The sequence below is a fragment of the Aeromicrobium jepli genome, assembly GCF_047246605.1.
Classification (GTDB): Bacteria; Actinomycetota; Actinomycetes; order Propionibacteriales; family Nocardioidaceae; genus Aeromicrobium.
The window spans coordinates 55,754-167,200 of record NZ_JBFOKO010000007.1; the positions used below are offsets into that span (position 1 = coordinate 55,754).

Annotated in this window: 112 protein-coding genes and 2 tRNA genes (2 of these 114 only partly in view); 38 read left to right on the forward strand and 76 right to left on the reverse strand. The window is 72.6% G+C overall.

Translation table 11 applies throughout. The features are described from left to right. The 5 genes from AB3M81_RS13760 to AB3M81_RS13780 all read left to right on the forward strand — a co-directional run. Window positions 1–93 carry the 3' end of an LLM class flavin-dependent oxidoreductase gene (locus AB3M81_RS13760; protein ID WP_412904482.1) on the forward strand. 1,044 nt of this gene lie to the left of the window's left edge, so the window shows 93 of its 1,137 coding nt (coding positions 1,045–1,137); the start codon falls outside the window, past its left edge; the stop codon is at window positions 91–93. Then, window positions 90–902 carry an ABC transporter permease gene (locus AB3M81_RS13765; protein ID WP_412904483.1) on the forward strand — a complete coding sequence of 271 codons (813 nt, stop codon included), beginning with the start codon at window positions 90–92 and terminating at the stop codon, window positions 900–902. The genes AB3M81_RS13760 and AB3M81_RS13765 overlap by 4 nt, the downstream gene beginning before the upstream one ends. 3 nt (window positions 903–905) lie before the next feature. Continuing rightward, window positions 906–1,964 carry a taurine ABC transporter substrate-binding protein gene (locus AB3M81_RS13770; RefSeq protein ID WP_412904484.1) on the forward strand — a complete coding sequence of 353 codons (1,059 nt, stop codon included), beginning with the start codon at window positions 906–908 and terminating at the stop codon, window positions 1,962–1,964. Further along, window positions 1,961–2,737: an ABC transporter ATP-binding protein gene (locus AB3M81_RS13775; RefSeq protein ID WP_412904485.1), complete on the forward strand. Its 777-nt coding sequence runs from the start codon at window positions 1,961–1,963 to the stop codon at window positions 2,735–2,737. The genes AB3M81_RS13770 and AB3M81_RS13775 overlap by 4 nt, the downstream gene beginning before the upstream one ends. A gap of 127 nt (window positions 2,738–2,864) precedes the next feature. Continuing rightward, a complete protein-coding gene (locus AB3M81_RS13780; protein ID WP_412904486.1) occupies window positions 2,865–3,563 on the forward strand; it encodes an HNH endonuclease family protein in 699 nt (232 codons plus the stop codon). Here AB3M81_RS13780 and AB3M81_RS13785 read toward each other — a convergent pair. The 6 genes from AB3M81_RS13785 to AB3M81_RS13810 all read right to left on the reverse strand — a co-directional run bounded on the left by AB3M81_RS13785 (window position 3,560) and on the right by AB3M81_RS13810 (window position 7,921). Next, window positions 3,560–4,438: an ABC transporter substrate-binding protein gene (locus tag AB3M81_RS13785; protein WP_412904487.1), complete on the reverse strand. Its 879-nt coding sequence runs from the start codon at window positions 4,436–4,438 to the stop codon at window positions 3,560–3,562. The two genes, AB3M81_RS13780 and AB3M81_RS13785, sit on opposite strands and share 4 nt — an antisense overlap. 78 nt (window positions 4,439–4,516) lie before the next feature. Beyond that, window positions 4,517–4,592, reverse strand: a tRNA-Glu gene (locus tag AB3M81_RS13790). A 41-nt stretch (window positions 4,593–4,633) separates the two neighbouring features. Next, a tRNA-Gln gene (locus AB3M81_RS13795) sits at window positions 4,634–4,705 on the reverse strand. Window positions 4,706–4,796: 91 nt separating this feature from the next. Then, window positions 4,797–6,272 (reverse strand): glutamate--tRNA ligase, encoded by a 1,476-nt coding sequence (gltX, locus tag AB3M81_RS13800; RefSeq protein ID WP_412904488.1) that lies wholly within the window; start codon window positions 6,270–6,272, stop codon window positions 4,797–4,799. Then, entirely contained in the window at window positions 6,265–7,044 is a 780-nt protein-coding gene (locus AB3M81_RS13805; RefSeq protein WP_412904489.1) for a fumarylacetoacetate hydrolase family protein, read from the reverse strand. Before AB3M81_RS13805 ends, gltX begins: the two co-directional genes overlap by 8 nt. A 10-nt stretch (window positions 7,045–7,054) precedes the next feature. Continuing rightward, window positions 7,055–7,921 (reverse strand): NAD(P)/FAD-dependent oxidoreductase, encoded by an 867-nt coding sequence (locus AB3M81_RS13810; protein WP_412904490.1) that lies wholly within the window; start codon window positions 7,919–7,921, stop codon window positions 7,055–7,057. Window positions 7,922–7,975: 54 nt separating this feature from the next. On the opposite strand from AB3M81_RS13810, the gene AB3M81_RS13815 reads away from it, so the two are divergent. Continuing rightward, the gene (locus AB3M81_RS13815; RefSeq protein WP_412904491.1) at window positions 7,976–8,410 is read left to right on the forward strand and encodes a MerR family transcriptional regulator; all 435 of its coding nucleotides are present in this window, start codon (window positions 7,976–7,978) and stop codon (window positions 8,408–8,410) included. On the opposite strand, the gene AB3M81_RS13820 is transcribed toward AB3M81_RS13815, so the two are convergent. The 5 genes from AB3M81_RS13820 to AB3M81_RS13840 all read right to left on the reverse strand — a co-directional run bounded on the left by AB3M81_RS13820 (window position 8,400) and on the right by AB3M81_RS13840 (window position 13,476). After that, window positions 8,400–9,266, reverse strand: coding sequence for an NAD(P)/FAD-dependent oxidoreductase (locus AB3M81_RS13820; RefSeq protein ID WP_412904492.1), 867 nt, complete (start codon window positions 9,264–9,266; stop codon window positions 8,400–8,402). The genes AB3M81_RS13815 and AB3M81_RS13820 overlap by 11 nt on opposite strands. 92 nt (window positions 9,267–9,358) lie before the next feature. Then, window positions 9,359–10,114, reverse strand: coding sequence for an isoprenyl transferase (locus tag AB3M81_RS13825; protein WP_412904493.1), 756 nt, complete (start codon window positions 10,112–10,114; stop codon window positions 9,359–9,361). Next, window positions 10,114–10,842 carry a DNA repair protein RecO gene (recO, locus tag AB3M81_RS13830; RefSeq protein WP_412904494.1) on the reverse strand — a complete coding sequence of 243 codons (729 nt, stop codon included), beginning with the start codon at window positions 10,840–10,842 and terminating at the stop codon, window positions 10,114–10,116. The genes AB3M81_RS13825 and recO overlap by 1 nt, the downstream gene beginning before the upstream one ends. A 52-nt stretch (window positions 10,843–10,894) precedes the next feature. After that, a complete protein-coding gene (amaB, locus tag AB3M81_RS13835; RefSeq protein ID WP_412904495.1) occupies window positions 10,895–12,397 on the reverse strand; it encodes an L-piperidine-6-carboxylate dehydrogenase in 1,503 nt (500 codons plus the stop codon). Further along, window positions 12,394–13,476, reverse strand: a complete 1,083-nt coding sequence (locus tag AB3M81_RS13840) for a saccharopine dehydrogenase C-terminal domain-containing protein (protein ID WP_412904496.1) — start codon at window positions 13,474–13,476, stop codon at window positions 12,394–12,396. The genes amaB and AB3M81_RS13840 overlap by 4 nt, the downstream gene beginning before the upstream one ends. Before the next feature lie 69 nt (window positions 13,477–13,545). Here AB3M81_RS13840 and AB3M81_RS13845 point away from each other — a divergent pair, with 69 nt between their 5' ends. Together AB3M81_RS13845 and AB3M81_RS13850 are read left to right on the forward strand one after the other, a co-directional pair. Next, on the forward strand, window positions 13,546–14,433 hold the full coding sequence (locus AB3M81_RS13845; protein ID WP_412904497.1) for a LysR family transcriptional regulator: 888 nt from the start codon (window positions 13,546–13,548) through the stop codon (window positions 14,431–14,433). 104 nt (window positions 14,434–14,537) lie between these two features. Beyond that, window positions 14,538–15,245: a hypothetical protein gene (locus AB3M81_RS13850; protein ID WP_412904498.1), complete on the forward strand. Its 708-nt coding sequence runs from the start codon at window positions 14,538–14,540 to the stop codon at window positions 15,243–15,245. On the opposite strand, the gene AB3M81_RS13855 is transcribed toward AB3M81_RS13850, so the two are convergent. From AB3M81_RS13855 to leuA, 3 genes are read right to left on the reverse strand one after another with little or no spacing between them, the layout of a single operon-like run. Further along, entirely contained in the window at window positions 15,238–16,539 is a 1,302-nt protein-coding gene (locus AB3M81_RS13855; protein WP_412904499.1) for an ankyrin repeat domain-containing protein, read from the reverse strand. The genes AB3M81_RS13850 and AB3M81_RS13855 overlap by 8 nt on opposite strands. Then, a complete protein-coding gene (locus AB3M81_RS13860; RefSeq protein WP_412904500.1) occupies window positions 16,536–17,186 on the reverse strand; it encodes a GntR family transcriptional regulator in 651 nt (216 codons plus the stop codon). Before AB3M81_RS13860 ends, AB3M81_RS13855 begins: the two co-directional genes overlap by 4 nt. Before the next feature lie 42 nt (window positions 17,187–17,228). Beyond that, window positions 17,229–18,962: a 2-isopropylmalate synthase gene (leuA, locus tag AB3M81_RS13865; RefSeq protein ID WP_412904501.1), complete on the reverse strand. Its 1,734-nt coding sequence runs from the start codon at window positions 18,960–18,962 to the stop codon at window positions 17,229–17,231. Window positions 18,963–19,149: 187 nt separating this feature from the next. On the opposite strand from leuA, the gene AB3M81_RS13870 reads away from it, so the two are divergent. Beyond that, a complete protein-coding gene (locus AB3M81_RS13870; RefSeq protein ID WP_412904502.1) occupies window positions 19,150–20,130 on the forward strand; it encodes a glutathione S-transferase C-terminal domain-containing protein in 981 nt (326 codons plus the stop codon). Here the strand turns inward: AB3M81_RS13870 and AB3M81_RS13875 are convergent, their stop codons facing one another. Genes AB3M81_RS13875 through AB3M81_RS13885 form a run of 3 tightly spaced genes read right to left on the reverse strand, consistent with a single transcriptional unit; the run spans window position 20,131 to window position 24,307 of the window. Continuing rightward, entirely contained in the window at window positions 20,131–22,254 is a 2,124-nt protein-coding gene (locus AB3M81_RS13875; protein WP_412904503.1) for a transglutaminase TgpA family protein, read from the reverse strand. Next, window positions 22,251–23,390, reverse strand: coding sequence for a DUF58 domain-containing protein (locus AB3M81_RS13880; RefSeq protein ID WP_412904504.1), 1,140 nt, complete (start codon window positions 23,388–23,390; stop codon window positions 22,251–22,253). The genes AB3M81_RS13875 and AB3M81_RS13880 overlap by 4 nt, the downstream gene beginning before the upstream one ends. A gap of 2 nt (window positions 23,391–23,392) precedes the next feature. Beyond that, window positions 23,393–24,307, reverse strand: a complete 915-nt coding sequence (locus AB3M81_RS13885; protein WP_412904505.1) for an AAA family ATPase — start codon at window positions 24,305–24,307, stop codon at window positions 23,393–23,395. 70 nt (window positions 24,308–24,377) lie between these two features. Between AB3M81_RS13885 and AB3M81_RS13890 the strand changes: the two genes are divergently transcribed. Next, window positions 24,378–24,827: a flavodoxin family protein gene (locus tag AB3M81_RS13890; protein ID WP_412904506.1), complete on the forward strand. Its 450-nt coding sequence runs from the start codon at window positions 24,378–24,380 to the stop codon at window positions 24,825–24,827. Window positions 24,828–24,890: 63 nt separating this feature from the next. Here AB3M81_RS13890 and AB3M81_RS13895 read toward each other — a convergent pair whose 3' ends face one another. Together AB3M81_RS13895 and AB3M81_RS13900 are read right to left on the reverse strand one after the other, a co-directional pair. Then, the gene (locus AB3M81_RS13895) at window positions 24,891–25,904 is read right to left on the reverse strand and encodes a PHP domain-containing protein (RefSeq protein WP_412904507.1); all 1,014 of its coding nucleotides are present in this window, start codon (window positions 25,902–25,904) and stop codon (window positions 24,891–24,893) included. A 29-nt stretch (window positions 25,905–25,933) separates the two neighbouring features. Then, window positions 25,934–26,533 carry a LysE/ArgO family amino acid transporter gene (locus AB3M81_RS13900; RefSeq protein WP_412904508.1) on the reverse strand — a complete coding sequence of 200 codons (600 nt, stop codon included), beginning with the start codon at window positions 26,531–26,533 and terminating at the stop codon, window positions 25,934–25,936. Between the two features lie 78 nt (window positions 26,534–26,611). Here AB3M81_RS13900 and AB3M81_RS13905 point away from each other — a divergent pair, with 78 nt between their 5' ends. Continuing rightward, entirely contained in the window at window positions 26,612–27,451 is an 840-nt protein-coding gene (locus AB3M81_RS13905; protein ID WP_412904509.1) for a LysR family transcriptional regulator ArgP, read from the forward strand. Window positions 27,452–27,454: 3 nt separating this feature from the next. Here the strand turns inward: AB3M81_RS13905 and era are convergent, their stop codons facing one another. The 8 genes from era to hrcA are packed head-to-tail and all read right to left on the reverse strand — an operon-like array spanning window position 27,455 to window position 34,085. After that, entirely contained in the window at window positions 27,455–28,378 is a 924-nt protein-coding gene (gene era, locus AB3M81_RS13910; protein ID WP_412904510.1) for a GTPase Era, read from the reverse strand. Then, on the reverse strand, window positions 28,375–28,707 hold the full coding sequence (locus tag AB3M81_RS13915; protein WP_412904511.1) for a cytidine deaminase: 333 nt from the start codon (window positions 28,705–28,707) through the stop codon (window positions 28,375–28,377). The genes era and AB3M81_RS13915 overlap by 4 nt, the downstream gene beginning before the upstream one ends. 24 nt (window positions 28,708–28,731) lie before the next feature. Continuing rightward, the gene (locus AB3M81_RS13920) at window positions 28,732–30,012 is read right to left on the reverse strand and encodes a hemolysin family protein (RefSeq protein ID WP_412904512.1); all 1,281 of its coding nucleotides are present in this window, start codon (window positions 30,010–30,012) and stop codon (window positions 28,732–28,734) included. Continuing rightward, complete coding sequence (ybeY, locus tag AB3M81_RS13925; protein WP_412904513.1) at window positions 30,012–30,476, reverse strand: rRNA maturation RNase YbeY; 465 nt, start codon at window positions 30,474–30,476, stop codon at window positions 30,012–30,014. Before ybeY ends, AB3M81_RS13920 begins: the two co-directional genes overlap by 1 nt. Beyond that, entirely contained in the window at window positions 30,454–31,476 is a 1,023-nt protein-coding gene (locus AB3M81_RS13930) for a PhoH family protein (RefSeq protein WP_412904514.1), read from the reverse strand. Before AB3M81_RS13930 ends, ybeY begins: the two co-directional genes overlap by 23 nt. Window positions 31,477–31,526: 50 nt before the next feature. Next, complete coding sequence (locus tag AB3M81_RS13935; protein ID WP_412904515.1) at window positions 31,527–31,871, reverse strand: histidine triad nucleotide-binding protein; 345 nt, start codon at window positions 31,869–31,871, stop codon at window positions 31,527–31,529. Between the two features lie 20 nt (window positions 31,872–31,891). Further along, window positions 31,892–33,037 (reverse strand): molecular chaperone DnaJ, encoded by a 1,146-nt coding sequence (dnaJ, locus tag AB3M81_RS13940; protein WP_412904516.1) that lies wholly within the window; start codon window positions 33,035–33,037, stop codon window positions 31,892–31,894. A 31-nt stretch (window positions 33,038–33,068) separates the two neighbouring features. Continuing rightward, window positions 33,069–34,085, reverse strand: coding sequence for a heat-inducible transcriptional repressor HrcA (gene hrcA / locus AB3M81_RS13945; protein ID WP_412904517.1), 1,017 nt, complete (start codon window positions 34,083–34,085; stop codon window positions 33,069–33,071). Window positions 34,086–34,195: 110 nt separating this feature from the next. Here hrcA and AB3M81_RS13950 point away from each other — a divergent pair, with 110 nt between their 5' ends. Both AB3M81_RS13950 and AB3M81_RS13955 read left to right on the forward strand, forming a co-directional pair. Continuing rightward, complete coding sequence (locus AB3M81_RS13950; protein WP_412904518.1) at window positions 34,196–34,624, forward strand: hypothetical protein; 429 nt, start codon at window positions 34,196–34,198, stop codon at window positions 34,622–34,624. Continuing rightward, the gene (locus AB3M81_RS13955) at window positions 34,617–35,453 is read left to right on the forward strand and encodes a DUF3097 domain-containing protein (RefSeq protein ID WP_412904519.1); all 837 of its coding nucleotides are present in this window, start codon (window positions 34,617–34,619) and stop codon (window positions 35,451–35,453) included. Before AB3M81_RS13950 ends, AB3M81_RS13955 begins: the two co-directional genes overlap by 8 nt. Here AB3M81_RS13955 and AB3M81_RS13960 read toward each other — a convergent pair. The 8 genes from AB3M81_RS13960 to AB3M81_RS13995 form a co-directional block, all read right to left on the reverse strand. Next, on the reverse strand, window positions 35,437–36,453 hold the full coding sequence (locus tag AB3M81_RS13960) for a lysylphosphatidylglycerol synthase domain-containing protein (protein WP_412904520.1): 1,017 nt from the start codon (window positions 36,451–36,453) through the stop codon (window positions 35,437–35,439). The genes AB3M81_RS13955 and AB3M81_RS13960 overlap by 17 nt on opposite strands. Window positions 36,454–36,463: 10 nt before the next feature. Beyond that, a complete protein-coding gene (locus AB3M81_RS13965) occupies window positions 36,464–37,714 on the reverse strand; it encodes an arginine deiminase (protein ID WP_412904521.1) in 1,251 nt (416 codons plus the stop codon). 22 nt (window positions 37,715–37,736) lie between these two features. Then, window positions 37,737–39,182, reverse strand: coding sequence for a basic amino acid/polyamine antiporter (locus AB3M81_RS13970; protein ID WP_412904522.1), 1,446 nt, complete (start codon window positions 39,180–39,182; stop codon window positions 37,737–37,739). Window positions 39,183–39,210: 28 nt separating this feature from the next. Continuing rightward, a complete protein-coding gene (gene hemW, locus AB3M81_RS13975; protein ID WP_412904523.1) occupies window positions 39,211–40,329 on the reverse strand; it encodes a radical SAM family heme chaperone HemW in 1,119 nt (372 codons plus the stop codon). Window positions 40,330–40,438: 109 nt separating this feature from the next. Beyond that, on the reverse strand, window positions 40,439–42,133 hold the full coding sequence (locus AB3M81_RS13980) for an AMP-dependent synthetase/ligase (RefSeq protein ID WP_412904611.1): 1,695 nt from the start codon (window positions 42,131–42,133) through the stop codon (window positions 40,439–40,441). A gap of 6 nt (window positions 42,134–42,139) precedes the next feature. Continuing rightward, the gene (locus tag AB3M81_RS13985; RefSeq protein ID WP_412904524.1) at window positions 42,140–42,274 is read right to left on the reverse strand and encodes a hypothetical protein; all 135 of its coding nucleotides are present in this window, start codon (window positions 42,272–42,274) and stop codon (window positions 42,140–42,142) included. A 99-nt stretch (window positions 42,275–42,373) separates the two neighbouring features. Continuing rightward, window positions 42,374–44,230, reverse strand: a complete 1,857-nt coding sequence (gene lepA, locus AB3M81_RS13990; protein WP_412904525.1) for a translation elongation factor 4 — start codon at window positions 44,228–44,230, stop codon at window positions 42,374–42,376. Between the two features lie 46 nt (window positions 44,231–44,276). Then, window positions 44,277–44,618: a hypothetical protein gene (locus AB3M81_RS13995; protein ID WP_412904526.1), complete on the reverse strand. Its 342-nt coding sequence runs from the start codon at window positions 44,616–44,618 to the stop codon at window positions 44,277–44,279. 146 nt (window positions 44,619–44,764) lie between these two features. On the opposite strand from AB3M81_RS13995, the gene rpsT reads away from it, so the two are divergent. Then, window positions 44,765–45,025, forward strand: a complete 261-nt coding sequence (rpsT, locus tag AB3M81_RS14000; RefSeq protein WP_412904527.1) for a 30S ribosomal protein S20 — start codon at window positions 44,765–44,767, stop codon at window positions 45,023–45,025. Window positions 45,026–45,081: 56 nt separating this feature from the next. Here rpsT and holA read toward each other — a convergent pair whose 3' ends face one another. The 9 genes from holA to nirB all read right to left on the reverse strand — a co-directional run bounded on the left by holA (window position 45,082) and on the right by nirB (window position 58,584). After that, window positions 45,082–46,059, reverse strand: coding sequence for a DNA polymerase III subunit delta (gene holA / locus AB3M81_RS14005; RefSeq protein WP_412904528.1), 978 nt, complete (start codon window positions 46,057–46,059; stop codon window positions 45,082–45,084). A gap of 14 nt (window positions 46,060–46,073) precedes the next feature. Next, window positions 46,074–48,287, reverse strand: a complete 2,214-nt coding sequence (locus tag AB3M81_RS14010; RefSeq protein WP_412904529.1) for a ComEC/Rec2 family competence protein — start codon at window positions 48,285–48,287, stop codon at window positions 46,074–46,076. Beyond that, window positions 48,268–49,002: a ComEA family DNA-binding protein gene (locus AB3M81_RS14015; RefSeq protein WP_412904530.1), complete on the reverse strand. Its 735-nt coding sequence runs from the start codon at window positions 49,000–49,002 to the stop codon at window positions 48,268–48,270. The genes AB3M81_RS14010 and AB3M81_RS14015 overlap by 20 nt, the downstream gene beginning before the upstream one ends. 105 nt (window positions 49,003–49,107) lie before the next feature. Beyond that, entirely contained in the window at window positions 49,108–49,950 is an 843-nt protein-coding gene (locus AB3M81_RS14020) for a DegV family protein (RefSeq protein ID WP_412904531.1), read from the reverse strand. A 36-nt stretch (window positions 49,951–49,986) separates the two neighbouring features. Continuing rightward, window positions 49,987–53,835: a bifunctional nitrate reductase/sulfite reductase flavoprotein subunit alpha gene (locus AB3M81_RS14025; protein ID WP_412904532.1), complete on the reverse strand. Its 3,849-nt coding sequence runs from the start codon at window positions 53,833–53,835 to the stop codon at window positions 49,987–49,989. Window positions 53,836–53,838: 3 nt separating this feature from the next. Next, window positions 53,839–54,552 (reverse strand): sirohydrochlorin chelatase, encoded by a 714-nt coding sequence (locus AB3M81_RS14030; protein ID WP_412904533.1) that lies wholly within the window; start codon window positions 54,550–54,552, stop codon window positions 53,839–53,841. After that, window positions 54,549–55,676 (reverse strand): uroporphyrinogen-III synthase, encoded by a 1,128-nt coding sequence (locus AB3M81_RS14035; protein WP_412904534.1) that lies wholly within the window; start codon window positions 55,674–55,676, stop codon window positions 54,549–54,551. Before AB3M81_RS14035 ends, AB3M81_RS14030 begins: the two co-directional genes overlap by 4 nt. Beyond that, the gene (gene nirD / locus AB3M81_RS14040; protein WP_412904535.1) at window positions 55,673–56,026 is read right to left on the reverse strand and encodes a nitrite reductase small subunit NirD; all 354 of its coding nucleotides are present in this window, start codon (window positions 56,024–56,026) and stop codon (window positions 55,673–55,675) included. Before nirD ends, AB3M81_RS14035 begins: the two co-directional genes overlap by 4 nt. After that, the gene (gene nirB / locus AB3M81_RS14045; RefSeq protein WP_412904536.1) at window positions 56,023–58,584 is read right to left on the reverse strand and encodes a nitrite reductase large subunit NirB; all 2,562 of its coding nucleotides are present in this window, start codon (window positions 58,582–58,584) and stop codon (window positions 56,023–56,025) included. Before nirB ends, nirD begins: the two co-directional genes overlap by 4 nt. Before the next feature lie 189 nt (window positions 58,585–58,773). Here nirB and AB3M81_RS14050 point away from each other — a divergent pair, with 189 nt between their 5' ends. After that, window positions 58,774–60,099, forward strand: coding sequence for an MFS transporter (locus AB3M81_RS14050; RefSeq protein WP_412904537.1), 1,326 nt, complete (start codon window positions 58,774–58,776; stop codon window positions 60,097–60,099). A 110-nt stretch (window positions 60,100–60,209) separates the two neighbouring features. Here the strand turns inward: AB3M81_RS14050 and AB3M81_RS14055 are convergent, their stop codons facing one another. From AB3M81_RS14055 to AB3M81_RS14070, 4 genes are all read right to left on the reverse strand, one after another. Next, the gene (locus AB3M81_RS14055; protein WP_412904538.1) at window positions 60,210–61,340 is read right to left on the reverse strand and encodes an HNH endonuclease signature motif containing protein; all 1,131 of its coding nucleotides are present in this window, start codon (window positions 61,338–61,340) and stop codon (window positions 60,210–60,212) included. Between the two features lie 151 nt (window positions 61,341–61,491). Beyond that, the gene (gene leuS / locus AB3M81_RS14060) at window positions 61,492–64,299 is read right to left on the reverse strand and encodes a leucine--tRNA ligase (protein WP_412904539.1); all 2,808 of its coding nucleotides are present in this window, start codon (window positions 64,297–64,299) and stop codon (window positions 61,492–61,494) included. A 43-nt stretch (window positions 64,300–64,342) separates the two neighbouring features. Further along, complete coding sequence (locus AB3M81_RS14065; RefSeq protein WP_412904540.1) at window positions 64,343–65,017, reverse strand: potassium channel family protein; 675 nt, start codon at window positions 65,015–65,017, stop codon at window positions 64,343–64,345. Continuing rightward, complete coding sequence (locus AB3M81_RS14070) at window positions 65,010–66,365, reverse strand: TrkH family potassium uptake protein (RefSeq protein WP_412904541.1); 1,356 nt, start codon at window positions 66,363–66,365, stop codon at window positions 65,010–65,012. Before AB3M81_RS14070 ends, AB3M81_RS14065 begins: the two co-directional genes overlap by 8 nt. A gap of 50 nt (window positions 66,366–66,415) precedes the next feature. Between AB3M81_RS14070 and AB3M81_RS14075 the strand changes: the two genes are divergently transcribed. Continuing rightward, the gene (locus AB3M81_RS14075; protein ID WP_412904542.1) at window positions 66,416–68,182 is read left to right on the forward strand and encodes a CDP-glycerol glycerophosphotransferase family protein; all 1,767 of its coding nucleotides are present in this window, start codon (window positions 66,416–66,418) and stop codon (window positions 68,180–68,182) included. Here AB3M81_RS14075 and AB3M81_RS14080 read toward each other — a convergent pair. Next, window positions 68,133–69,545, reverse strand: coding sequence for a collagen-binding domain-containing protein (locus tag AB3M81_RS14080; protein ID WP_489671979.1), 1,413 nt, complete (start codon window positions 69,543–69,545; stop codon window positions 68,133–68,135). The genes AB3M81_RS14075 and AB3M81_RS14080 overlap by 50 nt on opposite strands. 57 nt (window positions 69,546–69,602) lie before the next feature. Here AB3M81_RS14080 and AB3M81_RS14085 point away from each other — a divergent pair, with 57 nt between their 5' ends. Genes AB3M81_RS14085 through AB3M81_RS14095 form a run of 3 tightly spaced genes read left to right on the forward strand, consistent with a single transcriptional unit; the run spans window position 69,603 to window position 72,925 of the window. Continuing rightward, on the forward strand, window positions 69,603–70,568 hold the full coding sequence (locus AB3M81_RS14085; protein WP_412904543.1) for a glycosyltransferase: 966 nt from the start codon (window positions 69,603–69,605) through the stop codon (window positions 70,566–70,568). After that, entirely contained in the window at window positions 70,561–71,730 is a 1,170-nt protein-coding gene (glf, locus tag AB3M81_RS14090; protein ID WP_412904544.1) for a UDP-galactopyranose mutase, read from the forward strand. The genes AB3M81_RS14085 and glf overlap by 8 nt, the downstream gene beginning before the upstream one ends. Next, window positions 71,723–72,925, forward strand: a complete 1,203-nt coding sequence (locus AB3M81_RS14095; RefSeq protein WP_412904545.1) for a CDP-glycerol glycerophosphotransferase family protein — start codon at window positions 71,723–71,725, stop codon at window positions 72,923–72,925. The genes glf and AB3M81_RS14095 overlap by 8 nt, the downstream gene beginning before the upstream one ends. A gap of 19 nt (window positions 72,926–72,944) precedes the next feature. Here AB3M81_RS14095 and AB3M81_RS14100 read toward each other — a convergent pair whose 3' ends face one another. Continuing rightward, window positions 72,945–74,363, reverse strand: a complete 1,419-nt coding sequence (locus tag AB3M81_RS14100; protein WP_412904546.1) for an MFS transporter — start codon at window positions 74,361–74,363, stop codon at window positions 72,945–72,947. A gap of 96 nt (window positions 74,364–74,459) precedes the next feature. Between AB3M81_RS14100 and AB3M81_RS14105 the strand changes: the two genes are divergently transcribed. After that, on the forward strand, window positions 74,460–74,915 hold the full coding sequence (locus AB3M81_RS14105; protein ID WP_412904547.1) for a MarR family transcriptional regulator: 456 nt from the start codon (window positions 74,460–74,462) through the stop codon (window positions 74,913–74,915). Between the two features lie 20 nt (window positions 74,916–74,935). Then, window positions 74,936–75,277 carry a DUF2200 domain-containing protein gene (locus tag AB3M81_RS14110; protein WP_412904548.1) on the forward strand — a complete coding sequence of 114 codons (342 nt, stop codon included), beginning with the start codon at window positions 74,936–74,938 and terminating at the stop codon, window positions 75,275–75,277. Window positions 75,278–75,279: 2 nt separating this feature from the next. Here AB3M81_RS14110 and AB3M81_RS14115 read toward each other — a convergent pair whose 3' ends face one another. Then, window positions 75,280–75,861, reverse strand: a complete 582-nt coding sequence (locus tag AB3M81_RS14115) for a TIGR03086 family metal-binding protein (RefSeq protein WP_412904549.1) — start codon at window positions 75,859–75,861, stop codon at window positions 75,280–75,282. A 95-nt stretch (window positions 75,862–75,956) separates the two neighbouring features. Between AB3M81_RS14115 and AB3M81_RS14120 the strand changes: the two genes are divergently transcribed. Next, window positions 75,957–76,304, forward strand: coding sequence for a TraR/DksA family transcriptional regulator (locus AB3M81_RS14120; protein ID WP_412904550.1), 348 nt, complete (start codon window positions 75,957–75,959; stop codon window positions 76,302–76,304). A 16-nt stretch (window positions 76,305–76,320) separates the two neighbouring features. After that, on the forward strand, window positions 76,321–76,710 hold the full coding sequence (locus AB3M81_RS14125; RefSeq protein ID WP_412904612.1) for an ASCH domain-containing protein: 390 nt from the start codon (window positions 76,321–76,323) through the stop codon (window positions 76,708–76,710). Between the two features lies 1 nt (window position 76,711). Here AB3M81_RS14125 and AB3M81_RS14130 read toward each other — a convergent pair whose 3' ends face one another. The 4 genes from AB3M81_RS14130 to AB3M81_RS14145 form a co-directional block, all read right to left on the reverse strand. Then, window positions 76,712–76,978, reverse strand: coding sequence for a hypothetical protein (locus AB3M81_RS14130; RefSeq protein WP_412904551.1), 267 nt, complete (start codon window positions 76,976–76,978; stop codon window positions 76,712–76,714). Beyond that, on the reverse strand, window positions 76,975–77,787 hold the full coding sequence (locus AB3M81_RS14135) for a nuclease-related domain-containing protein (RefSeq protein ID WP_412904552.1): 813 nt from the start codon (window positions 77,785–77,787) through the stop codon (window positions 76,975–76,977). The genes AB3M81_RS14130 and AB3M81_RS14135 overlap by 4 nt, the downstream gene beginning before the upstream one ends. Before the next feature lie 66 nt (window positions 77,788–77,853). Continuing rightward, window positions 77,854–78,222, reverse strand: a complete 369-nt coding sequence (locus tag AB3M81_RS14140) for a VOC family protein (protein WP_412904553.1) — start codon at window positions 78,220–78,222, stop codon at window positions 77,854–77,856. A gap of 86 nt (window positions 78,223–78,308) precedes the next feature. Then, on the reverse strand, window positions 78,309–79,001 hold the full coding sequence (locus tag AB3M81_RS14145; RefSeq protein ID WP_412904554.1) for a hypothetical protein: 693 nt from the start codon (window positions 78,999–79,001) through the stop codon (window positions 78,309–78,311). A gap of 148 nt (window positions 79,002–79,149) precedes the next feature. Here AB3M81_RS14145 and AB3M81_RS14150 point away from each other — a divergent pair, with 148 nt between their 5' ends. Next, the gene (locus tag AB3M81_RS14150) at window positions 79,150–81,123 is read left to right on the forward strand and encodes a sensor histidine kinase (protein ID WP_412904555.1); all 1,974 of its coding nucleotides are present in this window, start codon (window positions 79,150–79,152) and stop codon (window positions 81,121–81,123) included. Continuing rightward, complete coding sequence (locus AB3M81_RS14155) at window positions 81,120–81,779, forward strand: response regulator transcription factor (protein WP_412904556.1); 660 nt, start codon at window positions 81,120–81,122, stop codon at window positions 81,777–81,779. The genes AB3M81_RS14150 and AB3M81_RS14155 overlap by 4 nt, the downstream gene beginning before the upstream one ends. Here the strand turns inward: AB3M81_RS14155 and AB3M81_RS14160 are convergent. Further along, entirely contained in the window at window positions 81,776–83,347 is a 1,572-nt protein-coding gene (locus tag AB3M81_RS14160; protein ID WP_412904557.1) for a glutamate synthase-related protein, read from the reverse strand. The two genes, AB3M81_RS14155 and AB3M81_RS14160, sit on opposite strands and share 4 nt — an antisense overlap. A 9-nt stretch (window positions 83,348–83,356) precedes the next feature. Then, on the reverse strand, window positions 83,357–83,857 hold the full coding sequence (locus AB3M81_RS14165) for a winged helix-turn-helix transcriptional regulator (protein WP_412904558.1): 501 nt from the start codon (window positions 83,855–83,857) through the stop codon (window positions 83,357–83,359). A 54-nt stretch (window positions 83,858–83,911) separates the two neighbouring features. On the opposite strand from AB3M81_RS14165, the gene AB3M81_RS14170 reads away from it, so the two are divergent. The 4 genes from AB3M81_RS14170 to AB3M81_RS14185 are packed head-to-tail and all read left to right on the forward strand — an operon-like array spanning window position 83,912 to window position 87,489. Further along, a complete protein-coding gene (locus tag AB3M81_RS14170; RefSeq protein WP_412904559.1) occupies window positions 83,912–85,273 on the forward strand; it encodes an MFS transporter in 1,362 nt (453 codons plus the stop codon). Next, window positions 85,270–86,037, forward strand: a complete 768-nt coding sequence (locus AB3M81_RS14175) for an acyl-CoA thioesterase (RefSeq protein WP_412904560.1) — start codon at window positions 85,270–85,272, stop codon at window positions 86,035–86,037. The genes AB3M81_RS14170 and AB3M81_RS14175 overlap by 4 nt, the downstream gene beginning before the upstream one ends. Before the next feature lie 27 nt (window positions 86,038–86,064). After that, entirely contained in the window at window positions 86,065–87,315 is a 1,251-nt protein-coding gene (locus AB3M81_RS14180; RefSeq protein WP_412904561.1) for a hypothetical protein, read from the forward strand. 42 nt (window positions 87,316–87,357) lie between these two features. Beyond that, window positions 87,358–87,489, forward strand: a complete 132-nt coding sequence (locus tag AB3M81_RS14185) for a hypothetical protein (RefSeq protein ID WP_412904562.1) — start codon at window positions 87,358–87,360, stop codon at window positions 87,487–87,489. Here the strand turns inward: AB3M81_RS14185 and AB3M81_RS14190 are convergent, their stop codons facing one another. The 6 genes from AB3M81_RS14190 to AB3M81_RS14215 form a co-directional block, all read right to left on the reverse strand. Next, window positions 87,490–88,023, reverse strand: coding sequence for a nucleotidyltransferase family protein (locus AB3M81_RS14190; protein ID WP_412904563.1), 534 nt, complete (start codon window positions 88,021–88,023; stop codon window positions 87,490–87,492). Continuing rightward, window positions 88,016–88,840: an ABC transporter permease gene (locus tag AB3M81_RS14195; RefSeq protein ID WP_412904564.1), complete on the reverse strand. Its 825-nt coding sequence runs from the start codon at window positions 88,838–88,840 to the stop codon at window positions 88,016–88,018. The genes AB3M81_RS14190 and AB3M81_RS14195 overlap by 8 nt, the downstream gene beginning before the upstream one ends. Beyond that, the gene (locus AB3M81_RS14200; RefSeq protein WP_412904565.1) at window positions 88,837–89,622 is read right to left on the reverse strand and encodes an ABC transporter permease; all 786 of its coding nucleotides are present in this window, start codon (window positions 89,620–89,622) and stop codon (window positions 88,837–88,839) included. Before AB3M81_RS14200 ends, AB3M81_RS14195 begins: the two co-directional genes overlap by 4 nt. Further along, entirely contained in the window at window positions 89,615–90,448 is an 834-nt protein-coding gene (locus AB3M81_RS14205) for an ABC transporter ATP-binding protein (RefSeq protein ID WP_412904566.1), read from the reverse strand. The genes AB3M81_RS14200 and AB3M81_RS14205 overlap by 8 nt, the downstream gene beginning before the upstream one ends. Window positions 90,449–90,455: 7 nt before the next feature. Next, window positions 90,456–91,511, reverse strand: coding sequence for an ABC transporter substrate-binding protein (locus AB3M81_RS14210; protein ID WP_412904567.1), 1,056 nt, complete (start codon window positions 91,509–91,511; stop codon window positions 90,456–90,458). A gap of 126 nt (window positions 91,512–91,637) precedes the next feature. Next, window positions 91,638–92,114, reverse strand: coding sequence for a nucleoside deaminase (locus AB3M81_RS14215; protein WP_412904568.1), 477 nt, complete (start codon window positions 92,112–92,114; stop codon window positions 91,638–91,640). Window positions 92,115–92,219: 105 nt separating this feature from the next. On the opposite strand from AB3M81_RS14215, the gene AB3M81_RS14220 reads away from it, so the two are divergent. After that, complete coding sequence (locus tag AB3M81_RS14220) at window positions 92,220–93,152, forward strand: XdhC family protein (RefSeq protein WP_412904569.1); 933 nt, start codon at window positions 92,220–92,222, stop codon at window positions 93,150–93,152. Here AB3M81_RS14220 and AB3M81_RS14225 read toward each other — a convergent pair. The 11 genes from AB3M81_RS14225 to AB3M81_RS14275 are packed head-to-tail and all read right to left on the reverse strand — an operon-like array spanning window position 93,121 to window position 105,571. Beyond that, window positions 93,121–95,847, reverse strand: a complete 2,727-nt coding sequence (locus AB3M81_RS14225; protein ID WP_412904570.1) for a molybdopterin-dependent oxidoreductase — start codon at window positions 95,845–95,847, stop codon at window positions 93,121–93,123. The two genes, AB3M81_RS14220 and AB3M81_RS14225, sit on opposite strands and share 32 nt — an antisense overlap. Beyond that, window positions 95,844–96,629, reverse strand: coding sequence for an FAD binding domain-containing protein (locus AB3M81_RS14230; RefSeq protein WP_412904571.1), 786 nt, complete (start codon window positions 96,627–96,629; stop codon window positions 95,844–95,846). Before AB3M81_RS14230 ends, AB3M81_RS14225 begins: the two co-directional genes overlap by 4 nt. A 1-nt stretch (window position 96,630) precedes the next feature. Further along, window positions 96,631–97,470 (reverse strand): MurR/RpiR family transcriptional regulator, encoded by an 840-nt coding sequence (locus tag AB3M81_RS14235; RefSeq protein ID WP_412904572.1) that lies wholly within the window; start codon window positions 97,468–97,470, stop codon window positions 96,631–96,633. Next, the gene (locus tag AB3M81_RS14240; protein ID WP_412904573.1) at window positions 97,467–98,702 is read right to left on the reverse strand and encodes an allantoate amidohydrolase; all 1,236 of its coding nucleotides are present in this window, start codon (window positions 98,700–98,702) and stop codon (window positions 97,467–97,469) included. The genes AB3M81_RS14235 and AB3M81_RS14240 overlap by 4 nt, the downstream gene beginning before the upstream one ends. Continuing rightward, entirely contained in the window at window positions 98,699–99,913 is a 1,215-nt protein-coding gene (locus AB3M81_RS14245) for a pyridoxal-phosphate-dependent aminotransferase family protein (RefSeq protein WP_412904574.1), read from the reverse strand. Before AB3M81_RS14245 ends, AB3M81_RS14240 begins: the two co-directional genes overlap by 4 nt. Continuing rightward, the gene (gene allB, locus AB3M81_RS14250) at window positions 99,910–101,256 is read right to left on the reverse strand and encodes an allantoinase AllB (RefSeq protein WP_412904575.1); all 1,347 of its coding nucleotides are present in this window, start codon (window positions 101,254–101,256) and stop codon (window positions 99,910–99,912) included. Before allB ends, AB3M81_RS14245 begins: the two co-directional genes overlap by 4 nt. Window positions 101,257–101,258: 2 nt before the next feature. After that, entirely contained in the window at window positions 101,259–102,164 is a 906-nt protein-coding gene (pucL, locus tag AB3M81_RS14255; RefSeq protein ID WP_412904576.1) for a factor-independent urate hydroxylase, read from the reverse strand. 1 nt (window position 102,165) lies between these two features. Beyond that, complete coding sequence (locus AB3M81_RS14260) at window positions 102,166–102,471, reverse strand: hydroxyisourate hydrolase (RefSeq protein WP_412904577.1); 306 nt, start codon at window positions 102,469–102,471, stop codon at window positions 102,166–102,168. Continuing rightward, window positions 102,468–102,959, reverse strand: a complete 492-nt coding sequence (gene uraD, locus AB3M81_RS14265) for a 2-oxo-4-hydroxy-4-carboxy-5-ureidoimidazoline decarboxylase (RefSeq protein ID WP_412904578.1) — start codon at window positions 102,957–102,959, stop codon at window positions 102,468–102,470. Before uraD ends, AB3M81_RS14260 begins: the two co-directional genes overlap by 4 nt. 48 nt (window positions 102,960–103,007) lie before the next feature. Beyond that, the gene (locus tag AB3M81_RS14270; RefSeq protein WP_412904579.1) at window positions 103,008–104,522 is read right to left on the reverse strand and encodes an AtzH-like domain-containing protein; all 1,515 of its coding nucleotides are present in this window, start codon (window positions 104,520–104,522) and stop codon (window positions 103,008–103,010) included. Continuing rightward, complete coding sequence (locus AB3M81_RS14275; protein ID WP_412904580.1) at window positions 104,519–105,571, reverse strand: acetamidase/formamidase family protein; 1,053 nt, start codon at window positions 105,569–105,571, stop codon at window positions 104,519–104,521. Before AB3M81_RS14275 ends, AB3M81_RS14270 begins: the two co-directional genes overlap by 4 nt. Before the next feature lie 82 nt (window positions 105,572–105,653). Between AB3M81_RS14275 and AB3M81_RS14280 the strand changes: the two genes are divergently transcribed. Then, window positions 105,654–106,334: a DUF1275 family protein gene (locus tag AB3M81_RS14280; RefSeq protein ID WP_412904581.1), complete on the forward strand. Its 681-nt coding sequence runs from the start codon at window positions 105,654–105,656 to the stop codon at window positions 106,332–106,334. A gap of 3 nt (window positions 106,335–106,337) precedes the next feature. Here AB3M81_RS14280 and AB3M81_RS14285 read toward each other — a convergent pair whose 3' ends face one another. Continuing rightward, entirely contained in the window at window positions 106,338–107,489 is a 1,152-nt protein-coding gene (locus tag AB3M81_RS14285; protein WP_412904582.1) for a DUF6544 family protein, read from the reverse strand. 101 nt (window positions 107,490–107,590) lie between these two features. On the opposite strand from AB3M81_RS14285, the gene AB3M81_RS14290 reads away from it, so the two are divergent. Genes AB3M81_RS14290 through AB3M81_RS14300 form a run of 3 tightly spaced genes read left to right on the forward strand, consistent with a single transcriptional unit; the run spans window position 107,591 to window position 109,146 of the window. Beyond that, window positions 107,591–108,457: a sigma-70 family RNA polymerase sigma factor gene (locus AB3M81_RS14290; RefSeq protein WP_412904583.1), complete on the forward strand. Its 867-nt coding sequence runs from the start codon at window positions 107,591–107,593 to the stop codon at window positions 108,455–108,457. 59 nt (window positions 108,458–108,516) lie between these two features. After that, window positions 108,517–108,753 carry a DUF1059 domain-containing protein gene (locus AB3M81_RS14295; protein WP_412904584.1) on the forward strand — a complete coding sequence of 79 codons (237 nt, stop codon included), beginning with the start codon at window positions 108,517–108,519 and terminating at the stop codon, window positions 108,751–108,753. A gap of 48 nt (window positions 108,754–108,801) precedes the next feature. After that, window positions 108,802–109,146, forward strand: a complete 345-nt coding sequence (locus tag AB3M81_RS14300) for a YciI family protein (RefSeq protein WP_412904585.1) — start codon at window positions 108,802–108,804, stop codon at window positions 109,144–109,146. Here the strand turns inward: AB3M81_RS14300 and AB3M81_RS14305 are convergent, their stop codons facing one another. Then, window positions 109,147–109,755 carry a MerR family transcriptional regulator gene (locus AB3M81_RS14305; protein ID WP_412904586.1) on the reverse strand — a complete coding sequence of 203 codons (609 nt, stop codon included), beginning with the start codon at window positions 109,753–109,755 and terminating at the stop codon, window positions 109,147–109,149. Window positions 109,756–109,827: 72 nt separating this feature from the next. Between AB3M81_RS14305 and AB3M81_RS14310 the strand changes: the two genes are divergently transcribed. From AB3M81_RS14310 to AB3M81_RS14325, 4 genes are all read left to right on the forward strand, one after another. Continuing rightward, the gene (locus AB3M81_RS14310) at window positions 109,828–110,238 is read left to right on the forward strand and encodes a hypothetical protein (protein WP_412904587.1); all 411 of its coding nucleotides are present in this window, start codon (window positions 109,828–109,830) and stop codon (window positions 110,236–110,238) included. Next, the gene (locus AB3M81_RS14315; RefSeq protein WP_412904613.1) at window positions 110,235–110,603 is read left to right on the forward strand and encodes a putative manganese transporter; all 369 of its coding nucleotides are present in this window, start codon (window positions 110,235–110,237) and stop codon (window positions 110,601–110,603) included. Before AB3M81_RS14310 ends, AB3M81_RS14315 begins: the two co-directional genes overlap by 4 nt. Window positions 110,604–110,688: 85 nt before the next feature. Next, window positions 110,689–110,928, forward strand: coding sequence for a hypothetical protein (locus tag AB3M81_RS14320; RefSeq protein ID WP_412904588.1), 240 nt, complete (start codon window positions 110,689–110,691; stop codon window positions 110,926–110,928). Then, window positions 110,928–111,447 carry the 5' portion of a maleylpyruvate isomerase family mycothiol-dependent enzyme gene (locus AB3M81_RS14325; protein ID WP_412904589.1) on the forward strand. 107 nt of this gene lie beyond the right edge of the window, so only the first 520 of its 627 coding nucleotides appear in the window; its start codon is at window positions 110,928–110,930; the stop codon falls past the right edge of the window. The genes AB3M81_RS14320 and AB3M81_RS14325 overlap by 1 nt, the downstream gene beginning before the upstream one ends.

The window sequence follows — 111,447 nt, forward strand, 5'->3', positions numbered from 1 at the left end:
TTCGTCATGTCGGGCTACCCGCACGTCGAGGAGGCCTACTGGTTCGCCGAGGGCGTGCTCCCGATCCTGCGCCGCCGCGGACTCGTGCGGTGAGCCGTGCCGTCGCCCGGTGGCTGCCGCACGTCGCGACCCTCGCGCTGCTGCTCGCGGTCTGGACGGCCGTCGCCGTGTCCGACCTCGTCGAGCCGCACTACCTGACGCCGAGCCCGCTGGAGGTGTGGGACGCGTTCGTCCGCGCCAACACCGACCACCCGATCGGCGGCGGCGTCGACCGGGTCGTGCGCGGCGAGGAGGGCTACTACCTGTGGGAGCACCTGCTGGTGAGCCTGCAGCGCATCGGCGCCGGCCTGCTGGCGGCCACCCTCGTCGGCATCCCCCTCGGACTGCTCATGGGCACGGTGCGCTGGTTCGGCACGCTCGTCGGCCCGTACGTCGACTTCCTGCGGTCGATCCCGCCGCTGGCGTACATCGGCTTCCTCGTCGCGTGGTTCGGGATCTACGACGCCTCCAAGGTCTGGCTGCTGTTCCTCGCCGCCTTCCCGCCGATCGCCCTGGCGACGCTCAACGGCGTGCGCGGAGTGCGCGAGGACCAGCTGCACGCGATCCGCACGCTCGGCGCGACGCGGCGCCAGACCGTCACCACGGTGCTGCTGCCGGCCACCGCGCCCGACATCCTCGCCGGCCTGCGGGTCGCGGTCGGCTTCGCGTGGACCACGGTCGTGGCCGCCGAGCTGGTGAACGGACTGCCGGGCATCGGCGGCCTGGCCTATCTCTCGGGAACGCAGAACAAGATCGCCCTGTCGGTCGCCTGCATCGTCGTCATCGGCCTCACCGCGATCGCCCTTGACGCACTCATCCGCTCCATCGAGAAAGCACTCGTCCCATGGCGAGGGAAGGACTGACCCATGCACGTCCCCCTGAAGCTCCTGGCGGCCTCGGCCGCGTCCGCACTGGCCCTCGCCCTGTCCGCGTGTGGCGTCGGCGGCGATGACGCGAAGGCGTCCTCGAGCGACTGCCCGTTCCCGGCGAACGAGGAGTTCACCGGCACCCTGCGGCTGGGCTACCAGAAGATCCCGAACGGCGACGTCGTCGTCAAGGACCAGCGGATCCTGGAGAGCTGCCTGCCCAACGCGACCGTGAAGTGGAGCAACTTCGCCTCCGGCGGCGATGTCATCCAGGCGTTCGGCGGCGGCAGCCTCGACATCGGGCTGGCCGGCTCCTCCCCCAGCACGAAGGCGCTGTCCGCGCCGTTGAACCTGCCCGTCTCGGTCGTGTGGATCCACGACGTCATCGGCACCGCCGAGTCGCTCGTCGTGCGCGACGGTGTCGGTGCGACCGACATCAAGGGACTGAAGGGCAGGACGATCGCGACCCCGTTCGGCTCGACCGCCCACTTCTCGCTGCTCCAGGCGATCGCCGACGCGGGCGAGGACGTGAAGGACTACAAGCTCGTGAACTCCGAGCCCGAGCAGATCGCCCCCGCGTGGGGCCGCGGCGACGTCGACGCCGCGTGGATCTGGGACCCGACGCTGTCCGAGCTCGTGAAGCAGGGCGGCGAGGTGATCCTGTCGAGCGAGGACACCGCGAAGGCCGGCAAGCCGACGTTCGACCTGGCGATCGCCGACAACGCGTTCGCCGAGAAGAACCCCGAGGTGCTCGAGGTCTGGGCGAAGGCGCAGGACTACGCCGTCGAGCAGATCAAGCAGGATCCGGCGAAGGCCGCCGAGAGCGTCGCCGTCGAGGTGGGCGTGTCCACCGAGGAGGCCGAGAAGCTGTTCTCCGGCTTCGTCTTCCTGAACGCGTCCGAGCAGGCCGGCGAGGACTACCTGGGCGGCAAGCTCGGCCGGGACCTGTTCAGCACGGCGAAGTTCCTGCTCACGCAGGACGGCATCGCCGCGGTCGCCGACGAGTCGGTCTACGCCGACGGTGTCGACGCGGCGCCCGCGCAGGCTGCCGCCTCGTGACCCGTCACGACCTCGACGTCGTCGTCGCGGGCCTGGACCATCGGTTCCGGGCCCGCGACGGCGAGGTGCACGCGCTCGCCGGGATCGACCTCGCGATCGAGCCCGGGGAGCTCGTCACCCTGGCCGGCCCGTCGGGGTGCGGCAAGACGACGCTGCTGCGGCTCGTGGCCGGCTTCGAGACGCCCACGAGCGGCACGATCCGCGTCGGCGACACGCCCGTCACCGGCCCCGGCGCCGAGCGCGGCGTCGTGTTCCAGCGGCCCACGCTGTACCCGTGGCTCGACGTGCGCGCGAACGTGGCGCTCGGTCCGAAGCTGCGCGGCGCCTCGAAGAAGGAGCGGCACGAGATCGCCGACCGCTACCTCGACCTCGTCGGGCTGGGCGACGCCGCGAAGCTGCGGCCGTACGAGCTCTCCGGGGGCATGCAGCAGCGCGCGCAGATCGCCCGCGTCCTGGCGAACGACCCGGACATCGTGCTGATGGACGAGCCGTTCGGCGCGCTCGACGCGCTGACGCGCGAGCGCCTGCAGGCCGAGCTCCTCACGATCTGGCGCGAGACCGGCAAGACGATCCTGTTCATCACGCACGACGTCGACGAGGCCGTCTTCCTCGGCACGCGCGTCCTCGTGATGAGCCCGCGCCCCGGCCGCATCGTCCTCGACGAGCCGGCCCGCTTCTCCACGGACGCCCGCCAGGTCGCCCCCGAGGACCTGCGCACCCTGCCCGAGTTCGTCGCCCTCACCGGCCGCGTCCGCGAGGCCATCAGCCACTGACCCACCCGGCGGGACCGATCTTGTACCGGATCGGCCCATATCTGGGCCTGACCGGCACAAGAACAGCGACGCGGCGCGCGCGATGACCCACCGCCGGACTGTCGGACCCGGCTGGCACAGTGACGCCGTGCGTCTTCGTTCGCTGCTCCTCGCCCTGGCGCTCGTGCCCGTGGCCGGGTGCGACCTGCTCGAGCTCGTGGAGGAGCCCGGCAGCGCCGCCGTGGCGCCGGCGCCGACGATCTCACCGGCGGACGCTCGCGAGCAGCTGGTCCGGCTGCGCGTCGTCGACCGGCGCGCGACCGGCGTCCCGGCGTACCAGCGCGACGCGTTCGGCACGGCGTGGAAGGACGTGGACGGCAACGGTTGCAACCAGCGCGACGACGTGCTGCTGCGTGACGCGGTCCCCGGCACCGCCCGGGTGCAGGTCCAGCGCTCGTGCCCGCACGACGTCCTCGCCGGCACGTGGGTCGACCCGTACACCGGCGCCAGCCTGACGTTCGACGACCTCAAGGACCCGCGGCAGGCGCAGGCGATCCAGATCGACCACGTCGTCCCGCTCGCGGAGGCCTGGGTCTCGGGCGCGCACGCCTGGCCGGCCGAGCGGCGCGAGCGGTTCGCCAACGACCTCACGGTCCTCGTGGCGTCCGACGGGCCGACCAACGCCTCCAAGGGCGCCTACGACCCCGCCGCATGGCGTCCCCGCGAGCCCTTCCAGTGCGCCTACGCCACGCACTGGATCGACGTGAAGCACCGCTGGCGGCTGGCGGTCGACGCCAGCGAGTCGCGCGCGCTGAGCGAGATGCTGCGGACCTGCGACGACGCCTAGAGCCGTCGCGCGGACCCTTCACGCGCCGCGGGCACCGCGTCCGGGTGCAGGATCGCGGCGAGCGACTCGATCCCGTCGACCAGGCGCGGCCCCGGCCGGGCGAACGAGGCGTTCGCGTCGACCGCCCACACGGGCACGTCCGCGAAGCGCTCGGCCACGGGCCGGGCGAGCTCGACGGCGTCGTCCAGTGCGAAGCCGCACGGCGCGCACACGACCACGTCGGGCTCGGTCGCGAGAGCGTCCTCCCACGTCACCCGGAACGACTTCTCCCCCGCGACGCCCATGACGGGCTCGCCGCCCGCGCGCTCGACCATCTCGGGGATCCAGTGCCCGGGTGCGAACGGCGGGTCGGTCCACTCCAGCACCAGCACGCGCGGACGCCCTCGGTCGGCGACGGCCTTCTCGACTGCCTCGATGCGCGTGCGCAGTTCGGTGACCTGGGCCTGCGCGGCGTCCTCGTGGCCCGTCCGCCGGCCGAGCACCAGCACCGACTCCAGCACCTCGTCCAGCGTGTGCGGGTCGATCGTCAGCACGTCCGCGCGGCAGCCGAGGTGTGCCAGCGCGTCGTCGACCACGGAGACGTCGACCGCGCACACGGCGCACAGGTCCTGCGTGACGACGAGGTCGGCGTCGAGGTCCGCCAGCGCGTCCGCCTCGAGCCGGTACAGGTCCTCACCGCGCCGCAGCGCCGCCGCGACGAAGTCGTCGATCTGCCTCGGCGAGAGTCCCTCCGGCATCGCCGAGGTCGACACGATGCGCCGCGACCGTGCCTCCTGCGGGTGGTCGCACTCGAACGTCACGCCGACGACGTCGTCACCGGCCCCGATGCCGAACAGGATCTCCGTCGTGGACGGCAGGAGCGAGACGATGCGCATGCGCCCACGCTATCGGGCGGCACGCCTCGCCCGGAAAAGACGAAGGCCCCCGATCCGTAGATCGGGGGCCTTCTCCACTGGTAGCCCCGACGGGATTCGAACCCGCGCTACCGCCTTGAGAGGGCGGCGTGCTAGGCCGCTACACAACGGGGCCAGCGGTGAAAACGCTATCAGATGCCTCTTCGAGCGCTTTCGCTGGGGTACTAGGACTCGAACCTAGAACAACTGAACCAGAATCAGCCGTGTTGCCAATTACACCATACCCCATGGGCGTATCGGTCCCCCGCCTTGCGGCGGCGTCCCGAACCAAGGGAAGACTTTACCGGACGTCTCCCCGGTCCCCCAAACCGGGCCCGCCCTACCCCGCGATCGCGGCGTCGAGGCGGGCCAGGGAGACCTCGCGTCCCAGCAGCTCCATGGACTCGAACAGCGGCGGCGAGACGCGCCTGCCGGTCACGGCGACGCGCACCGGGCCGAAGGCCAGGCGCGGCTTGAGGCCACGCTCCTCGACGAGCGCCTGGCGCAGCGAGCCCTCGATCGCCTCGGTGCTCCACTCCCCCAGGTCCGCCAGCGCGGCACGAGCCGCCTTGGCGACCTCGAGGCCGTCCTCGTTCAGCTGCTTGGCGGCGTCGTCGGGATCGACCGTGAAGTCGTCGCCGGCGAACAGGAAGCGCAGCATGTCCGCGGCCTCGGTCATGAGGTTGCTGCGCTCCTGCACGAGCGGCGCGGCCTTCGTCACGAGCGCGTGGTCGACGCCCGCGGGCAGGTACGGCAGGAGTCGTGTGACGAACTCCTCAGGCGTGAGCATGCGCACATGGTCGCCGTTGATGGCCTCGCACTTCTTCAGGTCGAAGCGCGCGGGGTTCGGGTTGACCCGCTCGATCTCGAACGCCTCGACCATCTCGTCGAGGCCGAAGATGTCGCGGTCCTCGGCGATCGACCAGCCGAGCAGCGCGAGGTAGTTCAGCAGGCCCTCGGGCAGGAAGCCCTGGTCGCGGTAGCCGAGCAGGTTCGACTCGGGGTCGCGCTTCGAGAGCTTCTTGTTGCCGCCGCCCATGACGTACGGCAGGTGACCGAACCGCGGCGTGAAGCCCGAGCCCACGCCGATCTGCGCGAACGCCTCGTACAGCGCCATCTGGCGCGGGGTGGACGACAGGATGTCCTCGCCGCGCAGCACGTGCGTGATGCCCATGAGCGCGTCGTCGACCGGGTTGGTCAGCGTGTACAGCGGCTGGCCGTTGGCCCGGACGATGACGAAGTCCTGCACGTTCTCGGCGCCGAACGTGATCTCGCCGCGGACGAGGTCGTCGAACGTCCAGTCGCGTTGCGGCATCTTGAAGCGGATGACGGGCTGGCGGCCCTCGGCCTCGTACGCCGCCTGCTGCTCGGGCGTCAGGTCGCGGTGCAGGCCGTCGTAGCCGCTCGGGCGGCCCTCGGCGCGCGCCTTCTCGCGACGCTCCTCGAGCTCCTCGGCGGTGTCGTACGCCTTGTACGCGAACCCGGCGTCCAGCAGGCGCTGCGCCACGTCGGCATAGATGTCCATGCGCTGGCTCTGGCGGTACGGCCCGTTCGGGCCGCCCACCTCGACGCCCTCGTCCCAGTCCAGACCGAGCCATCGCATGACGTCGATCAGCAGGTCGTACGACTCCTGCGAGTCACGGCTGGCGTCGGTGTCCTCGATGCGGAACACGAACCGGCCGCCGTGGTGCCGCGCGAACGCCCAGCTGAACAGCGCCGTGCGGGCCATGCCCACGTGCGGGTTGCCGGTCGGCGACGGGCAGAACCGTGCGACGACGTCGCTCCCGGTCGCAGTCGTCCAACGGGTCTCACTCATCGTCCACCACCGGGTTCGTCAGGGTGCCCAGGCCGTCGATCGTCACGGCCACGTGGTCGCCGGCCTCCATGGGGCCGACGCCGTCGGGCGTGCCGGTCAGCACGATGTCACCGGGCAGGAGGGTCATGAAGCTGGTCACGTACTCGAGGATCGCCGGCACGTCGAAGACCATGTCCGCCGTGCGTCCGTCCTGCTTGACCTCGCCGTTCAGGGTGGTGCGCACGCGCACGTCCGACGGGTCGAAGTCGGTCTCGATCCACGGACCGATCGGGCAGAACGTGTCGAAGCCCTTCGCGCGGGCCCACTGGCCGTCCTTGGCCTGCAGGTCGCGCGCCGTGACGTCGTTCGCGACCGTGTAGCCGTAGATGACCTTGGGCGCGTCCTCGCGCGACAGGTTGCGGCAGATGCGGCCGATGACGATCGCCAGCTCGCCCTCGAAGTGCACGTTCTGGGACTGCTTCGGGTAGAAGATCGGCTCGCCGGGCCCGATCACCGACGTGTTCGGCTTGAGGAAGATGAGCGGCTCCTGCGGCACCTCCCCGCCCATCTCGGCGGCGTGCGCGACGTAGTTCTTGCCGACGCACACCACTTTGCTGCGCGGGATGACCGGCGCGAGCAGCCGCACGTCCTCGAGCGGCAGCTTCTCGCCGGTCAGCTCCAGCGGTGCGTAGAGGGGATCCCCCTTGAGAGGGGCGATGATCGGGGTGTCGCCATCGGTCCCGACGACCCCGAAGCGGGGGTCGTCGTCGCCGGCGAATCGGGCCACGCGCATGGGCTCCAGACTACCGAGGCCCGACCGGCCCGCCGGACGCGACCGCCTCGCCCGCCAGGAAGCGCACGAGGCTCGCGGCGGCGGCCTGACCGGCCGCGGCGGCCAGCAGCAGCGAGGCCATCGGCATGGGCAGCTGCTCCACGTGCGCGAGGTCGCCACCGGCGAACACGCGCGGGTGGCTCGTCTGGCCGAGGGCGTCGATGCGCACGCACCCCGACGGCAGCATCGCCAGTCCCAGCTGCTCCGGGAACGGCGCCGCCTGCCGGAACGCCGGGTGCGTGAAGACGCCCGCCGCCGCGACGGGCTCGCCGTCCGCGCGGTGCAGCAGCACGCCGTCCTCGGTCCGCTCGACCTTCGTCACCTCGTCGAGGCCGAGGTGCACGATCTCGGAGCCGATCGGCGCGAGCATCGCGGTCTGCATCGGCACGTGCGGACCGTCGCCGAGCAGCGCGATCGTGCGCCCCGCCAGCTCGTGCCCGTGGCAGAACGGGCACGCGGCGACCTCGCGCCCCCACGCCTCCGCCAGCCCCGGCACGTCCGGCAGGTCGTCGACGAGCCCCGTCGCGAGGACGAGCGTCTTGGCCCGGATCGGACCCGCGTCGGTCTCGGCGACGAAGCCCTCGCCCTCCTCGCGGACCTCGGCGACGGTCGCCTCGCGCAGCTCGACCGTGTCGTAGGCGGCGATGTCCTCACGGGCGAGCCGGCGGATCTCCTCGGGGGCGCGGCCGTCGTGCGTGAGGAAGTTGTGGGCGTGCTCGACCGTGCTGTTGCGGTAGCGGCCCGAGTCGACCAGGACCGCCGTGCGGTGCATGCGGCCCAGGGTCAGCGCGGCCTGCAGGCCGGCCGGTCCGCCGCCGATGATGAGTGCGTCGTGCATGGGATGTCCCCTCTCGTGTGGAATAACGACACGAGCGTGCGACTTCAGGTCGACATGAAGTCAAGCGATCAGGCGATCGGGGACGTCGCGGCCCGATTCGGCATCGAGACGCACGTCCTGCGGCACTGGGAGGACGTCGGCCTGCTGCGGCCGGCGCGCGACGCCGGCGGGCGCCGCCGCTACACCGACGACGACCTCGTGCGGGTCGCGGTGATCCTGCGCAGCAAGGCCGCCGGCATGTCGCTCGAGCAGATCGGCGTCCTGCTCGACGAGGAGGCGCCGTCGCGCCACGAGGTCCTCGAGGCCCACCTCGCCGACCTCGCCCGCCGCATGGCCGAGATGGAGCGCTCGCGCGAGATGACCGAGCACGCGCTGCGGTGCCGGGCGCACGACATCACGCAGTGCCCGCGCTTCCGCGGCTTCCTCACCGACGTGCTGGCCGGCGAGACGGCGTGGTCGACCAGCTCGTGGGAGAGCCTCAGTCGGTGAGCGGGTTCCCCTCGTGCTCGGCCTCGGGGTTCGCGAGCCAGCGGACCGCGCTCGCGCCCGCGGCCTGGCCCGCCGCGGCCGCCGCGAGGATCGACGGCATCGGGACCGGCAGCTCCTCGACGTGCGCCAGGTCGCCCGCCGCGAAGATCCGCGGGTGACTGGTGCGGTTGAGCGCGTCGACGCGGACGCAGCCGGACGGCAGGATGTCCAGGCCCAGCTGCTCGGCGAACGGAGCCGCCTGCGCGGTGCTCGGGTGCAGGAACAGCCCGGCCAGCTCGACCGGCTCACCCTCGGTCCGGTGGGCCAGCAGGCCGCGCTCGGTGCGCTCGACCTTCGACAGGTCGTCCTTGGCGAACGTCAGCACCTCGGACCCGATCGGCGCGAGCATCGCCTCGAGCTCACCGATGCTCGGGCCGTCACCCAGCAGCCCGATCGGCCGGTCCGCGAACTCGTGCCCGTGACAGAACGGGCAGTTCGCCACCTCGGCGCCCCACGCGTCGGCGAGGCCGGGGATGTCGGGCAGCTCGTCGGTCATGCCGGTGGCGAGCACGAGCGTCCGCGACCGGACGGTCTCACCGCCGAGGTCGGCCTCGAAGCCGTCGTCGATCTCGCTGACGCCCTCGACGGTGCCCTCGCGCAGCTCGACCGAGGGGTAGTGGCTGAGGTCCTCGCGCGCGAGGCGCCGCAGCTCGTCCGGGGAGCGGCCGTCGTGCGTCACGAAGTTGTGCGAGTGCGCCACGGACCCGTTGCGGTACTGGCCCGAGTCGACGAGCAGCACCGTGCGGTGCATCCGTCCCAGGGTCAGCGCCGCCTGCAGGCCCGCGGGGCCGCCGCCGATCACCAGCGCGTCGTACATGGGGCTCCTTCCGGGGTGGGGCCCTGGACGTACCCCCGTCTGCCCATCCGACACGTCGCTGCGCGACGCCAGATGCGGGCCGGAGGCCCGAGTCAGGCCGAGCCGTAGCGGCGCTGGCGCGTCGCGTACTCCTCGATCGCGGCCCACAGCGCCCGCCGGTCCACGTCGGGCCAGGCGATGTCGCTGAACACGAGCTCGGCGTAGGCCGCCTGCCACGGCAGGAAGTTGCTGGTGCGCTGCTCGCCCGAGGTGCGCCAGAACAGGTCGACGTCGGGCATCCAGGGCTCGTCGAGGTAGCGGGCGAACGTGGCCTCGGTGACCTTGTCGGGGTTGACCCGGCCGGCCTTGACGTCGCGCGCCAGCGCGGCGGCGGCATCGGCGATCTCGGCCCGGCCGCCGTAGTTGACGCACATCGTCAGCGTGCAGACGGTGTTGTCCTTCGTCAGCTCCTCGGCGATCTCGAGCTCGCGGATCACGCTGCGCCACAGGCGCGGCCGGCGGCCGGCCCACCGGACACGGACGCCGAGCTCGTGCATCTCGTCGCGGCGCCGGCGGATGACGTCGCGGTTGAAGCCCATGAGGAACGTGACCTCCTCGGGCGACCGCTTCCAGTTCTCGGTGCTGAAGGCGTACGCGCTGACGGCCTTCACGCCGACCTCGATGGCGCCCTCGACGACGTCGAACAGCGCGGCCTCGCCGGCCTCGTGCCCCTTCGTGCGGGGCAGCCCGCGCTGCTGGGCCCAGCGGCCGTTGCCGTCCATGACGATGGCGACGTGCTGCGGCACCTGGTCGGGCGCGAGTCGGGGCGGGCGCGCACCGGACGGGTGCGGCGTGGGGGGTCGGGTCATCAGCGATCCACGTGAGCCAGGGAGCGCAGGGCGCGCTCGAGGTGCCAGGACAGGTAGTTGGCCACCATGCCGCCGGCCTCGCGGCGGGCACGGTCGTCGGCCAGGGCGACGGAGTCCCAGTCCCCCACCAGCAGCGCCGCGAGCAGCGCGACCGTGGTGGGTGCCGGGACGGAGGAGCCGGGGACACGGCAGCCGTCGCACAGCATGCCGCCGGAGCCCGCGTGGAAGTGCCGGTGGGGTCCCTCCAGGCCGCACCGGGCGCACGCGTCGAACGAGGGGGCGTAGCCCGCGATCGCGAGCGACCGCAGCTGGAACGAGTCCAGCAGGACGCCCGGCGGCTGCCGGTGCTGGGTCAGGGCGCGCAGCGCGCCGACCAGCAGGTGGTACTGCGGGACGGACGGCTCGGCGGTGTCCGCGACGAGCCGCTCGGCGGTCTCGAGCATCGCGGTGCCGGCCGTGTACGCGGCGTAGTCGGCGCCCAGGTGCGAGGCGAACGGGTCGATCGTGACGACCTGCGTCACGACGTCCAGCGACCGGCCCTCCGCGAACATCACGTCGACGTGCATGAACGGCTCGAGGCGGCCGCCGAAGCGGCTGGAGGTCTTGCGCACCCCGCGGGCGACCGCGCGGACGACGCCGCGCCCTCGCGTGAGCATCGTGACGATGCGGTCGGCCTCGCCCAGCTTCTGGGTGCGCAGGACGACACCGGTGTCGCGATAGGTGCCCACCTGCCCATTCTGCCCCAGCGCGCCGACCGGTTCCGGGCGGCGCTCGGGGGCGTCAGCCGAAGTCGACGCCCTGCGCGAGCGGCAGCTCGGTCGAGTAGTTGATCGTGTTCGTCGTGCGGCGCATGTAGTTGCGCCACGCGTCCGAGCCCGACTCGCGGCCGCCTCCGGTGTCCTTCTCGCCGCCGAACGCGCCGCCGATCTCGGCGCCCGAGGTGCCGATGTTGACGTTGGCGATGCCGCAGTCCGAGCCGGTGGCCGACACGAAGCGCTCGGCCTCGCGCACGTCCATCGTGAAGATCGCGCTGGACAGGCCCTGGTCGACCGCGTTGTGCAGCGCGATGGCCTCGTCGAGGTCGCGGTACGTCAGGACGTAGAGCACGGGGGCGAACGTCTCGGCGCGCACGATGGCGGTCTGCTCGGGCATGTCGACGATCGCCGGGTGGACGTAGTGACCGCCCTGGACGCCCTCGGCGCGACCGCCACCGGTGAGCACCGTGCCGCCGTCCGAGCGGGCCTGGTCGAGCGCCTTGTCGAACGCCGCCGCGGCGGACTCGTCGATGAGCGGGCCGACGAGGGTGCCCTCGTCCAGCGGCGAGCCGATCGGCAGCGTCTCGTACGCGGCCGCGAGGCGCTCGACGAGCTCGTCCTTGACCGACTCGTGCACGATGACGCGGCGCAGCGTCGTGCAGCGCTGGCCGGCCGTGCCGACGGCCGAGAACACGATGCCGCGCACCGTGAGGTCGAGGTCGGCCGTGGGCGCCACGATCGCGGCGTTGTTGCCACCCAGCTCGAGCAGGCTCCGGCCGAGGCGGGCGGCCACGCGCGGCGCGACCTGCTTGCCCATGCGGGTGGAGCCGGTGGCCGAGACCAGCGGCACGCGCGAGTCGTCCACGAGCGCCTCGCCGACCTCGCGAGCGCCGATGACCACCTGCAGCAGGTCCTCGGGCGCTCCCGAGCGGCGGGCGGCCTCCTGCGCCAGCGCGCGGCACGCCAGCGCCGTCAGGACGGTCTTCTCGGACGGCTTCCACACGACCGAGTCGCCGCACACGAACGCCAGCGCGGAGTTCCACGACCACACCGCGACCGGGAAGTTGAAGGCGCTGATGACGCCCACGACGCCCAGCGGGTGCCACTGCTCCATCATGCGGTGGCCCGGCCGCTCGCTGGCGATCGTCAGGCCGTGCAGCTGGCGCGACAGCCCGACCGCGAGGTCGCAGATGTCGATCATCTCCTGGACCTCGCCGAGGCCCTCCGACACGATCTTGCCCGCCTCGATCGTCACGAGGGCGCCGAGATCCTCCTTGTGCTCGCGCAGCAGGTTGCCCAGCTCGCGGACGAAGCCGCCGCGCACGGGCGCGGGAACGGTGCGCCACTGCTCGAAGGCGGCGTGGGCCCGGCCGACCGCCTCGCCGACCTCGGTGGCCGAGTGCGCGCTCACACGGCCCAGCTCGGAGCCGTCGATCGGCGTGCGGCAGACGATCTGGCCGTCGGCACTGAACGGGTCGGGCGCGCCGATCCGCTCGAAGACCTCCGCGACGTTGGCTGCGATGCTCATGCGTCCACCTTCCCGTGCGTCTCGAACAGTCGTCCCGACCGGGTGGCCAGCAGGTCGGCCAGGCGGACGTCCTCCTGGCGGACGAAGCCCGTTCCCGGCAGCGTGCCGTTGGCGACGAGCTCGACGACCGCGACGGCCGAGGCGGCCGTCGTCCAGCTGATGGCGCGCCACACGCGGCCGTCGATCTCGATCGGCAGGTAGGCGCGGACGTGGTTGCGGCGGAACGGCTGGCCGTCGCTCACGCCCTCGACGGCGGCGTGCAGGTAGACGACGTCGTCGTTCACCGGCGGCTTCGCGTCGACGAGGATGCGGCCCACCAGCTCGCGCTCGTCGCGCAGGTTGAGCTCGTCGAACAGGAAGTGCATCTGGCGGAAGTGGCCCGGGTACCGCAGCGTCTTGTAGTCGAGGCGCTGCACGCGCCCCGCGTACGTCTCGCACATCGTGCCGAGGCCGCCCGACGTGAGCGCCGCCTCCAGCTCGATGCCGCCGATGAACACGCGCTCCTTCTCGGTCATCGCGGGCACGCTGCGGCGCTCGCCGGAGCGCAGGACGTCGCAGTCGTTGAGGTACTCGTTCACGACGCCCTCGGCCGACCAGTTGAAGGCGTAGCCGAGCAGGCCCGTCGGGTTCTGCGGCAGGGCGCCGACCTTGAGCTCGATGCTGCGGATCGAGGTGAAGCTCTCGGCGAGGCTCGCGCCGACGATGCCGATCAGGCCGGGCGCGAGGCCGCACTGGGGCACGAACACGTTGTCCGGGCGGTCCTTGGCCAGCTCGATGACGCGGTTCGTCGTGGGGACGTCCTCGGTGAGGTCGAAGTAGTGCACGCCGGTGTCGTACGCGGCCTCGGCCACCGCGATGTTGAGGTGGTACGGCAGGCAGGACACGACCGCGTCGGCGCCCTTGAGCGCGTCGCGCAGCTCGGCGCCGTCGGCGACGTCCAGCGTCCGGGTCTCAAAGCCCAGGTCGGGACGCTCGCGCGAGTCGAACCCGGTCACGGAGAAACCAGCGCGGACGAGCAGGTGGGCGACCAGCTCGCCGACCTTGCCCAGGCCGAAGACGGCGACACTCTCGATGTTCACGAGCCCATCGTCTGCCTGATGTTGCAGACTGTCCACCATAAGTTGCACTTACGTCCCGGAGGTGATCCCGTGAAGGACCTGCCCGACCCGACCCGGCTGAGGCTGCTCGTCGACGTCGCCCACCACGGCTCGATCGCCGGCGCCGCCCGCGCCAACGCCATCACCGCCTCGGCCGTGTCCCAGCAGCTCACCACGCTCGAGCGCGAGTGCGGCGTGCCCCTGCTCGAGCGGCTGCCGCGCGGCGTCGCACTGACGGCCGCCGGCGAGGTCCTGGCCGAGCGCGGGCGCAGCCTCGTGCGCCTGCTCGAGGCCGCGCGCGGCGACATCGACGGCTTCGACGACCACCTCGTCGGCCGGGTGCGCATCGGCTCGATCGCGTCGGCCGCGCAGGCCCTCGTGCTGCCGGCCCTCACCTCCCTGTCGCAGCAGCACCCCGGCCTCGACGCGACGATCACCGTCGCGGAGCCGCACGCGAGCCTCACGGCCCTGCAGGAGGGCCGCCTGAACCTCGCCCTCGTCGACGTCTACGAGCACGCCCCCATGGCCTTCCCCGCACGCGTCAACGCCACGTCCGTCCACCGCGAGTCCCTCGTGCTGATCGGCCGCGAGCCGTTCGCCCGCGGGACCACGCTGGCCGACCTCGCCGAGTCCCCGTGGGTCATGCCGCCGGCCGAGGCGGCGTGCGGCCAGGCCGTCAGGTACGCGTGCCGGCAGGCCGGGTTCGAGCCCCAGGTGCGCTGGGAGACCGACGACCTGCAGCTGCTGTCGGTGGCCGTCGCCGCCGGCCAGGGCGTGGCGCTGCTGCCGCGCCTGGCGATCGAGGTGGCGCGCCCCGGCCTGCACACCGCCGAGCCGGCGGGCGCGAGCCTGAGCCGCGAGATCCGCGCCGTGGTCCGCGCGGGCGAGCGCGACCGGCCGCTGCTGCGCGCCGTCACGGACGCGCTGCCGCGCGGCTGACCCACCCCGGTTCCGGGGGGTCACACGCGGCGCGCGCCGTGACACGGTGGACGGTGGGCCACTCGGCCCACGCTGCGTACGTCACCACCACAGGGGGAACCACCTTGCGCACTGCCCGACCCGTCCGGACCGCGCTCGTCGCCGTCGCCACCACCTCGCTGCTCGCGCTCGGCGCGTGCGGGTCCGACGACCCCGAGACGAAGGACGACTCCGCCGCGACGCGGACCGAGGCCACCGAGACACCGTCGGAGGAGCCCTCCGAGGCCGCCTCGACGGCCGGCGACCAGCCCGCGTGGGGCCACCCCGCGGACCCGAAGGGCGACAAGATCTCGACGTTCGAGGTCGGCGACATCAAGGTCGACGTCTACCAGGTCGGCACCGCGAAGGCGCCCAAGCAGGGCAGCTGGGTCGACCCCGAGACGAACAAGCCGATCATCGCCAAGGGCGACGACATCGTGTTCGTGAACTACGTCATCACCAACGAGGGCGACGCCGTCGACCTCGGCTCCTCGCTCGTCAGCGTCAAGCCGCGCTACGACGACTGGAAGTACATGCAGGGCATGGGCGGCATCACCGACTCCGCCCTCTACGAGCAGATGGGCGTCGCGAGCGCCGGCATCGCCCCCGGCGGATACCAGGAGTCGGGCGTGTACACGTTCGGCGCCGGGCAGCAGTACGCCTACGGCGAGAACTTCCACCACCAGGCGAACTCGCCCATCACGTTCGAGGCGACGGTCGTCCCGGTCGACGCCGAGGGCGAGCTGCTGCACGACCAGCGCATGGAGGGCAAGGGCACCGGCACGATCAAGTGACGGCGCGCTCGAGCACGCGCACGATGCGGTCGTACCCGGCCGCACGCGCGTGCTCGAGCGCCGTCACGCCGTTCTTGTCGACGATGCCCGTGTCCACGCCCGCCTCGACGAGCAGCGTCACGATCTGCTCGTAGCGCCGCGAGCCGTCGCCGAGGATCACGGCCTCGAGCAGCGCGGTCCAGCCGAGGTCGTTCACGTGGTCGAGGTCGACGCCGGTGCGGATCACGCGGCGGATGTAGTCGACGTGGCCGCGCTCCCCCGCCGGGATCGGCGAGAGGCCGCCGTACCGGTTCTCGATCGTGAGGTCGGGTCCCGCGGGCAGCAGCGCCTCGAGCATCGCGACGCTGCCCGTCACGCCGGTCACGAGCCACGGGGTGTCGTGCTGGTGGTCGAGCGCGTCCGGGTCGGCACCCATCGCGACCAGCAGGCGGGCGACGGCGACGCTGTCGTGCGTCGAGGCCAGCAGCAGCGGCGTCTGTCGCAGCTCGTTGCGGACCTCGAGGTCGGCCCCGGCGCGCAGAGCGAGGGCCGCGGCGTCCGCGTCGCCGTCGCGGGCCGCCGCGAGCAACCGGCGACCGGCGACCTCGGCGCTCACCTTCTCGGCGCGCTGGGCGCGTCGCAGCAGGCGGGCCTGGGGCTCCAGCCGGTGCCGCTCGGCCAGCTGCACCGGCGTGAGACCGTCTCGACGCGAGGCGATCCGCACGTCGGCACCCCCGGCGACGAGCACCCGCACGGTGTCGACGTACTGGCGCCGGCGCTCCGGCCTGGCGAAGACGAGGGCCTCGTGCAGGCCCACCCAGCCGAGCCGGTTCACGTGGTCGGGGTCGGCACCGGCCCGGAGCAGGCGGCCGACGATCCACGCGTGTCCGCGCTCGGCCGCCCGGATCACGCCGGTGCCGTCGAAGCGGTCGTGGACGCCGAGGTCCGCGCCGTGGCGCAGGGTCAGGTCCAGCAGCGCCCGCCGCCCCTCGCTCGCCGCGATGAGGTGCGCGCTCTGGACGGTGTCGTCCGTGGCGTTCACGTCGGCGCCCGCGGCGATCAGGCGGCGCGCCGCCTTCACGTCGTTCTCCCACGCCGCCGCGATCAGCCGGGTGTCGAGCTGGTCCTGGTCGAGGTCCATCAGCGGGTCCTTCTGCGAGGGGGACGGGGAGGCGGTGGTCGGCGGCGTCGTGGGCGTGGCCGAGGTGGTCGCCGCGGGGCGCTCCGCGCGGTCGTCCCCGGACGACTGACAGGCGGCCAGCAGAAGCCCGGCCGACGCCACGACCGCCGCGACGTTCGCGGTGCGCCGGCTCATGGCCGCGTCCCCCTGGTGCGCAGGGCGTTCTCGACGGTGGTCCGCGCGTGGTCCTCGGTGAGCCGGCGGGCGCGGTCCGCGTCGCCGCTCGCGATCGCGTCGAACAGCGCGACGTGCTCGGCGTGGATCGGCGCCGGGTCGGTGTGCTGCGTGAGCAGCCAGCGGCGCCGCTGCGACACCGTGCCGAGCACCTCGTGCGCCATCGTGCCCTCGGCGAGCGCGGCGAGCTCGTCGTGGAACCGGCCGTTGGCCGCCACGGCCGCGTCGACGTCGCCCCGGTCGATGGCGTCCCGCGCCTCGTCGAGCACGGCGCGCAGTGGAGCGAGAGTCTCGCCCGTGGCGGTCGCCGCGACCCGGCCGACCAGCACCCGCTCGAGGGCGGCGCCGACCTCGGCCAGCTCGGCGATCTGCTCGGGCTCGTAGGCCCGGACCGCGATGCCGCGGGTGTCCCGGTCGACCGCGAAGCCCTCCAGCACGAGCGCTTGGAGTGCCTCGCGGACCGGGATCCGCGAGACCCCGAGGTCGGCCGCGATCGTCCGCTCCACCAGGCGGCTGCCCGGCGCGTGCGTCCCGGCGATGATCCGCTCGCGGATCAGGTCGCGGACGTCATCGCGGAGGGGACGGAACGAGGTCGGGGCCGTTGGCATACCAAAACGGTATACCAACGGCCCCGAGGTCGGTCTGAGTCGTCAGCCCACCGGGATGGTGGTGGCCTCCGCACGGTTGGCGGCGCAGACCACGGCGCGCAGCGACGCGGTGACGATGTTCTCGTGGATGCCCACGCCCCACACGACCTCGCCGGCGATCTCGCACTCGACGTAGGCGGCCGCCTTCGCGTCGCCGCCGGAGCTGAGCGCGTGCTCGCTGTAGTCGAGGACGCGGATGTCGGCCCCGGCCTGGCGCATGCCGTCGACGAACGCCGCGACGGGACCGTTGCCCTCGCCCTTGAACGAGCGCTCCTGGCCGCGGACGACGAGGTCGACGACCTGCTCGTCCCGGCCGTCCTCGGTCGTCACCGACGTGAACCGCGTCAGCGAGTAGGGCTCCTCGCGCTCGAGGTACTCGCGGGTGAACGCGCCCCAGATCTCCTCGGGCTGGATCTCGCCGGCCTCGCCCTCGCTCATCGACTGGATGGCGCGGCTGAACTCGATCTGCAGGCGGCGCGGCAGGTCCAGCTGGTGCTCGGTCTTCATGATGTACGCGACGCCGCCCTTGCCGGACTGGCTGTTGACGCGGATGACGGCCTCGTACGTGCGGCCCACGTCGTGCGGGTCGATCGGCAGGTAGGGCGCCTCCCACGGCAGCTCGGCGACGGGAACGCCCTGCTCCCTGGCCTGGCGCTCCAGGTCCTCCAGGCCCTTCTTGATCGCGTCCTGGTGCGAGCCGCTGAACGCCGTGTAGACCAGGTCCCCCGCGTACGGGTGGCGCGGGTGGACCGGCAGGTTCGTGCAGTACTCGACCGTGCGACGGACCTCGTCGATGTCGGAGAAGTCGATCTGCGGGTCGATGCCCTGGCTGAACAGGTTCATGCCCAGCGTGACCAGGTCGACGTTGCCGGTGCGCTCGCCGTGGCCGAACAGGCAGCCCTCGACGCGGTCGGCGCCGGCCATCATCGCCAGCTCGGTCGCGGCGACGGCCGTGCCGCGGTCGTTGTGCGGGTGCAGCGAGATCGCCACGACGTCGCGACGGCTGATGTTCCGGCTGAACCACTCGATCTGGTCGGCGTACGTGTTGGGCGTGGCCATCTCGACCGTGGCGGGCAGGTTGAGGATGATCTCGCGGCCGGCCTCGGGCTGCCACACGTCCATGACGGCCTCGGAGACCTCCAGGCTGAACTCCAGCTCGGCGCCCGTGAAGATCTCGGGGCTGTACTGGTAGCCGAAGGCGGTGTCGCCCAGGTTCTGCTCGGCGTACTTCATCACCAGCTCGGTGCCGCGGGTGGCGATCGCGCGGCACTCGTGGCGGTCGACGTTGAACACGACGCGGCGGAACAGGGGCGCGACGGCGTTGTACAGGTGGATGTTGGCGCGGTGGGCGCCGACGAGCGACTCGGTGGTGCGCTCGATCAGGTCCTCGCGGGCCTGCGTCAGCACCGAGATCGTGACGTCGTCGGGGATCGCGTCGCCCTCGATCAGCGAGCGGACGAAGTCGAAGTCGGTCTGGCTGGCCGACGGGAAGCCGACCTCGATCTCCTTGTAGCCCATGCGCACCAGGAGGTCGAACATGCGGCGCTTGCGGGCGGGCGTCATCGGGTCGATGAGCGCCTGGTTGCCGTCGCGCAGGTCGGTGGACAGCCAGCGCGGGGCCTGGGTGATCTGGTTCGACGGCCACGTGCGGTCGGGCAGGTCGATGGGGGTGAAGGCGCGGTAGCGGCCGAACGGCATGGGCGACGACTGCTGGGGCGAGACAGGGTTGTTCTTCATGGGAGGTCTTCCTCGGGGCTCGACGAGCGTTTCAGCGGTCGGTCATGACGAACACCGCGCCGAGGGGTCCGACCTTCAGAGGACCTCGACGCGGCAGCGAAGGAGGAGGTTCGCGATCCGCATGATGGCCTCATCGTACACCGGCGACCGGGCGCGATCCTCGCCGCCGGTGGCTAGGGTCGGAAGCATGGCCACCGACGAGCACGCGACCACCGGCTCCTACGTCAAGGCGGGCGCCGCCTTCGACCGGGACATGAACTACATCCCCGACCGCATCACGAAGGGCGGCGGGGCGCCCGTGGACGACCGGGCGGGCACCGGCAAGCCGGCCGTCGCCGATGCCCCGACCTGGCCCGTGGAGCCCGGCCGCTACCGCCTCGTCGCGGCGAAGGCGTGCCCGTGGGCGACCCGTGCGCTCATCGTGCGCGACCTGCTCGGGCTGCAGGACGTCATCAGCGCCGGCCTGCCCGGGCCCACGCACGACGCGCGCAGCTGGACGTTCGACCTCGACCCCGGCGGCGTGGACCCGGTGCTCGGCATCGAGCGCCTGCAGCAGGCCTACTTCGCCCGCTACCCCGACTACCCGCGCGGCATCACGGTGCCCGCCATCGTCGAGGTCGCCAGCGGCCAGGTCGTCACGAACGACTTCCCGTGGATCACCCACGACCTGTTCTTCGAATGGCGCGAGCACCACGGCCCCGACGCTCCCGACCTGTGGCCCGCCGAGGTCCGCGACGAGATGGAGCAGGTCATGGAGCGGATCTTCACCGAGGTCAACAACGGCGTGTACCGCTGCGGCTTCGCCGGCTCGCAGGAGGCGTACGACGCCGCCTACGACCGCCTGTGGGAGGCGATGGACTGGCTCGAGGCGCGGCTGGCCGACCGCCGCTACCTGATGGGCGATCAGGTCACCGAGGCCGACGTCCGGCTGTACACGACGCTCGCGCGCTTCGACGCGGTCTACTACTCGCACTTCAAGTGCAACCGGAACCGGCTCGTCGAGATGCCGAACCTGTGGCGCTACGCCCGCGACCTGTACCGCCAGCCCGCGTTCGGCGACAACACGGACTTCGAGCAGATCAAACAGCACTACTACGTCGTGCAGACCGACATCAACCCGACGCAGATCGTGCCGAAGGGCCCCGACCTGTCCGTCTGGGACGACTGATCACCGCAGCAGCGAGCGCGGCATGACGCGCGCGAGCCAGCGCACGCGCGGGCGCTGGGCCGCCTGCAGCGAGTCCACCACCTTGCGGGCCTCGTCGAGGCGCGGCGCGGTGGCGCCGCCGGCGTAGCGGTCGCGCTCCACCTCGGTCACGAGCAGGCGCAGGGCGTCCGCGTCCACCCCGTGGTCCTCGAGTCGGCGGGCGAACCCGCGGGGGGTCTCGGAGCGGTCGGGCTCGATGCCGAGGTCGCGCGCCGTGTCGGACACCTCGCTCCACAGCGGCTCGGTGGACCCGGACCCCGCGCTCCAGCGGCGGCGACGACGCACCTGCCGCACGATCCCGGGCACGGCGCCGAGCACCGCCACGGCCATGAGCGCGACCAGCGCGGGTCGCCACGAGCGGCCCGTCTCCTGCTCCGCGTCCGTCGACGAGCCGCCGTCGCGGGCGTCGCGCGGGCTGCCGGACTCGTTCTCCGCCGCCTCGGGGACCTCGGAATCGTCGGCGCCCACGCCGCCGCCCTCGGCGGTCTCGGGGAACGAGGTCTCCTCCCCCACGCCCGGGGTCGCGTCGAACGGGACCCAGCCGAGGTCCGGGAAGTAGGCCTCGGTCCAGGCGTGCAGGTCGTCGGAGTTCAGGGCGTACGTCGTGGACTTGGTCGTGCGGCTCAGCACGTTGTCGCCCGGCGCGTAGCCGACGGCCACGCGGGTGGGCACGTCGAGCAGCCGTCCCATGACCGCCAGCGTCGAGGCGAAGTGGACGCAGTAGCCCGTGCGCTCGACCAGGAACTCGGCCATGGCCTCGAGCCCGTTGCCGTCGAAGCCCTGCTCGACGGGCGCCTGGATCGAGTACGTGAAGGCGCCGCGGAGCCAGTCCTGCAGCGCGACCATCCGGTCGTAGTCGTTGGTCGCCCGGCCCGCCTCGGCCCGCGCGAGCCGCTCGATGATGGGCGGCACCCGGCGCGGCAGCGCGCGGTACGCGTCGAGGTCGTCCCCGGGCTTGTCGAGCGCGCGGACCTGGTCCGCGGTGGGCTCGCGCTCGAGGCTGACGACCGTGTACGTCTGGTCCTCGGTCGTGGTGGGCTCGATCGCCCGGACCGTGGAGCCGTCGCGCAGCCACTCCCACTGGCCCTCGAGCCCGCGGATCTCCAGCGCCGGGTCCGGCACGGGCAGGTACGTCGCACGCAGGCTCTCGATGCGGACGTTCGTGGTGGCTTCACGCGTCGCGATGCCGTCCGCCACGACCGTGCCGTCGGTCGCCTCGTCCGTGATCACGGGGCTCGGACTCCACGTCTCGCCGTCGAAGTTCCGCAGCACCGCGGCCTTGAGGTAGACGCCGTCCTCGGAGGTCGTCGTGTACGTCAGCACCCGGCGGCCGTCGGACTGCCGCAGGTTGCGGCCGAGCTCGATCATCGGGTTGATGCCGCGGGTGAACATGCGGGTGCTCGAGACGCCCAGGTCGCTGGAGGTCGGCTCGATCGCCGGCGTCAGCATGGGCACGACGAGCGCGAAGACCAGCGCGCCGAGGGCGGTGATGACCGCTCCCCCGCGCGGCACGAGCCCCACGTGCGCTGTCTCGGACCACCACAGCCACAGCCAGGCGAGCGCCGTCCCGGCGAACACCCACCACGGTGGCGTCTCCATCGAGATGACGCTCGGCACGACGAGCATCGTGGTCCACAGTGCGCCCAGCAGCGGGACGCGCCACGTCTGCCGGGCGACGGCGTCGGCGAGGACGAACGTCACCGCGAAGGCGAAGGCCACGAGCAGCACGACCGACTCGGGCGGGTCGATCGGCGCGGCCTGCTCGACGATGACGACGCGTGCCCGGTCGACGAGCCGGCCGAGCGCGTCGAGCGTGGCCGGCGTGGGCAGGCCGAACGCCGTGCTGCCGGGGACGAAGACCCACACGATCATCAGGGCCGAGGTGACGACGCCCGCGGCGGTCGCCAGCGCCGGGGCGACGAGGCGCACCAGCACGATCGCCACGGCCGCCGGCACCAGGACGGCGAGCACGAGGACCACCCACCCCGCGCCGCGGAACAGCGAGTCGAAGCCGCCGAGCAGCGTGATCGCGGCCAGCAGGACCACGAGCGTGTCGAGCGCCTCGGCGCGGCGGTCGCGGGTCATGGCACCGGCACCCCCACGGGCCGGGACCACAGGTCCGCGAGGTCGTCCGACGTGTCGCGCACGACGACGTGCCAGCCGGCGCGCGCCAGGGCCGCGGTGGCCTCGTCGCTCGTGCCGCGGGCCACGAACGCGACGGTGTCGCGTGAGCCGACGGACTGCAGGAGCCGCTCGGCGCCGGAGGAGTCGAGCCGGCCGGTCAGGACGAGGGTCGTGCGGTCACGCGCCGGCAGCGGCACGGACTCCGTGCCGGGCTCGACCAGCGCCAGGACGACGAGCGCCTCCCGCAGGCCGTGACCGGCGTCCAGCGAGACGGCGGCGCTCCCGGCGGCGAGGTCCACGTCGTACCGGCGGTCGGCGTAGTGGCTGACGATCGAGGCGGCGGCCGAGACGCTCCACTCGAAGCCCGCCTGGTCGTGGACGCGCGGCTCGGTGTCGAGGACGACGAGGAGGGTGGGACGCAGCTCGGACTCCTCCTGGCGCACCATCGGCTCGCCGTGGTGGGCCGTCGCCTTCCAGTGCCAGCGCTTGAGCGCGTCGCCGGGCAGGTAGGGCCGCGCGATGACGTCGTCCTGGCCGAGTCCCGAGGTGGGGTGCATCCGGCTGGTGCCGTCCGTCCCGCCGCCGGGTCCGTCGCGCGAGTCGAGCGGGCGACGCCGGGGCAGGACGACGAAGCGGTCGTGGCCCGTGGCGCTCAGGGTGCGCTCGGCGAGGCCGAACGCGTCGCCGACGACCACCGTGAGCGGCCCGACCTCGTGGCTCCCGCGCCGGCGGCCCTGGACCTCGTACCGCAGCCGCGCGCCCGTGCGGGACGTCGGCGGCACCGTGCCCTCGGCCGTGCCGCGCAGCGTCGTCGGCAGGCGGTCGCGCCAGCGCGTCGCCACGACCGGCAGGGCCGTGCGCAGGGCGACGTCCAGCGTGACCTCGACGGGCTCCTCGGGCTCGACGATCGAGGGGTGGACCGAGCGGCGCGCCTCGAGCCGGGCGCCGGCGAGCAGCACGATGAGCAGCGCCGCGATGACCAGCCCCGCGCACAGGCAGGCGACCGGGAGCAGCGCCGGGATGCCACCGAGCACGGCCAGCGCCAGGCTCGCGGCGGAGACCGCGATGAGGGCGACCGAGCGTCGGGTGAGCCGCATGGTCAGACCGGGACCTGGCGCAGCAGATCGGTGACGATCTCGTCGGCGGTGCCCCCGCCGCGCAGCGGCACGAGGCGGTGGCCGAACACGGGGACGGCCAGCTCGGCGACGTCGTCGGGCAGCACGAACTCGCGGTCGCGGATCGCGGCGAGCGCCTTGGCGGCGCGGACCAGCTGCAGCGTGGCGCGCGGGCTGGCGCCCAGGCGCAGGTCGCCGGACTCGCGTGTGGCCCGGGCCAGCGCGACGACGTACCGCTCGACCGACTCCGCGACGTGGATCGCGCGAGCGTGGGCGATCATCTTCTCCAGGTCCTCGGCCACGATGACGGGCTCGAGCAGGTCGGAGGGGTCGCGGTCGTCGCGGTCGCGCAGCATCGCCAGCTCGGCCTCCGCGTCCGGGTAGCCCAGCGAGATCCGGGCCATGAAGCGGTCGCGCTGCGCCTCGGGCAGGACGTACGTGCCCTCCATCTCGAACGGGTTCTGCGTCGCCACGACCATGAACGGCACGGGCAGCGCGTAGGTCGTGCCGTCGACCGACACCTGGCGCTCCTCCATCGCCTCGAGCAGCGCGGACTGCGTCTTGGGCGAGGCGCGATTGATCTCGTCGCCGATCACGAGGTTCGCGAACACCGCGCCGGGCTTGAACTCGAACTCCGAGACGGCCTGGTTGAACACCGAGACGCCCGTGACGTCCGACGGCAGCAGGTCCGGCGTGAACTGGATGCGTCGGACCGAGCAGTCGACCGAGCGGGCCAGGGCCCGGGCGAGGGCCGTCTTGCCCACGCCGGGCACGTCCTCGATGAGCAGGTGACCCTCGGCGAGGGCCACCACGAGCGTCATCTCGATGGCGGACTGCTTGCCGTCGATGACGGTCGCGACGTTGTCGAGGACCGACTGTGCTGCCGCCGCGAAGTCCATGGAGAGATCCTAGGCACACCCCTCAATCCTCGGCACGGCTTCGGCCGGACCCCGGCGATACCGTGGCGCCATGGCCCGCCTCCTCGTCGTGCAGCACTGTCCGACCCCACGCCTGGTCACGCTGGCCGACGCCGTGCTGGCCGGGAGCCGCGACCCCGCGATCGAGGGGGTCGAGGTCGTCGTGCGGCCGGCGCTGGAGGCCACCGTCGACGACGTCCTGGCGGCCGACGCCTACCTGCTCGGCACGAGCGCGAACCTCGGGTACGTGTCGGGCGCGCTCAAGCACTTCTTCGACTCCGTGTACGACGACGTCCGCGAGCCGACGGCCAAGCGGCCGTTCTCGTACTGGATTCGCGGCGGCTACGACACCACCGGTGCTGAGCGCGCGATGGAGTCGATCACGACCGGCCTGCAGTGGTCGCTCGCGGCGCCGCCGCTCGTCTTCACCGGCGACGTCGAGCCGCACCTGGCGGCCGCCACCGAGCTCGGCGCCACGATGGCCGCCCTGCTCATGGACTGACTCCCCCGCTGAGTTGCACGTTGCGCCCGCGACACGCCGTGTGACCGGGGCCGAACGTGCAGCTCAGCGGGTGAGCCACTCGCGCAGGCGGTCCAGCGGCCACGTCGTGACGATGCGGTCGGGGTCGATCCCGCGCTCGGCGGCGCGTGCGGCCCCGTGGTCGAGGAAGTCCAGCTGGCCGGGCGCGTGCGCATCGGTGTCGATCGCGAACAGGCAGCCCAGGCCGTACGCGAGGTCCATGAGCTCGTCGGGCGGGTCCTGGCGCTCCGGACGGGAGTTGATCTCGACGGCCACGCCGTGGTCCGCGCACGCGCGGAAGACCTGCTCGGCGTCGAACTGCGACTGCCGGCGCTGGCCGCGCGACCCCTCGACGAGCCGGCCCGTGCAGTGCCCCAGGACGTCCGTGTGCGGGTTCGAGACGGCGGCGACCATGCGCCGGGTCATCTCGCGCGCGTCCATCGCGAGCTTGGAGTGCACGCTGGCGACGACGACGTCGAGCCGGCCGAGCAGGTCGTCGTCCTGGTCGAGCGTCCCGTCCAGGTGGATGTCGACCTCGATGCCGGTGAGCAGCGTGACGCCGTCGAGCTGCTCGTCGAGGTCGGCGATGACCTCCAGCTGCACCTCAAGGCGCTCACGACTGAGCCCGTTCGCGATCGTCAGCCGCGGCGAGTGGTCGGTGATCGCCTGGTACTCGCGACCGCGCCACGCCGCTGCCTGCGCCATCTCCTCGATGGGGCTGCCGCCGTCGGACCAGTTCGTGTGGCTGTGCAGGTCGCCGCGCAGCAGGGCGCGCAGCTCCCGCCCGCCCGCCGCGAGCGGCTCGGTGTTGCGCTCGCGCAGGTCCGCCAGGTACTCGGGAACGTCCCCCGCGAGCGCCTGCTCGACGAGGGTCGTCGTGCGCGGGCCGAGGCCCTTCATGCGGCCGAGCTCGCCGGTGCGGGCGCGCTCGGCGACCTCGTCGGCCGAGAGGTCGGCCAGGGCGGCGGCCGCCTTGCGGAACGCCTCGACACGGTAGGTGGTGGCACGCTCGCGCTCGAGCCAGAACGCGGTCTCGCGCAGCGCCTCGACGGGATCCATCCGTCCATCCTGCGCGACGCGCCGCGCCGTCACCAGACGAGCGAGGCCGCGATCACGAACATCACGATGCCGATCAGCAGGTCCAGCACCTGCCACGCGCGCGGCCGGGCCAGCAGCGGGGCCAGCCGGGTGGCACCGAAGCCGAGCGCCGAGAACCACGCGATGCTGCCCAGCGACGCCCCGGCGCCGAACCACCAGCGGCCGACGGGACCGTGCGACTGGGCGATCGAGCCGAGCAGCACGACGGTGTCGAGGTAGACGTGCGGGTTCAGCCACGTGAGCGCCAGCACCTGCAGCACGACGGTGCGGAGCCGCTCGTCCGCGGCGCCCTGCGACCTGAGCACCTCGGGGCGCATCGACCGACGGATCGACAGCACGCCGTACCAGACGAGGAACGCCACGCCGAGCCACGTCACGACGTCGATCAGCCACGCGGCACGGTCGACGATCGCGCCGATCCCGGCGACCCCGGCGAGGATCAGCGCGAGGTCCGACACGGCGCAGATCGCCACGACGGCGCCCACGTGGGAGCGGCGGATGCCCTGGCGCAGGACGTAGGCGTTCTGGGCGCCGATCACGACGATGAGGGACAGGCCGGTCAGGGCGCCGGCGAGGAGGGCGGGGAGCACGCCTCGACGCTAGGCGGCCCACAGCGTGAAGTCCAACGAAGGTTTTGTACGATCGTGAAGCGATGCTTAACTGGCGCCATGGACCTGCCTCCCGCGCAGCTCGCGGCCCTCGTGGCGATCGCCGACCACGGGTCCTTCGAGGCCGCCGCCCGCGCCCTGCACGTCACTCCCAGCGCCGTCAGCCAGCGCATCCGCGCGCTCGAGAGCGCCGTCGGCCGCGTGCTGGTCTCGCGGACGTCGCCCGCCGCGCCGACCGAGGCGGGAGCGGGACTCGTCCGGCTCGGCCGCCAGCTGGACCTCGCCTTCACCGAGGCGCTCGACGACCATCCGGCCGATCTCGCCGTCGCGATCAACGCCGACTCGCTCGCCACGTGGTTCCGCCCCGTCCTGGCCGACGTGGCGGGCTGGCGCGACGTCGCGCTGCGGCTGCGGGTCGAGGACGAGGGCCACAGCCACGACCTGCTGCGCCGCGGCGACGTGGTCGGCGCGGTCACGAGCGACCCGAGTCCCGTGCAGGGCTGCTCGGTCACTCCCCTCGGCTCCCTGCGCTACCTGCCCGTCGCGGCCCCCGGGCTGCTCGAGCGGTTCGGCGGACGGCCCGACTGGGCGGCGATGCCGATGGTCGTGTTCAACGCCAAGGACCGGCTGCAGCACGCCGAGCTGGCGCGCCACACCGACGCCGCCCCCACCGTGGTCCACGAGGTGCCGGCGTCGGACGACTTCCGGGCCGCGATCGAGGCGGGGCTGGGCTGGGGATTGCTCCCGCAGGAGCAGGCCACCGAGGGACTCGACGCCGGACGCCTCGTGCGACTGGGCCGCTCGGCCAGCCGCGTGGACCTGTACTGGCAGCGCTGGCGGCTGGACTCGCCGCTGCTGGACCGGCTCAGCGAGAGCCTGCTGGCCCACGCGCCGCGCTGAGCCTCAGAAGCCCAGGCGGCGCAGCTGCTTGGGATCGCGCTGCCACTCCTTGGCGACCTTGACGTGCAGGTCGAGGTGGACGGGCGTTCCGAGCAGCCGCTCGATCTGGCCGCGCGAGTCCATGCCGATCTTCTTGAGGCGGGCGCCCTTCTTGCCGATGACGATGCCCTTCTGGCTGTCGCGCTCGACGAACACGTTGGCGCGCACGTCCAGCAGCGGCTTGTCCTCGGGGCGGTCCTCGCGCGGGACGATCTCCTCCACGACCACGGCGAGCGAGTGCGGCAGCTCGTCGCGGACGTCCTCGAGGGCGGCCTCGCGGATGATCTCGGCGATCAGGGTCTCCTCGGGCTCGTCCGTCAGCTGGCCCTCGGGGTACAGCGGCGGGCCCTCGGGGAGCGTGTCGATCAGCAGGGACGCCAGCAGGTCGACCTGGTCGTTGGCGACGGCCGAGACGGGCACGACCTCACGCCACTCGAGCCCGGCCTCGGCCCCCGCCGCCGCGATGTCGACGAGGTGCTCGGCCAGCCGCGCCGGCGAGACGAGGTCGGTCTTGGTGGCGATCGCGATGACGGGCTTGCGGCGCAGCGCCGCGAGCTCCTTGATGAGGAACCGGTCGCCCGGCCCGATGCGCTGGTCGGCGGGCAGGCACATCCCGACGGTGTCGACCTCGGCCCACGTGGTGCGCACGAGGTCGTTGAGCCGCTGGCCCAGCAGGGTCCGGGGCTTGTGCAGGCCCGGCGTGTCGACGAGGACCAGCTGCGCGTCCTCGCGGTGCACGAGGCCCCGGATGACGTGGCGCGTGGTCTGGGGCCGCGACGACGTGATCGCGACCTTCTCGCCCACGAGCGCGTTGGTCAGCGTGGACTTGCCGGCGTTCGGCCGGCCCACGAAGCACGCGAAGCCGGAGCGGAACTCGGGGGTGCTCATGTGGACAGCACCGTGTCGACCGCGCCGGCCGGGTCGGCGACCACGACCGTGACGCCCGCGCCGCCGAACTCGATGACGGAGTCCAGGCCCACGGGGACGTCGCCCTCGGTCACGAGCGCGGCCGCCTCGAGGCCCTTGGCCCCCGACGACACGGCCATCGCGACGGCGAGGTCGAGCGCCGAGACGCGCAGCGTGTCCAGGTGCACGGTGGCCGCGGTGTACGTGCGGCCGTCGAGGTCACGGACGGCTGCCCCTTGGGCGACCTGGAGTCGGGCCCGCGACGAGCGGGCGAGGGTCACGAGCTTGGCGTCCTCGGCGGGCAGGTCCATGCGACGAATGTACCGGCCGGCGACTCAGGCCTCGGACGTCGCGTCGACCGCCTCGACGCGCGACACGACGACGCGCCCGATGCGGTTGCGGCGACCCTGGGGCGCCTGCGCCTCGAAGCGCAACCCGCCGACCTCGACGACCGAGCCGGGGATCGGCACGGTGCCCAGGTACTTGGCCATGAGGCCGCCCACCGAGTCGACGTCCTCGTCGTCGAAGGCGATGCCGAACAGCTCCTCGAGGTCGTCCACGTCGTAGCGCGCGCTGACCCGCCACGCACCGTCGGACAGCTCCTCGCGCTCGTCGGGCTCGTCGTCGTACTCGTCGGTGATCTCTCCGACGATCTCCTCGAGGATGTCCTCGATCGTGACCAGGCCGGCCGTGCCGCCGAACTCGTCGATGACGATCGCGACGTGCGTGCGCCGGGCCTGCATCTCGCGCAGCAGCGCGTCCGCGTGCTTGGTGTCGGGCACGAACATGACGTCGCGGGCGAGCGACTCGACCTTCTCGGTGGTCTCGGCCGCGTGGTTGTCGAAGACGCGCTTCGTGACGTCCTTGAGGTACGCCATGCCGATGACGTCGTCGAGGTTCTCGCCGATCACCGGGATGCGCGAGTAGCCGCTGCGCAGGCCGAGCGACATCGCCTGGCGCAGCGTCTTGTGCCGCTCGATGTAGACCAGGTCGGGTCGCGGCACCATGACCTCGCGGACGATCGTGTCGCCCAGCTCGAAGACCGACTGGATCATCTTCGACTCGTCGGACTCGATGACCGAGCTGGCGGCGGCCAGGTCGACGAGCTCGCGGACCTCGACCTCGGACGCGAACGGGCCCTCGGCGAAGCCGCGGCCGGGCGTGAGCGCGTTGCCCATGAGGATCAGCAGCCGCGGCAGCGGCCCGAGCAGCCGCGTGGTGGCGATGACGGGACCGGCCGAGGCGACGGCGATGGCCTCGGAGTGCTGGCGGCCCAGCGTGCGCGGGCCGACGCCGATCGCGACGAACGAGACGACCGACATGATGCCCGCGGCGATCAGCACGTTGTGCCAGTAGCCGTCCACCATGTCGGCCACGATCGCGGCGACGAGCACGACGCCGGCGGTCTCGGCGACGATGCGCAGCAGCAGGACGGAGTTCAGGTACGGCGCCGGGTCCTCGAGGATGCGGGCCAGCCGCTTCGCTCCCCCGACGCCCTCGTCGGTGAGCTCGTCGGCGCGCGCCTTGGAGAACGTGGAGATGGCGGCCTCGACGGCCACGAGCAGGCCCGCCAGGACGACGAGCACCACGGCCAGGGCGATGGCCGGACCGGTCATCACTGCTCCCGCAGAGCCGGGTCGGCCCACTCCAGCAGCAGGCGGCCCTGGATCCCGAACATCTCGGCGTGCTCCTCGGGCTCGGCGTGGTCGTAGCCCAGCAGGTGCAGGATGCCGTGGACCGTCAGCAGCGCCATCTCGTCGTCGCGCTCGTGGCCCGCGGCGGGCGCCTGCTGCTCGGCGACCTGCGGGCACAGGGCGATGTCGCCCAGGTAGCCGGCGTCGGTGTCGCGGTCGTCGTCACCGGGGGTGAGCTCGTCCATCGGGAACGAGAGCACGTCGGTGGGACCCTGCTTGCCCATCCACTGCTCGTTGAGCGTGGCGATCGTCTCGGTGTCGACCAGGCGCAGCGTCATCTCGGTCTGCGGGTGCAGCCGCATGCGGCGCATGACGAAGCGGCACAGGGAGGTCAGCGCGGCGACGTCGACGTCGACGCCGGACTCATTGAGGACGTCGACGGTCATGCGCGCCTCCCGCGGCCTCGGTCCGGGCGCGCCCGTCCGCCTCGAAGTCGTCGTAGGCGGCCACGATGCGGCCGACGAGCTTGTGCCGGACGACGTCGTGGCTGGTGAGCCGGGAGAAGTGGATGTCGCGCACGTCGCCGAGGATCTGCTGCACGACGCGCAGGCCGCTGGTGGCGCCGCCGGGCAGGTCGACCTGGGTGACGTCGCCCGTGACGACCATCTTGGAGCCGAAGCCCAGGCGGGTCAGGAACATCTTCATCTGCTCGGCGGTGGTGTTCTGCGCCTCGTCGAGGATGATGAACGCGTCGTTGAGCGTGCGGCCGCGCATGTACGCCAGCGGAGCGACCTCGATGACACCGGACGTCAGCAGCTTGGGGATCGTCTCGGGGTCGAGCATGTCGTGCAGCGCGTCGTACAGCGGGCGCAGGTACGGGTCGATCTTCTCCGAGAGCGTGCCGGGCAGGTAGCCCAGCCGCTCCCCCGCCTCGACGGCCGGCCGGGTCAGGATGATGCGGGTGATCTCCTTGGCCTGCAGCGCCTGGACGGCCTTGGCCATCGCGAGGTAGGTCTTGCCGGTGCCGGCGGGGCCGATGCCGAAGACGATCGTGTGCTCGTCGATCGCGTCGACGTACTTCTTCTGGTTGAGCGTCTTGGGGCGGATCGTGCGGCCACGGTTCGACAGGATGTTGAGGCTCAGCACGTCGGCCGGCCGTTCCTGCGTCTCGGTGCGCAGCATCGAGATGCTGCGCTCGACCGTCTCGGCCGTGAGGGCCTGGCCGGTGCGCAGGATCGTGACCAGCTCGTCGAGCAGTCGCTCGACCAGGGCCACCTCGGCGGACTCGCCGGTGATGGTGACCTCGTTGCCGCGGGCATGGATCCCCGCCTCGAAGGCGGCCTCCATCAGGCGCAGGAACTCGTCGGCGGGTCCGAACAGGGAAACGAGCGGGATCGAGGCCGGGATGGTGACCGTGTGTCGCGCCGCGGGAGTGTCGTCAGTCATACAGGTCCGAGTCTACTCACCGAGCACTGACATGGCCCGGTCCCGAGCGCTCAGGCCAGGAAGAGCTTCGAGACGTCCACGCCGGCGAGCAGGTGGACGTGGGCGTGGAACACCGTCTGGCCCGCGCCGGCGCCCGTGTTGAAGACCAGGTTGTAGTCCTCGTACCCCTCCTGCGTGGCGATGGCACGGGTTTGCGCGAGCAGCTCCGCCGCGACTTGCGGCTCGGCCTGCGCCAGCGAGGCGGCGTCGGGCTGGTGGACCTTGGGCACCACCAGCACGTGCACGGGCGCCTTCGGGTTGATGTCGCGGAACGCGAGCGTGTGCTCGCTCTCGGCGACGACCTCCGCGGGGATCTCGCGCGCGACGATCTTGCAGAAGATGCAGTCCTCAGCCATGGCCCGACTCTAGCCAGCCGTCACTTGAACGCGTCGCGGATGCGCCCGAAGACCGTCCGCGACGAGTGGTCCAGTGCCGGCTCGGGGTGGCGCTCGTCGCGCGCGGCGGCCAGCTTCTCCAGCAGCTCGCGCTGCTCGGAGTCGAGGTCGCGCGGCGTCTCGACGACGACCTGCACCGTGAGGTCGCCGCGGCCCGAGCCGCGCAGCTTCGGCACGCCGTAGCCGCGGACCAGGATCGTCTCGCCCGACTGGGTGCCCGCGGGCACGTCGATCGCGACCGTCCTCTCCACGTCCTCGAGGTCCTCGCGCTCGGCGTCGAGCGTGAGCAGGTCGAAGCGCGTGCCGAGCGCCGCCGCCGTCATCGGCAGCGTGATCTGGCAGGCCAGCTGGTCGCCCTGGCGCGTGAAGCGGGGGTGGTGGGCGACCTTGATCTCGATGTAGAGGTCGCCGGCCGGGCCGCCGCCCGCGCCGACCTCGCCCTCGCCGGCGAGCTGAATGCGGTTCCCGTCGTCGACGCCCGGGGGGACGTTGACCTGCAGGCTGCGGCGCGAGCGCACGCGGCCGTCGCCGTGGCACTCGCGGCACGGGTCGGGGATGACGGTGCCGTAGCCCTGGCACGTGGGGCACGTGCGCGACGTGCGGATGTCGCCCAGCAGCGAGCGCTGCACGTGCTGGACCGCGCCGTGGCCGTGGCACGTGCCGCACGTGACGGGCTCGGAGCCCTCGTTGGCGCCGCTGCCGCCGCACACCTCGCACGTGACGGCCGTGTCGACCTTGATCTCGCGGGTGACGCCGAACGCCGCCTCGGCGAGGCTGATCGACAGCCGCAGCAGCGCGTCCTGGCCGCGCTGCGTGCGCGGGCGCGGGCCGCGCGAGGACGACTGGCCGAAGAACGCGTCCATGATGTCGTCGAAGCTGAAGCCTTGGCCGAAGCCGCCGCCCATGCCGCCGCCACCGGAGAGCGGGTCGCCGCCACGGTCGTAGACGGCGCGCTTCTGCGGGTCCGAGAGCACCTCGTACGCGGTCGTGACCTCCTTGAAGCGGTCGGCCGCGTCGGGGGCGTCGTTGACGTCGGGGTGCAGCTGGCGCGCCAGCTTGCGGTACGCCTTCTTCATCTGCTCCGGCGTCGCGTCACGGGACACGCCCAACAGCTCGTAGTAGTCCAAGGTCTCTTCTCTTTCGCGTGGTGTGCGGCGCTCAGCCGTCGGCGAGGATGCGCCCGAGGTAGCGGGCGACGGCGCCGACGGCGGCCATCGTGGCGGGATAGTCCATGCGGGCGGGCCCCATCGTCCCGAGCTGAGCCAGGATCTCGCCCCCGGGACCATAGGTGCTCGAGACGACGGCGGTGCCCGAGAGGTCCTCGCGGCCGGTCTCGCGACCGATGCGCACGTGGGGTCCGGTCGTGGCCTCGCCGAGCAGGCGCAGCAGGACGACCTGCTCCTCCATCGCCTCCAGGACGGGTCGGATCGAGGTGTCGAAGTCGGCGCCGAACCGCGCGAGGTTGGCGGTGCCGCCGACCGCGACGCGCTCGTCGGAGCGCTCGTTCGAGAACGTGTTGGCGAGCGTCGTGACGATCGAGGAGACGACGGGACGGTCGTCGATCGCGAACGTGTCGATGAGCTCGGCCAGGCGCACCGACGCCTCGGGCAGGCGCTCGCCGAGGGTGGCGCGCACGATGCGGGACTTGAGGTCGGCGAGCAGCTGCTCGCCCGGCGTCTCGACCAGCTCGACGATGCGCTGCTCGACGCGGCCGCTGCTGGTGATGACGACGACCAGCACGCGCGCGCCTTCGAGGCCGACGAGCTCGACGTGGCGGACCGTGGAGCGGGTCAGCGACGGGTACTGCACGATCGCGACCTGGTTGGTCAGCTGGGCGAGGATCTTGACGCTGCGCGTGACGATGTCGTCGACGTCGATCGCGCCGGACAGGAAGGTCTCGATCGCGCGGCGCTCGGCCGCCGAGAGCGCCTTGACCTCGGACAGCCGGTCGACGAACATCCGGTAGCCCTTGTCGGTGGGGATGCGGCCGGCGGAGGTGTGCGGCGCGGTCAGGTACCCCTCGTCCTCGAGGGCCGCCATGTCGTTGCGGATGGTGGCCGAGGAGACGCCCAGCTGGTGCCGCTCGAGCAGCGCCTTCGACCCGACGGGCTCCTGCGTGGCGACGTAGTCCTCCACGATCGCGCGGAGCACGTTGAGACGGCGGTCCTCGATCATCGGTCACCTCCCACTTGGCACTCGACCCGGTCCAGTGCCAAGTCTACCGGCGGACCGGTGGGCCGGTGCGCCTCCGCGAGCGGTCCGCGCGCGGATGGCAACCTGTCGTGGTGAGCGAGGTGGCGGTGCGCGCGGACGGCGCGATCGAGGTCGTCGACGGCGACGAGGTGCTCGTGTACACGCCCTACGAGGTCACGGCCCCCGACGGCACCCGGATCGCGCACGAGTCCCGCGGCGGCACGATGGCGTCGGTGTGGGCCACGACGGTCGGCGAGACGTTCGTCGAGGTCTCGCACCTGGGCGACGGCCCTCGCGGCGGCGAGCTGGTCATGGTCGTGACGCGACCCGGCCACTCCCCCGCCGTCGCGCTGGGCGCCCTCGTCACCGACGAGGTGCCCTCGACCGTGCCCGAGTCGTGGCCCGCGGCGGTCGACCTCGCGATCGGGCTCATCGTCACCGACACCCTCGACAGCGGCAGCAAGGACGACGTCGAGGCGTTCCACCAGCGACTCCTGGGAGTGTGGTTCGGCCATGGCTGACCGGTACGGGACCGACGTCCTCTCCGGCGACTGGAAGAAGCCCAGGCGCGGCCGCTCGACCGAGCTCGCGGCCGACCTCGGCATCGTCGTCGAGGAGGTGTCCACCGGGTTCGTCGGCGAGGTCATGCGCGTCGAGCGCGACCTCGGCACCGTCGAGCTCGAGGACCGTCACCTGCGCCGCAAGGTCTTCCCGCTCGGCCCCGGCTTCCTCATGGAGGGCCGCCCGGTCGTCCTCGTGGCGCCGACGCCCAAGGGACCCGCCGCCAGGACGCGCACGGCGTCGGGCTCGCGCGTCGCCGCCGACACCCGCGCCAAGGTCGCCCTGCCCAGCCGCATCTTCGTCGAGGGCCGGCACGACGCCGAGCTCGTCGAGAAGGTGTGGGGGGACGACCTGCGCGCCGAGGGCGTCGCGGTGGAGTACCTCGGCGGCATCGACGACCTCGCCGCGATCGTTCGCGACTTCCAGCCCACCGCGAAGCGCCGCCTGGGCGTGCTGGTCGACCACCTCGTGCCGGGCTCGAAGGAGCAGCGCCTCGCCGACGCGGTGAAGCACGTGCCCCACCTGCTCGTGGTCGGCCACCCGTACGTCGACGTGTGGCAGTCGATCAAGCCCCAGCGCCTCGGCATGGACGCGTGGCCCACGATCCCGCGTCACGTCGAGTGGAAGAAGGGCATCTGCGCGCACCTGGGCTGGCCGCACGAGGACCAGGCCGACATCGCGCGGGCGTGGAAGGCGATCCTGGGCCGCGTCGACTCCTGGACCGACCTCGAGCCCGCGTTCCTGGGCCGGGTCGAGGAGCTCATCGACTTCGTCACCCAGCCGGCGTAGCCGGCCGCCGCAGCACCTGCCACTTCCACAGCGCGAGCGAGGCCAGGCCCATCAGGATCGGGCCGCCGAGCGTCACGACGCGCCACACCACGAACCCGGCGACGAGACCCTCCTCGTACACGTTCGTGCCCACCTGCAGGAGCGTCGCGACCACGACGGCGTCGAGGATGCCGACGCCCGAGAACGGGAACAGCGTGAGCGGGTACGCCACCAGGAACGCGACGAACACCTCGATCGCCGGGACCTGGCCCGCGTCCACGCCGACGCAGCGCAGCGCCGCCGTCAGCAGCGCCGCGTCGACCAGCACCATCGCCAGCAGTGCCAGCAGCGAGCGCGGCAGGGCCCACGGGACCCGGCCGACGACCTGGCGCCGGAAGTCGACAGCCCACGCGCTCCAGGCCCCGCCGCTGACCTGCGAGCGCACCCGGCCGACGAGGTCGCCCGCCCGGTGCGCCAGGCCCGCCGTGAACGCCTCGCCGCGGAACGCGAGCCACAGCGCGGCGAGGATCGCGACGCTGACCGCCATGCTGGGCAGCGCGGCGAACAGCTCTCCCGGGTGGAACGTGCCGAGCCACAGCATGAGGACGCTGCCCAGCACCGGGGCGCCGAACCGCACGACGTAGAACGACAGCGTGTTCATGACCGAGCCCGCGACGGCCGCCGCCAGCGGGATCCCCCACGAGCTGAAGATCGCGAACCGCATGACGTAGTCGGCGGGCGGCGGCGCGACCGTCGTCATGAGGATCGCCGCCTGGTCGTTCTGCAGGGCCCGCCACGACGAGCAGCCCTCGATGAACAGCGCCAGCGGCAGCGCGTTCAGGTACTGGCGCAGCAGCAGCCCGAGGGCCAGCAGCACGAACTGCCACGCCTCCAGCCGCGCCAGCGACGAGCGGACGCCGTCCCAGTCGATCTCGTCCAGCAGGCCGACGCCGACGACCAGGACGACGCCCGTGGCGACGACGGTGAGGGCGAAGCGCACCCACCGCCGGCGCGTGTCCACGGTGCTCCGGTCAGGCCTCGAGCGGATCGCGCACGAGCGGGCACGTCATGCAGTGGCCGCCGCCGCGCCCTCGGCCCAGCTCGGCGCCGACGATCTCGATGACCTCGATGCCGGCCTTGCGCAGCAGCGAGTTCGTGTGGGTGTTGCGGTCGTAGGCGACCACGACGCCCGGCTCGAGCGCCACGAGGTTGTTGCCGCTGTCCCACTGCTGGCGCTCGGTGTCGTACTCGGTGCCGCCGGTCTCGACGACCGTGAACTTGCCGACCCCCAGCGCCTGCGCGACGACGTCGAGGAACGGGGTCTCCTCGTGGTCGATCACCTCGATGCCGGGCAGCCCGTCGCCCGGCAGGATCGTGAACGCGTGGATCGTGTCCACGATCTCGGGGTAGACCGTCACGACGTCGCGGTCGGCGAACGTGAAGACCGTGTCGAGGTGCATCGCGGCGCGCAGCTTCGGCATGCCGGCCACGATGACCTTCTGCGCCGCGCCGCGGTCGAACAGCGCCTTCGCCAGCTGCGTGATGCCCTGGCGCGACGACCGCTCGCTCATGCCGACGAGGACGACGCCGTCGCCGGGCACCATGACGTCGCCGCCCTCGACCGTCGCGGTCCCCCAGTCGAGCTCGGGATCGCCCCACCACACGGTGGAGCCGACGAAGTCCGGATGGAACTCGTAGATCGCCTTCATCAGCAGCGTCTCGTCCTGCCGTGCCGCCCAGAACAGCGGGTTCAGCGTGACGCCGCCGTGCACCCAGCACGTCGTGTCGCGCGTGTAGAGCGTGTTCGGCAGCGGCGGCATGAGGTACTCGTGGTGGCCGTGCGCCTCGCGGACCAGGGCGCGGTACCCGGGCGCCAGCTCGCGGGGCAGGTCACGCGTCGAGAGCCCGCCGATGAGGAACCGCGCGAGCTCGGCCTCGGGCAGCTCGTCGAGGTAGGACCGCGTCTCCTCCACCAGGCCGATGCCGACCTCGTTGGGGACGATCTTGCGGTCGAGCAGCCACGAGCGGGCCTCCTGGTCGGCCATCGTCCGCGCGAGCACGTCGTGCAGCTCGACGACGTCGATGCCGCGGTCGATCATCATCTGCACGAAGTCCTGGTGGTCGCGCTGCGCGTGGTCGACCCACAGCACGTCGTCGAACAGCAGGTCGTCGCAGTTCGACGGCGTCAGTCGCTCGTGCGCGAGTCCGGGTGCGCAGACGAGCACCTTGCGCAGCGTGCCGACCTCGGAGTGGACGCCGTAGGCGTCGGACGGGCGGGTCATGGGGCTCCTTCGGGTCCGGGCATCACACCACGATGCCACCGGTGAGCAGTTGGTACAGGGCGAAGACGGCACCCGCGCAGATCACGATGCACAGGACGAGCTCGGGCGGGGTGAACACGCGGGCCTTGCGCTCGACGCGGGCGATGACGAACAGGACGACCGCCGGCGCGTAGATGAGGCAGGAAAGCAGCAGGAACTCCAGCCCCGCGGCGACGAACAGGAAGATCGCGTACGCCGAGGCGAGCGTCGCGAACACGGCGTTCTTGCGTCGGCCGGCCGGGTCGTCCTCGTACGTCTCCCCCGTCCACGCGAGCTTGAGCGCGTACGCCGCGGCCAGCAGGTACGGCACGAGCGCCAGGCTCGTGCACAGGTCCAGCATGAAGTTGAGCGAGTCCTTGATGAGCAGCGTGACCGCCAGCAGGACCTGCACGCCGATGCTGGTCGCGATGAGCGCGGTGATCGGCGTGCCCGAGGCGTTCTCGCGGCCCAGGAACCGCGGCATGTCGTTGCTGCGCGCCGGGATGAACGCGACCTCGGCGGCCATGAGCGTCCACGCGAGGTAGGCGCCCAGCACCGAGACGATGACGCCGGCGCTGATGAACCACTCGCCCCACGGCCCGACGGTCTGCTCGAACAGGCCGACCATGGAGGGCTGCCGCGTCCCGGCGATCTCGGGCTGCGTGAACGCGCCGTAGGACACCATCGTCACGAGCGAGAAGATCGCCAGCACGCTCAGGAAGCCCAGCACCGTCGCCTGGCCGACGTGCTCACGGCGCTGGGCGTAGCGGGAGTAGACGCTCGCGCCCTCGATGCCGATGAACACGAACGTCGTGATGATCATCGTGTTCTTGACCTGCTCGGTCATCGACCCGAGGTCGTCGTACGCGAGGAAGTTGTCGCCGAAGGTGCCGGCGTCGAACGTGAACGCCAGCACGACGATGAACACGAGGATCGGGACGATCTTGAAGACCGTGACGATGCGGTTGATGACGGCGGCGTCGCGCACGCCACGCGCGATCAGCGTGTGGAAGACCCAGACGCCGATCGTGGCCACGCCGACCGCCAGGAGCGTGTCGCCGTCGCCGAACTCGGGGAAGAAGGCGCCGACCGTCGCGGTCATGAAGACCCAGTAGAAGGCGTTGCCCGCCATGGCGCTGGCCCAGAAGCCGACCGCCGAGTTGAAGCCGACGTAGTCGCCGAAGCCGGCCTTGGCGTAGATGAAGACGCCCGAGTCGAGCTCGGGCTTGCGCACCGCGAGGGTCTGGAAGCAGAACGCCAGCATCAACATCCCGGTGCCCGCGATCGCCCACGCGATGAGCGCGCCGGCGACACCGGTGGCCGTGCCGAAGCGCGCCGGGAGCGAGAACACCCCGGCGCCGACCATGGATCCGATGACCATCGCGGTCAGGACGGGACGACTGACGGTGGTCGGTCCGCCCTGCGCGGTGGTGACGTCCACGTCACCCATGGACCGAACGTAGTGCGGGCGGGGACTTCTAGTCGAGACCCTCGACAGCCTCGAGCACGACGCGGTCGGCCATGAGGCGGCCCGTGCGGGTCAGCACCATGCGGTCGCCGACGGGCGTGAGCCAGCCGGCACTGACGAGCCGGTCGGCGTCGCCGAGCAGCGACGACTCGATCCCCTCGGCCAGCCGGATGCGCAGCATGACGTCCTCGAGGTGCCGCTCGGCGGCGTCGGGCCGCTCGCCGTCGGCACGCGGGGACTCGCCGCGCATGATCCGCTGGGCGTACGCGCCGGGGTGCTTGACGTTCCACCAGCGCTCGCCGTCGACGAACGAGTGCGCGCCCGGCCCGACGCCCCACCACTGCCCGCCGTTCCAGTAGCCGATGTTGTGGCGGCACTGCGCGGCCTCGTCGACGGCCCAGTTGGACAGCTCGTACCAGGACAGGCCGGCGGCCGACATGAGGTCGTCGGCCAGCAGGTACTTGTCGGCGGTCTCGTCGTCGTCGGGCATGACGACCTCGCCGCGACGGACCTTGCGCGCGAACGCGGTGCCGTCCTCGACGATCAGGGCGTACGCGCTGATGTGGTCGGGACGCAGCTCCAGGGCCGACTCGACCGTGTGGCGCCAGTCGTCCATCGTCTCGGTGGGCGCGCCGTAGATGAGGTCGAGGCTGACCTGCTCGAAGCCGGCCTCGCGCGCCCACTGCACGGCCTGCGGGACGCGCTCGGGGTCGTGCGTGCGCTCGAGCATCGCCAGCACGTGCGGGACGGCCGACTGCATGCCGAACGAGATCCGCGTGAAGCCGCCCTCGCGCAGCTCGGCGAGGGACGCCGGCGTGACGCTGTCGGGGTTGGCCTCGGTCGTGACCTCGGCGCCCGGCGCGAGGCCGAGGCGGTGGTCGAGCGCCCGCAGGAACCGCACGAGGTCCGCCGACGGCAGCTGGGTCGGCGTGCCGCCCCCGACGAAGACCGTGTCGACTGTCCGCTCGGGCACGAGCGAGAGCTCGCCGAGGGCGGCGTCGATGTAGGTCGCGCGGGAGGCGCCGAGCACGTCGGGCCCGCCGAGGTCGTCGGCGGTGTACGTGTTGAAGTCGCAGTAGCCGCACCGCACCGAGCAGAACGGCACGTGCAGGTAGATGCCGAACGCCACGTCCCAAGGGTACGTGGCGCCGACTGAGCGAGGTTTCCTGTCACTTCGCGTGGTTCGTGAACCACGCTCGGTGACGGTTTCCCCGGTTAACCGGGGAAACCGTCACCGGTCACGCGTCCGCGTAGAAGCCGTCGAGGATGTCGGCGTAGCGCTGCTCGACGACGCGGCGCTTGACCTTCATGCTCGGCGTGATCTCGCCGGACTCGATCGAGAGGTCGTGGTCGAGGATCGCCCACTTCTTGACCGTCTCCCAGCGGTTGAGCTTGGAGTTGAGCTCGTCGACGTAGCGCGCGATCTCGGCGTGCATCCGCTGGGACGCGACGATCTCCTCATACGACTTGCCGGCCATGTCGTGGTGTTCGGCCCACGCCACCGCGGCATCGGGGTCGATCGTGATGAGCGCGGAGCAGAAGTTGCGGTCGTTGCCGTGCACCACCATCTGGCTCGCGAGCGGGCACACCGCCTTGAACGTGCCCTCGATGTGCGACGGCGCGACGTACTTGCCGCCCGACGTCTTGAACAGGTCCTTCTTGCGGTCGGTGATGCGCAGGAAGCCGTCGGCGTCGATCTCGCCGATGTCGCCCGTCGCGAGCCAGCCGTCCTCGGTCAGCGCGGACGCCGACTCGCCCTCCAGGTTGTGGTAGCCGCGCATGACGTTGGGGCCCTTGATGAGGACTTCGCCGTCCTCGGCGATCTTGGCCTCGACGCCGGGGAACGGCTTGCCGACCGAGCCGATGCGGAAGTCCTGCGGGCTGTTGACGAACGAGCCCGCCGAGGTCTCGGTGAGGCCGTAGCCCTCCATGACGAGGACGCCCGCGGCGTGGAACCACTCGGCGATGTCGGTCGACAGCGCGGCGGCACCCGAGACGAAGAACCGCACGCGGCCGCCGAAGCGCTCGCGGATCTTGCTGAAGACGAGCTTGTCGGCGATGCGGTGCTGCACCTTCAGGGGCAGCGGGACCGGCTTGCCGGCGCGCTCCAGGCGCGAGACCTGCAGGCCCACCTTCTCGGCCCAGCGGAACAGCTTGAGCTTGGCGCCGCCCTCCTCGACCATCATGCCGACGACGCGTCCGTAGGCCTTCTCGAAGATGCGCGGGGCCGCGCCCATGAAGGTCGGCTTCACGACGGCGAGGTTGTCGACGATCTTGGGAACCCGGCCGTCGACGGCGCACGGGAAGCCGATCGTCAGCTGCGACGTCAGCAGGACCTTGCCGAACGAGTGAGCCATCGGCAGCCAGCGGTACTCGAGGTCGTCCTCGCTGAGCGAGCCCGGCGCCGCCACGGCCGCGCCCTCGTACGTCCAGTTGTCGTGGACCAGGCGCACGCCCTTGGGGCGGCCCGTGGTGCCCGACGTGTAGATGAGGGTCGCGAGCGACTCCGGGTGCGTGCCGGCGATGCGCTCCTGCAGCACGCTCGGGTGGTCGATGAGGTACTTCTCGCCGCGCTCCATGAGCTCGTCGAGCGTGATGACCCACTCGCCGTCGGGCGTGCCGTCGTACGTGACGACCATGCTGACGCTGGGCAGCTCGGAGCGCTTCTCGCGCAGCTTGGCGACCTGCTCGTCGTCCTCGGCGAACACGACGCGGCTGTCGGAGTCGGACGGGATGTACGCCACGTCGTCGGCGACCGAGGTCGGGTACACCGTGGTGGTCGCGGCGCCGGCGACGTTGACGGCGAGGTCGGACAGGATCCACTCGATCCGGGTGCCCGAAGCGATCGCGACGCGCTGCTCGGGCTCGACGCCCAGGTCCACGAGGCCCGCGGCGATGCGCGAGACGCGGTCGCCGGTCTCCTGCCACGTGATCGAGACTCAGTTCTCGTTCTCGTCCGGGTACCGGTAGGCCTCGCGTGGGCCCGACGCCTTGACCCGGTCGAAGAACAGGTCGCCGACGGTGCGGGCGCGGTTCTCGACGATCTTCAGCTGCTCGGCGGTGGACACGACCATGGGGAGCTCCCGGGGGACGAACGGACGGGCAAGTGTGATTCATGTCACCCTACCGCCGCGTAGCTCCCGCGGGGAAGGATTCGCCGACCAGCGCGGGCGTCAGGACTTACTGTCGCCCGTCGAGAGGGCGGCGATGAAGGCCTCCTGGGGGACCTCGACGCGGCCCACCATCTTCATGCGCTTCTTGCCCTCCTTCTGCTTCTCGAGCAGCTTGCGCTTGCGGCTGATGTCGCCGCCGTAGCACTTGGCGAGGACGTCCTTGCGGATCGCGCGGATGTTCTCGCGGGCGATGACGCGCGCGCCGATGGCCGCCTGGATCGGCACCTCGAACTGCTGGCGCGGGATGAGCTCCTTGAGCTTGCCGGCCAGCGCGACGCCGTACGAGTAGGCGCTGTCACGGTGGACGATCGCGCTGAACGCGTCGACGACCTCGCCCTGCAGGAGGATGTCGACCTTGACCAGGTCGGCCTCCTGCTCACCCGAGAGCTCGTAGTTGAGCGAGGCGTAGCCCTTCGTGCGCGACTTCAGCGCGTCGAAGAAGTCGAACATGATCTCGCCCATGGGCAGGGTGTAGCGGATCTCGACGCGGTCCTCGGAGAGGTAGTCCATGCCGCCGAGCTGACCGCGGCGCGCCTGGCACAGCTCCATGATCGTGCCGATGTAGTCCGACGGCGCCAGGATCGTGGCCGAGACGACGGGCTCGAAGACCTTGGCGATCTTGCCCGAGCTCGGGTACTCGCTGGGGTTCGTGACGGTGTGCTCGCTGCCGTCCTCCAGCTCGACGCGGTAGACGACGTTCGGCGCGGTGGAGATGAGGTCGAGGTTGAACTCGCGCTCGAGCCGCTCGCGCACGATCTCCAGGTGCAGCAGGCCCAGGAAGCCGATGCGGAAGCCGAAGCCGAGCGCGCCGGACGACTCGGGCTCGTACACGAGCGCCGCGTCGTTGAGCTGCAGCTTCTCCAGGGCGTCGCGCAGGGTCGCGAAGTCGTCGCCGTCGATCGGGTACAGGCCGGAGAACACCATCGGGTTCGGGTGCTGGTAGCCGCCGAGCGGCTGCTCGGCGGGCTTCGCGGCCGAGGTCACCGTGTCGCCGACGCGGCTCTGGCGGACCTCCTTCACGCCCGTGATGAGGTAGCCGACCTCGCCCACGCCGAGGTGGTCCTCCTTGACGGGCTCGGGGCTGATCACGCCGACCTCGAGCATCTCGTGGACCGCGCCGGTCGACATCATCTTGATCTTGTCGCGGTGGCTGAGCTTGCCGTCGACCACGCGCACGTACGTGACGACGCCGCGGTAGGTGTCGTAGACCGAGTCGAAGATGAGCGCGCGAGGCGGGCCGTCGGGGTCGCCCTCGGGCGGCGGAACCTCGTCGACGATGAGGTTGAGCAGCGCCTCGACGCCCTGGCCCGTCTTGGCCGACACCCGCAGGACGTCGTCGGGCTCGCCGCCGATGATGCCGGCGATCTCCTCGGCGTACTTCTCGGGCTGCGCGCCGGGCAGGTCGATCTTGTTGAGCACCGGGATGATGTGCAGGTCCGCGTCCATCGCCAGGTACAGGTTGGCGAGCGTCTGCGCCTCGATGCCCTGCGCGGCGTCGACCAGCAGGATCGCGCCCTCGCACGCCTCGAGCGACCGGCTCACCTCGTACGTGAAGTCGACGTGCCCAGGAGTGTCGATCATGTTGAGCACGTAGGTCGTGCCGGCGTCGTCGCCCGACGACTTGGTGAACGGCATCCGCACGGCCTGGCTCTTGATCGTGATGCCGCGCTCGCGCTCGATGTCCATGCGGTCGAGGTACTGCGCCCGGGCCGCGCGCTCGTCGACGACGCCGGTCAGTTGCAGCATCCGGTCGGCGAGCGTCGACTTGCCGTGGTCGATGTGCGCGATGATGCAGAAGTTCCGCAGCAGCTCGGGCGGCGTGGCACCGGGGCTCGGGGCGGTCGTGGGGCGCGTCATGGTGAGGTCCATTGTCCACGACCCCCGCAGGGGTCGTGACAGTCGATCAGCGCCAGGCGTACGCGATGACGACGTTGACGAGCACGAGCGCCGCGACGACGTGGCCCCACGGGTTCGGCGCCGGCAGCTTCTGCTTCATGAACGCGAGCGCCGTGGCGACCGCCGCGATGACGAGCTTGACGGCGACCTTGGCGTTGTTCGGGTCGTGGACCTCGTCGCTCGCCGAGCCGATGCCGGTCAGCACGATGCCGATCACCAGGGCGGTGGCGACGGCGTGCGCCATGCCCTTGGGGACGCGAGGCGCCTTGAGGGAGACGGCCCACAGGATCAGGGCCGCGGCCCAGCAGGCGATGTGGATCCACACGAGGATGTCGTAGAGAGTCTGCACGAGGCGCACTCTATGAGACCGGGCGGATTTGAGGACTGCGTGCCCGCGCTGGTAGCATGGGTGATTGCGTGTCCAGCCCACCGTACGACGGGCTCGGACGCGACCAGACTTCTCATCACCAGGAACGACGAAAGAACAGGTTTGCCGTGGCGAACATCAAGTCGCAGATCAAGCGCAACCGGCAGAACGAGGCCGCGCGCGAGCGCAACAAGTCCGTGCGCTCGGCACTGAAGACCTCCGTCCGCCGCTTCCACGCCGCCGTCGAGGCCGGCAACGCCGACGAGGCCAAGGCCCTCGCCGCCGACACCGCCAAGAAGCTGGACAAGGCTGCCAGCAAGGGCGTCATCCACAAGAACCAGGCGGCGAACCGCAAGTCGGCCATCGCGAAGAAGGCCTCCGCGCTCTGAGCTCCGCACGATGAGCCCCGCACCCGATGGGTGCGGGGCTCTTTCGCGTTTGCGGCTCAGGAGGTGCGGCTGCGCGCCACCGCGATGTCGATGATCATCCGCTCGACCGCGTGGCCCGGCTCGGCCGAGCCGCCCTTGACGGCCAGGTCGGCGTGGGCGACGACGTCGAGGGCCCGGCGCAGCGAGGCCTCGTCCCAGCCGCGGGCGCTCTGGCGCAGCGAGCGGATCTTGAACGGTGGCGCGCCGATCTCGCGGGCGAGGTCGGCGTCGCGCAAGCCGGGATCGGCCGTGACGACGCGCGCCAGCTGGCGCAGGCCGGAGGCCACGGCGGCGGTGATGAGCAGCGGCGCGACCTTCGCGGCCTCGGCCCAGCGCGCACGCTCGAGCGCGAGGTCGAGCCGGCCGTCGAGCGCCGCGTCGGCGATCTCGTAGCCGCGCACCTCGGCGCGGCCGCCGAAGTATCGCTTCACGACCGAGGCGTCGAGCGCCTCGCCCTCGGCGAGCGTGGTGACCAGCTGGTCGACGGCGGCGGCCAGGGAGCGCAGGTCCGACCCGACGGCCGAGACCAGCACCGAGGCGCCCTCCTCGTCGATCGCGCGGCCCAGCGTGCGCGACTCCTGGCGCACCCACGCGATCAGGTCGCGCTCGTACTTGGGGGCCTGCTGGGCGACCTCGGTGACGGACGCGGACTTGCGCAGCTTGTCGAGGACGCCCTTGCCCTTCGCTCCCCCGCCGTGCACGAGCACGACCGCGGTCTCGTCCGAGGGAGCCGCCGCGTACTGCAGGAGCTCGGCGGCCGCGGCCTCGTTGAGGTCCTGCAGGTCGGTCAGGACGACCGCGGTGGCCGAGCTGAACAGCGAGGCGCTCGTGAGGGCGGTGAACTCGCCGGGAGCGAGCGACGACGCGGACGACTGCGCCACCTCGACCTCGGGCGCGGCGGAGCGGATCTGGGCGATCGCCTGCTGCCGCGCGCGGTCGGACAGGAACTCGGAGTTGCCGGTGATCAGCCAGACCTTGCCGAACGGGTTCGCCACGTCCCGAGGATAGGTCACCGCTCGGACAGGACGAGCGTCCCGCCTCGGTCGACGAGGGCGACCGTCCCGGACTCGTCGGTGCGCCCCACGACGATCCCGCGGGCGGCCAGGTCGGCCAGCACCTCGGCGGTGGGATGGCCGTGCGGGTTGTCGGCGCCGACCCCGATGAGCGCGACGCGCGGCGCGACGCGCTCGACCAGCTCGGGCCACCGGTCGGCGCTGCCGTGGTGCGGCACCTTGAGCACGTCGGCGGCCAGGTCAGGAGACGCCCGGCCGAGTCCGCGCTGTGCCTCCTCGCCCAGGTCGCCCGTGAACAGGATCCGGTGGCCGCGCACGTGCGCCCGGACCACCACGCTGCGGTCGTTGCGCTCCGTCGGCGGCACGCGAGCCTCGTCCCGCAGCGGCCACAGGACCTCGAGCCGAACGGGGCCCACCGTGACGTCGTGACCGGCCAGGAGCCGCACCCGTCGCCCGGCGGGGACCGCGGGGGCACCCGACGGCCCGTCCGCCAGGACCTCGACCGGGCGCCCCCGCACCGCCCCGCGCCAGCCGCCCACGTGGTCGGCGTCGCCGTGCGTGAGCAGCAGCAGGGCGATCCGCTCGATCCCCAGCTCGGTGAGGCAACGGTCGATCGGTCCCGGCTCCTCCCCCACGTCGACGACGACCGCCTCGCCGGGTGCGGTCGGCAGCACGAAGCCGTCCCCCTGGCCCACGTCGCAGGCGACGACCACCACGCCGTCGGGCGGCCAGCCCGGAGTGGGCGGTCGCGCCATCGCGACGAGCAGGCCGGCGGTCATCCCGATCGCGAGCGCGGGCCGTCGGGCGAGCCGCCACAGGCCCCCGCCCACGACCGGCACGAGGAGCAGCAGGGTCCACCACGGGTGGGGCCAGCCGATCGACGCGCCCGGCACGGCCGCGCCGAGCCGGGCGACGGTCACGATCACGGTGGCCGCGGCCCACGCCACGACGCCCGGGACCACCGCGAGGACAGGGACCACGAGGTCGACGAGCCCCGCGGCGAGCCCGGCCACCGTCGCCGGGGCGACCACCGGGGCCACCAGCACGTTCGCGAACACCGCGATGAGCGAGACCTCGCCGCTGAGCGCGGCCACGACAGGCAGGCACGCGAGGTGTGCCGCGACCGGCACGGCGACGGCCGCGGCCACCGGGCGCGGCAGCCAGTGCAGGCGGCGAGCCAGGGGCGGCGCCGCGGCGATGATCCCGGCCGTGGCGCAGACCGACAGGACGAAGCCGGCCGTGGTCGCGAGCCACGGGTCGAGCGCGAGCAGCGCCACGACGGCCCACGCGAGCGCGCGCAGGCCGGCTCGCGGCCGGCCGACGAGCAGCCCGGCGAGCGCCACCGTTCCCATGACGGCCGCACGCTGGACGCTCGGCTCGGGACGCGCCACGAGGACGAACGCGACGATCGTCAGGAGTCCCGCGGCGAGCAGCAGCCGCCGCGGAGCACCCACGGACCTGAGGCCCAGCAGCACCACGCCGAGCACGATCGTGAGGTTCGCGCCGGACACCGCGAGCAGGTGCGTCAGGCCGGTGCGCCGGAAGCGCTCGCGCGTCGTGTCGCTGAGCCCGGACTCGTCCCCGGCCACGAGTGCGGGGACGAGGGCCGCGGCCTGGTCGTCATGGTGGCGCGCGCCGTCGCGAATGCCGTCGCGGACGACCTCGGACCAGCGCCACCACCACGGGTCGCCCGCGAGCCGGGCCGACCGAGTCACGCGCAGCAGGGCCGCCTCGTCGGTCGACTCGGCCGGCGCGAGGGTCGCCCGGACGCGCCACCGCGTGCCGGTGACGAACGGCGCGGCAGGCCCCCGCACGAACGCCGTCGCCCGGACGCGGACCCGCCAGGCCCGCCCACCGTGCTCGACCCGACGCACCGTCACGGCGACGACGGCGCCCGGTCCGGAGCGGCCGTCGAACGCCCGGCCGTCCTCACGGACCTCGACCTCGGCCGTGACCGTGCGGTCGTCCTCGGCGAGCTGCGTGACGGGCGAGGACGCCACGGCGGCCACCCGCCAGCCGCAGCCGGCCGCCACCAGCACGAGGCACGCCGCCGGGAAGGCCAGCCATGGCCGCCGCCCCGCCGCGACCACCAGCCCGAGGACGGCCGCGCCAATCGACCAGGCGGGAGGCAGCCGGGTGAGCGCCGCGGCCGCCGCCCACACGACGAGTGCCGCCGGGACGACCCGCAGGTCAGACCGCGACGCGGTCACGCAGCTCCGCCAGGGTCGCCTCGCCGATGCCCTTGACGTCGAGCAGGTCCTCGACGCTGCGGAACGGCCCGTTCTCGTCACGCCAGGCGATGATCGCCTCCGCGGTCACGGGGCCGACGCCCGGCAGCGAGTCGAGGGCGACCAGATCGGCCGTGTTGAGGTTCACGAGCCCGCCCGCAGCCGTGGCACCACCCGCGCCGGCCGGACCGGCGGGAGCCGCGGGCTCCCCCACCAGCACCTGCTCGCCGTCCGCCAGCACCCGCGCGAGGTTCAGCCCGGACGTGTCGACCTCCCCCTTGAGCCCGCCGGCCGCCGTGATCGCCTCGTGCACGCGCGAGCCGGGCGGCAGCGTCACGATCCCGGGACGGCGCACCTTCCCCGCGACGTCGACCACCAGCTCGGCCGGCGTGGCGGCCGACGCCGTCGCGCTGGGCGCCGCACCCGCGACCGCGACGGTCGGAGGCGGCACGGCCACCTCGTGGGGCCGACCCGTCAGGAGCCACCACACGACGAGGACGGCCGCCGCGCCGCCGACGACGGCGACCAGACGGACGTGGACGGGTCGAAGCCGGGACCGCGCGCGACCGCCCGGGCGCGGCGCGACGGCTGGAGGATCGTCCGGCGGGTCGGGCAGCGAGGCGTCGAAGTTCGCCGCCAGCTCGGCGAGGCGTCGTCGCGCGACCTGCGCGCGGGTCTCGGGCGGGACGGAGGCCATGTCGCGACCCTAGGAACGTGCACGCCGGGGCGGAACGGACCGGCGGCAGCCTGTGGAATGACGAGCAGCGGGCGCCGGGCCCTGTGGACTGCCGTGCTTTCGAACTCAGCGAGCGCTGACGGTGACCGCGATCGTCCCGGGTCCGACGTGCGCGCCGATGTCGGCGCCGACCTCGTCCACGGCGATCGCGTCGCGGCCCAGCCGCTCGCAGAGCTGGTCGGCGATCGACGCGGCCACGTCCGCGTTGGCCAGGTGCTGGATGCCGATGTCGTAGTCGCCCTCGTACGTGGCGACCTTCTCGACGGCGAGCGTCACGAGCCGCGACAGGGCCTTCGACGACGTGCGGACCTTCTCCAGCGGCGTCACCTGGCCGTCGTCGATCGTGAGGATCGGCTTGACCGACAGCGCCGAGCCGATGAGCGCGGCGGCCCGGCCGATGCGGCCCCCGCGCCGCAGGTACTCGAGCGTGTCGACGTACAGCAGCACCATCGCGGAGCGGGCCGCCTCCTCGGCCGCCGCGACCATGCCCGCCGGATCGGCGCCGGCGTCGCGGGCCCGCGCGGCGGCGCCCGCCGCGTAGCCGGTGGCCAGGCCCGCGTTCAGCGTGTCGACGACGCGGACGGGGATCTCGACCCGGCCGGCGGCGAGCCGTGCGGCGTCGATCGTGCCGGAGACCTTCGAGCTGATGTGCACCGAGACGATCTCCTCGACCCCGGTCGCGGCGAGCGCCTCGTACACGGACTGGAACGTCTCGGGCGAGGGGCGCGACGTGCTGACGGGCACCGACGACCGCAGTGCGTCCGCGATCATCTGCGACGTGACGTCGACGCCCTCGGTGTAGACGCGGGCACCGATGATGACGGTCGTCGGGACGACGGTGATCCCCTCGCGGGCGGCGTCATCGGGGTCCAACGACGCGGTCGAGTCGGTGACGACGGCCACGGTCATGGCGGCCACCCTACCGATCGCACGGGCGGTCCGCGGTCAGTAGACGTCCTTCGCGTAACGGCCGGTCGCCTCGAGTCCCGCGAGCCACTCGCGCGCGTCCTCGCGGGTCATCGGACCGTGCCGCTCGGCGAGCAGCAGCAGGGTCGCCTCGACGTCCTTCGCCATGTGCAGGCGATCGCCGCACACGTAGACGTGCGCCCCCTCGTCGAGCCAGCGCCACAGCTCGGCGCCGTGCTCGCGCATGCGGTCCTGGACGTACACGCGCCGGTCCTGGTCGCGCGAGAACGCGGTGTCCAGGCGGGTGAGGACGCCGTCGCGCCGCAGCTGCTCGAGCTCGTCGCGGTAGAGGAAGTCGGTCGCGCCGTTCCTGTCGCCGAAGAACAGCCAGCTCCGCCCCGCGTGACCCAGCGCCTCGCGATGGCGCAGGAACCCGCGGAACGGCGCGATGCCGGTGCCCGGCCCGACCATGATCACCGCGGCGTCCGGGTCCTCCGGGAGCCGGAAGTGGCGCTGGCGCTGGACGTGGACGCGCACGTCGTCGCCCGCGCGATCGGCCAGGAACGCCGAGCACACGCCGTGGCGCCACGGCCCGTGCTCGCGGTGGCGGACCACCGAGACCGTCACCTGCGCCTCGAGCGGGTCCTCCAGCGGGCTCGACGAGATCGAGTACTGCCGCGTCGCGAGCGGCCTCAGCACCCCGAGCCACTGGTCGAGCCGCGCGACCGTCGGGACCTGGCGCAGCAGGTCCACCTGCTGGCGGCCCCACGCCCAGGCGTCGACCTCGGCGCGGTCGTCGGGGTCCGGGAGCCCGGGTACCGGCCCGCGATGCCGGTCGATGACGAGCCGGACCACGTCGGGCGTGATGGCGACGCAGTCGTACCGCTCGGCGAGCGCATCGGCGAGGCGGACAGGCTGGTCGTCGAGGTCGACGAGCACGTCCCCGTCGAGCCCGGTGAGCGCGAGCCACGCCTCGACGTACGCGGGGTCGACGCGCGGCGCGACGACGAGGGCGTCCCCCGGCTCGTACGTCAGCGTGTCGGGCGGCAGGCGGACGCCGATGCGGCGCACCTCCTTCGTCGAGCCCTCGGCCGTGAGCAGCTCGTTCCGCGTGAGCGAGGTCAGCAGCGGGCGCCTGCGACCGAACCGCTCGACCGGCGCCGGTGCCACGTCCGCGCCGCCGAGCACCTCGGCCACCGACGCCAGCCAGGCGTCGGCCCCGGCGTCGAAGTCGGGCTCGCAGTCGACGCGCGGCGCGATCCGCTCGGCGCCGAGCTCGGCCAGCCGCTCGTCGAGGCGACGGCCGAAGCCGCAGAAGTCCGCGTACGCGGAGTCGCCGAACGCCAGCACGCTGTACCGGAGCCCGTTCAGGTCCGGCGCGTCCGGCGCGCACAGCTCGCGCCAGACGCCGACGGCCTCGCTCGGCGGGTCGCCGTCGCCCGTCGTGCTGGTGACGAAGAGGGCGGTGCCGGTGAGGTCTGTGGCGCGGGCGCCGCCGAGCGAGCGCGCGGACGCGTTCAGCGTCCTCGCCACCTCGGGGGCGTGCTCGTCGACGCGCCCGGTCTGCGAAGCCGACCACACGACCGTGCCGGCGGGCGACGGCGGCGGCGCGTGCTCGGCCAGGACCGACTCGAACCAGGCGCGCAGCTCCGGGCGCACCGGTGCGGACGGCGGCAGGTCGTGACCTCGGTGCGTGACCGCCGCCAGGTAACCCGCGAGCCAGGCGACCTCGGCGGGCTCCGCGTCCGGCGGGCTGCCGGGCAGTCGCAGCGGCGCCCGCTCGAGCCGCACGGCGCACGCCTTGAACTCGGGCTGGAGCGAGTCCGGGTCGACGGCGTCGTTCGTGAGCGCGTTGACGGCGAGCCCCTCCCCCGTCATCTCGCCCCAGTGGATCGGCGCGAAGCACGTCCCCGGCAGGACGCGATCGGTGACCACGGCCGGCAGCACCACCTCGCCGCGCCGGGACACGATCCGCACCTCGGTCCCCTCGCCGACGCCGAGCGCGGCCGCGTCGTCGGGGTGCAGCTCGACGAACGGGTCGGGGTTGAGCCGGTTGAGCCGCTCGACCCTGCCGGTCTTGGTCATGGTGTGCCACTGGTGCGGGAGCCGCCCGGTGTTCAGCACGACCGGGAACTCGTCGTCCGGCAGCTCCGCCGGGGGCAGGTGGGGCCGGGCGTGGAAGACGGCGCGGCCGTCGGGCGTCGGGAACGCGAGCCCGTCGCCGACGTAGCGGATCGGGTTGCGGCGCGCGCCTCCCGGCGGGCACGGCCACTGCAGCGGACCGCGTCGCAGCCGCTCGTAGTCGGCGCCGCGCAGGTCGTAGCCCGTGGCCGGGTTGGCGAACCGCCGGATCTCGTCGAAGACCTCCTCGGCGGTGGCGAAGTCGAACGCCTCGCCGAAGCCCAGCCGGTCCGCGAGATCGCAGATGAGCCTCCAGTCGGGCCGTGCGTCGCCCGGCGGCGCGGTGGCCGGCCGCGTGAGCGTGAGGTTGCGCTCGGAGTTCACCATGACGCCCTCGAACTCGGTCCACAGCGCGGCGGGCAGCGCGATGTCCGCGTGGGCCAGCGTCTCGTTCTCGGCGTAGGCGTCCTGCACCACGACGAGGTCGGCGGCCGCGAGGCCGCGCAGCACCGTCTCGCGATTCGCGACCGAGTGCGCGGGATTGGTGCACACGATCCACGCGGCCCGGACCTGCCCACGGCCCAGCTGCTCGAACAGGTCGATCGTGCCGCCGCCGATCTCGTCGCGGATCGTGCCGCGCGGCAGCCCCCACACGTCCTCGCAGAACGCCCGGTCGGCCGCGGACAGGACCGAGCGCTGGCCCGGCAGGCCGGGACCCATGTAGCCCATCTCGCGCCCGCCCATCGCGTTCGGCTGGCCCGTCAGCGAGAAGGGACCGGACCCGGGACGGCAGATCGCCCCGGTCGCCAGGTGCAGGTTGCAGATCGCGTTCGTGTTCCACGTGCCGTGGGTGGACTGGTTGAGGCCCATCGTCCAGCACGTCATCCAGTCCCCGGCCTCGGCGATCCAACCCGCGATCGTGCGCAGGTCCGCCTCCCCGATTCCGGTCAGCTCGGCGACGCGCCGGGGCGGGTACTCGGCCGCGAGCGCCTCGACGTGCTCCCACCCGCGCGTGTGCTGGGCGACGAAGTCGTGGTCGACGGCGCCGGCCTCGACGAGCAGGTGCAGCAGGCCGTTGAGCAGCGCGAGGTCCGTGCCGGGACGCAGCTGGCAGTGCAGGTCCGCCTTCTCGGCGGTCGCCGTGCGGCGCGGGTCCACCACGACGAGCCGCGCGCCGGCCTTGACCCGCTCCATCATCCGCAGGAACAGGATCGGGTGGGCGTCGGCCATGTTCGAGCCGATGACGAGGAACAGGTCGGCGTGGTCGAAGTCGTCGTACGAGCCGGGTGGGCCGTCCGCGCCGAGCGACTGCTTGTAGCCCGTGCCCGCGCTGGCCATGCACAGCCGCGAGTTCGACTCGAGGTTGATCGTGCGCAGGTACCCTTTGGCGAGCTTCGTCGCGAGGTACTGCGCCTCGAGCGTCATCTGGCCCGAGACGTACAGCGCGACGGCGTCCGGCCCGTGCTCGTCGATCACGGCGCGGAAGCGCGCGGCGGCCTCGTCGAGCGCCGCCTCGATGCCGACCTCGACCCGGTCGGTCGCCCGGTCCCAGCGCACCGACGCCTTCTCCATCCGGCCGGGCGCGGCGAGCAGGTCGGCCGTCGTGGCGCCCTTCGTGCACAGCCGTCCCGCGTTGGCGGGGTGGTCGGCCGTCCCGGTCACGCCGGTGACGCGCGGCCCCTCCCGGCGCCGGCCGACCTGCAGCGTCATGCCACAGCCGACACCGCAGTAGCCGCAGACGGTGCGGACCTCGTTCGCCGTGCTCATGGCTCAGCCGGCGGCCGCGAGGCTCGCGCCGAGCGCCTCGGCGTACCGCTCCAGCACGAGCGACACGAGCCGCGGGTCGGGCGTCCGCTCGTCCAGCAGCGGCGCGGTGACGATCTCGGCCCCGGCGCGGCCGACGGCGTCGTGGAAGTGGCCGGGCGCGAGCAGGTGCGAGGCCACGAGGACCCGCCGGCCCGGCCGCCGCACCCGTGCGACGACCTCGTCCAGCGGCGTCCCGCAGTGGCCCACGTGACCCAGCGCGACAGGACGGCCGAGTCGCCGCGCGAGGGCGTCCGCCGTGGCGCGCTGGTCCGCGACGGCCCGCGGGTCGCTGGAGGCGGAGGCACCGAGGACCACGGTGTCGTCCTCCCCCAGGCCGGCCTCGCCGAGCCGGTCGAGGAGGACCTCGACGATCGCCGGGTGGGGGCCCATCGGCCGCGCGGCCGCGTGGCGGTGGCGCCGGGCGACGGCCGAGGCGATGTCGTGGTGCACGTGGTAGCCGCCCGAGAGCAGCAGCGGCACCACGACCGCCGGGCGGCGGCCGAGTCGCGCGAGGACGTCGGGAAGGGACGGCTCCTGCACGTCGACGAACGTCGCCACGACGTCGGCGGGCGCGGCCTCGCGAACCGCCTGGACGAGGGCGTCCACCGCCGCGGCGCCCCGGGCCGAGCGGGTGCCGTGGCTGCAGGCGACGAGGACGGGTCGGGTGGATCGGCTCATGCGGTCTCCTCCTGCGGGACGGGCTCGAGTCGGTAGCCGCGCTTGACGACGGTGCGCACGAGGCTGCGGTCGCCGAACGCGTCGCGCAGCCGGGCCACCGCGACGTCGGCGGCATGGGGGTCGGACGAGGCGCGAGGCAGGACCGCGAGGACCTCCTCGCGGCTGAACACCGCGCCCGGCTCGGACGCCAGCAGGCGCAGGACGGCGAGGCTCGACGGCGGCAGCGGCAGGACCTCGTGGTCGAGGGTCGCAGCCGAGGCGTGCACGCGCAGCCGGCCGCCGCGGGTGTCGACGCCGAGGTCGTCGCGGCCGAAGTGCATGACGACGGCCCGCACGAGCGCACCGAGTCGGCCGCGGTCGGGCACGAGCGGGGTGAAGCCGGCGTTCACGAGCGGGTCCGCGGTCACCGGGCCGACGGCCGCGACGACCAGCCGCCCCTCCCGCGCGAGCTGCAGGATCGAGGCCAGCTCGCCCTGCGCGCGCACCACGCCGAGCCACGCGGCCGCGCCCGGGGCGGACGTGAACAGGACGCAGTCGAACCCGCCCCCGGCGACGTCACGCACGGACTGCTCGACCGCCTCGGGGTCCGGCGGCGGGCCCCACCGGTAGACGACGAGCGGCACGGTCGTGGCGCCCGCGGTGGTCAGCGTGGTCTCGAGCCCGTCGTCGCCGGCGCCGTGGTGCTGCACCGCGATGCGCAGCCCGTCGACGCCCTCGGCGACGAGGTAGTCCGCCAGCTCACGCGAGGTCTCGGACTCGGCGACCCAGTCCGCGACGAGGCCCGCGGCCTGGATCGCGCCGCGCGCCTTCGGGCCGCGCGCCACGATCCGGGCGTCGGCCAAGACGTCGTGCAGCTCGTCGAGCAGGCCGACCGACTCGGCGGTCTCGAGCCAGCTGCGGAACCCGATCGCCGTCGTCACGACGACCACCTCGGGCCGGTCGTCGATGAGGCCCTGCGTGCGCCGGACGAGGGTCTCCTCGTCGATGTGCGCCTCCACCCCGAGCGTCGCCGCCACGTGGACCTGCGCGCCGCGGCGCACGAGCGCGCTGGCCAGGTCGGTCGCCCGCCGCTGGGCCGTGATGAGCACCCGGGTGCCGGCCAGCACGGGTCCGTGCGGCGTCACGCGTCGCTCCGCCGCAGCCAGACGACGTCGTCCACGACGCGCACGTCCCAGCGCCCCAGCGAGACCTCCGGGTCGTCCAGGCAGCGGCCCGTGCGCAGGTCGAACACCTGCTTGTGCAGCGGCGAGGCCACCGTCGGCACGTCGCCGCGCGAGCCCACGAGCCCTCGGGCGATGACGTTCGCCCCGGTGAACGGGTCGCGGTGGCCGACCGCCAGGATCTCGTCGTCGGCCAGCCGGAACAGGGCGACCTGCTCGCCGTCGACGAGGGCGGCGGCGCCGCGGTCGACCCACAGCCGGTCGACGGTGCACACCGCGGTCCACGCGGTCTCGGGCACGAGCGCCGCGCTCATGCGCCCGCTCCCGTCCGGACGGGCAGCTGCGAGCCGGCGATGACGACGGGGCCCGCCGGACGCCGCTGGCCACGCTCCTCGACGTACGCGAGGTCGGGGTCGGGGGTGTCCGGCGCGTTCACGAACGAGCCGAACTGGGCGAGCTTCTCGGGGTCGGCGAGCGTGTCGGCCCACTCGTCCGAGTACTGCTCCACGTGGGCGGCCATCTGCGCGTCCAGCTCCTCCCCGATCCCCAGCGAGTCGTGCAGCACGACGTCGCGCACGTGGTCGATGCCGCCCTCGATCGACTCGATCCAGGGCGCCGTCCGCTGCAGCCGGTCGGCCGTGCGCACGTAGTACAGCAGGAACCGGTCGATCGCCCGGACCAGCTCGTCGGTGGTGAGATCCTCCGCGAACAGCTGGGCGTGGCGCGGCGTGAAGCCGCCGTTGCCGCCGACGTACATGTTCCAGCCCTGGTCCGTCGCGATGACCCCGACGTCCTTGCCGCGCGCCTCGGCGCACTCGCGCGCGCAGCCCGAGACGCCGAGCTTGATCTTGTGGGGCGAGCGCAGGCCGCGGTAGCGCAGCTCGAGCGCGACGGCGAGGCCCACCGAGTCCTGCACGCCGAAGCGGCACCACGTCTGGCCGACGCAGGACTTCACGGTCCGCAGGCTCTTGCCGTACGCGTGCCCGGACTCGAACCCGGCGTCGACGAGGCGCTTCCAGATCGCCGGCAGCTGCTCGATGCGAGCACCGAACAGATCGATCCGCTGCCCGCCGGTGATCTTCGTGTAGAGCCCGAAGTCCGCCGCGACCTGGCCGATGACGATGAGGCCCTCGGGCGTGATCTCGCCACCGGGGATGCGCGGGACGACCGAGTACGTGCCGTCCTTCTGCATGTTCGCCATGACGTGGTCGTTCGTGTCCTGGAGACGGGCGTTCTCGCGGTCGAGGACGTGGCCGCGCCCCAGCGACGAGAGGATCGACGCCGCCACGGGGCGGCAGATGTCGCAGCCGCTCCCCCGCCCGTGCTGGGCGATCAGCTCGCTGAACGACGAGATGCCCGTGAGGGCCACGACCTCGTAGAGCTCGCTGCGACCGAGGTCGAAGTGCTCGCACAGGGCGTTGCTGACCGCGATGCCCTGCGACTCGAGCTCGGCGTTCAGGATCTGCTTCACGAGCGGGACGCACGAGCCGCAGCTGGTGCCCGCCTTCGTGCACGACTTCACGCCCGCGAGGTCGGTGCACTCGCCGCCGCTGACGGCGCAGCGGATCGTGCCGGCGGTGACGTTGTTGCAGGAGCAGACGGTCGCCTCGTCGGGCAGCGCGCCAGTGCTGGGCGGCTCGACGCCGTCGGGCAGCAGCCAGGCCGACGGGTCGGCGCCGAGCGGCCGGTCGACCATGGGCCGGAGGCTCGTGTAGGCCGAGGCGTCGCCGACGAGCATGCCGCCGAGCAGCGTGGAGGCGTCGTCGCTCATCACGAGCTTCTTGTAGACACCGGCGAGCGGGTCGGCGAAGACGACCTCGAGGCTGCCGCCGTGCGTGGCGAACGCGTCGCCGAAGCTGGCGACGTCGACGCCCATGAGCTTGAGCTTCGTCGACAGGTCCGCGCCGGTGAAGGCGGCCGCGCCGCCGAGCAGCCGGTCCGCGACGACCTCGGCCATCGTGTAGCCGGGGCCCACAAGGCCCCACACGCGGTCGGCGATGCAGGCGACCTCGCCGATCGCCCAGACGTGCGGGTCGCTCGTCCGGCAGGACTCGTCGGCCAGCACGCCCCCGCGCGGGTGGACGTCGAGGCCGGCCTCGCGGGCCAGCTCGTCGCGCGGCCGCACCCCCGTGGCGAACACGACGACGTCGGCGGGGATCGTCTCGCCGTCGGCGAACGTCATCCGGCCGACCTTCTTCGTGCCGCGCCCGGTCCGCACGGACTGCGTCGCGGTGGACGTGCGGACCTCGACGCCGAGGCCCTCGATGAGCCGGCGCAGCGCCTGTCCGCCGGCGAGGTCGAGCTGCATCGGCATGAGCCGATCGGCGAACTCCACGACCGTGCACTCGGCGCCGAGCTCGCGCAGCGCGCCCGCCGCCTCGAGCCCGAGCAGGCCGCCGCCCACCACGACGCCCCGGGCCGGGCGCCCCAGCTGCTCGCCGCGGTCACGGACCCACGCACGCAGCTCGGCGACGTCGTCGACCGTGCGGTAGACGAAGCACCCCGGCAGGTCCGCGCCCTGCACCGGCGGGACGGCGGCGTACGACCCGGTCGCGAGGACGAGCTCGTCGTAGTGCTCCTGGCGGCCGTGAACCGTGACCGTCCGGGCCTCACGGTCGATCCCCGTGACCCGCGCGTTGCGGTGCAGGCGCACGCCCGGCGTGCGCCACAGGCCCTGGTCGCCGAGCAGCAGCTCGTCCGGGTCCGCGACCGTGAAGAACGAGGTCAGCGCGACCCGGTCGTACGGCGGCCGGCTCTCCTCGCCGAACACGTCGATGTCCCACTGCTCGGTGGCGCCGCGCTCGACGAGGGCCTCGACGAGGCGGCGCGCCACCATGCCAGCGCCGGCCACGATGAGTCGTTTGCGTGTCATGCCTCCAGCCTCGGCAGCCCACGTTTCAGGCCCGATGGCTGGACGTAACGTTGCGTGAAACTTCTGTCACGAACGCGGCACGGCCGTTGTGAGCAGTTCGTTCCCGTTCGTTCACGCGCAGGCGCGGACGGCCGAAACGCACCGTTCCTAGCGTCGGGGCGACCGCACCCTCTCGCGTCAGGAGTCGCCATGTCCACGTCGCTCAGCACCGACCGCTCCCGCTCGCTCGTCCACCGACCGGGGCGGTGGATCGACGGGTGGGACCCCGAGGACCCAGTCCAGTGGGAACGCGAGGGTCGCTCGATCGCGCGCCGGAACCTGACGGTCTCGGTGCTGGCCGAGTTCTTCGGCTTCATGATGCTTGGCGTCTGGAGCGTCGTCGTGCCGAACCTCGGCGAGGCCGGCTTCTCGTACACGACCGACCAGCTGTACTGGCTCATCGCGCTGCCGGGGCTGACCGGGGCGGCGATGCGCGTGCTCTACACGTTCATGGTGCCGGTGTTCGGCGGCCGGAACTGGACCGTGATCTCGGCACTGCTGCTGCTCCTGCCGGCCGCCGGGCTGGCGTGGGCCGTCAGCGACCCGACCACGCCGTTCGGCGTCATGCTGCTCGTGGCGTCGCTCGCGGGACTCGGCGGCGGCAACTTCGCCTCCTCGATGGTGAACATCTCGTTCTTCTACCCGCAGCGCGAGAAGGGCAAGGCGCTCGGCATCAACGCGGCGGGCGGCAACCTGGGCACCGGCATCGTGCAGCTCGTGGTCCCGCTCATCATCACGAGCGGGGCCGGCATCGCGCTCGACCGCGCCGGGCTGATCTTCGTCCCGGCCGCGATCCTGTCGGCGCTGGCGGCGTTCGTGTTCATGAACAACCTCGGACACGCGAGGTCCGACCTGCGCAGCTACGCGCTCGCGGTGCGCAACCCGCACACGTGGATCATCTCGTTCCTCTACATCGGCACGTTCGGCTCGTTCCTGGGCTTCTCGCTGACGTTCCCGACGCTCATGAAGTCGCTGCACCCCGACGTCCCGGCCGCCCTGGCGTTCCTCGGTGCCGTGACGGGCGCGCTGACTCGACCGTTCGGCGGCTCCCTGGCCGACCGCTTCGGCGGCACGCGCGTGACGATGGCGTCGTACACGGCCATGGCGGTCGGCGTGGTCGGGCTGGTGCTGACCGTCGAGGACGCCGCCTTCCCCGTGTTCCTCGGCCTGTTCCTGCTGCTGTTCGCGGCGGCCGGCATCGGCAACGGGTCGGTCTACCGGATGATCCCGATCGCGTTCCAGATCGGCGCGACCGATGACGAGTCCCGCCTTCGTGGCCACCGCGCCGCCGCCGGCTGCATCGGCATCGCGGGAGCGGTCGGTGCGCTGGGGTCGTTCTTCGTGCCGCGCACGTTCGCCGAGCTGGGCATCGAGAACGGCCTGTGGGCCTTCGCCGCGGTCTACGCGGTCATGCTGGTCGTGGCCTGGGGCGTCTACGCCCGCCCGGGCACGGACACGCACGCGGCGCGGGTGTGAGGCAGCCGCTCGCTCGCCACCCCGGTGGTCGAGTGCCGGCGAGCGCAGCGAGACGGTGTATCGAGACCACGTGATCTCGATACACCCGCTCGTTCCTCGCGGGCACTCGATCAGCGGGTGGCGGGCGCGCGGAGGTGGCGGTCGGGCAGGTGACCGTGGGACTTCATGTTGTGGTGCTTGCGGCACAGGCACCGCAGGTTCCTCGCCGAGGTCTCGCCGCCTGAGTCGTAAGCCAGGGCGTGGTCGAGATCGGTCTCGCGGACCGGTGCGAGGCACCCGGCGACGCGGCAAGTGCCGTCCCTCCAGTGAAGCGCTTGTCTGAGGGATTCGGTCGGCCGGTAGCCGATCACCGTGGTGTCGAGGATGTTCCCGACCGGGTCGAGTACGAGTCGCCGGAACACCGTGTGCTCGCTGGCGGCGAGCTCGCGGACCCAGTCGGCCCCGACGGGCTCGCCCTCGCGGGTGACTCCCGGCCCCTCGGTCAGGCCGATCAGGTCCGTCGCGGCGATCGAGATCGCGATCTCGGCGCGGACGTCCGTCTCGGTGCCCGTGCACGAGGTCAGCCAGTGCGCGACGAGGTCGGCCTGCTTCTGGTCACGGGTACGGCGGTCCTTCGCGCCGGTCTCGGAGTCCACGGCGGGCAGGGCCTTCGCCGCCCGGCGCAGCCGCTCCCCCACCGCGATCGCGACGCCGGTCGGCAGCAGCGCGGCGAGCCACGAGGTGCCGTCGTCGTTGTGGCGGATCGACACGCGGCGCTGCTCGACGGCGTGCTCGCGCTCGTGCGCGGACTGCTCGGGCTCGAGGCGGGCGCGCAGGCGACGGAGCCAGGCGCGCAGCTCGGCGACGGTGTGAGTCGCGGCGTACTCGGCCGCGGTGGCCTCGAGCGTGGCGAGCGCCGCTGCGGTCTCGAGCTTCTCGGTCGTGGCCGCGATCGCCGAGACGCGGACGCCGTCGACGTCACCGCGCTCGAAGGCCGACCAGACGGCGGGGACGCGTTGCAGCGTCTCGGCCTCGCTGACCATCGCCCAGACGGTGTTCTCGGAGACGTGCAGCGCCTGGGCCAGCTCGAGCGTCACCTCGCGGCGGGCGAGCTCCTTGGACAGCGGCATGTCGGCCGAGCGGTCGACCTCGGCCACGCGCATCGCGTGGTGCTCGACGACGAACCGCCACTCCTCGAACTCCGCGACCGCGCGGGCGCGGCGCACCGCGTCACCGGTCGCGATCGCTCGGTTCAGGTCCATGTCACCCAACATAGTGGGCGCCACCGACAGAACCTCCACGGTCCACGGGTGATCTCGATACACCGTCTCGCTGCGCTCGCCGGCACTCGATCACCGCGCCGGCGGTCGAGTAGCACGCGACGAAGGAGCGGCGTATCGAGACCACCTCAGGTCACAGGACGACGCTGACCAGCTTCGGGGCGCGGACGATGACCTTGCGGACCTCGCTGTCGCCGATCGTGCGGACGACGTTCGGCTCGGCGAGGGCGCGGGCGGTCAGGTCCTCGTCGGAGATGTCGGCGGGGACCTCGAGCTTGCCGCGCACCTTGCCCTGGATCTGGACGACGCACGTCACCAGGTCCTCGACGAGATACTGCGCGTCGGCCGTCGGCCAGGACTCGTACGTCAGCGTCTCGTCGTGGCCCAGACGGGACCACAACTCCTCGGCCAGGTGCGGCGCGAACGGCGCCAGCATCAGCACGAGGGGCTCCAGGACGGCGCGCGAGTGGACCGAGGACTTCGTCAGGTGGTTCGTCAGCTCGATCAGCTTGGCGATCGCGGTGTTGAACCGCAGCTCGCCGAGGTCCTCGGTGACGCCCGCGATCGCCTTGTGCAGGGCCCGCAGCGTGGCGGTGTCGGGCTCGCCGTCGTCCACGAGGGCCTCGCCGGACTCCTCGTCGACGACCAGGCGCCACACGCGCTGCAGGAAGCGCTGCGCACCGACCACGGCGCGGGTCTCCCAGGGGCGGGACTGCTCGACGGGGCCCATCGACATCTCGTAGACGCGCAGCGTGTCGGCGCCGTAGGCCTCGTACATGTCGTCGGGCGTGACCGAGTTCTTCAGGCTCTTGCCCATCTTCCCGTACTCACGGTTGACGGCCTTGCCCTCGAAGAACCACTGTCCGTCGCGCTCCTCGACCTGCTCGGCGGGCACGTAGACGCCGCGCTCGTCGGTGTAGGCGTAGGCCTGGATGTAGCCCTGGTTCACGAGGCGGTGGAAGGGCTCCTCCGAGCTGACGTGGCCCAGGTCGAACAGGACCTTGTGCCAGAAGCGCGCGTACAGCAGGTGCAGCACGGCGTGCTCGACGCCGCCCACGTACAGGTCGACGCCGCCCGTCTGGCCCTCGCCCTTCGGGCCGAGCCAGTAGCGCTCGTTCGCCGGGTCGGCGATGACGTCGGCGTTGTTCGGATCGGTGTAGCGCAGCTCGTACCAGCTGGAGCCGGCCCAGTTGGGCATCGTGTTCGTCTCGCGGCGGTAGCGCTTCGGGCCGTCGCCGAGGTCCAGCTCGACCTCGACCCACTCGGGCACGCGAGCCAGCGGCGGCTCGGGCTCACTGTCGGCGTCGTCGGGCTCGAACGTCTTCGGCGAGTAGTCGGGCACCTCGGGCAGCTCGACGGGCAGCATCGAGTCCGGCAGCGCGATGGCGCGGCCGTCCTCGTCGTAGACGATCGGGAACGGCTCGCCCCAGTAGCGCTGGCGGCTGAACAGCCAGTCGCGCAGGCGGTACGACGTGGTGCCCTCGCCGACGCCCGTCTTCTCCAGCCACGCGATGATCGCGGCCTTGGCCTCGTCGACGCGCAGGCCGTCGAGGCTGATGCCGTCCTCGAAGCGATCCGTGTTGTCAGAGTTGATCGCGACGCCGTCGCCGGTCCAGGGCAGGACCTCGTCCTCGGGCGACTCGACGACCGGGACGATGCGCAGGCTCAGCTCGGTGGCGAACTCGAAGTCGCGCTCGTCGTGCGCGGGGACGGCCATGATGGCGCCCGTGCCGTAGCCCATGAGGACGTAGTCGGCGACGAACACCGGGACGGGCTCGCCGTTGACCGGGTTCGTGGCGAACGTGCCGGTGAAGACGCCCGTCTTCTCCTTGTTCTCCTGGCGCTCGACGTCGGACTTGGCCGCGGCGGTGCGCCGGTACTGGGCGATCGCCGAGACCGGGTCGGGGGCGCCGCCGGTCCACTTCTCGTCGACGGCCTCGGGCCACGTCTCGGCGGCCAGCGCGTCGACGAGCGGGTGCTCGGGCGCCAGCACCATGTAGGTCGCGCCGAACAGCGTGTCAGGGCGCGTCGTGAAGACCTCGATCGGGCCGGCGGGCGACTCGAAGGAGACGCGGGCGCCGTGCGAGCGGCCGATCCAGTTGCGCTGCATGAGCTTGACCGGCTCGGGCCAGTCGACGCGCTCGAGGTCGTCGATCAGGCGGTCGGCGTAGGCCGTGATGCGCATCTGCCACTGGCGCAGGCTGCGCTTGAAGACCGGGAAGTTGCCGCGCTCGCTGCGGCCGTCCGCGGTGACCTCCTCGTTGGCCAGCACGGTGCCCAGGCCCGGGCACCAGTTGACCGGCGACTCGCTGATGTAGGCCAGGCGGTACTGGTCGATGACGGCCGGGTCGTCGGTGCCCAGCTCCTCGACCAGCTCGGAGATGGGGCGCGCCTTGCCCTGCTCGGCGTCGTACCAGGAGTTGAAGATCTGCAGGAAGACCCACTGGGTCCAGCGCATGAACTCGGGGTCGATCGTGGCGAACGAACGGCGCATGTCGTGGCCCAGGCCCAGCCGGCGCAGCTGGCGACGCATGTTGGCGATGTTCTCGAGCGTCGTCTCGCGCGGGTGGCGGCCGGTCTGGACGGCGTAGATCTCGGCGGGCAGGCCGAACGCGTCGTAGCCGAGCGCGTGCAGGACGTTGTCGCCCTGCATGCGGCGGAAGCGGCCGACGACGTCGGTCGCGATGTAGCCGAGGGGGTGACCGACGTGCAGGCCCGCGCCCGAGGGGTACGGGAACATGTCCATCACGAAGAACTTGGAGCCGCCGGCGTTGTGCGACGTGCCGTCGCCCGCGAGGTCCCCGGTCGGGTTGGGCGCCTCGAACGTGCCCTCGGCCTCCCAGCGGTCCTGCCAGGCCGTCTCGATCCGTCCGGCCAGCGCGCTGGTGTAGCGGTGCGCCGCACTCTCGGGTGCCGCGCCCTCCTGGGTCTGGTTGCTCACCGGACAAGGCTATCGGGCCCGCTCGCAGGCCCGACGCGGCGGATCAGCTGGTGCTGAGCGCGCAGAAGCTCTCGACCTTGCGCGTGGGCCCGGACACGATGAGCTCGTCCGAGCTGTCGATCGAGGTCTCGGGGCGCGCGTACGTGAAGTCCTCGCCGCGGCGCTTCACGCCGACGACCGTGATGCCGAACTTCGCGCGCAGCTGCGACTCGAGCAGGGTCCGGCCGTGCGAGACCTTCGGCGCCCGGGTGCGGGCGATGGAGAAGCCGTCGTCGAACTCGATGTAGTCGATCATCGCGCCGGTCACCATATGCGCGACGCGCTCGCCCATCGCGGACTCGGGCCGGACCACGTGGGTGGCGCCGACGCGCTCGAGGATGCGGGCGTGCTTGGCGTTGATCGCCTTGGCCCACACCTCGCTGACGCCCAGCTCGACGAGGCTCAGCACCGTCAGGACGCTGGCCTCGATGTCGGTGCCGATGCCCACGACGGCGCGGTCGAACTGCTCGGCGCCGATCTGCTGCAGGGCCTCGGTGTCGGTCGTGTCGGCCGCGACGACGTGCGTGAACTCGCTGGCGTACCGCTGCACCAGGTTGGCGTCCTCGTCGACGCCCAGCACGTCGTGACCCAGCCGCACGAGCGACTTGGCCACGGCGAAGCCGAAGCGGCCCAGCCCCAGGACGAGGACGGGCGCGGAGGTGGGGTCGTTGCTAGCCAATGATCGGTTGCTCCTCGGGCAGGTGGTACCTGGCTTGTCGGCGCCGCAGCGCGAACGCGGAGGCTGCCGTAATCGTGCCCACTCGTCCCACGAACATCAAGCCGATCAGGACGAGCTGGGCCGGGTTGTTGAGGTCGGGGGTCAGCCCGGTGCTGAGGCCGACCGTGCCGAAGGCCGAGGCGGACTCGAACAGGCTGTCGGCGAACGAGACGCCCGCGAACAGCATGAGCAGCATGGAGCCGCCGATGACGAGCGCGATCGCGATGAGGGCGATGCTGAGCGCCGTGCGAATGGTGCGAGAGCTGATCGCCCGCGAGCCGACGCGGACCTGCTCCTCGCCGCGGGCCTCAGCCAGGATGACGTAGGCCAGCAGCAGGAACGTGGTGACCTTGATGCCGCCGGCGGTCGAGGCGCTGCCGCCGCCGATGAACATCATGATGATCGCGATGTTGCCCGTGATCGGCTCGACGGCGCCCCAGTCGAAGCTGTTGAGACCGCCCGAGCGCGTCATGACGCCGCCCTCGATGCCGGTGATGAGCTTGTCCACCGGGCTGAGGCCGCCGATCGTCGCGGCGTTGTTCCACTCCACCGCCACGAACGTGCCCGCGGAGACCACGAGCAGGAACAGCGAGCCCCACACGGTCAGTCGGGTGTGGATCGTCCAGGTCGCCGGCGAGCGCCACTCCTGGTAGAGCTCCGCGAGCACGGGGAAGCCGACGCCGCCGGCGAACACCGCGATCGAGATCGGCAGGATCACCGCGTAGTCGCCGGCGTAGCTCGTGAGGCTGTCCGGGTGCAGCGAGAAGCCGGCGTTGTTGAACGCCATGACGGAGTCGAAGACGCCGTGCCACAGCGAGTAGGCGAACGAGTCGAAGTACGACGTCCAGTACCGCAGCGTCAGGACGATGGCCGTCACGCCCTGGAAGATCAACGTCGTGATCGCGACGCGGCGGAACAGCGGGCCCACGTCGCCCAGACTGACCACGTGCATGTCGGTCTGCGCCGCGAGCCGCGTCCGCAGGCCGAGGCGGCCTCCCACGAACAGGCCCAGGACGGTCGTCATCGCGATGATGCCGATGCCGCCGATCTCGACCAGCACGAGGATGATCGCCTGGCCGATGGGCGACCAGTAGGAGCCGGTGTCGACGACGGCGAGGCCCGTGACGGTCACGGCGGACGCGGACGTGAAGAGCGCGTCCATGAACGCGGGATCGTGCTCGCCCTCGCGCGCGAACGGCATGAGCAGAAGGAGGGTCCCCACGGCGATCAGCGAGAGGAACGCCAGCGGCAGCAACCGCACCGGGTGGGCGATCGAGGCCGGGAGGCGGTAGCGACGACCCCAGGGCACCCACCGACGGTACACCGGGCGTAGCGGCGGCACGCGGTAGATTGCCCGTCATGGCTTTCTCGGCGAGCTCCCTGCGCACGATGGCGGGGCGAGCCGCCCGCAGCCCCGAGCTCCCCGGCCTCGTGCTGGTGCACGGAGTGCTCGTCCTGGCGGTCGTGCTGGTCGCCCTCGGGCAGGACCTGGCCGCCGCGATCGCGGTGCTCGTCTCGGCTGCCGGCGAGGTCGTCCTCGACCGCCGCAGCCCCCTGTCCTCCGTGGCGATGCGGCAGGCCTCGGCCGGTCCCCCGCTGCGGTTCGCCGTGCGCGTCATCGTCGGCGTCACGGCCGCCTCGCGGTTCGATGACCGGCAGGCGCTGTACGCGTTCATCGTCGTGGCGCTGTTCGTCATCGCGGGCCTGTGCGTGCGCGCTCTGCACGCCGAGTACCGCCGGGTGGGCGCGCTCAAGCCGATGCGCACGCGCAACATCCCCGGCGACACCCTCATCGTGGAGGAGCCGCCCAGCCGGCCCCTGCTGTCGGTGCTCGTCCAGGCCGCCGCGCTCGCGCCGGCGCTGTTCGGTGCCCCCTGGTGGGTCGTCGCGCTCGTGGGCGTGGCCGGGCTCGCGCTGCTGGCCGCCTTCACCGTGCCGGACCTGCTGACCAGCTGGCGGATGCGCAGCGCCAAGCGCGCCACGGGCTTCACGCCGCAGCTGTCGGCGGTGCAGTCGTTCCTCGACGAGTACCGGCCCGAGGTCGTGGTGCACCTCTCCGGCCCGGACACCGCGGCCTACCAGATCAACACGTGGATCGAGGCCCTCGAGCACCTCGACCAGCGCGTCTTCGTGGTGCTGCGCGACCACCCGCTGTTCGAGCGGATGGCGTCCTCGTCGCTGCCCGTCTTGTCCCTGCCGGCGGCCAGCGAGCTGCTCATGCTCGACTTCTCGATGGCCAAGGTGGCGCTCTACCCGAGCAACACGGGCAACAACATCCACCTGCTGCGACTGCCGACCATGATGAGCGCGTTCATCGGCCACGGCGACAGCGACAAGAGCGCCTCGAACAACCCGTTCTCGCGCGTCTACGACGAGCTGTGGGTCGCGGGCGAGGCCGGCGCGGACCGCTACCGCCGCTCGGGCCTGAACATCCCCGAGTCGACGTACCGCTTCGTCGGGCGGCCCCAGGTGCACGCGATCGACCCGACCCCGCGCGTCGGGGACGTCGAGCTGCCGACCGTCCTCTACGCCCCCACGTGGGAGGGCGTGAACCAGCACCAGGAGTACTCGTCGCTGCGCGCGATCGGCCTGCCGCTCATCGAGGCGCTGCTGGCCGACGGCGGCGTGCGCGTCGTCTACAAGCCGCACCCGTTCACGGGCCAGCGCGACGCCAAGTACCGCGCCGTCCACGCCGCCGTCGCCGCGCGGCTGGACGCCGCCAAGGCCCGCACCGGCATCGACCACCGCGTCGTCAAGGGCGGCTCGCTGACCGCGTGGATGAACCAGTCCACGGCTCTCGTCAGCGACATCTCCAGCGTGCTGTCGGACTGGCTCGCCGGCGAGAAGCCCTACGCCGTCTTCAACCACGAGGGACTGCCCGCCCGGGCCTTCCGCGAGGCCTACCCGTCGAGTGCCGCCGCCACCCTGCTCGGTACCGAGGCGAGCGGCGTCGGCGAGTTCCTCGACGTCGTCACCGGCCGCTCACCCGACCAGCTAGCCGAGTACCGCTCGAAGCTGGCGACGTACCTGCTCGGCCCGCCCGAGCAGCGCTCGCTCGAGGCGTTCCGCGACGCCGTCACGGCGTTCGTCGAGCGCTCCGAGCGCGAGCGGTCCGTCTACCGCTGAGCAGCATCAGCAGCATCCCGACGACGGTGGTCACCGCGCCGGCCGCCAGGACGGCCCCGCCCGGACCTCCGGCGTCCGGCAGGCCGCTGCCGTAGTAGCCGCTGTCGCCGTAGAAGCCGTTGTCGTCGAACCCGCCGCCCGCCACGGTCTGCGCACTCGTGGGCTCGGTGGTCGGCTCCGTCGTCGGCTCGGTGGTCGGCTCGGTGGTCGGCTCCGTCGTCGGCTCGGTGGTCGGCTCCGTCGTCGGCTCCGTCGTCGGCTCGGTGGTCGGCTCCGTCGTCGGCTCCGTCGTCGGCTCCGTCGTCGGCTCACAGTCGATGAGCGCCTGGAACGGGAAGTCGTGGACCTCGCGCGGGGCGGTCCGGTCGCTCGCGAACGTGAGGTGGTCGAAGCTGCGGGCGATCACGTTGCCCTCGATGTTGCCGTTCGCGTACCAGTCCAGCTCGGCACGCGGGGCGTAGATCGTGCCCTCGAGCGTGTCCGACTGGTCCACCACGATCCGCGTGGCGTCGTGGAAGTTCCACAGGATGTACGGCGCGTTCGCCCCCGAGACGCCTGCCAGGTTCGGCGTGCTCCCGTCGAAGTCGCCGCTGACGTTGATCACCAAGGGCGTTCCGGCGGAGGGTCGCGGATCGTTGAAGGTGATGCTCGTCAGCGCGTCGAGCTCGGCGGCCGTCAGGTCCAGCACGTTGGTGACGCCGCTGGTGAGGGAGACGTAGGCCTGGGTCGCCGTGCTCACGGGCCGGTCGAGCGCCACGCCGTTCGCGGACGTCAGCGTCACGTTCTCGGCGCACTGGCCGATCTCGGTGGACAGGGCCCGGTACTGGGCGAACGCCGAGTCGAAGTCGAGCCCGGGGAGCGCCTGCGTGAACTGGTCGACCGTCTGGGCCACCTGGACCTCGAGGCGGGGGATGTAGTCGGCCGCCTGCCCCGGCGGCACCGCGACCGCGCCGGGCCCACCGACGAAGGCGTCGTAGCTCGAGTCGTCCAGGACTCGCGCCTGTCCCCCGATGACGCGCAGGATCGCGCCGGAGCCGGCCGCGGGGAAGTTCAGCGCGCCACCGACGTAGAGCGCGACGCCCTCGGGCGTCTGCGAGCTCCCCGGCCGGATCACGTTGTAGTTGCGGGCGAACGTCGCGTTCCCGCCCGCGGCGACCGTCCCCTCGGACTCGTCCGCGTCGAAGCGCACGTCGCCCTCGACGAACACGAGGAAGCCCGAGTTGGCCGGATCGCCCGCGTCGATGACGACGGGGTTGACCGGCCCGACGGCCCACGCCGGGGGCGCCAGGACCAGGCCCGCGCCGACCGCCGACGCCAGCACGCCGGCGACTGTGAGTGCTCGACCCCCGCGCAGCAGGCTCACCCGAATCACGGTAGGTGGCATTCACGCTGATGTCACGGGGGCCGATAGCCTGACGGGGTGAATTCGACGACGACCGGCCCCCTGGCGATCGCCATCGTCACCTTCAACCGCTCCGCCCTCCTCGACGAGCTGCTGCAGAGCGCGTCGGCCATGGCGACCCTGCCCGACCACATCGTGGTCGTGGACAACGCGAGCACCGACGACACGCAGGACGTCGTGAAGGCCTGGGAGGCGAAGTTCCCGCCGGGCGTCCTGGTCAACCACCGCATGGCGACCAACACCGGCGGCGCCGGCGGCTTCAGCGAGGGCACCAAGGTCGCCCTCGAGCTGGGCGCCGAGTGGGTCTGGCTCATGGACGACGACGTCGAGATCCTGCCCGACGCGCTCGAGCGGTTCGCCCCCTGGATGGCGCGGTTCAAGGTCATCCACGGCCGCCGCTACGACGTCGACGGCACCCCGTTCTACTGGCAGGCCAAGTTCAACCAGTTCCTCGGCGTGCCGCTGCCGTACTCGATCAAGACCTTCAACACCGACGGCTACGCGATCACCAACTCGGGCACGTTCGAGGGGATGCTCGTCCACGCGGACGTCGTGCGCCGCATCGGCCTGCCGGACCCGCGGTTCTTCATCTCGTGGGACGACGCGATCTACGCCTGGCTGGCCTCGCTCGAGACCGAGGTCGTCTACGTCGACGAGTTCGTGCTGCAGAAGAAGCGCGAGCAGAAGCAGGTCAGCCTCGGCATCCGCCACCTCAACGACTCCAGCCCGCTGGCGAAGTACCACGTCATGCGCAACCGGGCCTACGTCGGCCGCTACTTCGACGTGCACGGCCGGCTCAACCGCGTCGGCTTCGCGATCGGCACGTTCCTGACGTTCGCCAAGGAGATCGTGCGGCTCGTCGTGGTCGAGCGCTCGTTCCGGGGCTTCACCTCCCTCGTCCGCGGCTTCCGCGACGGCCGCAGGATCTGGGCGGACCGCACGTGGACGCCGATGCCCGCGCTGACGGGAGGCGCCGATGACTGACGTCCTCGTCGTCGGGTCCGGCTTCTTCGGCCTCACTGTCGCAGAGCAGTTGGCGAACGACCCGGGCCTCAAGGTCCACGTCATCGACCGGCGCTCGCACCTGGGCGGCAACGCCTACAGCGAGGCCGAGCCCACCACCGGCATCGAGGTGCACCGCTACGGCGCGCACCTGTTCCACACCTCGAACGAGCGCGTGTGGGACTACGTCAACCGGTTCACCACGTTCACCGGCTACCGCCACCACGTGTACTCGACGTACCGCGGCGAGGTGTACCCGCTGCCGATCAACCTCGGCACGATCAACCAGTTCACCCGCTCGGCGATGACGCCCGACGAGGCGCGCGCGTGGGTGGCCGAGCAGGCGGGGATCGGCCTGTCGGGCGGCTCGGCGGCGGCCACGAACCTCGAGGAGAAGGCGATCAGCCTCATCGGGCGCCCGCTGTACGAGGCGTTCATCAAGGGCTACACCGCCAAGCAGTGGCAGACCGACCCGACCGAGCTGTCCGCGGACATCATCACCCGGCTGCCGGTCCGGTACACGTACGACAACCGCTACTTCAACGACACGTACGAGGGCCTGCCCACCGACGGCTACACGGCGTGGCTCGAGCGGATGGCGGACCACCCGAACATCACGATCGGCCTCGACACCGACTTCTTCGACGGGTCGCAGCCGTACAACAAGGCCGACACCGTGGGGCGGCTCCCCGTCGTCTACACGGGTCCGCTCGACCGCTACTTCGACCACGCGCACGGGCCCCTCGGCTGGCGCACGCTCGACTTCGAGTCCGAGGTCCTGCCGATCGGCGACTTCCAGGGCACGCCGGTCATGAACTACGCCGACCCCGAGATCGCGTACACGCGGATCCACGAGTTCCGGCACTTCCACCCCGAGCGCGACTACCCCGGCGACGCGACCGTCATCATGCGTGAGTTCAGCCGGTTCGCGAACGTCGGCACGGACGACGAGCCGTACTACCCCGTCAACACGGCCGCCGACCGCGAGGCCCTGCTGGCCTACCGCCGGCTGACCGAGGGCGAGCCGGACGTGCACTTCGGCGGGCGGCTGGGCACCTACCAGTACCTCGACATGCACATGGCGATCGCGTCGGCGCTCTCCATGGTCGACAACGTGCTGCGCCCGGGACTGGTCCGTGGCTGAATCGCGGGTCGGGCCCGTCGCCCGCCTGCGCCAGTGGGCGATCGGCCGCATCCGCCGGTCGCGCTTCCTCCCGGTCGGCATGCCGGACAAGCGCACCGACGAGGACCGCCTCGGCCGTCCGTTCACGCAGTCCGTGCTGTTCTACTTCCCGAACGGCGCGGACGCGCTCTACCAGGTGCGCCCGTGGCTGCCGGCGCTCCAGGCGCTCGACGCGCAGCACGGCGTGGTGGCGGTGTTCAAGGACTCGCGGACCGCGCGGATCGTGCGCGCCGAGTCCGGCCTCGACTGCGTCACGCTCGCCCGGTACGGGCAGCTCGACGAGATCCTCGCCGTGAGCGACGTGAAGCTCGCGCTGTACGTCAACCACGACCCCATCAACTTCGAGTGCCTGCGGTTCACGTCGCTCGTGCACGTCTACCTCGGGCACGGCGACAGCGACAAGGGCGTCTCGGTCTCGAACCAGGTCAAGGCGTACGACCTGTGCTTCCTCGCGGGCCAGGCGGCGCTCGACCGCACGAGCGCCGCCGTCATGCTCTACGACGCTCCGGCGCGGTCGGTGCTGATCGGCCAGCCGCAGCTGGACGCTCCCCTGCCGGCGCCGCGTCCCGACCCGACGCGCCCCACGGTCCTGTACGCGCCCACGTGGGAGGCCTCGCAGCCCTCGGTCTCGTACGGCTCGCTGCTGACGCACGGCGCCGCGATCGTCGACGCGCTCTCGGGCACGTACCGCGTCGTCTACCGGCCGCACCCGCTCAACGGCGTGATCGACCCCGCCTACGGCGAGGCCGACGCGATGGTCCGCTCGCGGGCCGACCGCGTGGACACCGACGTGCCGCTCGAGCAGTCGTTCGCGGACGCGGACCTGCTCATCACCGACGTCTCGGCGGTGACGCTCAACTGGCTGCCGAGCGGCAAGCCGGTGCTCGTGTGCCGTCCCCGCGTGCCCGTGCCGCCGTCGCGGCTCATGGACGCGCTTCCCGTCGTCGAGGAGGGTGCCGACGTCGCGGCCCTCGTGGCCGAGCACCTCGGCTCGGACCCCACCGCGCAGGCCCGGCGCGACCTCGTCGAGTACTACCTCGGCGACACCACGCCGGGCGCGGCGACGGCGCGCTTCCTGCAGGCCTGCGCCGACGCGATCGACCTGCGCGACCGCGCGTGGGCCGAGCAGCGCGCCCGGGGCGCCACCGGCCCCTGAGCGCGCGGCGCGGGGCGGCTCAGGCCCTCGCGCCCTGCCGCGGCACGAGCAGCGCGACCAGGGCGCCGGCGAACGCCGCTCCGGCCCCGATGACGAAACAGAGCTGGAACGCGCCCTTGTCCGGGATCGCGTAGCCCGCGAAGTCCACCGTCTTGCTGGTCAGCACGGCGGCCATGACGGCGCCGGCGATCGTGGTGCCGACCGAGCGCATGAGGGCGTTCAGGCCCACGCCGGAGCCGGACTCCGACTCCGGGACGTTGTCCAGGATCAGGGTGGGCATGGCCGCGTAGCCGATGCCGACGCCCGCGCAGGCGACGAGCGAGCCGAGCATGAGCTCCCACGGCGCGTTCATCAGGAACAGCGTCACGAGGTAGCCGACCGCCAGGACGGTGGCGCCGACCGACAGGGTGACCCGGGCGCCGACCGTCGTGATGAGCTTGCTCGACACCGGGGCGAACAGCATCATCATGAGGCCGCCGGGCGCCATCCACAGGCCGGCCTGCAGGATCGTCTGGCCCAGCCCGAAACCGGTCTCCTCGGGCATCTGCAGCAGCTGCGGCAGGACGATCGACTGCGCCATCATGCCGAAGCCGATCAGCACCGCGGCGAGGTTCGTGAAGAGCACGGGCGGGTGGGCGCTCGTGCGCAGGTCGACGAGCGGGTCGTGGTGGCGCAGCTCGAACCAGGCCCACAGCAGCAGGACGACGACGCCGCCCACGATCGAGCCGATCGTCCGGCCGTCGGTCCAGCCCCACTCACTGCCCTTGCTGACGCCGACGAGTGCCGAGACCAGGCCGACCGCGAGTCCGAGGACGCCGACGACGTCGATCCGGGCGGGGTGCTCGTCGTGCACGCTCGGGATGACCACGACCGTGGCGACCGTGACGATCGCCGCGAGGACGGACGAGAACCAGAACAGTGCGTGCCACGAGTAGTCCTGCGCGACCCACGCCGCGAGCGGCAGGCCGAGCGCGCCACCGACTCCCATGGTGGCGCTCACGGCGGCGACGGCGGTCGCGCGCCTCTCGACGGGCGTGACCTCGCGGACCATGCTGATCGCCACGGGGATGTAGCCCATCGCCATGCCCTGCAGCGCGCGACCGACGAGGAACGGCGCGAGCGAGCTCGACAACGCCGCGAGCAGCGAGCCGACGACGAGGACGGCCGCGGAGACGACCATGACCTTCTTCTTGCCGTACATGTCGGCGAGGCGTCCGGTCACGGGCATCGTGACGGCCGCGGCGAGGAGCGTGGCGGTCACGGCCCACGAGGCGTTGGCGGGCTCGGTGCCGAGCAGCTTGGGCAGCTCGCTCTGGATCGGGATCACGAGGGACTGCATGAGCGCCCCCGAGAAGCTGCCGAAGGCGAGCACCATGACCACGAGCGCCGTGGGGAACGTGGTCTCGACGGGCTCGTCGACGACGGAGGGAGAGTGCATGGGCTGGTCGTCCTGTCGGAGAAGCGGTGTGTAACTTACACAATCGGCTTGTGTAGACTACACACGAGTCTCGTCCCCCGACAAACGGAGACCTCCATGACCTCGATCACGCAGGCCGCCCGCGGAGCTCCGGCGTGGGCCGCGCTGAGGGCGCTCGCCCGCTTCGAGCGCGCCCGGCGCGCCGCCGAGACCGGCGAGTTCGGACACGCCGACGGACGCCTGCTGTGGATGTTCTCCGACGGCCGGCCGCGCACCCTGCGCACGATCGCCGAGGAGCTCGGCCTCGAGCAGTCCACCGTCAACCGCCAGGCGAACGCCGCGCTCAAGGCCGGGCTGCTCGAGCGCTCGCGCGAGCCCGGCCAGTCCGCGTGGCACTTCAGCGCCAGCCAAGCGGCACTGGACATGTTCTCGCGCGAGCTGACCGCGCAGCTGGCGATGCTCGACCAGGCCCTCCAGGTCGTTCCCGAGAGCGAACGCGCCGTGTTCCTGCAGCACATCGGCGCGTTCGCGGACGCCTACGTCGAGGCCGCGGAGGCTGCCGCGCGCGACTGATCGCGGCCTACACTCGGCGGATGCACCGGATCTTCACCACGACCGTCGCGTCGGTCTACCCGCACTACGTCGCGAAGGTCGAGCGCAAGGGCCGGACCAAGGCCGAGCTCGACCAGGTGATCGAGTGGCTCACCGGCTACGACGAGGCCACCCTGCAGCGCCACCTCGACGACGGCTCGACGTTCGAGGAGTTCTTCGCCCAGGCGGACCTCAACCCGAACGCCGCGCTCATCACCGGCGTCGTGTGCCACGTCCGGGTCGAGGAGGTCGAGGACCCGCTCATGCAGCGGATCCGGTACCTCGACAAGCTCGTCGACGAGCTGGCGAAGGGCAAGGCGATGGAGAAGGTCCTGCGCGGCTGAGCTCATCCGGGCGTCCACCGCGGGTCGCGGCCCGTGCGCGCGACGAGGCGGTCCAGCACCGGCGCGTCGGGCCCGATCGGGACGGCCGGACCGAAGAGGCCGGGCGTCCCGCTCTCGTCGTAGCCCTGCGCGAACTCGAGGCACGCCTGGGCCGTCGCGTCGTCCACCTCGTAGTCCTGTCCGCTCGCCCGGGCGACGTCCCAGCCGTGGACCACGATCTCGTCCAAGGCCACGCGTCCCGCGACATCGCCGGGCAGGTCGACGTCGCCGGCGCGGGTCATCCCCTGCCACGCCTCGTCCCGGCGCCACGAGCGCACGAGCCGCGGCACGTGGAGGTGGAGCGCCTCGCGCCAGCCGTCCTGCACCGTGGGCGACTCGGTGGGGTCGGGCGCGGTGTCGGTCAGGGGCCCGAGCTCCTTGTCGGCGGCCGCGCGGAACGCCTCGGTCAGTCCCACGACGTGCTGCAGGAGCTGACCCAAGCTGACGCCGGGACACGGCGTCTCGCGGCCCAGGTCCGCGTCGTCGATGCGGTCCACGACCGCCAGGAGCGCCCGGCCGGCGGGCTCCAGGTCGACCTTGTCCATCCTTCGAGTGTCCTCGCGCGGCCTGCGTGGCGAAACCCACGAGGCTGGGCCGCGGGAGCCATCATGGTGGGGGCGTCTCGGCGGAAGGAGACTCGATGACGGACACCGACCCTCGCGGCCTCCTCGAGGCCGAGCGGCAGCGCACGCTGCGGCAGATCGCCACGTTGACCCAGGACTTCGACGCCGTCGTCGAGGCGTCGAAGGACTCGAACGCGGACGACGAGCACGACCCCGACGGCGCGACGATCGCGTTCGAGCGGTCGCAGGTCGACTCGATCCTGCAGCAGGCCCGGCGACACCTCGCCGAGATCGATGCCGCACAGAGGCGCCTCGACGCGGGAGCATATGGGACATGCGAGAACTGCGGCCGACCCATCGCCCCCGCCCGGCTCGAGGCCCGGCCCGTCGCGCGCACCTGCATCGACTGCGCGTCGCGGCGCTGAGCCCGGAGGTCGCGTGATGTGGCCCCGCGTCGACGGGCTGCGCAGCATCGAGCTCGGTTTCCCCGGGGAGCTGCGTGACCGCCTGAACGGCCTCGTCCTGGCGGGGCGGAAGCGCGCCACGGCCGGGCTGCTGCTGGAGTACGAGCGCGAGGGCGAGGAGCTCGAGCACGTCGGCGAGCGCCTAGTGCTCCTCGACAGCGAGCGCCAGCCGGTCGGCACCATCGAGATCACCGGGGTCGAGACGCTGCGCTTCATCGACATCCCGTGGGAGTTCGCCGCCGCCGAGGGCGAGGGCGACGCCGACCTCGAGGAGTGGCGCGCCGGGCACCTCCGCTACTGGGAGCAGGAGGGCAACCCCGTCGAGGACGACACCCCGATCGTGTGCCTGCGCTTCCGGCTGGTCTGACTCACGCGAACGGGTACACGGCGATCGCCCGCCGAGCGCGCTCCAGTGCGCGGTGAGCAGTCAGGTAGTAGACCAGCGACGCGATGATGCCGCCGCCCATCGCACCGGCGATCGCCAGCACGAGCACCCATGCGGTCCTCGAGCGCCCGGTCCGCGCCCAGGCGGCGTCGCTCGTCCGGGAGGCATGCACCAAGGCGGCGATCCACGGCAGGATGAGGACGCCGACGAAGACCGCCAGGCTCAACGCCGTCAGCAGCGCGGCGATCATGCGGGTGGCAACGCGGTGCCGAGCGCTCGGTAGAGGCGGTCGATGTCGTCGACGCCCAGCGGGCCCTCCTGCGAGAGCTGGGGGTAGAGCCTCCGCGGCCACATGACACCCACGCCGTCGATCGAGAAGTCGCCGCCGAAGAGCGGCCAGCGCGCCTCGATGAAGCACAGGACGCCGCGGACGGGGATCTCCGGGCCGACGATCTCCCGGACGAGCTCCAGTTGCCCCAGCATGCCGTCGACCAGCCTCGTCTGGTTGCGTCCGCCCACCATGAGCTTCTCGACGCGGGGCCGGCGGAACCCGCCTTCGACGCGCAGCACGGGCTGCTGGTCGCGGTAGCGCTTCGGGTCGAGGATCCACACGCCCGAGGGCGAGATCGCGATGTGATCGATGTTCGAGCGCTTGCCGGGCACGCGACGGTCGTGCAGGACGCGCAATCGCTCGTTGGCCATCTCCTGGAGCCGAGCGCCGAACTGCTCCTCCCCGATCGCTCCGGTGTCCCAGGACTTCGTCGACCGGCGCTCGCCGCCCAGAGCCAACCTCAGGCGGGCCGTTCGCGGGTGCCGATCCCGCACTCGCTGTTCGTCCATGGCCCGGCGACGTTCGTACTCGCGGCGGGCCGACGCGCCGGGCACACCGGCGTCGACCTCCGCCGCGGCAGTGGACTCCCGGCACTCGACGCATCGCACGGTCTTGGTCACACGCTCCCAGATGGCCTCCGCCCTGGCAGGCAGCTCGGTCCCACAGAGCCGGCACTGCCCCGCGTATCGCAGCCGCATGCGCTTCTCGGGCGGTGTCTCGATCGTCACCGGCCGACTGTAGGCACGAATGCGGCACTGCGTCCCAAGAACACCATCAGTCACATGGTGGAGGGATCACGGCTCGATGTGCGACAGCACGTTGAGCGTGCGGCCGGTGGGGTCCCGGACGAAGAAGCGGCGGACGCCCCAGGGCTCGTCGCGCAGGTCGCGGACGATCGCCATGCCCGCGGCGAGGGCCTCGCGGTGGGCCGCGTCGACGTCGTCGACCTCGATGGACACGTCGACCGCGGCCACGTCGGGATCGACGGCGGTCGGGCTCGGGTAGGTCACGATGACCTGGGTCGTCGGGGTGGTGGGCGAGGCGAACATCAGCATCCCGTCCTCGTCCATGGACACGCGGAAGCCCAGATACGATTCGTAGAACGATCGCGCCGCGGCCGGGTCATCGGTCGTCAGGACGGGGATGGCGCGACGGATCCTCATGCTCGAGTGTCCCGCCGTCGCGCGGGCCTGCCAAGAGGCCGGACCGCCGCCCCGCGACGGGGCGCCGGTCCGGCCGGAGGACGTGCTCAGCGGTTGATCGGGCTACGGCCGAAGGCGAGTCCGGCGAAGGCGACGATCAGCCACAGGCCGCTCGCGACGCCCGGGAAGCCGGGCAGGCCGAAGGCGGCGACCGTGATCACGACGGGCAGGATCGGCAGGATGCTGAAGATGCCGATCCAGCGCGAGATCAGGCGCTCACGCAGCGACATCCACACGACGGCCACGGCCGCGACCGTCACGCCGAGGTAGCCGATGTAGGCGCCGAAGTCGTTCAGCACGAACAGGATGTAGAGGCCCTCCGTGTCGAACGCGCCCTCCTCGCTGCCGGTGTAGAGGCCGAAGGCGCCGCGCCAGCCGTAGCCGAGCGAGAGCGCACCGGCCGCGGCCGTCAGCGCCAGCGGCACCACGCGGGCCGCCGTGCTGGCGAGCGCGCGGGGCTCGACGTGGCGGCGCCACGCGGCGGCCAGGAACAGCAGCAGGCCGACGGTGAGGTAGCCGACGATGACGCTCGCGTGCGCCTTGCCCGAGCTGACCTCGTCCACGACGGCCTGGCTGTACGGGGTGTCGATGTCCCAGCCGGTCGGGTGGATGTCGAGGGCGAGCGTGGCGACGATCGCGCCGACGCCGGCCGCCACGCCGAGCAGGGGCCAGCGGCCCCGTCCGACGGTGGGCGCGGGCTGCGCCTCGGCGCGAGCGTGGGTGGTGGTCGAGGTGCTCATGGGGGGTTCCTTCCGTTTCTTCACGACTTGACGTGCCGTGAACGTAGGAGGGGACCTGTCCCGGGCGACAGGGACGAGCACCCCGATTCGCCCGGGATCCTCGGCCGAACCGCGTCCCGGCGCCGCTCCCCCGTGCCACGATGCTTGCGTGTCCCGCCTGACCGATCCGCAGCTGCGGCGCCTGGCCGCGATGCTGGTCGTCGCGTCGCTGGCCTGCTCGATCGCCGCCGTCGCGCTGCACGCCGCGGCCCAGGCCCGGTCCCCCGAGGTCCCCGTCTTCGCGTGGTCGAACGTCGCCCTGGGGGCCACGTGGCCGCTCGCGGGACTCGTCGTCGTGCGGGCGCAGCCCGCGAACCGCTGCGGCTGGCTGCTCGTGGCGACCGCGTGGATCTCGCTCTACCAGCTGCTCGGCGAGTACAGCATCTGGAACGCGTACGTCGGTGACCTGCCGCTGTCCGCCCTCAGCGACTGGACGTCGATGTGGGGCTTCGCGCTGTACCTCGTGGTGCTGCCGCTCGTGCCGATGCTGTTCCCGGACGGCCGGCTGCCGTCGCGCCGGTGGCGCCCGTTCGCGCTCTCGCTGCTCGCGGCCGCCGCGACCGTCGCCGTGTGCCGCATGGTGGTCCCCGGCCGCAGCGACGTCGACCCCCTCGTCACGAACCCGATCGACATCCCGGCGCTCGAGGTCCTGAACTACGTGGTGCTACCCGCCGCCCTCTACGCCAACCTCGTCGGCATCCCGGCGGCGATCGTGGCCGTGCTGCTGCGCATGCGGCGCTCCGTGGGCGTCGAGCGGATCCAGCTGCAGTGGCTCGCGCTCGGCGGCGTCGTCGTGCTCGTCTCCCTGCTGCTCTCGGCCATCCCGGACATGCACCCCGCGGTCTTCGCGGTCGGACTGCTCGCGGTGCCGTTCGCGATCGCCGTCGCGGTCGTGCGCCACCGCCTCTTCGACGTGGACGTCGTGCTGGGTCGCTCGGTCGTGCTCGTGGCCGTGCTGGCCGTCGTGACCGCGGGCGGCACGTGGCTGCTGCTGCGGCTCGACCCCGAGGTCGCGGGCACGCGCCGCGGCGTCTTCCTCATCGCGGCGCTCGCCGTCGCCGCGGTCCTGGTGCGCGCGGCCGTCCAGCACGCCGTCGATCGGTGGCTCTTCCCCGAGCGCCAGAGCTCGCGGCTGCTGGGACGCCGCATCGCCGCGGCGATGGCGGACTCGGCCGAGCCTCAGCAGGCGCTGCGGGAGCTGGTCGCCGCGGTCCGCTCGACAATGCGCCTGCCCTACGTGGCGTTCAGCGCGCCGGGCGGCGCGCGCGTGGCGAGCGGACCGCGACCCGACCACGTCGTCGCGCTCGACGCCGTCGCGATGGGCCGCACCGTCGGGCTCCTCGAGGTCGGGCCGCGGCGCGAGCGCGAGGGGTTCACCGACCAGGAGCGCCAGGTCCTCGACGAGTCCGCCGCCCAGGCCGCGATGCTCGCCTACGCCTCGGGGCTCGTCGCCGACGTGCAGCGCAGCCGCGCCTCGATCGTCGGTGCCCGCGAGGAGGAGCGTCGCCGCCTGCGCAACGACCTGCACGACGGCGTCGGTCCCTCGCTGGCCGCGATCGCCCTGCAGGCCGACGTGCTCGCGACCCGACTCGCGGACGGTCCGCACCACGACGAGGCGGCACTCATCCGCGACCGGCTGCGCCAGGCCGTGGCGCAGGTGCGCTCGGTGTCGCACGGCCTCCGGCCGCCGATCCTCGACCAGATGGGACTCGAGGTCGCGCTGCGCCAGCTCGTCGAGACCGTGGCGCCCATGACGGGCGAGGCCGACGTGCACGACCTCGCCGACCTGCCCGCCGCGGCCGAGGTCACGGCCTACGCGGTCGCCGCCGAGGCCGTCACCAACACCGTCAAGCACAGCGCCGCCTCCACCGTGCGACTCGAGGCGCGGCGGATGCCCGGCGCCGTCGTGGTGCAGGTCGCCGACAACGGACGTGGCCTGCCCGCCCATCCGCGCGCCGGCGTCGGCCTGGCGTCCATGCGCCAGCGCGCCGCGGAGGTCGAGGGCACGCTCGAGCACCTGTCCACCCCCGGCGGCGGGACCACCGTCCGCCTCACGATCCCCCTCCCCGAGGAGAGCCGATGACCACCGTCCTCGTCGTCGACGACCACGAGCTGTTCCGCGCCGGCATGCTGGCCGTGCTGGGCGCACTGCCCGGGATCGAGGTCGTCGGCGAGGCCGCGACCGGCGAGGACGCCCTCGACGCCGTCGGCCGGCTCGACCCCGACGTCGTGCTGATGGACCTGCGCATGCCCGGCATGGGCGGGCTCACCGCGACCGCCCGGGTGACCGAGCGGCACCCCCGGACGCGGGTCGTGGTGCTGACGATGAACGAGGACCCGGACTCGATCTTCGCCGCCCTGCGCGCCGGGGCCCGCGGCTACCTGCTCAAGGAGTCCGGAGCCGAGGACGTCCACCGCGTGGTCGAGGGCGTGATGCGCGGTGAGGCCGTCTTCGGCCCGAAGGTCGCCGAGCAGGTCGTGCGGTTCTTCTCGGTCGGCTCCCCCGCCGGTGCGCCCGCGGCCTTGCCGTTCCCGCAGCTGACGACGCGCGAGCGCGAGGTGCTCGACCTCATGGCTCGGGGTCTGGACAACGCCGGCATCGCGCGCCGCCTGTTCCTGTCCGAGAAGACCGTGCGCAACCGGGTGAGCGACGTGCTCGCGAAGCTGCAGGCCGGCACGCGCGCCGAGGCGGTGGCGCGCGCTCGCGACGCGGGGATCGGCGAGGACCGCCGCGGCTAGTGCCGCGAGTCCTCCTCCTGGTCCTCGCCCAGGTGGGCCATGACGTCGACGAGATCGTCCTGGAGCGCCTTGCCCAGCTCGCCCCAGCCCGGCTCGTAGCCGTAGAGCTCGCGCAGGGACACGTGGAGGCGCTGGCCGTCGAGGATGTCGATGTCGTCGGCGTTGATCATCCCCGGATGGACCACGCCGACCGCCTCGGAGACCTTCAGCAGGTCGCGCCGCAGCGCGAACAGGTAGTTCGCGAACCGGGTCTTCTTCAGCGTCGGGTCGAGGCCGCGCGTGTACCGGGGGTTCTGCGTCGCCACGCCGACCGGGCAGTGGTCAGTGTGGCACTTCTGCGCCTGGATGCAGCCGATCGAGAGCATCGCCTCGCGGCCGACGTTGACCATGTCCGCCCCCAGCGCGAAGGCCACGAGCGCGTTCTCGGTCAGGCCGAGCTTGCCGGCGCCGATGAACGTGAGGTCGTCGGTCAGCCCGGCGGCGGCGAACCGCTTGTAGACCTCGGAGAAGGCGATCCGGAACGGGTACGCGACCGAGTCGGCGAAGATCATGGGCGCCGCGCCCGTGCCGCCCTCGCCGCCGTCGATGTTGACGAAGTCGACGCCGCGCGTGCGGGGCTCCATCTTCTCGACGAGCTCGTCCCAGAAGTCCATGTTGCCGACGGCCGACTTGATGCCGACCGGCAGCCCGGTGGCGTCGGCGACCAGCTCCACGAAGTCGAGCATCGAGTCCACGTCGTCGAACGCGGAGTGCCGGCTGGGCGACGCGCAGTCGGCGCCCTCGGGGATGCCGCGGATCTCGGCGATCGTGCGATCCACCTTCGCGCCGGGAAGCATGCCGCCCAGGCCCGGCTTGGCGCCCTGCGACAGCTTGATCTCGATCGCGCGCACGGGCGCCGATTGGACGAGGTCGACGAGGCGGCCGAGATCGAAGCGGCCGTGCTCGTCACGGCAGCCGAAGTACGCCGTGCCGATCTGGAAGACGAGATCGCCGCCGCTGCGGTGCGGCGGGGCGATCGACCCCTCCCCCGTGTTCTGCATGCACCCCGCGATCGCGGCGCCCGCGTTGAGCGCCTCGATCGCCGGCGCCGACAGCGCGCCGAAGCTCATCCCGGAGATGTTCACCACCGACGCCGGCCGGAACGCGTGCCGGCGCCCGCGTGGGCCGCCGAGGACCTTGGCGGACGGCAGCGGCGTGCCCTCGCTGCCGTGCGGCGCGGTGGTCGCCCCCGGTCCCGCGAACGTGCGGTGCTTGATGATCGGGTAGCCGACGACGCGCTCGACGTCGTTGTCGGTGCCGAAGCCGAAGTAGTTGTTCTCGCCCTTCGCGCTCGCGTAGACCCAACGGCGCTGGTCGCGTGAGAACGGACGCTCCTCGTCGTTGCTGGTGACGATGTACTGGCGCAGCTCGGGACCGACGGTCTCGACCCAGTACCGGAAGTGCCCGATGATCGGGAAGTTGCGCAGGATCGCGTGCTTGCGCTGCGTGAGGTCGTACGCGGCGACGCCGCCCAGTGCCGCTGCTGCCGCCCCCGCGATCGTCGCGCCGGCTCGTGTGCCTCGTCCCATGCCTCAGGTCTAACCCTGCGCGTCGGCCCTGTCGACTCGAGCCGCCGGGATGATCCCGCCGTCGGGAGCGCCGCGTCCGTGTCGCAGCTGCAGGTCGCGGCCACGCAGGCGCTCTCCGCAGTGCGAGCACACGAGCTCGGCGTGCGTCTCGTGCCCGCAGGACGCGTGCACCGCCTCCACGGGCGGTCCGTCCGTGGCGAGCCACCTGTCGCCCCACTGGCGCAGCATCGTCAGGACGGGCCACAGCTCGCGCCCCTGCTGGGTCAGCACGTACTCGGATCGCGGCGGCCGGTCGGAGTACTGGACCTCCTCGAGGATCCCGTGGTCGACGAGCGTCTGCAGGCGCGCCGAGAGGACGTTGCGCGCGATCCCGAGGCGGGACTGGAACTGCTCGAACCGGGTGACGCCCATCATCGCGTCGCGCAGGATCAGCGGGGTCCACCATTCCCCGATCACCTCCAGGCTCTGGGCGATCGAACAGTTCATGTCGGCGAAGCTGCTGCGGCGCATGGCATCAGACTAGTCGGTTGCGTCATGCAATGCACTGATCCTACAGTGCATTGCATGACGCAACTGACAGCGCGCACGAGCGCTCCGCCCGCCGTGATGGCCGTCGTCGCGGTGGGCGTGCTGCTCTCCGGCTTCGACCTGTTCATCGTCAACGTCGCCCTGGGCGACATCGCCGTCTCGCTCGGGGTCGACGACCTGTCCGACCTCTCGTGGATCCTCAACGCGTACGCGATCACGTTTGCCGCGCTGTTGGTCCCCGCCGGACGCGTGAGCGACCTGATCGGCAGCAAGCGCGGGTTCCTCGCCGGGCTCCTGGTGTTCACCGCCGCCTCGGCCGCGTGCGCGCTGACGTCCGACCTGGGCGCGCTCGTCGGCTTCCGCGTCCTGCAGGCGGCCGGCGCCGCGCTCATGATCCCCTCCTCGCTGGGGCTCGTGCTCGCGGCGTTCCCGGCCGAGTCCCGCTCCGGCGCCGTGCGCCTCTGGGCGGGACTCGGCGGGATCGGTGCGGCGCTGGGCCCCGTCGCCGGAGGTGTCCTCGTGCAGGCCGACTGGCGCTGGGTCTTCCTGGTCAACGTGCCGCTGGGACTCGCCGCCGCGTTCGTGGGATGGCGGGTCCTCCCGGTCACGGCCGGGCATCCGGGGACGCGCCCGGGCCTGGGCGGCGCCGCCCTGCTCGTCGTCACCGTCGCCGCCCTCGTGCTGCTCCTCGTCGAGGGACCCGAGTGGGGCTGGACCTCGTCGCGGACGCTGGCGGTCGGTACCGTCGTGGCGCTCGGCCTCGTCCTCAACGCGGCGGCCGTGACGCGGGCCGCCGCACCGATCGTCACCCCCGCCCTGCTCCGCACGCCGCACTTCGCGGCCATGAGCGTCACGCTGCTCGCGTTCCACGTCGCGTTCGGCGCGATGCTGCTGTCCGTCGTCCTGTGGCTGCAGGACGTGTGGGACCTGTCGGCGCTGCGCACCGGCCTCGCCATCGCGCCGGGCCCGCTCCTGGTGCCCTTCGTCGCCGTCTACGGAGGACGGCTCATCGCGGTGATCGGGCCGCGCGCCGTCATCGCGCTGGGCAGCGGGGTGTTCACGGCCGGGGTCGCGTCCTGGGCCCTGCTCGCCGGTCCGTCGACCGCCTACGCGGCCTCCATCCTGCCCGGCATGCTGCTCACCGGCATCAGCGTCGGGCTCGTCGTTCCGCCCGCCATGGCCCTCGGCACGAGCCAGCTGCCGCCGCCCCAGCACGGGACCGGCTCGGCCGTCCTGCAGACCGCGCGGCAGGTCGGCATCGCGATCGGCGTCGCCGTCGTGGTCGCCGTCCTGACTGCGGGACCGCCCGGCGCCGAGGCGTTCGCGACGGCGTGGTGGACGACGGCGGCGTTCGCGCTGCTCGCCGCGGCGACCACGTTCACGAGGTCGGCGCGATGACCGCGGCCATCGCGGACGTGCTGGCGGGCGAGCGGCTCGACCTGCGACCGTTCAACGGCTTCGGCGGACTGCAGGGCGGGCTCGTGGCGGCCATCGCGCTGCGCGGAATGCGGGCCGCCGGGCCGGCCGGGCTCGTCCCGGTCGAGCTGACGGCGCACCTCGTACGGCCCGTCACCGAGCATCCGGACGTCCGCGCACAGGTCGCGCACGAGGGCCGCGCCACGAGCCTCGCGACGGCGACGGTCACGTCCGCGGGCGCCACGTGCGCGGTCGCCACCGCCGTCCTCACCACGCCGCGCGAGCCCCAGCTGCCCACGCTGCGCGTCCCGCTGCCCGACGTCGACCATCCCCTCGAGCACGCCCCGCCGTTCGTCGTCCCGCCCGAGTTCGTCCCGATCAGCACGCGCATCGAGGTCCGGCCCGCGACCGCTCCCCTGCCGTTCTCGGCGTCGCCCGAGCCGAACCTGCGCGCCTGGATCAGGCTCCTCGAGCCGGTCGCCGATCCGTGGGAGCGGCTGCTCGTCCTCGCCGACGCGCTGGCCCCGTCGCTCTCGGCCGTCATGACGGACCTGCGCGCCATCCCGACCGTCCGGACCACCGTGCGGTTCACGCCCGAGGTCGCGAGGCGGGACTTCTCCTGGGTGCTCGTCGACGCGACCACGACCGAGGCGAGCGACGACGGTTGGCTCACGGAGGTCATCACGATCTGGGATCCGGACGGGACCACGCTGGCGACCTCGTCGCAGTTGCGGACGGTCCGCTGACCGGCCCGGAGGACTAGGCTCGCGAGTGTGGCGACCGCGTCCTCCCTCGGCTTCGCCGCCGCGATCGGCGGCGTGGGCGGCGCCTGCTTCGCGGCCCGGCGTGGGCCCCGGGTGGCGGCACTGGCCGGGCTCGCCGGGGCGGCCGGACTGGCGACCTCGGAGGCCGTGGCCCGCGCCCACCAGCGCCCGAACGAGATCCCGGCCCTGTGGCAGCGGATCGCGGTGAGCGCCGCGCTGGTCGCTCCCGCCGGCTCCGCGGCCGAGGCGGCCGGCGCGGGACCGCGCACGATCGGCACGCTCGCCGGCGCCACCGTCGGCGCGCTGGGCATCCGCCCGCAGAAGGTCGTGATGGGACCACTCGTCGGGCTGGCGGTCGGAACCCTGCTGCGACGCACAGGCGCACCGGGCTCGGTCGTCGCCGCGGCGGCCGTCGTCGCGCAGCGGGTCCTCTCCGCCGCCGTCTTCCGGGACCCGCAGGTGAGCCTGCTCGCCGAGCGCGCCCGGACCGAGGATCTGCCGTTCGTCGTGCCGCGTCCCGCGCGGTCGCGCTACGTCGGCACCGACTACGTCCACGCCCTCGCCGAGGAGCTCGGCGGCACCTACACGCCCGACAGCCGGGACACGGGGATCGTCGCCTCACTCGACGCGCTCGCCGGCCCCGACCTCGACCCGCGCGAGGTCGATCCGCTCGTGCGCGAGTTCTACGAGCACACGACCAGGTTCGCGCTCGACATCGTCCCGCGCTGGCGCGCCTGGGTGCGTCCCGGCTACCTCGCATACCGGACCGCCGTCGCCCGGCCGCTGGGCCAGGCGAGCATGCCGATGAACCAGCGCGAGGCCCAGCGCGGCATCCGCAGCCGCATCGACACGATCTCGGGTGTCGACGGGACCGTCTCGGTCCGCGGCTGGATCCGGTCGTTCGCGGACGACGACGAGCCGATCATACTGGGCATCTACACGACCTACGAGGTCGACGGCGCCGGCTACGTGAGCGTCGGGTTCCCGCTGCCCGAGGGCAGCTTCACCGCCACCCTGCGGCCGCAGAACCGTCCCGACGGCGGCCTCACCCTGACGAGCCGCGTCGACGACGGTCAGGCCGGGCACTACCTCTCCTACGTCGACACCGCGGCGGACGAGCTCACGACGCTGGCCGTGCCCGGGTTCGAAGAGCGGCTCGACGTCTTCCTCCGGGACGGGGTCCTGCGCGCGGAGCACGCCTTCCGGATCTTCGGCTACCCCTTCCTCACCCTCGACTACCGGATCACCCGCAAGCCCTGAGGCCGTTGACGCCGTGCCGTCCTCGGGGCGCACGGTGAGCAGGTGACCACCGTGCTGGACGTGGACTACCTCGTGGTGGGCGCCGGGGCCATGGGGATGGCGTTCACCGACGCGCTGGTCGACCACGCGGACGCGCGCGTCGCGATCCTCGATCGGCTCGCGCAGCTCGTGTGATCAGCGGTCGACGTCGTCCCCGCCGCCGAGGTCGGTGCAGTCGACCTCGGTCACCCCGAGGTCCGCCATCGCCTCGCCGGGGCGCTCGCACCGCGTCACCACGGGCCAGTGCCGCCGGCCGATGACGACCGGGTGTCCCGGACGCCCGTCGTACGTGGCCCGCACGACCGTCCCGTCGTGCGCGCCCTGTGCCACCCGGGCGACCGACGCCGCCGTGAGGCCGGGCAGGTCCACGAGGGTCACGACCGCCACGTCGCCGCGCGCCGCGCCGAGGCCCGCCCTCAGCGACGCCGCCGGTCCCTGCGCCCAGTCCCGCGCGAGCACGACCTCGGCCCGCGGGGGCACGAGGTGCACCGCCGTCTCGGCGAGCGCGCCGAGGACGACGACGACGTCGCCGCAGCCTCCCTCGACGAGGACGTCGACGGCCCGCCGGCACCAGGGGACGCCGTCGGGGTCGCGGACGAGCGCCTTCGGCATCCCGTACCGCCGGCCCTCGCCCGCGGCCAGCACGATGCCGACGGGCCGTTCACGCACGGCCCGCGTCCTTGCCGTACCGCGCGAGCACGAACGACTCGAGAACCTGTGCCAGCGTGTAGAGCAGCAGCGACACGACCGTCACGACGATCACGAGCGCCCAGACCTCGTTGTTCTTGGACTGGCCCGCGGCCGACACGACCGCGTAGCCGATCCCCTGGCCCGTCGCGAGCCACTCGGCGATCAGCGCGCCGGTGATCGCACCCGGCACCGAGATCCGGATCGCGGCGAACAGCGACGGCAGGGCGGACGGGAACGCCACCTTGAGCAGGGCGTCGCGCTCGGTGCCGCCGTAGACGTGCACGACGTCGCTCATCTGCGGGCTCGCCGAGCGCAGCCCGAACACGATGCCGACGACCGCCGGGAAGAGCACGACGATGCCGCTGATGACGGCGACGGCCGAGAGCCCGCGGCCGAAGATCATCCGGATGACGGGCGCCAGCGCGATGAGGGGCACGGCGCGCAGGATCATCGCGACCGGCATGACCGCGGCCTCGACGCCCCGGGACAGGACGATCACCCCGGCCAGGACGATCGCGGCGAGCATGCCGGCCGTGAAGCCGATCGCGGCGTCGCGCAGCGTGATCACCAGCTGGTCCAGCACCTGCGCCCGGTTCTGCGATGCATCGTCGCCCGTGAACAGGAACTCGGCGACGTCGCCGGGGCCCTTCGCGACGAACGGGTTGTCGACGAGCCCGACGACGGTGACCCACAGCAGGTAGACGATCACGGTGACGAGCAGCGCGTTGCCGAGCGCCCTGCCGACGCCCCGGGCGACGACGCCCGCGCTCCCGCGCACCCCGGCGACGGCGCTCATGCGGTCCTCCCGGTGGACCAGGGCGTCACGACCCGGCCCAGCAGGCCCAGCAGTGCGTAGGCGGCACCGGCCACGAGCGCGCAGACGAACATGATCCCCCAGGCACGCTCGACGTCGAGGTTCTGCTGCGCGTTGATGAGGGCCGGCCCGACCCCCCGGTCCACGCCGCCGATGTACTCGCCCAGGATCGCCCCGAGGAACGCCGCGGGCGCCGCGATCTGCAGCGCCGAGACGATGTACGGCAAGGCGGACATGAGCTGGACCTTCGACATCTGCTTCCAGCGACCGCCGCCGTACACGCTCACGACGTCGAGGCTCGTCGCGTCGGCGGAGCGGAAGCCCAGCACCGCGCCCACGACCGTCGTGAAGAACACCGAGATCGCCGCGAGCACCACCGCCGTCGGGGACGCGTCGCCGGGGCCCTCGGCCCCGCCGAGGATGATGTACAGGATCGGCACGATCGCGACGATCGGCACGCAGTAGCTGATGACCGCGACCTGCGTGATGACCTTCTCGAAGACCGGCACGAGCAGCACGACCGCGGCGAGCGCGAGCGCGATCAGGTTGCCCCACAGGAAGCCGAGCGAGGCCTCCTTCACGGTGCCGGCGAAGTTGTTGACGTAGAACCGCGCACCGTCGTCGGCGAACCCCGCCAGCACGCCCCACGGCGTCGGGATCGCCTTGTCGGCGAACACCGTCGTCGCGGCCAGCGCCCATACCACGACGATGCCGCCGAGGCCGAGGGCGCCGTGCAGGATCGTCCTGCCGCGCGACTCAGTCATCGACGCCGGACCCGTGGGCGCCGAACAGCAGCTCGGACGCCCGGTCGTGCAGGGCGTGGAACTCGCGCGTGCGCATCATCTCGGGCACGCGCGGGCGCGGCAGGTCGACGTCGATGACCTCCTGCACGCGACCGGGCCGCGCGCTCATCACGGCGACCTTGTCCGACAGGAAGATCGCCTCCGAGATGCCGTGCGTGACCATGAGCGTCGTCGCGGGCTTCTCGGTCCAGATCCGCAGCAGCTCGACGTTGAGCCGCTGGCGAGTCATGTCGTCGAGCGCGCCGAACGGCTCGTCGAGCAGCAGCACCGACGGCTTCACGGCGAGCGCCCGCGCGATCGAGACGCGCTGGCGCATCCCGCCCGAGAGCTGGGCCGGCTTGGCCTTCTCGAAGCCCTCGAGGCCGACGAGCTTGATCAGCTCGGCCACGAGGGCGTCGTCGCGGTCGCGACCCGACACCTCGAAGGGCAGCCGGATGTTCGACAGGACGCTGCGCCACGGCAGCAGCGCCGAGTCCTGGAACGCGATGCCCAGCTCGTGGTTGCGGCGCAGCTCCAACGGCGACTTGCCGTCGACCAGTGCCGTGCCGCTCGACGGCTTCTCGAGGCCGGCCAGGATGCGCAGGATCGTGGACTTGCCGCATCCCGACGGGCCCAGCAGCGACAGGAAGCTGCCCCGGTCGGTGAACAGCGTCGCGTCGTCGAGCGCCGTGACGCTGCGGCGACCCATCGTGAAGGTCTTGGTGAGGTTCTGCAGGCGGACCCCGGTGCCGAGGGAGCCATCGACTCCCACGGCACCGGACCCGGCCAGCACTTCAGGCGTGCTCATCGGCTCATCAGCCCTTGAGGTCGGGCTTCTCCTCGTACAGCTCGTCCAGCAGCGACAGGTCGAACACGTCGGCGGCCTCGACGTCGATCCCGGCGCGGCCGAGCGAGGTCAGGTTCTCGTCGAGCAGCGCGTCGCTGATCGTGAACAGGCCGTTCGCGGCGGTCTCCTCGGTGTTGATGAGGCTCTCGCACTGGACCGTGTTCTGCTCGATCTCCTTGTCCATCTCGAGCTTGAGGTCCTTGCCGTACTCCTCGACGGCCAGGCGCGCGCCCTCCTCGATGTCGGCGCAGGCGTCCTTCCAGCCCTTGATCTCGGCCTCGAGGAACGCCTTGACCATCTCGGGCTGCTCCTGGATCGTCTGGTCGGTCGCGATGATCGACTCGGCGACGAACGGCAGGCCGTTGTCCGCGAAGGGCAGGTTCGTCGTCTCGATGCCCTGCGAGGCGACGAGGATTGCCTCGTTGGTCAGGTAGGCCACGAAGCCGTCCACCTCCTTGTTGACCAGCGGCGCGGGGTCGTACTCGACCGGCACGATCGTGACGTCCTTCTCGTCGATGTCGTTCGCGGCGAGCAGGGCCTTGAACAGGATCTCGTTGCCACCGGCCTGGACGCCGATCTTCTTGCCCACGAGATCGGCCGGCGTCGCGATGTCACCCGTGTCCTTGCGCGACAGGATCGTGAACGGGTTCTTCTGGTACGTCGTGCCGACGATCTTCAGCGGCGCGTCCTCCTCCGCGATGACCTGCGCGGCGGTGACGGCGTTCGTGAGGCCGAAGGTCGCCTTGCCCGAGGCGACGAGGTTCTCCGTGGCGCCGGGGCCGGCGTTGAGCTTCACGCTCGAGAAGCCGGCGTCGGCGAAGTAGCCCTTCGAGTCGGCCATGAACTCGCCGGCGAACTCGGCGTTCTTGATCCACGACAGCTGGACCGTCAGCGGACCGAAGTCGCTCTCCTCGCCGGAGGCGGGCTCGTCGGCCTCCGAGCCGCAGGCGGCCAGGGTGAGTGCCGCGGCGGACAGCACGGCGGCGAACCGCACGGTCCGGCCGGGACGGAACGTCTTCTTCATGTGTGAACTCCTAGTGCGAGCAGCCGCGGCTGCGACGACGAAACCCCCGTTACAGGCCGTGACGCTATGAGCCCTGCGTTTCACGGCCCCGCGCGCGCGGTTACGCAGCCGTAAATCCTCCGCGGGTCAGTACGTGACCTTGGCCGCGTGCGCCAGCCACGTGTCGAACGGGCGCGCGGCCGCCTCCGTGGGCATGCCCTCGACGAGCACCTGCCACGTCGAGCGGTCGCGCGCGAAGAGCTCGTAGAACTCGCGGTCGTCGAAGCCGCCGCGGGCCGCGTCGTCGCGGTCGGCGGTGTAGACGACGCGTCCGAGGCGCGCCCACAGCGAGGTGGCCAGGCACATCGGGCACGGCTCGCACGACGTGTAGAGCGTCAGCCCCGCCAGGGAGAAGTCGCCGACCTCGCGGCACGCCGCGCGGATCGCGACGACCTCGGCGTGGGCGCTCGGGTCGAGGTCGCGGGTCACGCGGTTCTGGCCCGTCGCGACGACCTCGTCGCCCCGGACGATCAGGGCGCCGAACGGACCGCCTCCCGCCGAGACGTTCTCCACGGCGAGGTCGACCGCCATCGAGAGCCAGCGTGCGTCGTCGGGTCGGGTCATCGGGGCCTCCTGGTTCCGGGTGGGCGGCCATCGTCGCAACCGGGTGTTTCTTGTCCGTTTCGTCGCTGTCCCTCCCATGAAACACACGTCTCGTAGCGTCGCGGCATGCTCGAGATCGCGGCGACCCTGCGCGCGTGGACGGCCGAGGGCCGCCGCGTCGCCGTGGCGACCCTGATCGGCGTGCACGGCAGCGCGCCGCGCACCGTCGGCGCCGCGCTCGCGGTCGACGACACGGGCCGGGTGGCCGGCAGCATCTCGGGCGGCTGTGTCGAGAGCGCGCTCGTCGCCGAGTGCGAGGAGGTGCTCGCAGGCGGGCCGGCGCGACGGCGGCGCTACGGTGTGGGTGACTGGCTCGAGCCGGGACTCATGTGCGGCGGCGAGATCGAGGTGCTGGTGAGCGACCTCGCGGGCCTCGACGCGCCTGCGTGGCACCAGGTCGAGCGCGCGGCCGCCGGCCTCGACGCGTCCCTCGACCTCGATGCCGAGGGACGCGCCTGTGCCGCGGATCCGGTCGTGTCGCTCGTGCACCGCAGGCCGCGCGATCTCGTCGTGGTGGGCGCCGTCGAGTTCGCGGTCGCGCTGTGTGCCCTCGGTGCCCGCGCCGGGTTCGCCGTCACCGTCGTCGACCACCGCGCGACGTTCGCCACCAAGGACCGGTTCCCGGACGCGACGGCCGTCGTCGTCGGCGCCTCGGGGCCGTGGCTCGCCGCGCGTCGGTGGCGGCCCGAGGACGCCGTGTGCGTCCTGGGCCACGACCTCGAGCGCGACACCCCGGCGGTCGTGGCCGCGCTGCGCGGCGGTGCGGGATTCGTCGGCGCGATGGGCTCACGGGCGACGCACGAGCGACGCCTCGCGGCGCTGCGGGACGCGGGCGTCACGGCCGGGGAGGTCGCGCGGCTGCGCTCCCCCATCGGCCTCGACCTGGGCGGCTCGACGCCCGAGCACACCGCGATCGCGATCCTCGCCGAGGTGCTGGCGGTCCAGCACGACGCCTCCGCTCGCCCGCTCAGCGCGACGTCGGGACCGCTGCACCGCTGATGCGCTGCGCGAGCCGCCACACGCGGTCGCGCGTCATCGGCAGCTGTGTCGGGCGGACGCCCAGCGCGTCCGTGATCGCGTTCGCGAGGGCGGGTGCCACGGGGTTGTACGGCGCCTCGCTCATCGACTTCGCGCCTCGGGGCCCGAGCTCGTCCACCGTGTCCGCGAGCAGCACCTCGGTCTCGGGCACGTCGGCCATCTGCGGGACGCGGTAGCCGCGGAAGGTGCGCGTGACGACCTCGCCCTCCTCGATCACGATCTCCTCCTGCAGGGCCGTCCCGATCGCCTGCGCGACGCCGCCCTCGACCTGGCCGCGCAGCTGCTCGGGATTGATGACGACGCCCGCGTCGACGGCCTGGACCGACTGCAGGATCCTGACCTCCCCCGTCGCCGGACTCACCGCGACCCGGAATCCGTGGACGTTGAAGGCGACCGAGCGGGGCGTACCGTCGTGGCTGCCGTCGGCCACGAGACCGTCAGGCACGACATCGGCGAACGGCGTGAGGCGCCCGTCCGGCAGGCGCACGCCGTCGCGCTCGACCGCGCAGTCGGCCGTCGCGACGCCGGCCGCACGCGCCGCGAGGGTCGCCAGCTCGGCACGCAGGCGCACCGCGGCGACGTGCACGGCCTTGCCCGCGACGACCGAGCCGGCCGAGCCGAACGCGCCCGTGTCGTACCGGGCGACCGCAGTGTCGCTCTGCCGCACGCGGACCCGGTCCGGGGTCGTCCCGAGCTCGGTCGCGACGAGCTGCACGTGCACCGTGGTCGTGCCGTTGCCGAACTCGGCCGTGCCCACCGAGACCGTGTAGACGCCGCCGGGACCGATCTCGACCGTGACGTCGGCGAAATGCCCTCGCGGCGGGATCGTCGCGATCATCGCCATCGCGGTGCCGGTGCCCGTCGGCCAGCCGTCGGGAGCGGGCAGGCCGCGACCCGACGCGAGTGCCTCGTCCACCAGGTCGAGGCACTGGTCGAGCCCGTAGGAGCCGCCGAACCCGAGGTCGCCCGGCTCGTCCGCCGTCACGATGAACGGGTCGCCCGGCGCGACGGCGTTGCGCCGCCGCAGCTCGATCGGGTCGAGGCCCAGCTCGCGCGCGAGGTCGTCCATCGCCGACTCGAGCGCGAACATGACCTGGCCCAGTCCGTAGCCGCGGAACGCGCCCGAGGGCAGGTTGTTCGTGTAGACCGCCTCGGCGTCGACGCGCTTGTTCGGGCACCGGTACTGCGCGACGGACTCGTGGCAGCCGTGGAACATGACGCCGACCGCGTGGTTGCCGTAGGCGCCCGTGTCGCTCAGCACGCCGACGCGCATCGCCACGAGCCGCCCCTCGGCGTCCGCGCCCAGCGTGATGTCGACCGTCATCGGGTGGCGGCAGGGCACGATCGTGAACTGGTCCTCGCGCGTGAGCTCGTACTGCACGGGACGTCCTGTCCGCAGCACCGCCAGCGCGATCACGTCCTCGACCAGCAGCTCCTGCTTGCCGCCGAAGCCGCCGCCGACGCGGGCCGCCACGACGCGCACCCGCTCGGCCGGGAGGTCGAGCAGGCGCGCGAGCTCGTCGCGCACGAGGAACGGGACCTGCGTGCTGCTGCGCACGACGACCGTGCCGTCGTCGTCCAGCCAGCCGATGCCGCCGTGGGTCTCGAGCTGCGCGTGGGAGACGCGAGCCGTCCCCCACGTGCCGGTCGTCGTGGCGTGCGCGGACGCGAGCGCCGCGTCGACGTCCCCGTACTCGTCGTGCAGCTGCGCCACGACGTTGCGCGACGGCTCGGCGATGCGCGAGGCGATCGCGTCCTTGTCGCCGTGCACCAAGGGGGCGCCCGGCTGCCGGGCCTCGTCGGGGTCGAAGACGGCGGGCAGCGGCTCGTACTCGACGTGGACGAGGTGGCACGCGGCCTGCGCGACCGCGACGCTCTCGGCGACGACGACGGCGACGCGCTGGCCCCGGAACCGCAGGACGGGATCGAGGATGCGCGTGTCGTCGGGGTCGTCGAGGCGGTTCTCGTGCCGCGCGGTCGAGAACAGCATGTCGGGGACGTCCCGGTGCGTCAGCACGAGCTGCACGCCGGGCAGCGCCTCCGCAGCAGCGGTGTCGATCCGGGTGATGCGCGCGTGGGCGTGCGGACTGCCGAGCACGGCGACGTGCAGCAGGCCCGCGGGGGCCGGCAGGTCGAGGGTGTACGGCTCCTGCCCGCTCACGACGCGCGTGGCCGCCGGTGACCGGACCGAGGCCCCGAACGCCGCGCCGGCCTCGGGCGACTCGACATTCGTCCGTCCGGCGAGCGCGTCGCGGATCGAGCGGTAGCCCGTGCAGCGGCACAGGTTGCCCTTCATCGCACGGCACAGGGACTCGCCCTCGAGACCGTCCTCGAGCGTCGACGCGGTGACGACCATGCCCGCCGTGCAGAAGCCGCACTGGAAGCCGGCAGCGTCGACGAAGCGCTGCTGCACCGCGTGCAGGTCCTCGGGGGTGCCGAGCCCCGCCGCCGTCGTGACCTCGTGGCCGACGGCGCGGCGCGCGGGCGTGACGCACGAGTGCACGGCCCGACCGTCGAGCAGCACGGAGCACGCGCCGCAGTCGCCGGCGTCGCAGCCCTTCTTCACGTCGAGGCTGCCGTGCTCGCGCAGGAACGTGCGCAGGCACTGTCCCGGGCGCGGCTCGGCGGCGACCGGCTCGCCGTTGACGATCGTCATGACAGCTCCTCCACGATCTCGGTCACGCAGCGGGCGACCTGCGCCGCGCGCCAGTCGGGGGCGCCGTGCGGGTCGTCGTACCAGTCGGCGATGGCCGCGACGGCGGCCGACGGATCGGCCGGATCGGCGGGATCGACCCGCAGGACGCGCGGGGCCCGCGTCGCCCCGGTCACGGTGACGACGAGGCCGACCTCGTCGCGTCGGCCGACCACGACGCCACCCGAGCGCCCCATGTCCGTCAGGGCGAAGCGGCGGAACGCCGCGGGGCGCCGCAGCACGGCGATGTCGAGCTCGAGCGCGCGCAGCACCTCGCCCGGCGCGAGCGACGTCTCGCGCACGTCGCGCACGAGGTCGGCGACGGGCTCGCGCCGCTCGCCGTGCGGTCCGCGGACGACGGCCGTCGCGCCCAGCCCGGCCATGAGCGAGGTCATCGCGCCGGCGGGCAGCGCCAGGCAGACGTTGCCCCCGACCGTCGCCGCACCCCAGATCTTCGTCGACATCACGAGCGACTCTGCGCACGGTCGGGCCACCTCGAGGGCCCGCAGGCCGGACGCCTCGGCGCGCTCGACGAGCTCGGCGATCGTGCATGTCGCCGCCACCCGCAGCACCGACGCGTCCTGCTCCCACGCCGGCCAGCCGAGCGCGGTCAGGTCGACGAGTCCGCTCACGTCGGGCTGCGGCTCGGAGAACAGCCACGTGCCGCCGGCCAGCCAGGTCTCGCCCGGCGCGAGGCCGAGCCCCGGATCGGCGTCGCGCCATGCGGTGACGGTGTGCAGGTCCACGTCAGCTCCTCTCGGTCTCGCCGACGCTGCGGTACGAGGCGTCGATGGCCGCGGCGCGCGCTGAGGCGTCGCCGCCGAGCCGCTCCAGCACCCGTGCGGCGACGGCGGCGACGACGCTCATCGCGGCGGCATAGCTGTCGAACGCCGTCTGGGTCGCGGCGCCGCACTCGAGCCACACGTCGGTGCCGCGCGCGAGCCGGCGGCCCGACGGGTCGGTCATCAGCACGACGGGCGTGCCCTGCTCGCGCAGCAGCCCCAGGACGCCTGCGATCTGCGGAGGGCGACGGCGGAACGCGACGACGACGGCGACGTCGCTCGCGCCGAGTCCGACGAGGTCATCCGCCAGCGACTGCCCGGGCGCCGGCGACACCACCACGCGTCCGCGCGCCTGGCCCAGCTGTTGGCCCAGGTGCAGGGCGATCGGGTAACTCGTGCGCAGGCCGACGACGGTCACGGAGTCAGACCCCGCGAGCAGCTCGGCGGCCTCCTCGATCGCCTGCTCCCCCGACCGCAGGACGCGCTGCAGGTGCTCGACCTCGGCCTCGAGGTGCGCCTCGATGGACGGCGTGCCGTCGACCGCGACGGGCAGGCCGTCGCTGCGCAAGGCGCACAGCTGCTCGCGGACCTGCGTGAAATCGTCGTAGTCGAGGTGTCGGAAGAGCCGGCTCATCGTCGCCTTCGAGACACCCGCGATCCGCGCCAGCTCGGCCGCGCGGTAGATCGCGAGGTCGTCGAGGTGCGCGAGCAGCGCATCGGCGGCGCGCCGCTCCTTCGGCGAGAGCGACGCGTAACGGGCCGCGATCCGGGCCTCGATCGGACGGTCGTCCTGGACGGTCCTCATCGTGCCTCCCGGCGTTCGGCGACGGCCACCACGGCGCGCTCGAGGGCGTCCAGCCCGCGCTCGACGTCGATCGCCCGCACGTCCTCGGCGGGGTGGTGGCTGATCCCGTCGAAGCACCGCACGAAGAGCATCGCGATGTCCGCGACGGCGCCGATCGCCATCCCGTCGTGACCCGCCCGGCTCCACAGGCCCATCGGGTCCGTGTCGCCGGTGGCCCCGATCCCGTCGACGACCGCCTCGGTGAGCCACGACGCGCACGCGACCGCCGGCGCCCGGTGGGTCTCGACGACCTCGAGCCCGAGCCCGCGCGCCTCGCACGTCTTGCGCAGCTGCTCCTCCAGCGCATGCCACATGACGTCGCGCTCGGTGTCGGTCGCGGCGCGTAGGTCCAGCGTGAAGTCTGCGCGCCCGGCGATCACGTTGACGGCACCGGGGGCGACCTCGATCCGGCCGACCGTGGCGATGCAGTCCGACGCCCGGGCGAGCTGCTCGACCCGCGTGATGCACTCGGCCGCCCCGGCGAGCGCGTCACGACGCCGCTCGTAGGGCGTGCCGCCGGCGTGCCGCGCCTCGCCGAGCACCGTGACGACGAAGCGCCGCGCGCCCGCGATGGCCGTGACGTACCCGAGGGACGCGTCGCGCGCTTCGAGGTACGGACCCTGTTCGATGTGGGCCTCGAGGTAGCCGACCAGCTCCTCGGGCCGCCGCGCCGCCTCCCCGACGCGGTCCGGGTCGAGGCCGAAGTCCATGAACGCCTGCCGCAGGCTCACCCCGTTCGCGTCGCGCAGGTCCCACCACCGCGGGTCCCACGTCCCCGCCGCGGCGCAGCTGCCGAGCAGCGCCTTGCCGAAGCGAGCGCCCTCCTCGTCGCCGAAGCCGACGACCTCCAGTGCGAACGGCAGGTCCGCGATGCGGTCGCCCAGCCGCTGGGCGACGGCGATCGCCATCACGACGCCGAGCATCCCGTCGTACGATCCCGCGTCCGGCACGGTGTCCAGGTGCGACCCGAGCAACAGCGCCGGCAGGCCCGGCTCGCGGCCCTCACGGCGCCCGTACTGGTTGCCCGCGGCGTCCTGCCACGTCCGCAGTCCCGCCGCCTCCATCCATCCGGCGACGAGCGCGTTCGCGGCGGCGTGCTGGGTCGTCAGGTGCGTCCGCTCGAGGTGCTCGGGGTGGGCCGAGATCCGGGCGAGCTCGGCGCAGCGCGCCAGGACGTCCGCGGCCGTGGTCATGCGTAGACCTCCCGCGCCGCGCCGACGCCGCCGCCGGCCGTGACGGGCACGCCCGCCTGCCGCAGCACCTGCTCGAGCGCGGCGAGCGTCGTCAGGACGGCGTCCTTGCGCGCGTTGTGCCCCATCGTCCCGATGCGCCACACCTTCCCGTGCAGCGGGCCGAACGAGGTGCCGATCTCGATGCCGAAGTCGTCCAGCAGGGCCGCCCGGGCGCGGTCGCCGTCGACGCCGTCGGGGATGTGCACCGCGACGACATTGTTCATCTTGTGCTCGAGGTCGCCGAAGACCTCCAGCCCCAGCCCGAGGACGCCCGCGAGCATCGCCTGCCCGTGGAGGGCGTGGCGCGCGACGGCGCAGTCGATGCCCTCCTCGACGAGCAGGCGGGCGCACTCACGCGCGCCGTAGAGCATCGTCGTGGCCTCGGTGTGGTGGTTGAGCCGGCGCGGCCCCCAGTAGTCCATGATCTGCGCGAGGTCGAGGTAGTTCGACGCGATCCGCACGCCGCGCCCGACGTCGCCGGCCTCGGCGATCCCGGCCTCCACGTGACGACGGCCGTCGACGACCGCGACGGCCCGGTCGCTGAGCGTGATCGGCGCCGAGCCGGACGGCCCCCCGAGGCACTTCTGGAGGCCGGCAGTCGCGACGTCGATGCCCCACGCGTCCGTCTCGAACGGGTTGCCGCCCAGCGAGGCGGTCGCGTCGCTGTAGAGCAGGACATCGTGGCGGCGGCAGATCTCGCCGAGATCGTCCAGCGGCTGCGCCATCGTGGTGGCGGTGTCGCCGTGCACGACCGCGAGCACCTTGGGCCGCACCGCCACGACGGCCTCCTCGATCTGCTCGGGGCTGAAGACGGTCCCCCACGCGGTCTCGATCGTGTGGACCTCGGCACCGCAGCGCTCGCCGATCTCGGCCAACAGGTGGCCGAAGCGGCCGAAGACCGGCACCAGCAGCCGGTCCCCCGGCTCCAGCAGCGACACGAGCGCCGCCTCGATGCCCGCACGCGACGTGCCGTCGACCAGCAGGGTCTGGCGGTTCGCCGTCCGGAAGACCTCGCGGTAGAGCGCCATGACCTCGTTCATGTACGCCGTCATCGCGGGGTCGTACTGGCCGACCAGCTGCGCCGACATGGCACGCAGGACGCGCGGGTCGGCCGTGATCGGGCCCGGCCCCATGAGCAGGCGCGGCGGCGGATTGACGGGAGCGGCGTTCATCGGAGTCCTCCGGACGGGTGGCGGGTGAGGCGGCGGCCGCCGCGGCGGGGTGCGGCCGGGTCGACGACCCGACCGCCGGCGATCGTCGTGACGACGGCGCCGTCGAGCGCGAGGCCGTCCCAGGCCGAGAGCGGATTGCGGTGCGCGAGGGCGTCCGCCGCGACCGAGGTGGGAACCGTCGCGTCGTGCACCACGAGGTCGGCGTCGGCGCCCGGTGCGATGCGGCCCTTGCGCGCCAGACCCACGAGGTCGGCGGTACCGCGCGACATCCACTGGCTGACGCGCTCGATGCCGATCCCGCGCGCCCCGGCCTCGTGGGCGACGGCGGCGAAGCCGACCTGGAGGCCCGAGATGCCGCCCCAGGCCTGCTGCAGGTCGCCGCCGCCCCGCGCCTTCTCGGCGAGCGTCGAGGGCGAGTGGTCGCTCACGACGACGTCGATCAGGCCGTCCCGCAGCGCCTCCCACAGCGCGGTGCGGTTGCCGTCGTCACGGATCGGCGGGCAGCACTTGAACTCGGGCGACGCGTCGGGGATCGACTCGGCGCTGAAGCACAGGTAGTGCGGGCAGGTCTCGACCGTGAGCCGCAGGCCCTCGGCGCGCGCGTCGGCGATGACGTCGAGCGCGCGGGCGCTCGAGAGGTGCAGCACGTGGACGCGCGCGCCCGTCTCCCGGGCGCCCTCGATGACCTGCCGGATCGCGGCGATCTCGGCCTCGTCCGGCCGGGACAGGACGAAGTCGCGGTACGCCCGGCTGCCGCGGGCGGGCGCCGCCTCGAGCACGGCCGCATCCTCGGCGTGCACGATCAGCAGGGCGTCGAGCCGGGCGACCTCGCGCAACACGGCCGTCAGCTCGTCGTGGTCCAGCGGCGGGAACTCGTCCACGCCCGACGGCGACAGGAAGCACTTGAAGCCGAAGACGCCGGCCTCCCACAGCGGCTCGAGCTCGGCGAGGTTGCCCGGGACGGCGCCGCCCCAGAAGCCGACGTCGACCGCGAGCTGGCCGTCGGCGACCTGCTGCTTGAGCCGCAGGTGCTCGACCGTCGTGGTGGGCGGGATCGAGTTGAGCGGCATGTCGACGAGCGTCGTCACGCCGCCGAGCGCCGCCGCCGCGGTGGCGGTCGCGAAGCCCTCCCACTCGGTGCGGCCCGGCTCGTTGACGTGCACGTGCGTGTCGACGATCCCGGGCAGGACGCGTGCTGGGCCGGCGACCTCGAGCACCTCCCCGCCCACGACGGCGTCGAACGGAGCGACCTCGTCGATGCGACCGTCGCGGATCGTCACGGTGGCCGGGCGGAACGCGCCGTCGACCAGGACATGACGGGCGCGGACGGCATCGACGCGCATGGTCAGCAGAACCCCGCCACGTTGGCCCACGCGGCGGGAGCCTCGGGCTCGCCCTCGCGCTGCACGGTGGCCTCGATCAGCCCGTACGGGCGGTCGGCGGCGTAGAAGACCTCGTTCGGGTTGTCCAGGCCGAACGGCTCGAGGTCGACCAGGAAATGGTGCTTGTTCGGGCAGGAGAGCTTGACCTCGGCGACCTCGGGGAAGCGCTCGAGGACGGCGCGGCCCATGGCGAAGATCGTCTGCTGCAGCGCGAGCGAGTGCAGGCCCGCGAACGTCTCGAGCATCGTGTCGCGGATCGCCGCGTACCGCGCGTCCCAGTCGCCCAGGTCGGCCGAGGCGTATCGCCACCACACCGTGACCGAGGTCGCCAGGATGCGGTCCTTCGTCTCGGCCAGGGTCGTGTACCGGTCGCGCGGGAATCCGTGGAACTCCGAGCCCGTCGACTTCAGGACGGTGCAGTCGCGGAACCCCGCAAGCACCCACGTGTCGTCGCCGTCGCGCTGGACGAGGGTCGTGCGCAGCTCGCGCCCCTCGCGGACGAACGCGTGGTCGTGCGGCTCGCCCTCGACGGCGATGCGGTCCCACGCGTGCAGCTGCGACTCCCAGCGTCCGCCCGTGACGTGCTCGAAGTCCTCGACGAAGTGCCGCCCCAGAGTCAGCAGGAACTGCTCGGGCGAGCCGATCCCGTACTCGCGGGCGTACGCGTAGACGGTGTTCTTCTGGGTGTCCGTCGCGATGACGTTGGCGTTGTCGCCGTCGGTGTGGCACGCGGTGAAGTCGCCGCGCAGTTGCGCCGTGACGGTGAGGTCCTCGATGCGGTGCACCGGCGTGTCCCGCGTGACCCGCACGAGCCGGCACTCGGCCTTCCCGTACTGGTTCGGGCCCAGGATGATGTCGCCCTTCGCCATGTCAGCTCCCTCGGTAGGCGGTGTAGGAGTACGGACCCAGCAGCAGGGCCACGTGCAGGTGGGGTCGGCCGGGCTCGACCTCGAACGTGAGGCGCACCGCGCCGAAGAAGGCGTCGCGGTCGCGGGCGGCGAACCAGTCCGCGATGGCGTAGTCGAGCGTGTGGGGCCCGGGCGCGATCTGCCCCTCGAACCGGATGCGGCCGTCATCGTCGGTGGCCGTGACGACCGCGCCGTCCAGCAGGACGACGAGGCCCGAGGCCGGCACCCCGAGCACCTGGTCGAGCACGTGGGTGGACAGCGTGGTCATGCGATCAGCCCCTTCAGGCGCAGCAGCGTGATCTCGCGCAGCTGTCCGGCCGTCACAGCCAGCTCGGTCTCAGCGTCGTTCTCGAGCCGCTGCTCGAGCTGAGCGAGGATCTCGTCGGCGTCGCGCCCTGCGGCCCGGATCAGGAAGATCCGGCCGAACCGCCGCTCGTACCGGCGGTTGCCCGCAGCGAGGCGCACGGCGGTGTCGGCCGAGCCGTCCACGCCCGACTGCTCGCGGTCGGACAGGGCCGCGCTGCGACCGTCGCCGTCGTGCCGCTCCCCGATGCGCGGGTGGTCGGCGAGCGCCTCCGCGACCTCGGTCTCGCCCCACGTCGCGGCCTGCGCGTCGGCGCGGTCGAGCAGGGCGTCGAGGGTGCCGAACGGTCGTGCGTCCACGAGGGCGTCGACCCACGACGTGACGCGAGCGCAGTCGCGCAGCAGGGCCGACACGGTGGCGGGGTCGGCCGCGTCGAAGGTCGCGATGTCCATGCCCAGGACGCTAGGGCGGTGGTGTTACAGCGGACTGGAACCGTCGTTTCAGCGGCGTAAACGGTCGTCTCGGGCCGCGAGGGCGAGCAGGTCGAGATCGCGGCCGGGCGCCGCGACGACGCAGACGCCGGCCGGCAGTCCCTCCCCCGTCGTGGTCGGGATGCTCAGCGCGGGCAGTCCCGCGATGCCCGCGAGGCACGTGAGCAGCATCGTCGCGTCGCGCACGCGACCGACGTCGTCGCCGATCCGCGGCGCGACCGAGGACGCCGACGGCAGCAGGACGGCACGATCGCCGACGAAGTCGCGGATCACCCGGCGCGCCGCGGCCACCTGATCCCGTGCCGTGTCTGCCTCCTCGGGCGTGATCGCCGAGGCGGCCTCGAAGCGACCGCGCACGTCCGGGCCCAGCGTGTCGAGGCGCGTCGCGAGCCACGTCCCGTGGGCACGCCAGGCCTCGGACGCCTGCAGCACGCGGAACGCCTCGCGCCACGCGGGCAGGTCGGTGAGGTCCCATTCCTGCGAGCGGGCGCCCGCCTCGGCGGCGAAGCGCTCGACGGCCGTCTCGACGTCCGGCTCGGCGAGCGCGAGGAGCGACGGGACGACGACGAGGTCCTGCGGCGGGGCGACGGCGCGCGTGGGGAGCAGCACGCGGCCGACGCGCTCCAGCAGCTCGGCCTCGCGCGTCAGCCAGCCGACCGTGTCGAAGGAGGGCGCGAGCGGGAGCACCCCTCCGACGGTCACCGCGCCGTGCGTCGTGCGCAGCCCGAACAGCCCCTGGTACGCGGCGGGGACGCGGATCGATCCGCCCGTGTCCGTCCCGAGCCCGATCGTCGCGTGGCCCAGCGCCACCGCCGAGGCCGGACCCGAGGTCGATCCCCCGCTCAGCCGGCGCGGCGCGGCGCCGTTCGGCGGCGTCCCGTGGTGGGCGTTGGTGCCGGCGAGGCTGTAGGCGAACTCGTCGGTGCGCGCGATGCCCCGCACGGACGCGCCGCTGTCGAGCAGCGCGCGGACGGTCGGCGCGTGCTCGGCCTCGGCCGGCGCGGCCTCGAGCCAGGCGGGGTTGCCCGCCCCGATCGGCTGGCCCTCGACCGCGAACAGGTCCTTGACCGCGACGGTCTCGCCGTCGAGCGATCCATCACCGAGGGACCGGACGAGGGGGTCCCCCACGACGCGCCAGATCCGTGGGTCGTGCGCGGGCGCGGGCACCGAGACGTGCGCGGCGACGACCTTCCAGCCCTGCGGTCCGGACCGCCACACCTGCGTCTGCAGACCGTGGCCCCCGCGCTCGAGCCGGGTCGTCGCGACGACGAGTGCGTGGTCGGGACCGGTCGGCCGGACGTGGACCTCGAGGATGGTGCGCCGCGGCGCGCCCCCGCGGCCGCCGCGGAACCGGCTGATCTCGTCGTGCCCGACGAGCAGTCCGGCGGCGGCGCCGCGCAGGGTGTCCGGCGCGTCGGCGAACAGCCGGTCGAGCTCCGCGAGGTCGTCGGACATCAGGGCGCGCTCGTAGGCCCAGAACGCCTCGAGCAGGCCGGCGGGCGCCTCGCCGTGCACCCGCGTCACGCGAAGTCCGCCTTCCGGATACGGGCGTGGACGCCCTTCACGAGGTCGACCACCTGGCTGATGTCGAAGTCGGTCGCGGCGCTGAGGTAGGCGTACGCGTGCGCGGGGTCCATCCCGAAGCGCGCCTGGAGGAGCGAGATCGCGGCGCGGACGCAGTCCTGCACGGCCACGTCGAGGTCCTCGTCCAAGCCCGTCGGCACGAGGTACCGGCGGGTCTCCGCGAGTGGGCCGGCGAGCTCGCCGAATCGCGCGAGCGCCTCCTCCCGCGCGACGACGTCGAAGCGGACGGTGGCGCGCAGCGAGGCCTCCATCGCGGTGAGCGCGACCTCGCCGTCACCCTGCGCGAAGTGCGGATCGCCCACGTACGCAAGCGCGCCCTCGACCTGCACGGGGAGGTACAGCGTGGACCCGGCGGTGAGCAGGTTGATGTCGATGTTCCCGCCGTGGGCGCCGGGCGGGACGCTGTGCGGCCGGCGGTCGCCCGCGACCGCGACGCCCATGATCCCTAGGAACGGGCGCAGCGGGAACCGGACGGTGCGGTCGTCGTCGGGCCCGTAGGCCATGACTCCGTGGCCGTCCTCCGCACGGGCGAAGACGCTCGTGACGTCCCCTTCGGCGGGGTACTCCCCCGGCAGCGCGCCACGGCCGTGGCGGTTGGAGACGACGCCGTACGGCACCCGCGGGGTCGTCTCGACGACGGTCATCGCCAGCAGGTCGCCGACCCGGGCGCCGCGCACCGCGATCGGCCGGCTCACGACGTGCGGACCGTCCACCCCGAACGTCCGCGCCGTGTCCGAGGCGGCCAGCGCGATCACGTCGTCGAGGACCTCGACGCCGTACGGCTCGAAGAACGCCTTCGGGTCGCGGCCCTGGTCCTCGAGGATGCCCTCGTGGCTCAGCGTGTCGATGACGACCTCGGTCCCGGGGTCGACCGTGAGCACCGGCTCGTCCGCCCCGCACGGCAGTCGCCCCCACAGGACGTCATCGGCGGAGGAGGGCAGGTAGACCGCGCCGTCGGGCACGTCCACCCCGCGCTGCAGCGGAGTCATCCGCCGAGCGTAGGGGCGTCGTGTAACGCGGCGGTGACGCGTCGATGACACCCCCGTCGCGCGCCTCGGGCACGATCGGCCCATGCTCCGACGCCTGTCCCCGGACCGACTGCACCTGCTCCTGATGCTCGCCCTGACCTTCTCGACGGGGGTCGTCGACGCGATCGGCTACCTCGGTCTGGACCGCGTATTCACGGGCAACATGACGGGCAACGTCGTGATCCTGGGCATGGCGATCGTGGGCGCCGAGGACCTGCCGGTGCTCGGCCCCGTGCTCGCGCTGCTGGGCTTCATGGGCGGCGCCGCGCTCGGCGGGCGCGTGCTGAGGTCCGCCTCGCCGGGCTGGTCGCGACGCACGACCCTGCTGCTCGGACTCGTCGGCGTGGTGATCCTCGCCCTGGCCGTGGTCGTCCTCGCCGACCTGTCCCGGCCGGTCGCCCTGACGATCACGACCCTGCTGGGCGCGGCGATGGGGTTGCAGGCGGCGACGGCCCGGTTCATCGCGGTGAAGGACGTGACGACGGTCGTGGTCACCTCGACGATGACCGGCCTCGCGGCCGACTCGGTGCTGGGCGCGGGCAAGCGCGGGCACAGCGCGCGCCGTGTGGCGGCCGTCGTGCTGATCCTCGCGGGCGCCGCGGTGGGCGCGGCTCTGCTGCGCTGGCACCTCAGCGCCGGTCTCGTGCTGTCGGGCGCGATCACCGTCGTCGTCGCCACGGTCGGCGCCGTCGCGACGCGCGCGGCTCGGGCGCCCGCGCCCTGACCGTCACACCCTCGTGCGCTCCGCGTCGCGCACGTGCCGCCGCTGGACCTCCGGATTGGTCTCGATCCGGTCGAAGTCCAGCTCGACGTACGTGAGCCATCCGTCCGGCGTGCGCCAGCGCGCCGTGCCCCTCAGCACGTGGACGCCGGACCGCTCGCGGCGTCGCGGATCGGGCGTCGACCAGTCCTGCGCGTCGAAGCTCCGACCGTCGGCCGAGGCCCGCATCCGGTCCCGCGAGACGAAGTCGACCAGCCGCCCGCTGTCGTCGAAGACCAGTTCCGCCGACACCGTGTGCCGGCCGTTCGTGAAGGCGGCGCGCACGCGGCGGTCGTCCAGCTCGGTCCACTCGACGGGCGCGTCCACGAGCGCCCCCGGCGCGAGCAGCACGAGGTCGTTGAACACCGTCACCGTCTCGCCCCGGTCCAGCTCGGGCCCCGCCGCGTCGAGGACCGTCACGGTCGAGCACACCTTGCCGCGCATCGTGGCGGTGCCGAGCGCGTAGCAGTGCAGGACCGTGACGGGCAGCCCCGCGCGCGTCGCGTCCATGAGGAAGTAGCGGCGCGGATCCGGGCCGAACGTCGTGACCTGACGGCCGGTGAACGGCATCCATTGCTGGTCGCGGTCCGCCCGGATCCGGCCGTGGAACTCGGCCCGGATGCTGTGCGGCCGGGGCTGCCCCACGGCACCGCACTGGCGGACGTACGCCGCGACCGGCGCGGGCAGGCGTGCCAGGTCGTCCTCCGTGACGACGCCCGTGCCGCTCGGCGCGGCGGACAGCGCCTCGTCGGCGCGCGCGGTCCACTGACCGCGCAGGCTGCGCCGCCCCAGCGACAACAGCGCGTAGATCGCGACCACGAGCAGCACGACGTTGGCGAGCGTGCCGGTCCCGGCCTCGCCCCACGCCGTGAGGATCGCGGCCTGCGACACCAGCGCTGCGACGATCCCGACGAGCCACCACGGGCCGGCGTCGGCGGCGGCGAGCGCTGCCGTCAGCAGAAGCTGCAGGCCGGCGGTGAGCCACAGGCCGCCCAGCCGATCCGACTGGCTCAGCGTCGGATCGTCGATCCAGCCGAAGTACTCGGAGGCGAAGACGAGGTGGACGAGGCCGTGTCCCAGCGCCACCACCGCCACGACCCAACGCAGGAGACCCGTCACGTCAAACCACCCCCCTTGTCCCACTGTGCTCCCGCCGCGGGTCACGTGAAAGCGGAACGCGCGCGAAGGTCGGTCACACTCGCGGCCGCTGGATCGTCGTCATGACGACGACCGAGTGGAAGGCTGAGCCCGTGGACCAGGCCGAGCAGTTCGAGGCGGAGCGACCGCGCCTCGTGGCGATCGCGACGAGGATCCTCGGCGATCACGCCGAGGCGCAGGACATCGTGCAGCAGGCCTGGCTGCGCCTGCACGGCACCGAGGCCGAGATCGAGAGCCTGCCCGCCTGGCTCACGACCGTGACGACGCGGCTGTGCCTGGACCGGCTCAAAGCCCGGACGCCGTTCCCGGTCGACGACCTCGACCCCGGTGAGACGTTCGCCGATCCGGCCGACGACGTGGCCCTCGCCGACACGGTGGGCGCCGCACTGCACGTCGTCCTCGACCGGCTGTCCCCTCGCGAGCGGATCGCGTTCGTCCTGCACGACAGCTTCGGGTTCGAGTTCCCGACGATCGCGGCGGTCCTGGACACGACGCCCGTCGCGGCGCGCAAGCTCGCCTCGCGCGCGCGGGCCAAGGTGACCCAGCCGCAGCCCGAGGACCGGCTCGCCGACTGGGAGGTCGTCGACGCGTTCATGGCCGCGGCGAAGAACGGCGAGTTCGACCGGCTGCTGCAACTGCTGGCGCCCGACGCCACGGTCAGCGCCGACGCGGCCGCCGTCGCGGCGGGGACGCCCGAGCGGATCGACGGCCGCGGCGAGGTCGCGGCCTTCTTCAACGGCAGCGCCCGGGCGGCCCTGCCGGTCTTCGTCGGCGAGCGCCCCGGCTCAGCGTGGTTCCACCGTGGCGAGGCGCGGGTCGTCTTCGACTTCACCGTCCGCGACGGCCGCGTGCAGGCGATCACGTTCCGTGCGGCGCCCGAGACGCTCGCGCAGGTCTCGCGCCGCGACGGCGACGCCGCGCGCGGGTGATGTCACATTCGCGCCCGCCCGCTCGTCACCAGGACAAGAACCCCACGAAGGAGAGCACCATGAAGACGATGACCTGCCGCGACCTCGGTGGCCCCTGCGACCTCGCCCACCGCGGCGAGACGGCCGACGACGTCATCAACGCCCAGGACCAGCACCTCAAGGCGCAGGAGAAGGCCGGCGACGCCGCGCACCAGCCCGCGCGCGACGACATGAAGGGCCGCTGGCGCCACCCGAAGAAGTCGCTCGGCTGGTACCGCGCGATGCAGAAGAAGTTCGCGGACCTTCCCGAGGACTGACGTCCGGGAGCATGATGACGGGACAGCCGCTACCGCCGGAGGTCCCCGATGCCGAAGTTCATGATCTTGTTCCTCGAGGGGGCGATGGACATCCCGGACGAGGAGCTCGACGAGGTGTCCCGCGCCGCGCACGTGGTCGTGGACGACGCCCGGGAGGCGGGCGTGTGGGTCTTCGGCGGTGGCCTGCGTCATCACGAGGACGCGGCCACCGTCGGGCTCGACGGGAGCGTCCAGGAGGGCCGCGCCATCGAGGACCACGTGTACCTGGCGGGCGTGGCGGTCGTCGACGTGGAGTCCCGCGCCGACGCCCTCGAGTGGGCCAAGCGACTCGGGGCGGCGTGCCGGTGCGCGATGGAGGTGCGTGAGTTCCTTCCGGTGCTGCGGGACCAGTGATCAGGACGGCCGCGCCGACAGGACCTCGTGGGCCATGCGCCGCAGGGTGAGCAGCACGGGCTCATAGAGCAGGGTCCCGACGACGAGCCGCTCGGCGGCGACGAGCGGATCCTCCTCGGCCAGGACGCGCGGGACGTCCACGACAGCCACTGACTCGGCCGCGCCGGCGTACGCGTCCAGGACCTCGTCGGTGGCGGGGAGGCCCAGGCCGTCGACCGTGTCGAGTGCCGCGGCGAGTGTGCGGCGGTGCGGGCTGTCGAGCTCGAGGTCCCAGCCCCGGCGCGCGAGCAGCGCGTCGACCCGCCGCACGGCGACCTCCGACGGCTCCTGTGCCACGGGCGCGGACAGAGGCCACTGCGCGGCGCCGCGCGACGCGTGTCCCGGCTCGGCGGACTCGAGCGCCTCCACCACGCGGCGGACGTCCTCGAGGGCGAGGCCCGCCACCTCGGTCAGGGCCCGGACGAGGCGCAGCCGTCTGACGTGGGACTCGTCGTATCGCGCCCACGTGCTGCCCTCGGTCTCACCCGCGGGCACGAGGCCCTCGCGCAGGTAGTACTTGATCGTCGCGGACGGCAGTCCGCTGCGGGCGGACAGTTCGGCGAGGCGCATGCCCCCATCTTGACAGATCGGATAGTTCGGGTCTCCAATTTGGGATAGCGAAACTATCCGAACGGAGACGCCATGGAACTGTTGTCCGAGGACTCGCGCACGCTCGCGGGCATCCTCTTCATCGCGCTGGTGACGGTCGAGACCGGTGGCCTGTACATGGTCCGCATCGTCAGCGGCCGCGAGCAGGTGACCGCGTTCCAGGAGAAGTTCGCCCGCGCGGGCCACGCGCACGCCGGTGTCCTGCTCGTGCTCGCGCTGGTCTGCCAGCCGTTCGTCGACGCGACCGAGCTCGACGGCGCCTGGGGCTGGATCGCGCGCCACGGCGTCGCCGTCTCGGCGCTGCTCATGCCCGGCGGCTTCTTCTTCTCCTCGATGGGCCGCGGCCGCACCGAGCCGAGCCGGCTGGTCGTGCTGGTGTTCGCGGGTGCGACCCTGCTGGCGGTCAGCCTGCTCACGCTCGGCGCCGGGCTGCTCGTCGCCTGACCGTCACGAGACGCGTCGCGGGCGCCGCGTCGCGCGCGGACGGCTGCGGGTCAGGGGCGCGACGAGCTCCTCGATCGCCGGCGTCGGGCTTCGACGGCTCGCGGCTTCCCCTCTTCGGCGTCCTCGGCGTGGTCGTGGGAGCGGCCGTGGGCCTGATCCCGGGCTGCGCGATCCAGATCGTCTTCGCGGGCATCTTCCTGTCCGGCGGGATGCCCCTGTCGACGCTCGCCGCGAACTCCGTGAGCCAGGACGGCGACGCGCTCATCCCGCTGTTCGCCCTGGAGCAGCGGTCGGCCCTGCTCGCGACGGTCATCACGACGGTCCCGGCGCTCGTGGTCGGGCTCGGGATCCTCTTCCTGGGTTGAGGAGCGAGACAGCATGGCGGTTCGGCCCCGCGCGGGGGCCGAACCGCCCCATCATGGGCGCAAGACCCGTCGAGAGGATCCGCAGATGGCCGAGTTCGTGCCCGCCGTGGGCAACATCCTCAGTCTCATCGAGCGGCGGGACTGGGGACGTCCCGAGCAGGCGCTCGCCCCCGGCGTCGTGTGGGTGAACGCCGTGGAGGAGCACCTGCACGGCCCCGCCGAGATCGTCGCGGCGCTGAGGGAGGATCCCGTTCCGGGCCCGCCCGCGTTCCACGAGGTCGACGCCGACGGGCGGCTCACCTACTGGGTCGACAAGATGGGCTGATGAGCGACGTCTGGCCCCTCGTCCACGCCGAGCGCGATGCGCTCGTCGCCGACCTCGAGCAGGTTCCCGATGCGGCGTGGGAGACGCCGTCGCTGTGCGACGGGTGGACGGTCCACGACGTCGTGGCGCACCTCGTGGACTCGGCCCTCACAACGCGGCGCGGGTTCGTCGCGGCGTTCGTGCGCGCCCGCTTCGACTTCCACCGCATCAACGAGAACGGCGTCCGCCACCGCCGCGGCACGACGCCGCGCGAGACGCTGGAGCGGCTGCGGTCGGCGGCGCGCAGCACCGCGACCCCGCCGGCGCCGCTCGACAGCCGGCTCGTGGAGGAGGTCGTCCACGGCGAGGACGTCCGCCGGCCACTCGGCCTCTCGCGCGCGTACCCGGTCGAGTCGGTCCGTCGCGCGATGCACTCGCTGGCGTCCACGCCCGCAGCGCTCGGCGGCGGGAAGGACACGGCCGGCCGGGTCACGCTCCGGGCGACGGACGCCGACCTGACGATCGGCGAGGGTCCGGAGG

Coding starts and splice junctions, on each gene's coding strand:
- AB3M81_RS13770 (WP_412904484.1), top strand. CDS start 906: ATGCACGTCCCCCTGAAGCTCCTGGCGGCCTCGGCCGCGTCCGCACTG.
- AB3M81_RS13785 (WP_412904487.1), bottom strand. CDS start 4,438: ATGCGCATCGTCTCGCTCCTGCCGTCCACGACGGAGATCCTGTTCGGC.
- gltX (WP_412904488.1), bottom strand. CDS start 6,272: ATGAGTGAGACCCGTTGGACGACTGCGACCGGGAGCGACGTCGTCGCA.
- AB3M81_RS13805 (WP_412904489.1), bottom strand. CDS start 7,044: ATGCGCGTGGCCCGATTCGCCGGCGACGACGACCCCCGCTTCGGGGTC.
- AB3M81_RS13810 (WP_412904490.1), bottom strand. CDS start 7,921: ATGCACGACGCACTCATCATCGGCGGCGGACCGGCCGGCCTGCAGGCC.
- AB3M81_RS13815 (WP_412904491.1), top strand. CDS start 7,976: ATGAAGTCAAGCGATCAGGCGATCGGGGACGTCGCGGCCCGATTCGGC.
- AB3M81_RS13820 (WP_412904492.1), bottom strand. CDS start 9,266: ATGTACGACGCGCTGGTGATCGGCGGCGGCCCCGCGGGCCTGCAGGCG.
- AB3M81_RS13825 (WP_412904493.1), bottom strand. CDS start 10,114: ATGACCCGACCCCCCACGCCGCACCCGTCCGGTGCGCGCCCGCCCCGA.
- amaB (WP_412904495.1), bottom strand. CDS start 12,397: ATGAGCATCGCAGCCAACGTCGCGGAGGTCTTCGAGCGGATCGGCGCG.
- AB3M81_RS13855 (WP_412904499.1), bottom strand. CDS start 16,539: ATGAGCCGGCGCACCGCGAACGTCGCGGCGGTCGTGGCGTCGGCCGGG.
- AB3M81_RS13860 (WP_412904500.1), bottom strand. CDS start 17,186: ATGCCAACGGCCCCGACCTCGTTCCGTCCCCTCCGCGATGACGTCCGC.
- leuA (WP_412904501.1), bottom strand. CDS start 18,962: ATGAAGAACAACCCTGTCTCGCCCCAGCAGTCGTCGCCCATGCCGTTC.
- AB3M81_RS13870 (WP_412904502.1), top strand. CDS start 19,150: ATGGCCACCGACGAGCACGCGACCACCGGCTCCTACGTCAAGGCGGGC.
- AB3M81_RS13875 (WP_412904503.1), bottom strand. CDS start 22,254: ATGACCCGCGACCGCCGCGCCGAGGCGCTCGACACGCTCGTGGTCCTG.
- AB3M81_RS13880 (WP_412904504.1), bottom strand. CDS start 23,390: ATGCGGCTCACCCGACGCTCGGTCGCCCTCATCGCGGTCTCCGCCGCG.
- AB3M81_RS13885 (WP_412904505.1), bottom strand. CDS start 24,307: ATGGACTTCGCGGCGGCAGCACAGTCGGTCCTCGACAACGTCGCGACC.
- AB3M81_RS13890 (WP_412904506.1), top strand. CDS start 24,378: ATGGCCCGCCTCCTCGTCGTGCAGCACTGTCCGACCCCACGCCTGGTC.
- AB3M81_RS13895 (WP_412904507.1), bottom strand. CDS start 25,904: ATGGATCCCGTCGAGGCGCTGCGCGAGACCGCGTTCTGGCTCGAGCGC.
- AB3M81_RS13905 (WP_412904509.1), top strand. CDS start 26,612: ATGGACCTGCCTCCCGCGCAGCTCGCGGCCCTCGTGGCGATCGCCGAC.
- era (WP_412904510.1), bottom strand. CDS start 28,378: ATGAGCACCCCCGAGTTCCGCTCCGGCTTCGCGTGCTTCGTGGGCCGG.
- AB3M81_RS13915 (WP_412904511.1), bottom strand. CDS start 28,707: ATGGACCTGCCCGCCGAGGACGCCAAGCTCGTGACCCTCGCCCGCTCG.
- AB3M81_RS13920 (WP_412904512.1), bottom strand. CDS start 30,012: ATGACCGGTCCGGCCATCGCCCTGGCCGTGGTGCTCGTCGTCCTGGCG.
- ybeY (WP_412904513.1), bottom strand. CDS start 30,476: ATGACCGTCGACGTCCTCAATGAGTCCGGCGTCGACGTCGACGTCGCC.
- AB3M81_RS13930 (WP_412904514.1), bottom strand. CDS start 31,476: ATGACTGACGACACTCCCGCGGCGCGACACACGGTCACCATCCCGGCC.
- AB3M81_RS13935 (WP_412904515.1), bottom strand. CDS start 31,871: ATGGCTGAGGACTGCATCTTCTGCAAGATCGTCGCGCGCGAGATCCCC.
- hrcA (WP_412904517.1), bottom strand. CDS start 34,085: ATGATCGAGGACCGCCGTCTCAACGTGCTCCGCGCGATCGTGGAGGAC.
- AB3M81_RS13955 (WP_412904519.1), top strand. CDS start 34,617: ATGGCTGACCGGTACGGGACCGACGTCCTCTCCGGCGACTGGAAGAAG.
- AB3M81_RS13965 (WP_412904521.1), bottom strand. CDS start 37,714: ATGACCCGCCCGTCCGACGCCTACGGCGTCCACTCCGAGGTCGGCACG.
- AB3M81_RS13970 (WP_412904522.1), bottom strand. CDS start 39,182: ATGGGTGACGTGGACGTCACCACCGCGCAGGGCGGACCGACCACCGTC.
- AB3M81_RS13985 (WP_412904524.1), bottom strand. CDS start 42,274: ATGGTCGTGTCCACCGCCGAGCAGCTGAAGATCGTCGAGAACCGCGCC.
- lepA (WP_412904525.1), bottom strand. CDS start 44,230: ATGACGCGCCCCACGACCGCCCCGAGCCCCGGTGCCACGCCGCCCGAG.
- AB3M81_RS14015 (WP_412904530.1), bottom strand. CDS start 49,002: ATGGCCTCCGTCCCGCCCGAGACCCGCGCGCAGGTCGCGCGACGACGC.
- AB3M81_RS14020 (WP_412904531.1), bottom strand. CDS start 49,950: ATGACCGTGGCCGTCGTCACCGACTCGACCGCGTCGTTGGACCCCGAT.
- AB3M81_RS14025 (WP_412904532.1), bottom strand. CDS start 53,835: ATGAGCACGGCGAACGAGGTCCGCACCGTCTGCGGCTACTGCGGTGTC.
- AB3M81_RS14030 (WP_412904533.1), bottom strand. CDS start 54,552: ATGAGCCGATCCACCCGACCCGTCCTCGTCGCCTGCAGCCACGGCACC.
- nirD (WP_412904535.1), bottom strand. CDS start 56,026: ATGAGCGCGGCGCTCGTGCCCGAGACCGCGTGGACCGCGGTGTGCACC.
- nirB (WP_412904536.1), bottom strand. CDS start 58,584: ATGACACGCAAACGACTCATCGTGGCCGGCGCTGGCATGGTGGCGCGC.
- AB3M81_RS14050 (WP_412904537.1), top strand. CDS start 58,774: ATGTCCACGTCGCTCAGCACCGACCGCTCCCGCTCGCTCGTCCACCGA.
- AB3M81_RS14055 (WP_412904538.1), bottom strand. CDS start 61,340: ATGGACCTGAACCGAGCGATCGCGACCGGTGACGCGGTGCGCCGCGCC.
- AB3M81_RS14075 (WP_412904542.1), top strand. CDS start 66,416: ATGGCTTTCTCGGCGAGCTCCCTGCGCACGATGGCGGGGCGAGCCGCC.
- glf (WP_412904544.1), top strand. CDS start 70,561: ATGACTGACGTCCTCGTCGTCGGGTCCGGCTTCTTCGGCCTCACTGTC.
- AB3M81_RS14100 (WP_412904546.1), bottom strand. CDS start 74,363: ATGCACTCTCCCTCCGTCGTCGACGAGCCCGTCGAGACCACGTTCCCC.
- AB3M81_RS14105 (WP_412904547.1), top strand. CDS start 74,460: ATGACCTCGATCACGCAGGCCGCCCGCGGAGCTCCGGCGTGGGCCGCG.
- AB3M81_RS14110 (WP_412904548.1), top strand. CDS start 74,936: ATGCACCGGATCTTCACCACGACCGTCGCGTCGGTCTACCCGCACTAC.
- AB3M81_RS14115 (WP_412904549.1), bottom strand. CDS start 75,861: ATGGACAAGGTCGACCTGGAGCCCGCCGGCCGGGCGCTCCTGGCGGTC.
- AB3M81_RS14120 (WP_412904550.1), top strand. CDS start 75,957: ATGACGGACACCGACCCTCGCGGCCTCCTCGAGGCCGAGCGGCAGCGC.
- AB3M81_RS14125 (WP_412904612.1), top strand. CDS start 76,321: ATGTGGCCCCGCGTCGACGGGCTGCGCAGCATCGAGCTCGGTTTCCCC.
- AB3M81_RS14130 (WP_412904551.1), bottom strand. CDS start 76,978: ATGATCGCCGCGCTGCTGACGGCGTTGAGCCTGGCGGTCTTCGTCGGC.
- AB3M81_RS14140 (WP_412904553.1), bottom strand. CDS start 78,222: ATGAGGATCCGTCGCGCCATCCCCGTCCTGACGACCGATGACCCGGCC.
- AB3M81_RS14145 (WP_412904554.1), bottom strand. CDS start 79,001: ATGAGCACCTCGACCACCACCCACGCTCGCGCCGAGGCGCAGCCCGCG.
- AB3M81_RS14155 (WP_412904556.1), top strand. CDS start 81,120: ATGACCACCGTCCTCGTCGTCGACGACCACGAGCTGTTCCGCGCCGGC.
- AB3M81_RS14160 (WP_412904557.1), bottom strand. CDS start 83,347: ATGGGACGAGGCACACGAGCCGGCGCGACGATCGCGGGGGCGGCAGCA.
- AB3M81_RS14165 (WP_412904558.1), bottom strand. CDS start 83,857: ATGCGCCGCAGCAGCTTCGCCGACATGAACTGTTCGATCGCCCAGAGC.
- AB3M81_RS14170 (WP_412904559.1), top strand. CDS start 83,912: ATGACGCAACTGACAGCGCGCACGAGCGCTCCGCCCGCCGTGATGGCC.
- AB3M81_RS14175 (WP_412904560.1), top strand. CDS start 85,270: ATGACCGCGGCCATCGCGGACGTGCTGGCGGGCGAGCGGCTCGACCTG.
- AB3M81_RS14195 (WP_412904564.1), bottom strand. CDS start 88,840: ATGAGCGCCGTCGCCGGGGTGCGCGGGAGCGCGGGCGTCGTCGCCCGG.
- AB3M81_RS14200 (WP_412904565.1), bottom strand. CDS start 89,622: ATGACTGAGTCGCGCGGCAGGACGATCCTGCACGGCGCCCTCGGCCTC.
- AB3M81_RS14205 (WP_412904566.1), bottom strand. CDS start 90,448: ATGAGCACGCCTGAAGTGCTGGCCGGGTCCGGTGCCGTGGGAGTCGAT.
- AB3M81_RS14210 (WP_412904567.1), bottom strand. CDS start 91,511: ATGAAGAAGACGTTCCGTCCCGGCCGGACCGTGCGGTTCGCCGCCGTG.
- AB3M81_RS14215 (WP_412904568.1), bottom strand. CDS start 92,114: ATGACCCGACCCGACGACGCACGCTGGCTCTCGATGGCGGTCGACCTC.
- AB3M81_RS14220 (WP_412904569.1), top strand. CDS start 92,220: ATGCTCGAGATCGCGGCGACCCTGCGCGCGTGGACGGCCGAGGGCCGC.
- AB3M81_RS14225 (WP_412904570.1), bottom strand. CDS start 95,847: ATGACGATCGTCAACGGCGAGCCGGTCGCCGCCGAGCCGCGCCCGGGA.
- AB3M81_RS14235 (WP_412904572.1), bottom strand. CDS start 97,470: ATGAGGACCGTCCAGGACGACCGTCCGATCGAGGCCCGGATCGCGGCC.
- AB3M81_RS14240 (WP_412904573.1), bottom strand. CDS start 98,702: ATGACCACGGCCGCGGACGTCCTGGCGCGCTGCGCCGAGCTCGCCCGG.
- AB3M81_RS14245 (WP_412904574.1), bottom strand. CDS start 99,913: ATGAACGCCGCTCCCGTCAATCCGCCGCCGCGCCTGCTCATGGGGCCG.
- allB (WP_412904575.1), bottom strand. CDS start 101,256: ATGCGCGTCGATGCCGTCCGCGCCCGTCATGTCCTGGTCGACGGCGCG.
- pucL (WP_412904576.1), bottom strand. CDS start 102,164: ATGGCGAAGGGCGACATCATCCTGGGCCCGAACCAGTACGGGAAGGCC.
- AB3M81_RS14260 (WP_412904577.1), bottom strand. CDS start 102,471: ATGACCACGCTGTCCACCCACGTGCTCGACCAGGTGCTCGGGGTGCCG.
- uraD (WP_412904578.1), bottom strand. CDS start 102,959: ATGGACATCGCGACCTTCGACGCGGCCGACCCCGCCACCGTGTCGGCC.
- AB3M81_RS14275 (WP_412904580.1), bottom strand. CDS start 105,571: ATGACTCCGCTGCAGCGCGGGGTGGACGTGCCCGACGGCGCGGTCTAC.
- AB3M81_RS14280 (WP_412904581.1), top strand. CDS start 105,654: ATGCTCCGACGCCTGTCCCCGGACCGACTGCACCTGCTCCTGATGCTC.
- AB3M81_RS14290 (WP_412904583.1), top strand. CDS start 107,591: ATGACGACGACCGAGTGGAAGGCTGAGCCCGTGGACCAGGCCGAGCAG.
- AB3M81_RS14295 (WP_412904584.1), top strand. CDS start 108,517: ATGAAGACGATGACCTGCCGCGACCTCGGTGGCCCCTGCGACCTCGCC.
- AB3M81_RS14300 (WP_412904585.1), top strand. CDS start 108,802: ATGCCGAAGTTCATGATCTTGTTCCTCGAGGGGGCGATGGACATCCCG.
- AB3M81_RS14305 (WP_412904586.1), bottom strand. CDS start 109,755: ATGCGCCTCGCCGAACTGTCCGCCCGCAGCGGACTGCCGTCCGCGACG.
- AB3M81_RS14310 (WP_412904587.1), top strand. CDS start 109,828: ATGGAACTGTTGTCCGAGGACTCGCGCACGCTCGCGGGCATCCTCTTC.
- AB3M81_RS14320 (WP_412904588.1), top strand. CDS start 110,689: ATGGCCGAGTTCGTGCCCGCCGTGGGCAACATCCTCAGTCTCATCGAG.